The organism is Streptomyces sp. NPDC044719 (assembly GCF_056433405.1).
On sequence record NZ_JBWKHE010000008.1, the window covers coordinates 106,289 to 221,631 of the forward strand.

95 protein-coding genes and 2 pseudogenes (1 of these 97 cut by a window edge) are annotated in these 115,343 nt (G+C 72.1%); 51 read left to right on the forward strand and 46 right to left on the reverse strand.

Going from position 1 to position 115,343, the window contains the following annotated elements:
* Both AC07DF_RS30035 and AC07DF_RS30040 read right to left on the reverse strand, forming a co-directional pair.
* A partial coding sequence (locus tag AC07DF_RS30035) for a hypothetical protein (RefSeq protein ID WP_478978223.1) occupies positions 1–213 on the reverse strand: 213 nt, incomplete at its 3' end.
* A gap of 266 nt (positions 214–479) precedes the next feature.
* Positions 480–1,430, reverse strand: a complete 951-nt coding sequence (locus AC07DF_RS30040) for a LysR family transcriptional regulator (RefSeq protein ID WP_478978226.1) — start codon at positions 1,428–1,430, stop codon at positions 480–482.
* Between the two features lie 83 nt (positions 1,431–1,513).
* Here AC07DF_RS30040 and lpdA point away from each other — a divergent pair, with 83 nt between their 5' ends.
* Entirely contained in the window at positions 1,514–2,950 is a 1,437-nt protein-coding gene (gene lpdA, locus AC07DF_RS30045; protein ID WP_478978229.1) for a dihydrolipoyl dehydrogenase, read from the forward strand.
* Between the two features lie 174 nt (positions 2,951–3,124).
* Positions 3,125–4,375, forward strand: coding sequence for a M14 family zinc carboxypeptidase (locus AC07DF_RS30050; protein ID WP_478978232.1), 1,251 nt, complete (start codon positions 3,125–3,127; stop codon positions 4,373–4,375).
* Positions 4,376–4,389: 14 nt separating this feature from the next.
* Here AC07DF_RS30050 and AC07DF_RS30055 read toward each other — a convergent pair whose 3' ends face one another.
* Positions 4,390–5,718, reverse strand: coding sequence for a M14 family zinc carboxypeptidase (locus AC07DF_RS30055; protein ID WP_478979249.1), 1,329 nt, complete (start codon positions 5,716–5,718; stop codon positions 4,390–4,392).
* Between the two features lie 175 nt (positions 5,719–5,893).
* On the reverse strand, positions 5,894–6,460 hold the full coding sequence (locus tag AC07DF_RS30060; protein ID WP_478978235.1) for an FHA domain-containing protein: 567 nt from the start codon (positions 6,458–6,460) through the stop codon (positions 5,894–5,896).
* A gap of 173 nt (positions 6,461–6,633) precedes the next feature.
* On the opposite strand from AC07DF_RS30060, the gene treZ reads away from it, so the two are divergent.
* Complete coding sequence (gene treZ / locus AC07DF_RS30065) at positions 6,634–8,379, forward strand: malto-oligosyltrehalose trehalohydrolase (protein WP_478978238.1); 1,746 nt, start codon at positions 6,634–6,636, stop codon at positions 8,377–8,379.
* 21 nt (positions 8,380–8,400) lie between these two features.
* On the opposite strand, the gene AC07DF_RS30070 is transcribed toward treZ, so the two are convergent.
* The gene (locus AC07DF_RS30070) at positions 8,401–9,357 is read right to left on the reverse strand and encodes an aminoglycoside phosphotransferase family protein (protein ID WP_478979252.1); all 957 of its coding nucleotides are present in this window, start codon (positions 9,355–9,357) and stop codon (positions 8,401–8,403) included.
* 46 nt (positions 9,358–9,403) lie between these two features.
* Positions 9,404–10,531, reverse strand: coding sequence for an aminopeptidase P family protein (locus AC07DF_RS30075; protein WP_478978241.1), 1,128 nt, complete (start codon positions 10,529–10,531; stop codon positions 9,404–9,406).
* A 185-nt stretch (positions 10,532–10,716) separates the two neighbouring features.
* On the opposite strand from AC07DF_RS30075, the gene AC07DF_RS30080 reads away from it, so the two are divergent.
* Positions 10,717–11,472, forward strand: a complete 756-nt coding sequence (locus AC07DF_RS30080) for a phosphodiesterase (RefSeq protein WP_478978244.1) — start codon at positions 10,717–10,719, stop codon at positions 11,470–11,472.
* On the opposite strand, the gene AC07DF_RS30085 is transcribed toward AC07DF_RS30080, so the two are convergent.
* The 6 genes from AC07DF_RS30085 to AC07DF_RS30110 all read right to left on the reverse strand — a co-directional run bounded on the left by AC07DF_RS30085 (position 11,465) and on the right by AC07DF_RS30110 (position 20,471).
* Positions 11,465–12,025 (reverse strand): PDZ domain-containing protein, encoded by a 561-nt coding sequence (locus tag AC07DF_RS30085; RefSeq protein WP_478978247.1) that lies wholly within the window; start codon positions 12,023–12,025, stop codon positions 11,465–11,467. The genes AC07DF_RS30080 and AC07DF_RS30085 overlap by 8 nt on opposite strands.
* 211 nt (positions 12,026–12,236) lie before the next feature.
* Positions 12,237–14,081, reverse strand: coding sequence for an O-aminophenol oxidase PhsA (gene phsA / locus AC07DF_RS30090; protein WP_478979256.1), 1,845 nt, complete (start codon positions 14,079–14,081; stop codon positions 12,237–12,239).
* A 148-nt stretch (positions 14,082–14,229) separates the two neighbouring features.
* Positions 14,230–16,395 carry a germacradienol/geosmin synthase Cyc2 gene (gene cyc2, locus AC07DF_RS30095; RefSeq protein WP_478978250.1) on the reverse strand — a complete coding sequence of 722 codons (2,166 nt, stop codon included), beginning with the start codon at positions 16,393–16,395 and terminating at the stop codon, positions 14,230–14,232.
* A gap of 106 nt (positions 16,396–16,501) precedes the next feature.
* Positions 16,502–17,692, reverse strand: coding sequence for a damage-control phosphatase ARMT1 family protein (locus tag AC07DF_RS30100; RefSeq protein WP_478978253.1), 1,191 nt, complete (start codon positions 17,690–17,692; stop codon positions 16,502–16,504).
* A gap of 74 nt (positions 17,693–17,766) precedes the next feature.
* A complete protein-coding gene (locus AC07DF_RS30105; RefSeq protein WP_478978256.1) occupies positions 17,767–18,414 on the reverse strand; it encodes a ScbR family autoregulator-binding transcription factor in 648 nt (215 codons plus the stop codon).
* A gap of 257 nt (positions 18,415–18,671) precedes the next feature.
* Positions 18,672–20,471: a S8 family peptidase gene (locus tag AC07DF_RS30110; protein ID WP_478978259.1), complete on the reverse strand. Its 1,800-nt coding sequence runs from the start codon at positions 20,469–20,471 to the stop codon at positions 18,672–18,674.
* 359 nt (positions 20,472–20,830) lie between these two features.
* On the opposite strand from AC07DF_RS30110, the pseudogene AC07DF_RS30115 reads away from it, so the two are divergent.
* Positions 20,831–21,678 (forward strand): annotated as a pseudogene (locus AC07DF_RS30115) (lytic polysaccharide monooxygenase).
* Between the two features lie 18 nt (positions 21,679–21,696).
* On the opposite strand, the gene AC07DF_RS30120 reads toward AC07DF_RS30115, so the two are convergent.
* Positions 21,697–22,338 carry a Tat pathway signal sequence domain protein gene (locus AC07DF_RS30120; protein WP_478978261.1) on the reverse strand — a complete coding sequence of 214 codons (642 nt, stop codon included), beginning with the start codon at positions 22,336–22,338 and terminating at the stop codon, positions 21,697–21,699.
* Positions 22,339–22,863: 525 nt separating this feature from the next.
* On the opposite strand from AC07DF_RS30120, the gene AC07DF_RS30125 reads away from it, so the two are divergent.
* The 3 genes from AC07DF_RS30125 (at position 22,864) to AC07DF_RS30135 (ending at position 25,391) form a co-directional block, all read left to right on the forward strand.
* Positions 22,864–23,535, forward strand: a complete 672-nt coding sequence (locus AC07DF_RS30125) for a DUF6230 family protein (protein WP_478978263.1) — start codon at positions 22,864–22,866, stop codon at positions 23,533–23,535.
* The gene (locus tag AC07DF_RS30130; RefSeq protein WP_478978266.1) at positions 23,535–23,990 is read left to right on the forward strand and encodes a DUF6114 domain-containing protein; all 456 of its coding nucleotides are present in this window, start codon (positions 23,535–23,537) and stop codon (positions 23,988–23,990) included. The genes AC07DF_RS30125 and AC07DF_RS30130 overlap by 1 nt, the downstream gene beginning before the upstream one ends.
* Before the next feature lie 144 nt (positions 23,991–24,134).
* Positions 24,135–25,391, forward strand: coding sequence for a cytochrome P450 family protein (locus AC07DF_RS30135; protein WP_478978270.1), 1,257 nt, complete (start codon positions 24,135–24,137; stop codon positions 25,389–25,391).
* Here AC07DF_RS30135 and tatA read toward each other — a convergent pair.
* A complete protein-coding gene (gene tatA / locus AC07DF_RS30140; protein WP_478978273.1) occupies positions 25,348–25,608 on the reverse strand; it encodes a Sec-independent protein translocase subunit TatA in 261 nt (86 codons plus the stop codon). The genes AC07DF_RS30135 and tatA overlap by 44 nt on opposite strands.
* Before the next feature lie 92 nt (positions 25,609–25,700).
* Between tatA and AC07DF_RS30145 the strand changes: the two genes are divergently transcribed.
* Complete coding sequence (locus AC07DF_RS30145; protein WP_478978276.1) at positions 25,701–27,233, forward strand: LCP family protein; 1,533 nt, start codon at positions 25,701–25,703, stop codon at positions 27,231–27,233.
* On the opposite strand, the gene mgtA is transcribed toward AC07DF_RS30145, so the two are convergent.
* A complete protein-coding gene (gene mgtA / locus AC07DF_RS30150; RefSeq protein ID WP_478978279.1) occupies positions 27,224–29,719 on the reverse strand; it encodes a magnesium-translocating P-type ATPase in 2,496 nt (831 codons plus the stop codon). The genes AC07DF_RS30145 and mgtA overlap by 10 nt on opposite strands.
* Positions 29,709–30,110 carry an ArsR/SmtB family transcription factor gene (locus AC07DF_RS30155; RefSeq protein WP_478978282.1) on the reverse strand — a complete coding sequence of 134 codons (402 nt, stop codon included), beginning with the start codon at positions 30,108–30,110 and terminating at the stop codon, positions 29,709–29,711. The genes mgtA and AC07DF_RS30155 overlap by 11 nt, the downstream gene beginning before the upstream one ends.
* A 143-nt stretch (positions 30,111–30,253) precedes the next feature.
* Between AC07DF_RS30155 and AC07DF_RS30160 the strand changes: the two genes are divergently transcribed.
* The 6 genes from AC07DF_RS30160 to AC07DF_RS30185 all read left to right on the forward strand — a co-directional run bounded on the left by AC07DF_RS30160 (position 30,254) and on the right by AC07DF_RS30185 (position 36,714).
* Entirely contained in the window at positions 30,254–31,069 is an 816-nt protein-coding gene (locus tag AC07DF_RS30160; RefSeq protein ID WP_478978285.1) for an SAM-dependent methyltransferase, read from the forward strand.
* Between the two features lie 215 nt (positions 31,070–31,284).
* Positions 31,285–32,289 (forward strand): substrate-binding domain-containing protein, encoded by a 1,005-nt coding sequence (locus AC07DF_RS30165; RefSeq protein ID WP_478978288.1) that lies wholly within the window; start codon positions 31,285–31,287, stop codon positions 32,287–32,289.
* Between the two features lie 209 nt (positions 32,290–32,498).
* Complete coding sequence (locus AC07DF_RS30170; protein WP_478978291.1) at positions 32,499–35,327, forward strand: sensor histidine kinase; 2,829 nt, start codon at positions 32,499–32,501, stop codon at positions 35,325–35,327.
* Positions 35,328–35,341: 14 nt separating this feature from the next.
* Positions 35,342–35,773, forward strand: a complete 432-nt coding sequence (locus AC07DF_RS30175) for a roadblock/LC7 domain-containing protein (RefSeq protein ID WP_020271575.1) — start codon at positions 35,342–35,344, stop codon at positions 35,771–35,773.
* Between the two features lies 1 nt (position 35,774).
* Entirely contained in the window at positions 35,775–36,134 is a 360-nt protein-coding gene (locus AC07DF_RS30180) for a DUF742 domain-containing protein (protein ID WP_382496154.1), read from the forward strand.
* Entirely contained in the window at positions 36,121–36,714 is a 594-nt protein-coding gene (locus AC07DF_RS30185) for a GTP-binding protein (protein ID WP_478978296.1), read from the forward strand. Before AC07DF_RS30180 ends, AC07DF_RS30185 begins: the two co-directional genes overlap by 14 nt.
* A 39-nt stretch (positions 36,715–36,753) precedes the next feature.
* On the opposite strand, the gene AC07DF_RS30190 is transcribed toward AC07DF_RS30185, so the two are convergent.
* Together AC07DF_RS30190 and AC07DF_RS30195 are read right to left on the reverse strand one after the other, a co-directional pair.
* On the reverse strand, positions 36,754–38,247 hold the full coding sequence (locus AC07DF_RS30190) for a M81 family metallopeptidase (protein ID WP_478978299.1): 1,494 nt from the start codon (positions 38,245–38,247) through the stop codon (positions 36,754–36,756).
* A 39-nt stretch (positions 38,248–38,286) separates the two neighbouring features.
* Positions 38,287–39,453, reverse strand: coding sequence for an ROK family transcriptional regulator (locus AC07DF_RS30195; RefSeq protein ID WP_478978302.1), 1,167 nt, complete (start codon positions 39,451–39,453; stop codon positions 38,287–38,289).
* 181 nt (positions 39,454–39,634) lie between these two features.
* On the opposite strand from AC07DF_RS30195, the gene AC07DF_RS30200 reads away from it, so the two are divergent.
* Genes AC07DF_RS30200 through AC07DF_RS30220 form a run of 5 tightly spaced genes read left to right on the forward strand, consistent with a single transcriptional unit; the run spans position 39,635 to position 45,892 of the window.
* Positions 39,635–41,380, forward strand: a complete 1,746-nt coding sequence (locus tag AC07DF_RS30200) for a peptide ABC transporter substrate-binding protein (RefSeq protein WP_478978305.1) — start codon at positions 39,635–39,637, stop codon at positions 41,378–41,380.
* 3 nt (positions 41,381–41,383) lie between these two features.
* Positions 41,384–42,343: an ABC transporter permease gene (locus AC07DF_RS30205; protein WP_478978308.1), complete on the forward strand. Its 960-nt coding sequence runs from the start codon at positions 41,384–41,386 to the stop codon at positions 42,341–42,343.
* 11 nt (positions 42,344–42,354) lie between these two features.
* Positions 42,355–43,227 carry an ABC transporter permease gene (locus AC07DF_RS30210; protein WP_478979259.1) on the forward strand — a complete coding sequence of 291 codons (873 nt, stop codon included), beginning with the start codon at positions 42,355–42,357 and terminating at the stop codon, positions 43,225–43,227.
* Positions 43,224–44,873: a dipeptide ABC transporter ATP-binding protein gene (locus AC07DF_RS30215; protein ID WP_478978311.1), complete on the forward strand. Its 1,650-nt coding sequence runs from the start codon at positions 43,224–43,226 to the stop codon at positions 44,871–44,873. The genes AC07DF_RS30210 and AC07DF_RS30215 overlap by 4 nt, the downstream gene beginning before the upstream one ends.
* Entirely contained in the window at positions 44,870–45,892 is a 1,023-nt protein-coding gene (locus AC07DF_RS30220) for an ROK family protein (protein WP_478978314.1), read from the forward strand. The genes AC07DF_RS30215 and AC07DF_RS30220 overlap by 4 nt, the downstream gene beginning before the upstream one ends.
* Before the next feature lie 16 nt (positions 45,893–45,908).
* On the opposite strand, the gene AC07DF_RS30225 is transcribed toward AC07DF_RS30220, so the two are convergent.
* The 6 genes from AC07DF_RS30225 to AC07DF_RS30250 all read right to left on the reverse strand — a co-directional run bounded on the left by AC07DF_RS30225 (position 45,909) and on the right by AC07DF_RS30250 (position 51,661).
* A complete protein-coding gene (locus AC07DF_RS30225) occupies positions 45,909–46,865 on the reverse strand; it encodes an ABC transporter substrate-binding protein (RefSeq protein ID WP_478979262.1) in 957 nt (318 codons plus the stop codon).
* A 63-nt stretch (positions 46,866–46,928) separates the two neighbouring features.
* Entirely contained in the window at positions 46,929–47,594 is a 666-nt protein-coding gene (locus tag AC07DF_RS30230) for an ABC transporter permease (protein ID WP_382496137.1), read from the reverse strand.
* A complete protein-coding gene (locus AC07DF_RS30235) occupies positions 47,591–48,289 on the reverse strand; it encodes an ABC transporter permease (protein ID WP_478978318.1) in 699 nt (232 codons plus the stop codon). The genes AC07DF_RS30230 and AC07DF_RS30235 overlap by 4 nt, the downstream gene beginning before the upstream one ends.
* On the reverse strand, positions 48,286–49,419 hold the full coding sequence (locus AC07DF_RS30240) for an ABC transporter ATP-binding protein (protein WP_478978321.1): 1,134 nt from the start codon (positions 49,417–49,419) through the stop codon (positions 48,286–48,288). The genes AC07DF_RS30235 and AC07DF_RS30240 overlap by 4 nt, the downstream gene beginning before the upstream one ends.
* 65 nt (positions 49,420–49,484) lie before the next feature.
* Positions 49,485–50,966 (reverse strand): sensor histidine kinase, encoded by a 1,482-nt coding sequence (locus tag AC07DF_RS30245; RefSeq protein ID WP_478978324.1) that lies wholly within the window; start codon positions 50,964–50,966, stop codon positions 49,485–49,487.
* On the reverse strand, positions 50,963–51,661 hold the full coding sequence (locus tag AC07DF_RS30250; RefSeq protein ID WP_478979265.1) for a response regulator transcription factor: 699 nt from the start codon (positions 51,659–51,661) through the stop codon (positions 50,963–50,965). The genes AC07DF_RS30245 and AC07DF_RS30250 overlap by 4 nt, the downstream gene beginning before the upstream one ends.
* A gap of 152 nt (positions 51,662–51,813) precedes the next feature.
* On the opposite strand from AC07DF_RS30250, the gene AC07DF_RS30255 reads away from it, so the two are divergent.
* The 4 genes from AC07DF_RS30255 to AC07DF_RS30270 are packed head-to-tail and all read left to right on the forward strand — an operon-like array spanning position 51,814 to position 54,913.
* On the forward strand, positions 51,814–53,154 hold the full coding sequence (locus AC07DF_RS30255; protein ID WP_478979268.1) for a ferredoxin reductase family protein: 1,341 nt from the start codon (positions 51,814–51,816) through the stop codon (positions 53,152–53,154).
* Positions 53,155–53,167: 13 nt separating this feature from the next.
* Positions 53,168–53,581, forward strand: a complete 414-nt coding sequence (locus AC07DF_RS30260) for an FMN-binding protein (protein ID WP_478978327.1) — start codon at positions 53,168–53,170, stop codon at positions 53,579–53,581.
* Between the two features lie 4 nt (positions 53,582–53,585).
* Positions 53,586–54,329, forward strand: coding sequence for an FAD:protein FMN transferase (locus AC07DF_RS30265; RefSeq protein WP_478978330.1), 744 nt, complete (start codon positions 53,586–53,588; stop codon positions 54,327–54,329).
* A 41-nt stretch (positions 54,330–54,370) separates the two neighbouring features.
* Positions 54,371–54,913: an MOSC domain-containing protein gene (locus AC07DF_RS30270; RefSeq protein WP_478978333.1), complete on the forward strand. Its 543-nt coding sequence runs from the start codon at positions 54,371–54,373 to the stop codon at positions 54,911–54,913.
* A 20-nt stretch (positions 54,914–54,933) separates the two neighbouring features.
* On the opposite strand, the gene AC07DF_RS30275 is transcribed toward AC07DF_RS30270, so the two are convergent.
* The 6 genes from AC07DF_RS30275 to AC07DF_RS30300 all read right to left on the reverse strand — a co-directional run bounded on the left by AC07DF_RS30275 (position 54,934) and on the right by AC07DF_RS30300 (position 62,357).
* The gene (locus AC07DF_RS30275; RefSeq protein WP_478978336.1) at positions 54,934–55,872 is read right to left on the reverse strand and encodes a Dyp-type peroxidase; all 939 of its coding nucleotides are present in this window, start codon (positions 55,870–55,872) and stop codon (positions 54,934–54,936) included.
* A 126-nt stretch (positions 55,873–55,998) separates the two neighbouring features.
* Positions 55,999–58,059 (reverse strand): beta-galactosidase, encoded by a 2,061-nt coding sequence (locus tag AC07DF_RS30280; protein WP_478978339.1) that lies wholly within the window; start codon positions 58,057–58,059, stop codon positions 55,999–56,001.
* A gap of 30 nt (positions 58,060–58,089) precedes the next feature.
* Positions 58,090–58,908 (reverse strand): carbohydrate ABC transporter permease, encoded by an 819-nt coding sequence (locus AC07DF_RS30285; protein ID WP_478978342.1) that lies wholly within the window; start codon positions 58,906–58,908, stop codon positions 58,090–58,092.
* The gene (locus AC07DF_RS30290) at positions 58,905–59,846 is read right to left on the reverse strand and encodes a carbohydrate ABC transporter permease (protein WP_478978345.1); all 942 of its coding nucleotides are present in this window, start codon (positions 59,844–59,846) and stop codon (positions 58,905–58,907) included. Before AC07DF_RS30290 ends, AC07DF_RS30285 begins: the two co-directional genes overlap by 4 nt.
* A gap of 78 nt (positions 59,847–59,924) precedes the next feature.
* A complete protein-coding gene (locus tag AC07DF_RS30295) occupies positions 59,925–61,274 on the reverse strand; it encodes an ABC transporter substrate-binding protein (protein ID WP_478978348.1) in 1,350 nt (449 codons plus the stop codon).
* A gap of 24 nt (positions 61,275–61,298) precedes the next feature.
* Positions 61,299–62,357 carry a LacI family DNA-binding transcriptional regulator gene (locus AC07DF_RS30300; protein WP_478978351.1) on the reverse strand — a complete coding sequence of 353 codons (1,059 nt, stop codon included), beginning with the start codon at positions 62,355–62,357 and terminating at the stop codon, positions 61,299–61,301.
* A 239-nt stretch (positions 62,358–62,596) separates the two neighbouring features.
* Between AC07DF_RS30300 and AC07DF_RS30305 the strand changes: the two genes are divergently transcribed.
* Positions 62,597–65,698 (forward strand): beta-N-acetylglucosaminidase domain-containing protein, encoded by a 3,102-nt coding sequence (locus AC07DF_RS30305; RefSeq protein ID WP_478978354.1) that lies wholly within the window; start codon positions 62,597–62,599, stop codon positions 65,696–65,698.
* 55 nt (positions 65,699–65,753) lie between these two features.
* On the opposite strand, the gene AC07DF_RS30310 is transcribed toward AC07DF_RS30305, so the two are convergent.
* On the reverse strand, positions 65,754–66,518 hold the full coding sequence (locus AC07DF_RS30310) for a sugar isomerase domain-containing protein (protein ID WP_478978357.1): 765 nt from the start codon (positions 66,516–66,518) through the stop codon (positions 65,754–65,756).
* A gap of 121 nt (positions 66,519–66,639) precedes the next feature.
* Here AC07DF_RS30310 and AC07DF_RS30315 point away from each other — a divergent pair, with 121 nt between their 5' ends.
* The 6 genes from AC07DF_RS30315 to AC07DF_RS30340 all read left to right on the forward strand — a co-directional run bounded on the left by AC07DF_RS30315 (position 66,640) and on the right by AC07DF_RS30340 (position 75,939).
* On the forward strand, positions 66,640–67,524 hold the full coding sequence (locus AC07DF_RS30315; RefSeq protein ID WP_478978360.1) for a MurR/RpiR family transcriptional regulator: 885 nt from the start codon (positions 66,640–66,642) through the stop codon (positions 67,522–67,524).
* Positions 67,525–67,674: 150 nt separating this feature from the next.
* On the forward strand, positions 67,675–71,883 hold the full coding sequence (locus AC07DF_RS30320) for a glycoside hydrolase family 38 N-terminal domain-containing protein (RefSeq protein ID WP_478978363.1): 4,209 nt from the start codon (positions 67,675–67,677) through the stop codon (positions 71,881–71,883).
* Positions 71,884–72,131: 248 nt separating this feature from the next.
* A complete protein-coding gene (locus tag AC07DF_RS30325) occupies positions 72,132–72,533 on the forward strand; it encodes a hypothetical protein (protein WP_478978366.1) in 402 nt (133 codons plus the stop codon).
* A gap of 114 nt (positions 72,534–72,647) precedes the next feature.
* Positions 72,648–74,021, forward strand: a complete 1,374-nt coding sequence (locus tag AC07DF_RS30330; protein WP_478978369.1) for an ABC transporter substrate-binding protein — start codon at positions 72,648–72,650, stop codon at positions 74,019–74,021.
* Positions 74,022–74,023: 2 nt separating this feature from the next.
* Entirely contained in the window at positions 74,024–75,064 is a 1,041-nt protein-coding gene (locus AC07DF_RS30335; protein WP_478978372.1) for a carbohydrate ABC transporter permease, read from the forward strand.
* Entirely contained in the window at positions 75,061–75,939 is an 879-nt protein-coding gene (locus tag AC07DF_RS30340; protein WP_478978375.1) for a carbohydrate ABC transporter permease, read from the forward strand. Before AC07DF_RS30335 ends, AC07DF_RS30340 begins: the two co-directional genes overlap by 4 nt.
* On the opposite strand, the gene AC07DF_RS30345 is transcribed toward AC07DF_RS30340, so the two are convergent.
* A complete protein-coding gene (locus AC07DF_RS30345; protein WP_478978378.1) occupies positions 75,903–78,203 on the reverse strand; it encodes a glycoside hydrolase family 3 N-terminal domain-containing protein in 2,301 nt (766 codons plus the stop codon). The genes AC07DF_RS30340 and AC07DF_RS30345 overlap by 37 nt on opposite strands.
* Positions 78,200–79,381 (reverse strand): N-acetylglucosamine kinase, encoded by a 1,182-nt coding sequence (locus AC07DF_RS30350; protein WP_478978381.1) that lies wholly within the window; start codon positions 79,379–79,381, stop codon positions 78,200–78,202. The genes AC07DF_RS30345 and AC07DF_RS30350 overlap by 4 nt, the downstream gene beginning before the upstream one ends.
* An 18-nt stretch (positions 79,382–79,399) precedes the next feature.
* On the opposite strand from AC07DF_RS30350, the gene AC07DF_RS30355 reads away from it, so the two are divergent.
* The gene (locus AC07DF_RS30355; RefSeq protein ID WP_478978384.1) at positions 79,400–80,668 is read left to right on the forward strand and encodes a glycoside hydrolase 5 family protein; all 1,269 of its coding nucleotides are present in this window, start codon (positions 79,400–79,402) and stop codon (positions 80,666–80,668) included.
* Positions 80,669–80,672: 4 nt separating this feature from the next.
* Here AC07DF_RS30355 and nagZ read toward each other — a convergent pair whose 3' ends face one another.
* Complete coding sequence (gene nagZ, locus AC07DF_RS30360; RefSeq protein WP_478978387.1) at positions 80,673–82,157, reverse strand: beta-N-acetylhexosaminidase; 1,485 nt, start codon at positions 82,155–82,157, stop codon at positions 80,673–80,675.
* 223 nt (positions 82,158–82,380) lie between these two features.
* Here nagZ and AC07DF_RS30365 point away from each other — a divergent pair, with 223 nt between their 5' ends.
* The gene (locus AC07DF_RS30365; protein ID WP_478978390.1) at positions 82,381–85,242 is read left to right on the forward strand and encodes an ABC transporter substrate-binding protein; all 2,862 of its coding nucleotides are present in this window, start codon (positions 82,381–82,383) and stop codon (positions 85,240–85,242) included.
* An 8-nt stretch (positions 85,243–85,250) separates the two neighbouring features.
* Here AC07DF_RS30365 and msrB read toward each other — a convergent pair whose 3' ends face one another.
* The 4 genes from msrB to AC07DF_RS30385 form a co-directional block, all read right to left on the reverse strand.
* On the reverse strand, positions 85,251–85,658 hold the full coding sequence (gene msrB / locus AC07DF_RS30370) for a peptide-methionine (R)-S-oxide reductase MsrB (RefSeq protein WP_193476612.1): 408 nt from the start codon (positions 85,656–85,658) through the stop codon (positions 85,251–85,253).
* 14 nt (positions 85,659–85,672) lie between these two features.
* On the reverse strand, positions 85,673–87,064 hold the full coding sequence (gene murC / locus AC07DF_RS30375; RefSeq protein ID WP_478978394.1) for a UDP-N-acetylmuramate--L-alanine ligase: 1,392 nt from the start codon (positions 87,062–87,064) through the stop codon (positions 85,673–85,675).
* A 76-nt stretch (positions 87,065–87,140) separates the two neighbouring features.
* A complete protein-coding gene (locus tag AC07DF_RS30380) occupies positions 87,141–87,614 on the reverse strand; it encodes an indole-3-glycerol phosphate synthase (protein ID WP_432968061.1) in 474 nt (157 codons plus the stop codon).
* 185 nt (positions 87,615–87,799) lie between these two features.
* Positions 87,800–88,606 (reverse strand): pyrimidine reductase family protein, encoded by an 807-nt coding sequence (locus AC07DF_RS30385; protein WP_478978398.1) that lies wholly within the window; start codon positions 88,604–88,606, stop codon positions 87,800–87,802.
* 125 nt (positions 88,607–88,731) lie between these two features.
* Here AC07DF_RS30385 and zapE point away from each other — a divergent pair, with 125 nt between their 5' ends.
* The 7 genes from zapE (at position 88,732) to AC07DF_RS30420 (ending at position 96,163) form a co-directional block, all read left to right on the forward strand.
* Positions 88,732–89,832: a cell division protein ZapE gene (zapE, locus tag AC07DF_RS30390; protein ID WP_478978401.1), complete on the forward strand. Its 1,101-nt coding sequence runs from the start codon at positions 88,732–88,734 to the stop codon at positions 89,830–89,832.
* Positions 89,833–90,031: 199 nt separating this feature from the next.
* On the forward strand, positions 90,032–90,457 hold the full coding sequence (locus tag AC07DF_RS30395) for a hypothetical protein (protein ID WP_478978404.1): 426 nt from the start codon (positions 90,032–90,034) through the stop codon (positions 90,455–90,457).
* 83 nt (positions 90,458–90,540) lie between these two features.
* Positions 90,541–91,122, forward strand: a complete 582-nt coding sequence (locus AC07DF_RS30400; RefSeq protein WP_382496071.1) for a carbonic anhydrase — start codon at positions 90,541–90,543, stop codon at positions 91,120–91,122.
* 8 nt (positions 91,123–91,130) lie between these two features.
* Positions 91,131–92,630, forward strand: coding sequence for a SulP family inorganic anion transporter (locus tag AC07DF_RS30405; RefSeq protein ID WP_478978408.1), 1,500 nt, complete (start codon positions 91,131–91,133; stop codon positions 92,628–92,630).
* Positions 92,631–92,825: 195 nt separating this feature from the next.
* On the forward strand, positions 92,826–93,725 hold the full coding sequence (locus AC07DF_RS30410; protein WP_478978411.1) for a slipin family protein: 900 nt from the start codon (positions 92,826–92,828) through the stop codon (positions 93,723–93,725).
* 90 nt (positions 93,726–93,815) lie between these two features.
* A complete protein-coding gene (locus AC07DF_RS30415; protein WP_478978414.1) occupies positions 93,816–95,198 on the forward strand; it encodes a PhoX family protein in 1,383 nt (460 codons plus the stop codon).
* A 92-nt stretch (positions 95,199–95,290) separates the two neighbouring features.
* On the forward strand, positions 95,291–96,163 hold the full coding sequence (locus tag AC07DF_RS30420; protein WP_478978417.1) for a PPK2 family polyphosphate kinase: 873 nt from the start codon (positions 95,291–95,293) through the stop codon (positions 96,161–96,163).
* A gap of 9 nt (positions 96,164–96,172) precedes the next feature.
* Here the strand turns inward: AC07DF_RS30420 and AC07DF_RS30425 are convergent, their stop codons facing one another.
* A complete protein-coding gene (locus AC07DF_RS30425; RefSeq protein ID WP_478978420.1) occupies positions 96,173–96,658 on the reverse strand; it encodes an SRPBCC family protein in 486 nt (161 codons plus the stop codon).
* Entirely contained in the window at positions 96,655–97,029 is a 375-nt protein-coding gene (locus AC07DF_RS30430) for an ArsR/SmtB family transcription factor (protein ID WP_478978423.1), read from the reverse strand. The genes AC07DF_RS30425 and AC07DF_RS30430 overlap by 4 nt, the downstream gene beginning before the upstream one ends.
* Before the next feature lie 86 nt (positions 97,030–97,115).
* On the opposite strand from AC07DF_RS30430, the gene AC07DF_RS30435 reads away from it, so the two are divergent.
* The 5 genes from AC07DF_RS30435 to AC07DF_RS30455 all read left to right on the forward strand — a co-directional run bounded on the left by AC07DF_RS30435 (position 97,116) and on the right by AC07DF_RS30455 (position 101,174).
* On the forward strand, positions 97,116–98,633 hold the full coding sequence (locus tag AC07DF_RS30435) for an FAD-dependent oxidoreductase (protein WP_478978426.1): 1,518 nt from the start codon (positions 97,116–97,118) through the stop codon (positions 98,631–98,633).
* A gap of 62 nt (positions 98,634–98,695) precedes the next feature.
* The gene (locus AC07DF_RS30440; RefSeq protein ID WP_478978429.1) at positions 98,696–99,529 is read left to right on the forward strand and encodes a polysaccharide deacetylase family protein; all 834 of its coding nucleotides are present in this window, start codon (positions 98,696–98,698) and stop codon (positions 99,527–99,529) included.
* An 18-nt stretch (positions 99,530–99,547) separates the two neighbouring features.
* Positions 99,548–99,727: a hypothetical protein gene (locus AC07DF_RS30445; RefSeq protein ID WP_478978432.1), complete on the forward strand. Its 180-nt coding sequence runs from the start codon at positions 99,548–99,550 to the stop codon at positions 99,725–99,727.
* Positions 99,728–99,761: 34 nt separating this feature from the next.
* Positions 99,762–100,502 carry a peptidyl-tRNA hydrolase gene (locus tag AC07DF_RS30450; protein ID WP_478978435.1) on the forward strand — a complete coding sequence of 247 codons (741 nt, stop codon included), beginning with the start codon at positions 99,762–99,764 and terminating at the stop codon, positions 100,500–100,502.
* 219 nt (positions 100,503–100,721) lie between these two features.
* Positions 100,722–101,174: a DUF7144 family membrane protein gene (locus AC07DF_RS30455; RefSeq protein ID WP_478978438.1), complete on the forward strand. Its 453-nt coding sequence runs from the start codon at positions 100,722–100,724 to the stop codon at positions 101,172–101,174.
* A 15-nt stretch (positions 101,175–101,189) separates the two neighbouring features.
* On the opposite strand, the pseudogene AC07DF_RS30460 reads toward AC07DF_RS30455, so the two are convergent.
* Positions 101,190–101,685: pseudogene (locus AC07DF_RS30460) on the reverse strand (potassium channel family protein).
* A 240-nt stretch (positions 101,686–101,925) separates the two neighbouring features.
* On the opposite strand from AC07DF_RS30460, the gene AC07DF_RS30465 reads away from it, so the two are divergent.
* The gene (locus AC07DF_RS30465) at positions 101,926–103,323 is read left to right on the forward strand and encodes an MbnB/TglH/ChrH family RiPP precursor modification enzyme (RefSeq protein ID WP_478978441.1); all 1,398 of its coding nucleotides are present in this window, start codon (positions 101,926–101,928) and stop codon (positions 103,321–103,323) included.
* A 27-nt stretch (positions 103,324–103,350) separates the two neighbouring features.
* On the opposite strand, the gene AC07DF_RS30470 is transcribed toward AC07DF_RS30465, so the two are convergent.
* From AC07DF_RS30470 to AC07DF_RS30480, 3 genes are all read right to left on the reverse strand, one after another.
* Positions 103,351–104,820, reverse strand: a complete 1,470-nt coding sequence (locus tag AC07DF_RS30470; RefSeq protein ID WP_478978444.1) for an APC family permease — start codon at positions 104,818–104,820, stop codon at positions 103,351–103,353.
* Positions 104,817–106,388 carry a GMC family oxidoreductase gene (locus AC07DF_RS30475; protein ID WP_478978447.1) on the reverse strand — a complete coding sequence of 524 codons (1,572 nt, stop codon included), beginning with the start codon at positions 106,386–106,388 and terminating at the stop codon, positions 104,817–104,819. The genes AC07DF_RS30470 and AC07DF_RS30475 overlap by 4 nt, the downstream gene beginning before the upstream one ends.
* A gap of 61 nt (positions 106,389–106,449) precedes the next feature.
* Complete coding sequence (locus AC07DF_RS30480; protein ID WP_478978450.1) at positions 106,450–107,916, reverse strand: aldehyde dehydrogenase family protein; 1,467 nt, start codon at positions 107,914–107,916, stop codon at positions 106,450–106,452.
* Positions 107,917–108,300: 384 nt separating this feature from the next.
* On the opposite strand from AC07DF_RS30480, the gene AC07DF_RS30485 reads away from it, so the two are divergent.
* From AC07DF_RS30485 to AC07DF_RS30495, 3 genes are all read left to right on the forward strand, one after another.
* Positions 108,301–109,017 (forward strand): DUF4142 domain-containing protein, encoded by a 717-nt coding sequence (locus AC07DF_RS30485; RefSeq protein WP_478978453.1) that lies wholly within the window; start codon positions 108,301–108,303, stop codon positions 109,015–109,017.
* A gap of 86 nt (positions 109,018–109,103) precedes the next feature.
* Positions 109,104–109,901, forward strand: a complete 798-nt coding sequence (locus AC07DF_RS30490; protein WP_478978456.1) for a TIGR04222 domain-containing membrane protein — start codon at positions 109,104–109,106, stop codon at positions 109,899–109,901.
* Positions 109,902–109,988: 87 nt separating this feature from the next.
* Positions 109,989–111,599 carry an alpha/beta hydrolase gene (locus AC07DF_RS30495; RefSeq protein WP_478978459.1) on the forward strand — a complete coding sequence of 537 codons (1,611 nt, stop codon included), beginning with the start codon at positions 109,989–109,991 and terminating at the stop codon, positions 111,597–111,599.
* Here AC07DF_RS30495 and hemQ read toward each other — a convergent pair whose 3' ends face one another.
* The gene (gene hemQ / locus AC07DF_RS30500) at positions 111,600–112,331 is read right to left on the reverse strand and encodes a hydrogen peroxide-dependent heme synthase (RefSeq protein ID WP_184589318.1); all 732 of its coding nucleotides are present in this window, start codon (positions 112,329–112,331) and stop codon (positions 111,600–111,602) included. It abuts the gene before it with no gap.
* 4 nt (positions 112,332–112,335) lie between these two features.
* Complete coding sequence (gene hemG / locus AC07DF_RS30505) at positions 112,336–113,799, reverse strand: protoporphyrinogen oxidase (protein WP_478978463.1); 1,464 nt, start codon at positions 113,797–113,799, stop codon at positions 112,336–112,338.
* A gap of 159 nt (positions 113,800–113,958) precedes the next feature.
* Between hemG and AC07DF_RS30510 the strand changes: the two genes are divergently transcribed.
* Positions 113,959–114,963, forward strand: coding sequence for a DUF4349 domain-containing protein (locus AC07DF_RS30510; protein WP_478978466.1), 1,005 nt, complete (start codon positions 113,959–113,961; stop codon positions 114,961–114,963).
* A 27-nt stretch (positions 114,964–114,990) separates the two neighbouring features.
* Positions 114,991–115,343, forward strand: partial view of an FAD-dependent oxidoreductase gene (locus AC07DF_RS30515; RefSeq protein WP_478978469.1) — the 5' end (the start) only. 1,045 nt of this gene lie beyond the right edge of the window; only the first 353 of its 1,398 coding nucleotides appear in the window; it begins with the start codon at positions 114,991–114,993; its stop codon lies beyond the right edge, outside the window.

Here is a 115,343-nt window from a genome sequence, read left to right on the forward strand (position 1 = left end):
ATGGCGATGCTGGAGCGGGTCGGCGAGCGAGGCCGGGCTGATCACGACGGGGCACGGCAGGCGGGCACGCCAGTGCGGCACGCGCGCATGGCGGGGCCCGGGCGACTCCGGACGCGCGCTGATGCCGCGGCCGGCGCCCGCGCGAAGGAGCTTTTCGGGGTACTGCCGATGGCGATGCTGGAGCGGGTCGGCGAGCGAGGCCGGGCTGATCACGACGGGGCACGGCAGGCGGGCACGCCAGTGCGGCACGCGCGCATGGCGGGACCCGAGGCGACTCCGGCCGCGTGCGGCACCGCGGCCGGCGCCCGCGCCCGCTGCCGCGCCGGACGAGCCCGCGCCCGCCGTCGCGGCCGCACCCGCGGCACCGGCCGCGGCTCCGCACGCGTGCGTGCATGGACCACCCAAGGCCGTACCGCCGCGCTGCAAGGCCACCCCGGCCCGCGGACGTGCTCTCGCGTGCTCCGCGCCCAGCGCTCCGCTCAGGCGACCGCCGGGCCGTCCTCGGGACAGTCCTCGTAGGCGCGCAGCGGTGCGGCCGGAGCCACCCTCGGGTGGGGCCACGCCGAGCGCAACAGGTCGATGAAGGCCGCCGCCGCGCCAGTCGGTGGTACGCGGGAGAAGACCGTCAGCGTGCGCTTCCAGGGCGGTTCGTGGGCCAGGACGGCGCAGTCCTCACCGACGGCGTCGCGTACGAGGTGGGAGGGCACGGCGCAGACGCCGACCCCGGCGGCGGCCATCCGTACCGCCGTGGAGCTGTGCTCGGTGAACACGGCGGTGCGCGGGGTGAATCCGGCCCGGCCGCAGGCCCAGTCGAGGAAGCGTTCGCCCTGGACGACGGGTTCCATGGCGCAGCGCACCCAGGGCCGGTCGGCGAGTTCGGGCAGCGTCACCGTCGTCCGGCCGGCGAAGCGGTCGTCGAAGGGCACGACCAGGACGATGTCCTCCTCGCCGACCGCCACGACGGTGCCGGGCCAGCCGGCGGGAGCCGGGCCGACGGCGAGGTCGGCGGTGCCCCGCTCGACCTGTTCCTCCAGGGCCTCGGAGGAGGCGTACTCGTGCAGGTGCAGCAGGACCCGTGGGTGGGCGGCGCGCCAGCGGGCGAAGACGTCCGGGAGGACGCCGACCGCCACGGAGTGGACGGCGGCGATGTGCAGTTCGCCGCCCTCGGCGCCGGCGGCGGCGCGGGCCGCGCGGCGGGCCTGGGCGGCGCTGCGCACGGCGAGCTCGGCGTGCGGCAGGAAGGCCCGGCCCATCGGCGTCAGCCGCACGCCGCGCGGCAGGCGCTCCAGGAGCGCGCCGCCGACCGAGCGTTCCAGGGCCTTGATCTGGTGGGAGAGCGCGGGCTGCGACACGTGCAGCAGTTCGGCCGCGCGGGTGAAGGACGCCTCTTCGACGACGGTCAGGAAGTACTCCATCTGCCGCAGGCTCAAGACCCCTCCCATAAACGCCCTGCATCGGTTCCACAAGAACATTGCCTTGGACTCATGGCAAGGGGCGGGCGGAGGCTGAGGGCATGAACTCATCGGACGTCAACTCATCGGACGTCATCGTCATCGGCGGCGGCACCGGCGGTTACGGCACCGCCCTGCGTGCCGCCGTTCTCGGTCTCGACGTCGTGCTCGTCGAGCGGGACAAGGTCGGCGGGACGTGTCTGCACCGCGGCTGCATCCCCAGCAAGGCGATGCTGCACGCGGCCGAACTCGTCGACGGCATCGCGGAGGCGCGCGAGCGCTGGGGTGTGAAGGCGACCCTGGACGCCGTCGACTGGCCGGCGCTGGTGGCCACGCGCGACGACATCGTGGCCCGCAACCACCGGGGCGTGGAGGCCCATCTCGCGCATGCGGGCGTGCGGGTGGTGAGGGGCAGCGCCCGGCTGACGGGGCCGCGTTCCGTGCGGGTGGAGGGCGCTGCCGCCGGCCAGGGCGCGCGGGGCTTGACCGCCCGCCGCGGCATCGTGCTCGCGACCGGCTCACGCCCGCGCGCGCTCCCGGGGCTCGAGCCGGACGGCCGGCGCGTGGTGACCAGCGACGACGCCCTCTTCGCGCCCGGGCTCCCGGCGTCGGTGCTGGTGCTCGGGGGCGGCGCGATCGGTGTGGAGTACGCCTCGTTCCACCGTTCCCTGGGCGCGGAGGTCACCCTGGTCGAGGCCGCCGACCGGATCGTCCCGCTGGAGGACGCCGACGTGAGCCGTCATCTGACCCGCGGTCTGAAGAAGCGCGGCATCGACGTCCGGGCCGGTGCCAGGCTCCTGGACGCCGAGGTCCTCGGCGACGGCGTACGCGCACGGGTGCGCACCGCCCGGGGCGAGACCGTGACGGTCGAGGCGGAGCGGCTGCTGGTGGCGGTCGGGCGGGCCCCGGTCACCGACGGCCTGGACGTGGCCGCGGCGGGCCTCACCACGGACGAGCGGGGTTTCGTCGTGCCGGCCGACTCGGACCGGCTGGAGACGGCCGTGCCCGGGATCCACGTCGTGGGCGACCTGCTGCCGCCGCCGTCGCCCGGACTGGCCCACGCGTCCTTCGCGGAGGGGCTGCTGGTGGCCGAGACGCTGGCCGGTGTGCCGTCCCTCCCCGTGGACTACGCGGCCGTGCCCAGGGTCACGTACTCGTCGCCGCAGACCGCGGCCGTGGGGCTGAGCGAGGCCGAGGCACGCGCGCGTGGACACGAGGTGGTGGCGAACAGCATGCCGCTGACCGCCGTCGCGAAGGGCATGGTGCACGGGCAGGGCGGCATCGTGAAGGTCGTCACCGAGGCGGGCGGCGGGCGCGTGCTGGGCGTGCACCTGGTGGGCCCGCACGTGTCGGAGATGATCGCCGAGAGTCAGCTGATCGTCGGCTGGGACGCCGAACCGTCCGACGTGGCCCGGCACGTCCACCCTCACCCGACCCTGTCGGAGGCGGTCGGCGAGGTGTTCCTGACCCTGGCCGGACGCGGGCTCCACCAGCAGTGACACCGCGCCGGTGACGCCACGCCCTCAGCAGGGGCCACACACCGTCCATGGCTCCCGCCGCACTCCCGCCGTCGGTGCTTCCGGGCGCCCCCTGGAGGCTCCCCGGCCATGCTCTTGACACCGCACCATGGCCGTGGGGTACTGCGACTGCGAACTCGGGCGGATGTGACGGGGGTGAGTGTCCTGCCGGAGCTGCGCTACCCGACGGTGACCGAATTGGTCTCTGCTGCCCGGGCGTTGACCGCTCACCGCCCCGGAGTGTGCACCCTGCGGCAGGTGGGTGCCTCGCGGGCCGGCAGACCTCTGCACCTGCTGTCCGTGGGCCGCGCCCGCCGAGCCGTACTGGTGGTCGCCGGCGCCCACGCCAACGAGCCGACCGGCTCCTGCACCCTGCTCGCGCTCGCCCGGCGGGTGCTGGCGCAGCGGGAGTTGCGGGACGGCATGTCCTGGCACTTCCTGCTGTGCGCGGACCCCGACGGGGCGAGCCTGCATGTGACGCCGGCGCCGCGCAGCCTGTTCGACTACCACCTCGGCTTCTTCCGCCCCGCGGGCCCGGAGCAGCCGGAGTGGGCGCCCTCCGTGCTGCCGCCCGACCGGCTGCCGCCCGAGACCCTGGCCCTGACCGGCGTCATCGACGAGCTGCGGCCCTACCTCCAGGTGACCCTGCACGGCACGGATCTGGGCGGCAGCTGGGTGCAGCTGACGAAGGACGTGCCCGGTCTTGCCGAGCCGTTCGCCAAGTCCGCGGCGGAGCTGCACATCCCGGTGGAGACCGGTGCCTCGGACGCCGCGGGCTGGCCCGCCTCCGGACCGGGGGTGCATGTGATGCCCGCGCCGGGGATCGGTCCGGCGTACCCGAGCCTGCCGGACGACGCGCGGCACAGCACCTGGTTCCACGCCCATCGGTACGGGGGTCTGACCGCGGTGGTCGAGGTGCCGATGTGGGCGAGCGACCTGGTGGACGACCCGGCTCCGCATCCGGCCCCGGCGGCGGCGATCGGCCGGCTCGCGCGCCGGCTGCAGCGCGACGCGCTGGAGGTGACGCGCGTGCTCGACGGCGCGCTGCCCCGGCTGGCGGACCTGGACGGGCCGTTGCTGCGGGCCGCCCAGTGGGGTCTGGAGCTGGTGCCGGGGCTGGCCGCCGACCTGGTCCACACCCTGCCCGCCGACCGCACCATGGCGTACGTCGGCAGCGTCGACGCGTTCGTGCGGCGGGTGCCGCTGCGGGCGGCGGCCATGCTGCTGCGGGTGCTGCGCGGGACCGACGACCGGGCGGCCAAGCAGCTCGAGGAACTCGTCGCGACCTGGAGCGACGCTTTCGCGGAACGTTTCCGCGCCCGCTGGGTGCCCTTGGAGCACCAGGTCGAGCACCAGTCCCGCACGGTGGTCGCGGCGGCGCTGCACGCGCGCGAGGGGGCGTCGTAGGCCCCGTGCGGCGTTCAGTCCCGCTGCACCGGCACCGCCGCCCCGGCCTCTCGAACACCTGTGTGCCGCGCGGCCAGCTCGAAGACACAGAGCACCACGCGTGTCTGGTACTCCGCCTGGCGTGCCACCGGGATCCAGCGCGCCCCGCAGCCGTCTCGGTAGTCGGCGCACCACGCGTCGATCAGCCGGTCCAGCTCCGGCAGGGCCCCGGCCGGGTCGCGTCCCGCCGCCCGCACGAGCTGGTGCAGCAGCCCCGCGGTGCGCAGCACCAGCCGTCGCCCGGAGATGCGCAGGGCGGCCAGATGGGCGGTGGTCAGGGGCGGGAGGGGGTGTGCCGCGCCGCCGCCGGTCTCGGGATCCCAGGCGTCGGCCAGGCCGGGGCAGACCAGTAAGTAGTCGTCGACCGGGGCGAGCAGGCGCGCCGCTTCGGGCACGGCGGCCAGGTGCGGGCGGATCCGGGCCAGCAGGTGCCGCAGAAGCCCCGTGTCATGGCGCAGGGCGCGGCTGACGGCCCGTAGCACCGCGTCCTGGTCGGCGGGCGGGGAGCCGTCCGACACGGCCGCCACGCCCCACATGGGCGCCTCGACGACCGCGGTGACGGTGCCGTGGCCGTGCGGGTGGAACCACGTCGACTCGACGGCCGCCTCCGTGATGGCCGCGGCGAGGCCGGCCCGGCGCGGCGGCGGGATCCGGTAGACGGCGGGTCCGAGGCCCGGCCAGTACAGGGCGTCGTACGCGCCGAGTTCGCGGGGAACGCCGAGCCGGGCGGCGATGCGGGCGAGGCGCGGGGCGAGGCCGGGCAGGTCGCGGGTGAGCTCGACGAAGCCGCCTCCGATGTCCACGCCGTGCAGGGAGCACTGGAGGAACGGACGGAGTTCGTCCTGGACGTCGAGGAGCGCACGGGTCTCGGGCAGGGCGGCGCCGGCCGCGCCGTCGGGCAGCCATTCGGGCTGTTCGAGGAAGCCGGGCCGGAAGAAGTTCCGGAAGTACTGGCCGAGGGTGTACGGGCCGGTGAGCCAGCCTTCGTTGCGGCGCAGTCCGTCGGGGTCGAGGCAGAGCAGCAGGTTCCAGGTGGCGTCGGCGCCCTCGGTGAGCCGGGTGTCGGCCAGGGCCCGCTCGGCCAGGCGCAGCACGGTGGCGCCGCCCACGGGTTCGTTGGCGTGCGGGCCGGCGACGACGAGGGCCTGGCGGCTGCCGTGGCCGACGGAGAGCAGCCAGAGGGGGGTGCCCGCGCGGGACGTGCCGATCCGGCGCAGCCGGGCGTCACGGGGGTGGCGGGCGACGAGGGCGGCGGCCCGGGCGCCCAGTTCGTCGACGGTCGGGTAGCGCGGGAGGGGCGGCAGGGCACACCTCCCCCATGCGATGCCGTCGGTTCACCAGGTGTAGATGGCGTACGCACAGTGAGTCACGACTTCAGGGGTACGTCAACACCATGGACGGCAACGGGATTTGAGCCACCCTGGCGGGCGGGCGGCCGACAACTCCCAGGCCGGGGCCCGGGAGTGCCTCGGTTTCAGGTCAGCCGGACGCCGGCCGGGCTCCGGTCAGCCGGAACGTCATCTGCCCGAAGCCGACCTGGTCGCCCTCGCGGACGAGGGCCGCGCCGACGACCCGCCGGCCGTTCACGGTCGTGCCGTTGGTGGAGCCGAGGTCGCGCAGGACCCACATGCCGCCCTGGTGGCGGAGTTCGGCGTGCACGCGGGAGACGGTCTCGTGGCTGAGGCGCAGCCCGCTGGCGGGGTCGCGGCCTATGCGCAGCGGATGGCCGTGCGCCGGGTGGGGCAGCAGCAGTTTGGGCAGCCGCTCGGCCTGCCAGGCCCGGCGCAGCCGTTCGGTGAATCCGGAGACCGCCTCGACGGTGCCGAACACCATCCGGGAGAACCGGCTCTCCGTGGGCAGGTCGGCGGTGAGCACGGCGAGCTCGTCCGGGCGGCGGGCGGTCAGCGCCAGTTCCATGCGACGGACGAACGTGTCATGGGACAGACGGCCCATGGCGACGCCGTCACGGAGCACCTTCAGCGCCCTGTCGCGCTCCACGTCGGAGAGCCGCGCGGGGTACGTGTTGAACTCGAAGGACGACGTCACGCTGGTGATTGTCGGGCAGCGCGGCCGGGCTGTCCAGAAAACGGGAAAACGGCCGCCACGCGCGCGTACCCGGCGACACCTGCCGCAAAAGGGAGGATGCGGCAGCGGATTGATCTCTTTTGACGCACCATGGACGGGCTACATCACGGTGAGCAGACGAAGGGGAACCGTCCGTGCAGTTCGAGGTGTGGGCACCGCAGGCCGCCCGGGTGACGCTCCGGTGCGACGACGTCACATGCGCGTTGGAGCGCGATCCGGAACGGCCGGGGTGGTGGCGGGGCGAGGCCGAGGCGCGCGACGGGTCCCGGTACGGCTTCGCGCTGGACGACGGGCCCGTGCTGCCCGATCCGCGCTCGCGGCGGCAGCCGGACGGCCCGGACGGGCTGAGCGCGGTCGTCGACCACGAGCGGTACGCGTGGCGCGCGCGGTGGACCGGGCGGCCGCTGCCCGGCGCGGTGCTGTACGAGCTGCACGTGGGGACGTACACGCGCGAGGGCACCCTGGACGCGGCCGCGGAGCGGCTCGGCCATCTCGCCGAACTGGGCGTCACACACGTGCAGCTGATGCCGCTGTGCCCCTTCCCTGGCACCCACGGCTGGGGGTACGAGGGCGTCTCGCTGTGGGCGGTGCACGAGCCGTACGGCGGACCCGAGGCGCTGAAACGCTTCGTCGACCGGGCCCACGAACTCGGCCTGGGCGTGGTGCTCGACGTGGTGCACAACCACTTCGGCCCGTCCGGCAACTACCTGCCGGTCTTCGGGCCGTACCTCACGGACACGCACCACACGCCGTGGGGCGCGGCGGTCAACCTGGACGCGCCCGGGTCGGACGAGGTGCGCGCGTTCCTCGTCGGCAGCGCGCTGGCGTGGCTGCGCGACTACCGGATCGACGGGCTGCGCCTGGACGCGGTGCACGCGCTGGTGGACACCCGCGCCCGGCACTTCCTGGAGGAACTGTCGTCGGCCGTCGACGCTTTGGCCGCCGAGGTGGACCGGCCGCTGTTCCTGGTCGCCGAGTCGGATCTGAACGACCCGCGGCTCATCACCTCCCGCTCGGAGAACGGCTTCGGGCTGCACGCGCAGTGGAACGACGACTTCCACCACGCCCTGCACACCACGCTGACCGGCGAGTCGCAGGGCTACTACGCCGACTTCGCGCGCGCTGGGCTCGGCGGGCTCGCCAAGACCCTCAGCGGCGGCTGGTTCCACGACGGCACGTACTCGAGCTTCCGCGAGCGGCACCACGGACGCCCCCTGGACCGCACGCGCGTGGCAGGGCACCGGCTTCTCGGCTACAGCCAGACCCACGACCAGGTCGGCAACCGCGCCCAGGGGGACCGGCTTTCGGCCCTGCTCTCCCCCGGGCTGCTGGCCTGTGCGGCGACGCTGACCCTTACGGCGCCGTTCACGCCGATGCTCTTCATGGGCGAGGAGTGGGCCGCCGACACGCCCTGGCAGTTCTTCACCGACCACACCGACCCGGAACTCGCGGACGCCGTACGGCGGGGCAGGCGGCGGGAGTTCGCGGCGCACGGCTGGAAGGAGGAGGACGTGCCCGACCCGCAGGATCCGGCGACCCGGGACCGCTCCTGCCTCGACTGGTCCGAACCGGAACGCGAGCCGCACGCGCGTGTGCTGGCCTGGTACCGGCGGCTCCTCGCCCTGCGCCATGAGCAGCCCGATCTGACCGACCCCGACCTCGCCGACACCAAGGTGGCCTGCGACGAGCAGCGCCGCTGGATCGCCTTCCGGCGCGGGGACGTCCTCGTGGCGGTGAACCTGGCGCGGGAACCGGCGGCGCTGTCCCTCGGCGTACCGCACGCGCGTGTGCTGGCCGCGTGGGAGCCGGTCGAGACGCCCGGGGCCGACGGGGTGGTGCGGCTGCCCGGGGAGTCGGGCGTGGTGCTGCTGCAGGAGTGACGCGGCTGCGACGGCGCCCGGCTACAGGGCGTCGTCGTCCGTCTCGCGCAGGTCCGTCACGCGTTCCAGCAGGATCGGCTCCCAGGCGTGGCGCAGCCGCGTCCGCGACACGGCGAGCCGGCCCGCGTCGCCGCCCGTGAGGGCCTCGGCGAGATGGACGACGGTGTCGCAGCGGGCGAGCCACAGGCCGCGCAGACAGGGCCGGGCGCCGTAGCCGGCGAGGGTGGCGGCGCGTACGGCGGCGGGGGATCCGACGGCGAGCGCGAGTCCCGCGATGTCCTCGGCCGGGTCCCCGACGACCGCGCCGGCCCAGCCGAGGACGCCGCGCACCCGGCCGTCGGCGCTGACCACGAGGTGGCCGCCGGTGAGGGCGTGGTGGGTGAGGACCGCCGAGCCCGGCTGGGCGGCGAGCTGGGCCGCGGCGGCCTGGGTGAGCTGGTGCAGGCGTGCGGCGTCGAACTCGTCGGCCTCGGCGCAGTGTTCGGCGGCGCGCACGGCGGCCCGGCGCAGCGCCTCCAGGGAGCGCGGCGCGGCGCGCGGCACACCGAGGGTCTCGGCCTGCCGGACCGGCACCTCGCGCAGTCCGGTGAGCAGTGCCGCGAGGTCGGCCTCGCCGACGGCGGACACGTCGTGCTCCTCCCCCGAACCGCCCGGCACCTTGGTGTCCAGCGTGTAGGTCAGCCCGGCCGCCCACTCGCCGTGCGCCACGCTGGCCGGCACCGCCACCGGGATGTGCGGGCGGACGAGGTCGCGCAGGCGCAGTTCGCGGCGCTGGCGCACGGTGGCCTCGCGGTCGGGGGCGAGGCGCAGCACATGGCGGGTGCCGACCCACCAGGTGGCGGGTTCGGCGCCCCGGGTGGCGGGCCGGACGTCGGGGCCGGTGCCTTCCCTTCCCTGCTTGGTCTCCTTGCCGTCCTTGAGGAGCGAATGGACCAGCCGGCGGACGGTGTCCGCGGTGGGTGTCGGTGCCTGGGTCATGGTCGCGCCGTTGCCGTTCGGGAGGCGTGGTGGGGACATGGTGGCGTCACTCCACTATGACCAGCTCGCGGGACGTGGTGTTCAGGCGCCGCCCGCCGTCCTCGGTGACGGTCACGATGTCCTCGATGCGCACACCGAACCGGCCCGGCAGATAGATGCCGGGTTCCACGGAGAAGCACATGCCGGGTACGAGGGGCTGCAGCTCGCCCTCGATCATGTACGGCGGCTCGTGGGTGGTGACGCCGATGCCGTGTCCGGTGCGGTGGATGAAGTACTCGCCGTAGCCGGCGTCGGCGATGACCGCGCGGGCGGCCCGGTCGACGTCCTGGCAGGTGGCCCCCGGCCGCACGGCGCGGAAGCCGGCCTCCTGGGCGGCCCGCACGATGTCGTGCACACGGCGTTCCTCTTCGGTGGGTTCGCCGACGTGGACCGTGCGGGAGGTGTCGGAGCCGTAGCCGTCCCGCAGGCCGCCGAAGTCGAGGACGACCATGTCGCCGCGTTCGATGACGCGGTCGCCCGCCTCGTGGTGCGGGTTGGCGCCGTTCGGGCCGGAGGCGACGATGGTGAAGTCGACCTGCTCGTGTCCGTGCCGGCGCAGGTGCCGGTCGAGGTCCGCCGCCACCTCGGATTCCCGGCGGCCGGCGAACGGGACGTTCCGGATCTCCTCGAACGTCGCGTCGGCGGCGGCTCCCGCGGCCGCCATGAGCTCCAGTTCGACCGTGTCCTTGACGGCGCGCAGCATCGGCAACGCCTCGGTGAGCGACGCGTAGGAACCGGCGGGCATGGCCTGTTGCAGCGCCAGCAGGTGCAGGGCCCAGGCGTTGTCGCTGATGCCGAAGCGGCCCGAGGCGTCGAGCAGGGCGGCGGTGGCGGCGTAGGGGTCCTTGCCGTCGGTCCAGTCGCGGAAGGTCAGGGCGGGCGCGCCGGCGGCCTTGTGCGCGTCCGGGGCCTCCAGGGCGGGGACGACGAGGATCGGGTCCTGTCCGGCGGCGAGGACCAGCAGGGTGAGCCGTTCGGTGACCGCGGGGGGCGTGTAGCCGGTGAGCCAGACCAGGTCCGGTCCCGGGGCCACCAGCAGGCCCGCCAGACCCGCCTCGGCGGCCGTGAGCGCGGCGCGCTCCATGCGGGCCCTGTAGTCGTCGGCGGTGAAGGTCGCGGCCGTGCTTCCGGTCATCCGGGCCTCCCAGGACGGGCGAAGGGGCTACGGGCAGACATCCTGCCCGGCCGGAGGGGGCGGCGCGAGCCGTCTGTGGACTTCATCCGAACATCTCCACTAACGGCAGTTGATTGCTCAGGCATTAGTTCTAATGCTTATATTCACTGCATCCATTAGCCGTTCGACCGAGGGGGCCTACGGCCGTGCTCGTACTCGCACACATCAGCGATCTGCATCTGGACGGAAGCGCGCGGGCGACGGAGCGCGCCGAGCGCGTCCGCGACCGGTTGCGAGAACTGCCGGGCCGGGTCGACGCGCTGCTCGTGACCGGGGACATCGCCGACCACGGCACGGAACCCGAGTACGAGGAGGCGGCCCGCCTGCTCGGGCTGCGCGACGGCGACGCCCCCTTCCCCGTGCTGACCTGCCCGGGCAACCACGACAGCCGCGTGCCCTATCGCAAGGCGCTGCTGGGCCTGCCCGGGGCCGAAGGGCCGGTCAACAGCGTGCAGGTCTTCGACGACGGCGCCGTGCTGATGTGCGACTCCAGCATCCCGGGGAGCGACGACGGGGAGCTGGACGAGGAGACGTACGACTGGATCGAGTCGACCCTGGACGAACTCGACGGCAACCTTCCGGTCCTGCTCGCCTTCCACCACCCGCCGGTGGCGCTGCACCACCCGCTGCCCGACTCCTGCCGGCTGCGTCACGCCGACCGGCTGGCCGGGCTGCTGACCCGCCGGCCCGAGATCGCCGGTCTGATCACCGGCCATGCCCACACCCCCGCCGCCTCCTCGTTCGCGGGACGGCCGCTGGTCTGCGGCCCCGGTGTGACGTGGACGCTGCGGCTGCCCTGGGAGGGCGATCAGGTCGCGGACCGGGACGCGCCGCCCGGCCTCGCCTTCCACGTCCTGGACGACACGGGGCGGCTCACGAGCCACTTCCGGGTGGTCACGTGACGACGGCCGGTACGACCGTCAGCTGCTCGTAGCCACCGCTGCGGTGCCGCACCGTCAGCCGGACCTCGGAACCGGGCCGGGCACGGGCGACGGCTCGGGCCAGGTCGGCGGCCGTGTCGACACGGGTCGTGCCGAAGACGAGGAGCAGGTCGCCGCGCTTCAGGCCCGCCGCGTGTCCCGGGCCGGGGACATGGATCCCGACGACCAGGGCTCCCGGCTTCCCGGCGTCCATGACCTGCACGCCGAGGGTCACGGCGGCGGGCACGGACGCGGCGGCGGACGGTGCGGGGCCGGGGGCCGGCGGCTTGCGCCACCCTCGCGGGTCGAGGACTGTGCCCGTACCGGTCATCGTGACGCCCACTGCCCCGAGGCCGATCCCGGAGAGGACAAGGACCGCGCCCAGCAAGGCGGCGAACAGCGCGTTGACGAGCCGCCGGCCGCGCCGCCGGGCGGTGCGCGGGCGCGGCCGGGCCGGACCGGCCTCGGTGGCCGGCACCGGCGCGCCGGGCTCCTGACCGGGCATCGGCTTGGGTCGCAGCGCGGTCTGTTCCATGGCTCGCCTCCGGATGGTGCCGATCGCCTCCGGCGGATGCGGAACGATCACGGCTGGTGCTCTACCCGGCACCTCGGCACACGACGAGCCACGAACGAGTGAGACTGACCGGCACCGGATGGGGTCATAAAGCCCTGTCAGGGAGGCCGGAACCGGGACACGGCTCGCACCGCGCCCGACCTTTCGGGCGCGGTGCGAGCCGGGGATCGGATCAGCCCGTGTGGCCCTCCCCATGGCCGCCGTGGGCGCCGCCGTGGTCGAACTTCAGCACCGGAGCCGGCATCACGACGAAGGGCCGCATCATGCCCATGTCCTCGTGCTCCAGCAGATGGCAGTGGTACATGAACCGGCCGTGCGCGCCGTCGAACTTCCCCATGACCCGCAGCAACTGGTTGCCGGGCGCCCGGAAGACGTCCTTCCAGCCACGCTCGTTGGGCGCGAGCGGGATGCTCGTGCCCGCGTCGTACCGGATGGGCGTCCGTGTGCCGCCCACCTCCGGGTCGAAGCCCGAGACGTCGTAGGCGTCGCGGCCGAGGAGCTGGAAGTCGGCCAGGTGGATGTGCATGGGGTGCACGATGGGCGCGAGGTTGAGGAAGCTCCACTGCTCGTGGCTGCCCTCGGCGATGGTGTAGCCGAGGGCGTCGTTGAACGTCCGTGCCGTGCGCCGGTAGGTCCTGGTCTTGTCGTCCGGGCCGGTGACCTGGATGACGCCGTCCGTGGGGACCTGGATGTCGCCGGGGTTCTTGACCTCGGCCATCTCCCACATCTCGGGGTGGCCGCCGGCCCCCTTCGTGGCGGGCGGGGTGAGGACGACCAGGCGGTGACCGTGCCCGATGTCGTGGGTCAGACGGCGGAAGGATCCGGACAGCACCGTGGGCAGTTCGAAGGTGTCCGGCTCGCAGGTCTCCCCGACCCGGAACTCCATGACGGCCGGATACGGCACGTCACCCGCCGGGTCGGGCACGCCGGGCGGCTGGTTGCGCCCCTTGTTGACGAGACGCAGCGTCCTTCCCGCCAGGCCCCGGAAGTCGGCCAGCAGGTCGAACCGCTCGGCCGGGGCCGCCGTCAGCGTCGGCAGGGTCCCGTCGAAGTCGACCGGGACGGGGCGCGGCAGCAGCCCGCCGTCGCTGCCGATCTGGTGGAGCACGCCCGGGACCGGGTTGTTCTCCTCGTCGACGAGGACGAGGTCGTAGATGCGCGCGTTCGAGGCGTTGACCAGCCGGAACCGGTACCAGCCCGCGTCGACTCCGGCGTACGGCCAGATCCGGCCGTTGACCGTGGTGTACGGCCCGGTGAACGGGATGGAGACGGGCTTGCCCGTCTCCGGGTTCTTGTCCTGGACGATGATGGTCTTGTGCAGCAGCCGGCCGTTGAGGCGGCCGTCCTCGTCCGTGTCGAGGTTGCGGTCGGCGAGCAGCAGCGGGATCTCCCGCTCCCCGGACGGGAGATGAAGGGCGTCCTCCTCGTCGTCACGCACGAGGTAGGTGCCGTACAGGCCCGTCATCACGTTCCACCGGGTGATGTTCATGGCGTGGTCGTGGTACCACCACTGCACCGCCTGGTGATCGTTCGGGTACTCGGAGAGCTGGGCGTCGCCGTGGGCGACCGCGTTGTCGGCCCAGCCGTCGTTGCCGCCGCCCGTCTGGGCGCCGTGCAGATGGGTCACGGACCAGGCGGGCAGGGCCGCGACGTCCTTGTTCGGCTCGGCTCCGTCGCGGCCGGGTTCGGTGCTCGACTGCGGGCGGCCGTCCCGGCGCAGCTTCACCTCGACGGAGGTCACCGGGTATTCGCTGTCCCGGGGAATGCGGTTGGTCCAGGCGATGCGCACGCGCTGCCCGCGCCGGACCTCGATGGTCGGGCCCGGCACCTGGCCGTCGTAGCCCCACATCAGGGTCGGCGGGAGCTGCGGGTGCAGGCGCACCCAGGTCGGGCGCAGGGCGATCTCCGTCTCGCGCAGGACGTCGCCGGAGGCGGGACGCAGGACGGGCGGGACGGGCAGCCGCGCGACGTACGGCGTCAGTTCGGCCGGTGCGGGCGCCTGGTCCCGCGTGTCCATGGCGTCGGCCGGCTTGTCGATGATGTCGGTCAAGGTGAAACCCCCGTGTGGTGCGTTGTCTGTTCCCCTCACTCAGGAAGACTTCCGGCGCACCACCGGGGGTTCCGTCATGTCCCGTTCCGCGTTGATCTGGCCGGAAAGCGTCGCCTCAGCGGAAGGCGGGGACAGGCACGGCCGGCGGCCGGTCCGGGAGGAAGCCGTGGGCACGCCGGGACAACCACTCGTCCTTGTAGCGGTCCACCTCGCGATGCCAGTTGAGGATGCCCGCCATCCAGTTCCGCAGGTCCTCCACATACGTCCCCATGGCCGCGCGCGCTTCCTCCGTGAGCTGGAAGTCGTCGTACAGGATGGGCAGTTCGTGCTCGACGACGTGCTCGAACTGGCGCATGCGCTGGCTCATCAGGTCGTGCACGATGCCGAGCCCGGTCGGGTAGTCGCAGCCGAAGAAGTTCTGCACGACGAGGATCGCGTTGTGGATCTCGCCCTCGAACTCGATCTCCTTCTGGTACGAGAAGACGTCGTTGAGGAGGCACGCGAAGTCCATCGCGGCGTTCTCCAGGGAGCGGACCGGGCCGCTGCGGTAGACCTCGGGCGGGACGGCCGGGCCGTGTCCCATCCGGCACAGGCTCAGCGTGAGGTCGGAACCGAAGGTCGCCCGGCGCATCTCCAGGTAGTCGACCGGGTCGGGCACGCGGTTCTGGAGCTGGTTGGACAACTCCCACACCCAGCTCTCGGTCATGACGTTGATCGCGTCCTTCAGGGTGTGCCGCGCATCGGGAGTCATCTCCGCGGTGGTGCGCACCCACAGATCGAGCAGGCCGCGCTCCATGGCGTTGACCGGGAGCAGCGGCTCATCGCCGTCGACGGGCATGCAGTCGGACAGCCGGGCCGTGGTCAGCCGGGCGGCGGCGAGGTCACGGCGGTGGCCGTAGACCAGGGGGTAGTAGTCGTCGCCGTAGGTGCCCCAGGCGAGCCACTGCGCGCTGAGGTCGAGGGCCTCGGGGGTGGCGTCCGGGTCGAGGCCGGCCGAGCAGAGGGCGAGGTCGTAGGCCCGGAGCTTGTCCTCGTCCCAGACTCCCTCGGCGAGGATGCCCATGCGGTCCGCCCAGTCGCGCAGACTCCGGCGGGCGTTGTCCAGGTGCGGGCTGAGCTCCAGGGGGAACGGCATCCGGATGTCGGGGATCCGCGACGGCCCCACCTTCTGGTACGGCACGTGCGTGTAGGAGCGCAGCCGCTCGGCGCCGGCCGCCGTGAACAAGGCGCGGACGTCGACGGCCGAGGTGCCGATGCCGGTGCATCCCGGCCATGGGCTGCTGCCGCGCACCGCGTTCTCGTTCATGTAGCGGCTGGAGCGCAGATGCCACTCGTGGCCGCCGGACTGCCAGTCCTGGAGCCCCTTGGTGTACGCCGCCACGGCCGCGACCTCGCCGGGGGTGAGCCCGTTCTCCAGGGCCACCGCGGGCACTTCGGTGAACGCCGTGTGCTCGAACTGGTGGAGGCGGGAGGTGAGGACGTCGTTGACGGTGTCGGCGGCCTCCTGGGTGGTGCAGCCGAAGAAGGTCTCCAGGACGAGGACGCCGTTGCTGAGCTCGCCCTCGTCCTCGACCTCCCGCTGGTAGGAGAACAGGTCGTTGCGCAGGTGCACGGCGTCGGAGAACGTCTCCATCAGCACCCTCAGCGGCCGCGATCCGGCCACGGCGGCGGGCACTTCGGCCGTCGCGTACTCCACGAGCCCCGCCGACCAGGGAGCGCCGCCCACCTTGCGGCGCATCTCGATGTACTCGACGGGGTTGGAGATCCGCCCCTCGTTGATGTTGGACAGCTCCCACATGGACTCGTTCAGCAGGTGCTCGGTGGCCACGGCGAAGCGGCGCCGCCAGCCCTCCGACATCCTCGGCACGGTGCGCGCCCACAGATCGGCGAGGCCCGCCTCGACGGGGTTCTCCGGTTCCGGTACGGGAGTCGAGAGGTCCAGCGGCATGAACAGGGGCAGCCGGTCCAGGTGGGCCTTGCCGGCGAGGCGGTCCTGGCTGCGCTTGTACATCTCCAGGAAGTGGTCGTCGAAGAAGAAGACCCACACGTACCAGTCGGTGATGAGGGAGAGGGCCGGGCCGTCGCAGTCGGGGTGGGTGTAGGCGCAGAGCAGGCCGTAGTCGTGCGCGTCGAGGTCGGCCTGCTCCCAGACGCCGGATCCCTCCAGCATGCCCATCTCGCGCGCCCATTGCGTCGAGTGGGCGCGGGCCTCTTCGACATGGGGGTTCAGCCGCGCGGGGTGCGGCATGTAGAAGTGCGGGAGTTCGAACGGCTGCGTCATGGCCGGGGCCCTACCCGGCGCCCCGCGGCGGCATCCACGGGGCGGGACATGATCACACCATCGCGTGAATCGAACGTGAAAGCCGGCGGCCTGGAGGCGGTCCGACCTAGCCGGGGACCCGCACCTGGATCAGTGCGTGGGTGCCGCTGGTGCGCCAGCGCTGGTCCTCGGCCGCGACCAGTTCGGTCTCCGTACGGCTGTCGAGGCCGGTGATCACGTCGGACTTCAGGGTGCGCAGGGCGGCGACCGGGCCGGGGAAGTACGCGGTGACGTCCGTGAAGGGAGTCGTCGGGGACCAGAGCCGGTCGCCCACCAGGCGGCGGTAGTTGAGGTCGCCCTTGAAGATCGTGAGCGTGGCCGAGGCGAACTCTGCGCGCAGGTCGGCGGGCATCTCCTGGTACGGCAGCGGGGCGCTGGAGAAGGGGTGGGCGCGCAGGGTGAGGCGGCCGTCGGCCAGGGCCGACCACAGCTGCCGTCCGAAGTCGGCGGCCGCTCCCCCGGCTCCGGTCAGCCGGCGCAGCGCGTCGACGACGTCCGCGGTGGTGGCGTCGGAGACGTAGTAGGGGTACGGCTTGACGTGCAGGACCGCCCGTCCGATCCGGCCGTGGGCGAGGAGGTGGGCGATCAGCAGCAGGTCGGGCACGAGTTCGCGGCCCGCGTTGTCGGCGACCAGGCACAGGGTGCCGGTTCCGGTGCCGGTCCCGCCGAGCACGGACCACAGCCTGTCACTGTCGTCGGCCACAAGGCCGGGCGCGGCGTCCGCGTCCCGCGCTCCCTCGGCGGAGAGGCGGAAGCCGAGGTCGGCCCGGTTGCCCCAGAGGGAGCCGTGCAGCAGGGCCTGTGCCTGTTCGGCGGCGGGCCGGCCGGAGAGGTCGTCGAGTGCGGCCAGTTCCTCGTCGGTCTCGGCGGAGTCGAGTTCGGCCAGTTTGAAGGGGCGGAAGGGGTCGATGCCCTGCCAGGGACCGGGCCCGAACCAACCGACGGCCTGGAGCAGCCGGCGGTAGAACCAGCTCTCGGACCACAGCCACGGCACGTCGAACCAGGAGCGGCCGGTGTACTCGCTCAGCCCCCAGGTCTCCCAGAGGCCCCGGTCGTGCGCGTCGGCGGGGAGCGGTTCGATCCCGCCCTTGGTGCAGTTCTCCAGCAGGTCGTCGAGCGCGCGGTGCTGCCCCGGTTCGTAGGGGAAGGCCTCGCGGACCTGGCGGATGATCGCGGGGTGCCGCTCGGCCAGCACGCTGTGAGGGAACGAGCCCGGCTGGTCGCCGAGGAGCACGGGTGCGGAGGGGGTGTCGGGCATGCGGCTCACCGTAGCGCGCGGGTCTCTCGCACCGGCCGGCCCCCGTCGCAGCCCCAGGGGCCTTGCCCACCCGGTCAGACCGGGGCGATCTCCCGCTCCAGGCGGGCCGCCAGGCTCAGATAGCGGGCGCGGCGGGTCACCGGGACCAGGCTGCGGATGAGTATGTTCCACATCTCGGCCGTCCTGCGGGGCTGGCGCGCGACGGGCTCGCGGGAGCGGCCCACGACCCGGGTGCCGACGAAGAAACAGACCAGGGAGTGGGCCACCACATCGATATCGATGTCCGGGTGGACGTCGGATTCCTTGACCGCGCCGACGAGCCGGCTGGTGACGATGTCCAGCCACTCCGTGAAGGGGTGGCTCAGCGGCGGCCGCGGCTGGATCCCGCCGGTGGCCAGCCGCAGGCCGGCCCTCAGAACCGGGTCCTCGACGGACATACGGGTGATGCCGAACGTGAGGCGCATCACCGCCTCCAGCGAGGTGTGGCCGCGGTTGTCGGTCTCCGTCGCCAGGCGGTTGGCGGTGTGCGACTGGAGTTCGAGGATCGCGTGGGCGAGATCCTCCTTCGCCGCGAAGTGGAAATACAGGGCACCCTTGGTGACCTGAGCGTGCTCCACGATGTCGCTGAGACTGGTCGATTCGTAGCCGCGACGGTCGAACAGGTCAGCGGCGGCCGTGATGATCGTCGAGCGGGTCTGCTCGGCTCGCAACTGCCTCGCCATCGGCTGAACTCTCCCGGGACGGAAATGTACGGGTCATGCCGTTTGTTTTTACCCGCCGTACACGATAACTCACCCTCAGACGAAGCTCATCACACCAGTGTGCCGGAGTGCGGGTGCACATCCGGCAAAACAATCGCAACTGGTGAAAGAAAACAGCGCGTTCGGTATCTAACTGTGGGGGTTGTGCGGGCAGACGTAAAGGCGGGCCGGCCGGTGCCCCATCCGCACCGGCCGGCCCGCCCGCTCGTGACCGCGAATCAGAAGGTCAGCTTCCAGCTGTTCAGCGTGCCCGTGTCCTGCGCCGCGGTGTCCTGGACGCGCAGCTTCCAGGTGCCGTTGGCGGTCTCGCTCGACGCGTTCACCGTGTAGGTGGTGTTCACGTTGTCGGCGGAGTCCGACGCGGCGGACTTCAGGCGGTACGTCGAACCGTCCGGCGCGACGAGGTCGATGACGAGGTCGCCGCGGTAGGTGTGGGTGATGTCGACGCCGACCTGGAGGGCCGAGGGGGCGTTGCCGCTGCGGCCGGTGACGCTGATCGGCGACTCGATCGCCGTGCCGTTGTCCGGGACGGCGACGGCGGTGGTGCTGGAGAAGGTCGTGCCGGTGGACGTGCCGCCCTTGACGGCCTGGACCGTCTTGGCCGCGTCGGCGAGACCGGCGCCGCAGCCGCCGGAGCAGGTGCCGGGCAGGGCGCGGGCGTTGGCCTTGATGGCCGACTCGATCTGCGCCGGGGTGAGGGCGGAGTTCGCCGACTTCATCAGCGCGGCGAGGCCCGCGACGTGCGGGGTGGCCATGCTGGTGCCCTGGTAGTAGGCGTAGTTCTCGCTCGACGGCGTCTTGGTGCCGGAGTTCAGCGTGGACAGGATGCCGTTGGCGGTGGAGGTGCGGGTCTCGCCGCCGGGGGCGGAGATGTCGACGAGCGAGCCGTAGTTGGAGTACGAGGCACGGCTGCCCGCGCGGTTGGTCGCGGCGACCGAGATGACGTTGTTGCAGTTCGCCGGGGAGGAGTTGGAGACGTTCTGGTTCTCGTTGCCGGCCGCGACGACGACCGAGGTGCCACGGTTCACTGCTCCGGTGATGGCGCTCTGGGTGGCGGTGGAGCAGGCGCCGCCTCCGCCGAGGCTCATGTTGATGACCTTGGCGACGTTGGTGTTGGCGGGAACGCCGGAGACCGTGCCGCCGGAGGCCCAGGTGATCGCGTCGATGATGTCGGAGTCGTAGCCGCCGCACTTGCCGAGGACGCGGATCGGGGAGATCTTCGCGCCGTAGGCGATGCCGGCGACGCCCTTGCCGTTGTTGGTGGCGGCGGCGATGGTGCCGGCCACGTGGGTGCCGTGCCAGGAGGAGTTGGAGGCCGGGATGCCCGCGCCGCACTCGCCCGCGTTGTACCAGTCGCCCGGGTCGGCCGGGTTGCTGTCGCGGCCGTTGCCGTCGACGGAGACGGCGGTGTCGGAGATGAAGTCGTAGCCGCCGACGATGTTCGCGGCCAGGTCGGAGTGGGTGACGTAGCCGGTGTCGATGACGGCGACGGTGACGCCGCTGCCGGTGGTGGTGTCCCAGGCGGCCGGGACGTTCATGCCCGCGGTGGACTCGAACAGGTCCCACTGCTTGCCGTAGTCGGTGTCGTTCGGGGTGACGGCCGTCGGCTTGTTCAGGCGGTCCGGGACGACGTAGGCGACCTGCGGGTCGGCCTCGTACTGGGCGACGACATCGGCGACGGACGTCCGGGTGGTGTCCGCGCCCAGCTCGACGAGGGCCGCGCCGGTGCCGAGGCGGCGCTGGAAGTCGACTTCCTCGCCCGTCTTCTCGGCCTTGGTGGCGGCGTCGGCGGCCGCGGCCTTGTTGGACTTGGCCTCGGCGGCGCCGGACTTGTAGCCGACGATGAGGCGCTCGGCCGGGGCACCGGGGGCGGCCTCGGTCTGCGCGGCCGGGACGGCGGCGGGGCGGGGCGCGGACTCCTGGGCGACGGCGACCGAGGCGGGGGCGGCGGTCAGCAGGGCGGCGGAGACGGCGGCGACGGATATCAGCTTCCGTCTGAGCTCTGGGGAGATACGCACGGTCGATGCCTTTCGTGGCCGGACTCCGGGCTGGGCGGAGCGGCGGTGGAGTCGCTTCGTCCTCGAAGCGGAGGGGGGTGGTTCGAAAAGCGAGGAGCGACGCGATGGCCGGCCAGGCGCGAGTGGGGTGCGGACCCGTTCGGGGTTACCTGTGGGTCAGCAGTGCTCGAACGATAGGCAAAGGGAAGGTCATCGGGATACGGGGGAAACCCTCGATCCGGCCGGGAACCGACCCTCTATGGCGGGCAGTTGGGCGCGAATGGCCCGTTTTCGAACGCACCGTGCGTGGTGAACGCGCCGGGACGGTTTCCCGTACTGCACTACCGACGTTGCCGCCCCGGCCGAGGAGACACAGAGGGATGCCTCGTACGACCGCACACCGCACCGCACTCGCGGCCGCCCTCGTGACCCTGCTGCCGCTGTGGGCCGCGGGACCGGCCGGGGCGCACGGTGCGCCGACGGATCCGGTGAGCCGGGTGGTGGCCTGCTCCCCCGAGGGCGGCGATCGCGCCGGCTCGGCGGCGTGCCGCGCGGCCGTCGCCGCGAACGGCACGCCCTTCACGGCCTGGGACAACCTGCGGCTGGCGAACGTGAACGGCCGGGACCGGCAGGTCGTCCCCGACGGGAAGCTGTGCAGCGGAGGGCTGCCCGAGTACCGGGGCCTCGATCTCGCCCGCGCAGACTGGCCGTCGACCCGGGTGGAGCCCGGCGCGGCGCTGCCCCTGCGGTACGTCTCGACGATCCCGCACACCGGCACGTTCCGGATGTACCTGACGAAGCCGGGCTACCACCCGGCCGGGCCGCTGTCCTGGTCGACCTGCCCGAGAAGCCGTTCGCCGAGGTGACGGACCCGGCCCTGACGGACGGCGCCTACCGCCTGGAGGCGACCCTGCCGTCCGACCGGACCGGGCGTCACGTGCTGTACACGGTGTGGCAGAACAGCAGTACCCCGGACACCTATTACTCGTGCTCGGACGTGGTGTTCCCGGAGAAGAGCCGGCAGAGCAAGAGCGAGCGGGCCGACGAGGAGACGGAGGTGCCGGAAGAGGACACTGCCGCCCCGCGGCCGCAGGGCGAGCACACCCCGGTGGCCGCCACCTCCGGCCCCGACTCGGGCCCGTCCACGCCCATGCTGGCGGGCGGCGCCGCGGCGGTGCTGGTGCTCACCGGCGGCGCCGCCCTGGCCGTACGACTACGGCGACGCTGAACTACCGCTGATCGTCGGTCAGTTGACGTTGACCGCGACACCGCCCTTGGTCACCGGGGCGTACTTGGCGGTGAAGAAGGCGTTGGCGAAGCACAGCGACGAACCGGACGTCTTCGTGAACTGCTGGTTGGTGAAGGAGATGCTGTGGTCGGCGTTGCTCGCCGTGCCGGTCAGGCTGGGGGCCTGGTAGACGCAGGTGATGGTGCCGAGCAGGGTGCGCAGCTTGACCGTGGACTGGATGGCGGAGCTCGCGCCCGGGGTCACGGAGACGGTGCCGTCGGAGGACACGCTGGTGGTGTAGGGCAGGTTGTCGACGGTGATGCCGCTGACGCCGAGCACACCGGTGATGTTGGCGGTACAGCCGCTGGTGTCGAAGGTGTGCGAGGCCAGGGTCTCCGTGGCGGTGCCCGGAGCGGCCGGGTTGGCGGTGACCTTGGCGGAGAACGCCGACGAGGTGCAGGAGATGCCGCTGGTGCCGGTCGCGCTGGAGCGGAAGGTGGCGGCGGTGCCGCTCGCCAGGGACGCGTCGAGGACGTCGCCGACCGCGACGGCCGCGCCGTCGGTCGTGGTCAGGACCGGGGTGTCGGCCGCCGAGGCGGGGGTGGCGAGGCCCAGGGCGGCGACGGCGGCGGTGAGGGCGAGCAGGGTGCGTGTACGCATGCGGGTGTACCTCTTTCGGAAGCGGGGGTGAGGGGGACGCGCATCGGCGTCGCCGTCGCCGGTCCGTCACGCCTTCTCCGTACGTGACGGACCGGCAACGGCGGTCCGGTCACCGGCCGGAGGCACGCACGGGGACGCGGCTCTGGCCGGGCCGGGCGGGGGGTGGCTGGTGGCGTGGCGAGATACCCGTTCAGGACGGGCGGCCTTGGGGCACGCGGGCGGTGCCGCGTGGCGGATCCGGCGCCACGGATCCGGTGAGACGAGGAGAGTTGTAGACCTGCCGGTCAGTCAACGTCAAGGCTTATCAAGGGAGTTGTGCGTCGGCTGACAGTTTCCGAACGAAGGGGACTCACATGCGGCGCACATTCAACACTCTTTGTTCACACTTCCCTTGACCCTTCATGTAACCCCCGGTAACTTCCGAGTCGGCTACCGCGTCGTAGCGCAGACGTACGCGGTCGGTGTCCGCGCCAGGGCAACGTGCCACCGAAGTCCGATCCGCACCGACACGCACCTGGAGCAGACATGACCTCCTCCGCCGAGCACACCCCCGAAAGACCGGACGGCCCCGCCGCCGACGACGTCACTGACGTGCCGGCGCGCCGCGGGCGGGTCCGGGCACGCCGGGCCGCGGTGATGGCGGTGCCGGCCACCCTGGTCGCCGCGGGCCTCGCGGTCCTCACCGCGGAGGGGGCGCTGGGCGTGCAGTTCGCCATCTCCGGTATGCCCTTCACGGTCACAGCGACCGAGCTGAAGGGCAACGGCTTCGCACAGTTCGGCGGTCTGGACGAGATGGCCGAGGGCAGCCCCAACGCGGGTGAGACCGGCGGCCAGGTCCTGGTCGTGACCTCCGTGATCAAGGACGCGACGCTCACCAAGCTGTGCCAGAGCGTGGACCTGGGCGGCACGAACCTGATCATCAGGGCGGGTGAGGGCACGAAGAAGGTCCGGGCCACCGACCTGACGACCGACTCCACCCAGCTCTCGGGCGACGCGGCCTTCACCAACATCGAGATCGGCAACGACGCCAGCAAGCTCAACAAGGCCGGAGACCTGGGCCGCGGGCCGATCGGCGTGTTCAGCCAGCAGTCCGACACCGTGCGCATCGCCAACCTGCGGCAGACCAACTACGCCACGACGGCCGGTGTGTTCAAGCTGCCGGGGCTGAAGCTGGGCTTCAGCGAATCGGGCTGCTGATGCCCGGCGACCCACGCGGGAAGTCCCGGTCCGCGTTCCACCGGTGGCGGGCCGGCCGTCCCTTCTGGGGCGGGCTGCTGCTCACCCTGGGCGGGGCGGAGGTCCTGCTCACCCTGAAGGCGTCGCTGGACGTCATCCTGCACGTCGGCATGCAGGGTCTGGCCGGCTATCTGTTTCCGGTCGTGATGCTGCTGTGCGGCGTACTGATCCTCTTCAATCCCTCCCAGCGCCTGTTCTACTCGGTCATCGGCGTGCTGGTCTCCCTGGCGACCTGGATGACCTCGAACCTGGGCGGCTTCTTCGTGGGCATGCTCCTGGGCGTCGTCGGCAGCTGCCTCACCTTCGGGTGGCTCCCGGACCAGGAGCCGCGCGTCAGCCGGCGGCAGCGCAGGAAGGCCGCCAAGGCGGCGCGGGCGGCGGGGCCCCTGGAGCGGGAGGCCGGCCAGACCGTCTGAATCAGGCCCGGTGAGCCTGTTCAGGCCAGTGATCCCGCATCCCCTGGCGTCGCCCGGGTGCGGCGACTTGGCTGGACGGGCCGCGCCCTCGCCCACGAGGCGTGCGCGCGGCGTACGAACTGCCGTCAGCCCAGGGAGAGTCCGATGGATCAGACCCACCCGATTGTGATCGACCCGACCGGCCGCGACATCCACGGCGAGGCGACCCGGATCCGCGAGCGCGGCCCCGTCACCCCCGTCGAACTCCCCCACGGTGTCCCGGCCTGGGCGGTCAGCAGCACCCCGCTTCTGAAACGGCTGCTCACCGACCCACGGGTGTCGAAGAACCCGCGCCGGCACTGGCAACGCTGGATCGACGGCGAGGTCTCACCCAACTGGCCGCTGTTCACCTGGGTCGCGGTGCAGAACATGTTCACGGCCTACGGCACCGACCACAAACGCCTGCGCACCCTCGTCTCCAAGGCGTTCACCGGCCGCCGCACCAACGCGCTGCGGCCTCGGATCGAGGAGATCACCGGGGCACTGCTCGACCGGGTCGCCAAGGCCGGGGCCGGCGGCGGCGCGGACGGCCACGCGGTCGACCTGCGGGAGGAGTTCTGCTACCCGCTGCCCATCCAGGTCATCGGCGAACTGCTCGGACTGCCCGAAGAGCTGGGGGACGAGCTGAGGATCGTGGTGGACGGCGTCTTCCACACCTCGGCCGACGCGGCCGAGGTCGCCGACATCTACGCCCGGTTCTACGCCGTCCTCGGTGAGCTCGTCGCCGTGAAACGGGCGGCACCCGGCGACGACCTCACCTCCGCGCTGATCGCGGCCCACGAGGAGGAGAGCGGCACACGGCTCAGCGAGCAGGAGCTGCTCGACACGCTGATGCTGATGATCAGCGCAGGTCACGAGACCACGGTCAACCTGCTCGACAACGCCGTCCACGCGCTGCTCACCCATCCCGAGCAGCTCGCGCACGTCCGCGCCGGGCGCGCCTCCTGGGACGATGTGATCGAGGAGACCCTGCGGGCCGAGGCACCGGTGGCCAGCCTGCCGCTGCGGTACGCCGTCGAGGACCTGCCCCTCGGTGAACTGGGCGGCCCGGACGGCGCGGTGATCCGCAAGGGCGAGGCGATCCTCGCCGCGTACGCCGCCGCCGGACGCGACCCGGAGCACCACGGCCCGGACGCCGCCGTCTTCGATGTCACCCGCGCCGCGAAGGACCATCTGGCCTTCGGGTACGGCGTCCACCACTGCCTGGGCGCCCCGCTCGGCCGGCTGGAGGCGCGCGTGGCCCTGCCGGCCCTGTTCGAACGGTTCCCCGGCCTCACCCTGGCCGTACCGGCCGAGGAGCTGCTGCCGGTGGACTCGTTCATCTCGCACGGCCATCGGACGCTGCCGGTTCTGACGGGCTGACGGGTGCGGCGGAGGGCGCCGGATCCCGGAGGTCCGGTTCTCCGGAGGCCGGTTCCCCGGCGCCCTCCTCCTTCAGTGCCTTCGCCTCGCTCTTGAGGATCCGCATCGAGCGGCCGAGTGAACGCGCCGTGTCCGGCAGTTTCTTCGAGCCGAACAGGACGATCACGACGATCCCCACGATCAGCAGGTGCCAGGGCTCCAGTCCGTTGCGCAGCACGTCATGCCCTCCCTCTCTTCAACAGTTGCTACATTGCGCAACTGTACAACCCCCGGGCGAGAGGCAAGCGGACGCCGATGACGGTCAGCAGCATGCGGAGGACAGACCCACCACGGCACCGGGCCGCGCCCCGGGACCAGAGGCGGCGGCGCGGCCGCCGCCGCGGCCCACGGGTCGCCCTCCTGATCTGTCTGGCCCTGCTCGTGCTCGCCGCGGGCGGTGCCGGCTGGCTGTATCTGAAGCTGGACGGCAACATCAGCACCTTCGACTCCGGCGGCCTCTCCGACAACCGCCCCGCGGCCGGTTCGTCGAAGGGCGAGAACATCCTGGTCATCGGCTCCGACACCCGCACCGGCGGCAACAGCGCGCTGGGCGGCGGCGACAAGGACGACGTGGGCCGCTCCGACACCGCGTTCCTGCTGCACGTCTACGCCGACCACCGGCACGCCCTCGCCGTCTCCATACCGCGCGACGCCCTGGTCACCGTCCCGTCCTGCGAACTGCCCGACGGCAGCTGGACGAAGGCCCAGCCGGACACGATGTTCAACGCCGCGTACTCGGTCGGCCAGACCGCCAAAGGCAACCCCGCCTGCACCCAGAACACGGTGGAACAGCTCACCGGGCTGCGGGTCGACCACACCGTCGTCGTCGACTTCAAGGGCTTCGCACGGCTGACGGAGGTGGTGGGCGGAGTGCGGGTGTGCCTGCCGCAGGACGTGCACGAGAACGACCTCGACCCGCACCTCACCGCCCCCGGCAAACTGCTGTTCCACAAGGGCGAACAGACCGTGTCGGGACAACGGGCGCTGGACTACGTCCGGATCCGGCACGGCATCGGCGACGGCAGCGACATAGGCCGGATCAAGCGGCAGCAGGCGTTCGTGGCGGGCCTGCTGAAGGAGGTGAAGAGCAAGGGGCTCACCCCCACGCGGCTGTTGCCGCTGGCCGACGCCGCCACCGAGTCGCTGACCGTCGACCCCGGCCTCGGCTCCGCCGACAAGCTGATCTCCTTCGCCATGTCCCTGAAGGACATCGACCTGCACAACACGAAGTTCGTCACCCTGCCCTGGCGCTACGAGGGTTCCCGGGTGGCGATCGTGCAGCCGGACGCCGACGCCCTGTGGGCCGCACTCAGGGCCGACCGCACGATCGACGGTCAGGACGCCGGCGGAAAGAAGACCGGAGAGTCTGATTCCGGCCCCACGGCGAGCGCTCCCTCCGACTCCGCATCCCCCGCGCCGGTCTCCGGTGAAGGCATCGACGTCGCCGTCTACAACGGCACCGCGGTCCCCGGACTGGCCGCACGCGCCGCCGAGGCGCTCACGGCGGACGGCTTCACCGTCACGGGTACGGCGACGGCGTCCGCCCAGGACCACACGACCACACTGGTCGAGTACGGCCCCGGCCTCGAGGACCGGGCCCGGACCGTCGCGGCGGCCTTTCCCGGCGCCGGGCTCCGGCCGGTGACCGGCAGCGGGATCAAGGTCGTGCTGGGGCAGTCGTACGCCGACAGCCCGGCGGCGACCGCGTCCGCGTCCCCGGCTCCGACCGCCGTACCCTCCGAGGTCGCCGACGGGGCCCGTTCGGCGGACGACAACCCCTGCTCGGACCTCACCTACGGCTGACGCCGCCGGTGCCTGGCCCTGGCCGCCGTCAGGGCCAGGGCGTACAGGCCCAGCACCACGGCGGGCAGCAGGTAGTACGCGGCGGGCAGGGCCGTCATCCCGAGGACCGTGCCGAGGGGGCTCGGCGGCAGCAGCAGGCCGACGGCCGCGAGGCCGGCCGCCGCCAGGCCGACCGGGCCCGGCACCCGGCTCCCCTCGACGCGCCGGCCGCTGCGCAGGAGCAGCATCACCAGGGCCTGGGTGAGCAGGTTCTCGGTGAACCAGGCCGAGTGGAACACGGCCTCGTCGTCCACGGCGTCGGGCCCGTTCAGCGCGAGGGCGAGGACGGCGAAGGTGGCGAGGTCGGCGAGAGCGTTGAGCAGACCGAAGCCGGTGACGAACCGGAGGAAGGAGCGCGGCCGCAGCACGGCCGGACCGCGCAACGCCGCCGCGCCGGGACGGTCGTGGGCGAAGGCGAGCTGGGCCGCGTCGAAGCACAGGTTCTGCGCGAGCACCTGGGCCGGGAGCATCGGCAGGAAGGGCAGGAGCAGGCCCGCGGCGAGCATGGCGACGACGTTGCCCAGGTTGGAGGAGAGCGTCACGCGCAGGTACGAGGCGATGTTGCCGCTCGCGTGCCGGCCTGCCGTGATCGCGTGGCCGATCGCCGTGAGGTCCTTCGCGGCGAGGACGACGTCGGCGCTCTCCCGGGCCACCCCGACGGCGGAGCGGGGCGCGAGTCCGACATCGGCGGCGCGCAGGGCGGCCACGTCGTTGACCCCGTCACCGAGGAAGCCGACGGTGTGCCCGGCCCCGCGCAGGGCGGCGACGAGGCGGGCCTTGTCCTGCGGGGTGCAGCGGGCGACCACGGTGGCCACGCCGGCGGCCTCGGCGTCCTCGACGTGTGCGGCGGTCCGCACCCGTCCCGGATCGAGGCCGAGTTCCCGGCAGGCCCGGGCCGCCGTGGCCGGGTGGTCGCCGGTGAGGACCTTGACGGTGACGCCGCGGTCTGCCAGGCCGCGCAAGGCCTCGGCGGCGGTCGGGGCGAGGGCGTCCCGGAAGGTCACCAGGCCCCGGAAGGTCAGGCCCCGGGGAGCGGCCGGCAGTTTCACTCCGGCGGACCGGTCGGCGGTGGCGAGGGCCAGCACCCGCAGCCCGGTGGCCGCCTCCCGGGCGGCGAGGGCGAGCAGCCGGTCGCGCTCGCCGGGCTCGGTCGCGCAGCGTTCCAGTACGGCCTCGACGGCACCGGTGACGACGACGGTCTGCCGTCCGGGGGAGCCGCGTACCACCGCCGTCGAGATCCGTCGTGCCGGGTCGAACGGCACGGCGTCCACCCCGTCGTACTCCTCGCCCACCGGCCCGGCCGCCTCCAGCAGGGCCTCGTCGAGGGCGCCGGGGGTGGGCAGTTCGGCGAGCTGGAGGGTCCACCAGGCGCCGACGGCGGCCCAGCGCAGCACCTCCGGGTCGTCCCGGCCGGACGGGTCGAGGGACCGAGTGACGACCGGCCGGTCCTGGGTGAGCGTGCCGGTCTTGTCGACGCACAGCACGTCGACGGCGCCCAGGTCGTGCAGCGCGGGCAGCCGTTTCACGATGACACCGTGGGTGCGGGCCAGGAGGGCGGCGCCCCGGGCCAGACACGTGGTGACGATCACCGGCAGCATCTCGGGCGTCAGGCCGACGGCGACCGCGACGGCGAAGGGCAGGGTCTCCAGGCCGCGTCCGCGCAGCGCCGCGTTGGCCATCAGCACCAGGGGCGGGGTCAGCAGCATGAACCGGATCAGCACCCAGGAGATCCCGTGCACGGACCGGTCGAAGGCCCCGCCCTCCCGGCGCGCGGCGGGCTGCCGGTGCGCGGCGGCGAACCGGGTCCCGGTGCCGGTGGCGACCACGACGGCGGTGGCGGTGCCCGAGGCGACGGTGCTGCCCTGGAAACACAGGAGGGCCTCGCCCGTCCCGTCCGCCGTCCTCTTGTCCACCGGCGCCGACTCCCCGGTCACGGCGCCCTGGTGCACCGTGAGCCCCCGCGCCCGCAGCAGGCGTACGTCCGCCGGGACCAGGTCTCCCGGGCCGAGGCGGATCACGTCGCCGGGGACCAGTTCGGCGACCGGGACCTCCCGGGACTCCGGCGGCTCCAGGCCGTCGGTGCGGCGGAGCACCGCGGCCGTGCCCGCGACCAGGTCGCGCAGGGCGGACATGGACCGGTCGGCCCGGTGCTCCCCGGTCGCGCGCAGCACGCAGCTCACCACGACCAGGGCGAGGATGACCACCCCGGTACCCCAGGACGCGATGGCGACGGACACCAGGCCGAGGCAGAGCAGTACGGCGGTGAAGGGGTCGCGCAGGGCGTGCGCGCATCGGAGGGGCCACGACGGTGTACGCGCCTCCGGCAGGGTGTTCTCGCCGGAGGCGATCAGCCGCGCCGCGGCCTCGGACTCGGTCAGTCCTCGGGGCCCCGACTCCAGCCGCCGCAGCACCTCCAGGGTGGTGCCCTCGGCGGTCTCAGAGGCCATGGAGCCGGCGGCGCGCCGGTGCGGCGCGGTCGGTGAGCCGGCCCACCAGGAGGCGTACGACGTCGACGGTGTCCGGGTCGTCGACGTAGTACACCTGCCGGCGGCCCTCGCGGCGGGAGCGGACGAGGCCGGCCAGCTTCAGCTTGGTGAGGTGCTGGCTGACCGCGGGCAGCGCGCCGCCGACCCGCTCCGCGAGCCCGGTCACGTCGCTCTCGCCCTGGGCCAGCGCCCAGACGATGTGCAGCCGGGCGGGCGAGGCCAGCAGCCCGAAGGCCGCGGCCGCCTCGGCCAGGACGTCGGCGGAGGGGTCCTCGAAGCCACTGCCGGCTGCCGCCACCGCCGCCCCTTCCGTCGCGTTCGTCGTGTCCGTCGCGTTCTTCGCGTCCGTCATCCCGTGAGCCGCACCAGTTTAGGCGGCCCGCGGGGCCCCTCTCGGAAGGCTGTTCCTTCCCTCCCGGAGCCAGGAGTGATGGAATCGCGACCGCCGGTCCAACTGTGGCCGGTGACAGGTGAGTTGTGTACTGGGAGGCCCGGATGCCGGAGCACCGTATCGACACCGAGAGCGCGCACTCCGCGCGGATCTACGACTACATCCTCGGCGGCGACGACAACTATCCCGCCGACCGGGAGGCGGGCGACGCCATGTGCCGCGAGTGGCCCGCCCTGCCGGTCCACATGCGGGCCAACCGCGACTTCATGCACCGCGCCGTGCGGTACCTCGCGGCCGAGGCGGGGATACGCCAGTTCCTCGACATCGGCACCGGCATCCCGACCTCCCCCAACCTGCACGAGATCGCCCAGGAGGCGGCCCCGGACGCGCGGGTCGTCTACGTCGACAACGACCCGCTCGTCCTCTCCCTCTCCAAGGACCTGCTGTCGTGCACGCCCGAGGGCAGGACGGCGTACGTCGAGGCGGACATGCGCGACCCGGCGGACATCCTCGGCGCCCCCGGCTTCCGGGCGACCCTCGACCTGTCGGAGCCGGTCGCGCTGACCGTCATCGCGATCGTGCACTTCATGCTGGACGAGCACGACGCCGTCGGCATCGTCCGCCGGCTCCTCGACCCGCTGCCGTCGGGCAGCTGCCTCGCGATGTCCGTCGGCACCGCCGACTTCGCCCCCGACGAGGTCGGCCGCGTGGCCCGGGAGTACGCCGCGCGCGGCATGCCGATGCGGCTGCGCACCCTGCCCGAGGCGGCGGAGTTCTTCGAGGGTCTCGACCTGGTGGAGCCGGGCATCGCGCAGGTCCACAAGTGGCGCCCGAACCGCACGGACGGTACGGAAAAAGACGGTGTCGCGATCCGGGACGAGGACATCGCGATGTACGGGGCGGTGGCGCGCAAGCCGTAGCCGGGGAAAGGGGACCCTGACCTCGCCGTTCGGCCCGCCGGACGGATCATCACGATGCGGCAGCGGCAACTCACGGCTTGTGGCCGCTCACTTGACGACCGGTGGTCACACACGGTTGGCTCCGGGCCAGAGAGAGTCATCGGGTCGTGCACGTTCACGGCCCCGCTGTGCTCTCACCCTGCTCTTGCTCGGCCGCACAGCGAGGTCCACCCCCCATGAACACTCCTCCCCCGCAGCCCATCACCCCGAGACTCTTCCGAACCGTGGCCCTGGCCTCCGCCGCGTGTCTGCTGGTGTCCGGCTGCTCCGTCCTCGGCGCCGCCGACGACAGGTCGGACACGGCAGAGCGGTCCGGCGGCGGGATGAAGGTCGCCCTCGTCACCCACGGCGGCAAGGGCGACGCCTTCTGGGACCTGGTGCGCAGAGGCGCCGAGACGGCGGCCGCCAAGGACGGCATCGACCTGACGTACGCCGGGGACTCCGACCCGGCCGCGCAGGCCGCGCTGGTGCGGGACGCGGTCCGCGACAAGGTCGACGGCATCGCCGTGACGCTGGCCAAACCGGCGGCGCTGCGAGGCCCGGTCGCCCAGGCCAAGGCGGCCGGCATCCCCGTCGTCGGGCTCAACTCCGGCATCGACGCCTGGCGGCCCGCGGGACTCCTGGAGTACTTCGGCCAGGACGAGTCCGTCGCCGGCCGGGCCGTCGGCGACAAGCTGGACGAGGTCAAGGCCAAGCACGCCCTGTGCGTGGTGCACGAGCGGGGCAACGTCGCCCTGGAGGCCCGCTGCGCCGGCGTGCGGAAGACGTTCCGCGGCGACACCGACAACCTGTACGTGGACGGCACCGACCTGGACGCGGTGACCGCCACGATCGCGTCCCGGCTGCGGCAGGACACGAGCATCGACGAGGTCGTCACCAACGGCGCCCAGTTCGCGCTCAGCGCGGTCAAGGCCGTGAAGCAGGCCGGCAGCGGAGCCGAGGTGGCCACCTTCGACCTCAACAAGGACCTGGTCAAGGCGGTCCAGGGCGGCGATGTGCAGTTCGCCGTGGACCAGCAGCCTTATCTGCAGGGCTACCTCGCGGTGGACGCCCTGTGGCTGTACCGCACCAACGGCAACATCAGCGGCGGCGGGGCGGCTCCGGTGCTCACCGGTCCCGCGTTCGTGACCAGGTCGAACGTGTCCGCTGTGGCACGGTTCGCCGCCGCCGGGACCCGGTGACCGGACGCTTCCTGTGACGGTGTCGCCAAAGATTCGGTCAGGCCCGGTTCGCACGCCCACTTGTACGGATAACATCCTGCGCATCCCATGTGCCGCGCCCGGGACGGCCTCACCCCCGCGCCTGTCCCCCACCCTCCCCGACCGTTCCCCTTCCCCTTCCCCTTCCCCTTTCCCGTTCCTCGCTCCCCGCTGATCGCCCTAGGACGACGATGTCTCGACGGACAGGTGCCCGGCGCCGTCTCGGTTCCATACGCCTCTCCCTGTGGCTGCTGGCCCTGGTGCCCAGCGTCACCCTCGCGGCCATGTGGGGCGTGACGACGATCCAGATGTTCTCGGAAGGCCTGCGGCTGCGGGACCAGACGGAGCTGAGCCGGTCGACCGGCGCCATGGGCACCGACGCGACGCTCGCGCTGCAGCGGGAGCGCAGCCTGTCGGCCGCCTGGCTGGCCTCGCCGCACGGCTCCCGGGCCGCCCTCGACGCGCAGCGCGAGGAGACCGACAAGGCGGTCGGGAAGCTCGTCGGGCAGGCGGACGCGATCGAGAGGGCGCCCTCCCGCGTCTCCGACCGGCTGTACTCGGTGCTGGGCTCGGTCGGAAGCCTCGAGTACTACCGGGACCAGGTGGACGACCCCACCGACATCACTCCCCAGCAGGCGCTGGACCAGTACTCCTCGATCATCGACGACCAGATCCACGCCTTCCAGGAGCTCTCCCAGGTCGACGACGGCGACCTCACCTCGCAGGCAGGCCCGCTGGTCGCGCTGGAGCACGCGGCGGAGCTGGTCTCCCGGGAGGACGCGCAGCTGACCCTGGCCTGGCCGTCGGGGCATCTGGACGACAAGGCGTGGGTGCAGTACGCGGAACTCGTGAACACCCGGCGCTGGCTGGTGCAGGACCAGGTCGTGCCCCAGCTGACCGGCGAGGCCAAGGCACAGACCGAGCGGATCCTGGCGAGCCCGGAGTGGCAGACGCTGGAGTCGATCGAGGACCAGGTGCTGGCGGCCCGGAACTCCAGCGCCGACGCGGACCGGATCGCCCTGCCGGACACGCAGAAGCGGTGGAACGCCGCCATGGACAAGCTGTCCGCGCACTACTCGAGCCTCATCGAACGGCAGACGACGGGGCTGCTGGAACGCAGCGCCGACAAGGCGGACGAGACACTGATCAAGGCGGCGTCGCTGAGCGCCGGCGGGCTGCTCGCGCTGCTGCTGTGCGTCGGCATGTCCTGGCGGATCACCCGCTCGCTGTCCCGGCGGCTGCGCGGTCTGCGCCTGGCCACGCTCAGCCTGGCGAAGGAGCGACTGCCGGACGTGGTGGCGCGGCTGGAGCGGGGCGAGACGGTCGACCCGGAGTCGGCGACGACCCGGCTGGACTACGGGCACGACGAACTCGGCCAGGTGGCCCAGGCGTTCAACACCGCCCAGCGCACGGCCGTGCACACCGCGGTCGAACTCGCCGACACCCGGCGCGGCTTCCAGAAGGTCATCCTGGGCATCGCCCGGCAGAGCCAGAACCTGGTCAACCTCCAGCTGAGCAAGCTGGACGCGCTGGAGCGCGAGCACAGCGACCCCGACATCCTCAAGGGCCTGTACGAACTGGACTCGACGGCCAGCCAGTTGCGCCGCTACGAGGAGAACCTCGTCATCGTCAGCGGCGAACGGCCGGGCCGCAGCTGGGCCGAGCCGGTCGCGCTGATGGACATCCTGCGCAGCGCGGTCGGTGAGGTCGCCGAGTACCAGCGGGTGGAGGTGCACACCGAGGAGGAGGTGTACGTCGCCCCGCCCGCGGTCGCCGACGTCATCCATCTGCTGGCGGAGCTCATCGACAACGCGACGGCGTACTCCCCCGCCCCGAGCCCCGTCACGGTGCGGGCCGGGATGGTGGCCAAGGGGCTCGCCGTCGAGGTCGAGGACCGCGGGCTCGGCATGTCGGAGGAGGACTACGCGTCCTTCAACGAACAGCTCGCGGTGCCCCCGCAGTTCGACGTGGTCGCGCTCGCCGACGACCTGCGTCTCGGCATGTTCGTGATAGCGCAGCTGGCCCACCGGCACGGCATCGCCGTCACCCTGCGCTCGTCGCCGTACGGCGGGACCACGGCGATCGTGCTGATACCGCACGACATCGTGGTCCGGGAGGCCCCCTCCACCGGCACACCCGGCACCCGCAACGCGAAGCCCCTGAACGGCACGCTCAGCCTGACGGCCCTCGGCGGCCCTCGGGGCACGGGCCTCCCGGCCGCGAACAGACCGAAGGACAGCGCAAGCCCGGAGGACGGGCGGAGCCCGGTCGACGAAGAGGCCTTGGCCGACGAACGCGGCTCGGACGACGGGCAGCGCCCGGCGGACGGGCGAGCCCCGGGCGACGACCGAAGCTCGGCGGACGGGCATGACGCGACGGACGGCGAAGGCCCGGACCACGAGCAGAACTCGGCGGACGGACAGCGCTCGGGCGGCGGGCAGAGCTCGGCAGACGACCGAAACCCGGCAGACGGACGGCACTCGGGCAGCGGGCGTAAGCCGGCAGACGACCGAAGCCCGAAAGACGGACAACGCTCAGACAGCCGGCAGAAACCGGCAGACGACCGCAGCTCGGCAGACGGACAACGCTCGGGCGGCGGGCGGGGCTCGGTGGGCCGTGAGACTGGCGCGGTGGCCGAGAGTGTCTCCGGCACCGGCGGCAGTGGCGGCGGCGCCGGGGCCGAGAGTGCCACCGGCAGTGTCGGCGACGGCCGTTCCGGGCGTGAGCCGCGGGCGCTCGCCGGGGCCCGGACGGCATCCGCCACTCGTATCCCCCGCGGGGACGGTCTCGCCCCGCTCCCCCGTCGTGTGCCGCAGACCAGCCTCGTGGAGGAACTGCGCGAGGAGTCCGCGCCCGACGGCGACGACGGCTCCCTCGACGACTTCACCGCGGAAGCCGCCGCCTCCTCCCTGGCCGGCTTCCAGCGCGGCACGCTCCGGGCCCGTGACGAGGACCCGGCCGCACCACTCCGGCAGGCCGCCGCCGACCCCGTCCCCTCGACTCCGCCCGCCGACCTTTGACGAAGGACACCGCAATGACACGCCCCATCCCCGCCACGCACACCCAGCTCGACCAGCTGCTGACCGGACTCGTGGAGCGGGTCGCCGACGTGAACCAGGCCGTGGTGCTCTCCGAGGACGGCCTGGTGGTCAGCAAGTCCACCGGGTTCCTGCGCGACGACGCCGAGCGACTCGCGGCGACCGCCTCCGGTCTGATGAGCCTGAGCAAGGGCGTCAGCATGGATTTCCGGGGCGGTCCGGTGCGCCAGGCGCTCATCGAGATGGCCAACAGCTACCTGATCCTGACCTCCGCCGGTCCCGGCGCCCATCTGGTCGTGCTGACCGGCCCGGGCGCGGACGTCGGTGTGGTGGCGTACCAGATGAACATGCTGGTGAAGAAGATCGGCGAGCACCTCAGCGCGGCACCGCGGGGCATGGCCGGACCCGTCGTCGACCCAGGCGTGTGAGGTGGGCGAAGGCGACTCGGCGGGCCGGCTCGTAAGACCGTTCGCCCTGACCGGTGGCCGGACCCGGCCCAGCCGTGCCGACTTCACGCTCATCGCGACGGTGACCGCGGTCGATCCGGCACCGGCCACCGCGCCCCGGTGCCAGCCCGAGCACACCCGGATCCTCCGGCTCTGTGCCGAGCCGGTCGCCGTGGCGGAGCTGGCCGCCCGGCTGGACCTGCCGGTGAGCGTGGTCGTCATCCTCCTCTGCGACCTGCTGGAGGCGGGCCGGATCACCGTCCGCCCGCCGCGCCTCGTTTCCCGTACCACCCCGGACCTGGACCTGCTGCAGAAAGTGAGGGACGGCCTTGGCCGGCTCTGACCCCGTCACAGACGCGTCCTCGGCACCCGACACGGTCAAGATCCTCATCGCCGGGGGCTTCGGCGTGGGCAAGACCACCATGGTCGGGTCGGTCAGCGAGATCGCCCCGCTGCGCACCGAGGAACCCCTGACCATCGCCGGTCTGGGCATCGACGATCTCGACGGCATCGAGGAGAAGCGGGCCACCACCGTGGCCCTGGACTTCGGCAGGATCACCATCAGCCGGGAACTGGTGCTGTACCTGTTCGGCACGCCGGGGCAGCAGCGGTTCTGGTTCATGTGGAACGACCTGGCGCTCGGCGCGCTCGGCGCCGTGGTCCTGGTCGACGTCCGCAGACCGGAGTCGAGCTTCGCCGCGATCGACTTCTTCGAACGCCGGAAGATCCCGTTCGTCGTCGGGGTCAACGGCTTCCACGGCAAGCACCCTTATCCGCCGGAGGACATCCGGGACGCGCTCGCGGTGCCGGAGCATGTGCAGGTACTGCTGTGCGACGCGCGGGACCGGGAGTCGTGCCGGGACGTGCTGATCGCCCTGATCGACCAGCTGATCGCGTCGGCGGTCCAGGCCCAGGGCCGGTGACCAGGGCCGGTGTCCAGGGCCGGTGTCCAGGGCCGGTGTCTAGGGCTCGTCGGAGGGCGGGACGATCCTGGCCGTGAGGTCCGGGTCCGGCATCTCCGGGTCGAAGGGGAACATCGGCCGGTGGATGCGGTGGTGGCCGAGGCGTGTGAGCTCCTGGTCGACGCCGCCCGGCGTGAGGGCCATCTTCCAGTCGGCGGCCATGGCGAAGAGCTCGGGCTCCAGGTACCCGATCTTGACGATGACGACGTCGGCGCCGCGCGGGTCCAGGTCCAGGTTCGTGAAGTCGTGTTCGTGGTGGTACGGCTTGCGCAGCCGGGTGAGGATCACGCGCACGCTCCCCACCCGCAGCACGACCTCCGTCTCGGCGTCCCGGTCGCCGTGCCGGACGGCGTGCACCACGCCGGTCAGGGTGAGCGGACCGGCGTGCCGGCCGTCGACGTCGGCCCCGGCGGTGACGGTGACCGTCGCGCCGACACCCGCCCGCACGGCCGTGTCCACGGCGTCCGGGCCGGGCAGGGAGGCGTAGAGGACGGACGGCCCTGCCGGGTCCTTGAACTCGGGGCGGGCCAAGACCTGTTCGAGGCCCCAGGTGACATCGCCGGCCCCGCCCGCCGTGGGGTTGTCGCCGGTGTCGCTGATGAAGTAGGGGCGGGACGCGGAGGCCAGGGCCGCGTCGAGGCACGCGTCGAGCGTGCCGGTGGGGGCGACGAAGGCGAAGTCGTGCCGGGCCGCCCAGAAGCCTTGGGCCAGGCGCTCGGCGCCGGCGACGACGGCGTCCGGCTCGGGGCCGGTGACCACGACCGCGGCCCGGTTGCGCGGTTCGTCGGCCCACGCGTAGCCGACCCAGACCGCGGCGTCGGTCACCCCGTCGGCGGCCGCGACCTCCGCCACGGCCTCGTACAGGCCCTTGGCGGGTTCGATCCGGGTCGAGGTCTGTTCCCCGGCCAGCAGCACGGGCACCGGGATCCACGCCTTGACCGGGCGAGGCGCACCGCTCACCAGGTGCTCGACGAGGTTGCGGGCGGCACGTTCCTTGGTCTCCATGGCGTCCTCGTGCGGGGCCATGCGGTAGCAGGTGATCAGGTCGGTGCGACGCACGAGGTCGTGGGAGACGTTGCCGTGCAGGTCCATGGAGGTGGACACGATGACGTCCGGTCCGGTCACCTCGCGGATCCGGGCCAGGAGCACCGCCTCGGCGTCGTCGAGGCCCTCGACCGTCATGGCGCCGTGGATGTCGAACCACAGGCCGTCCAGCGGTCCCAACGCCCGTAGCCGGTCCAGGAGTTCTCCGGACAGCTCGGCGAAGGCCGCCGCCGTCACCGTGCCTCCGGGCAGGGCCTTGCCGACGAGGGCGCCGCGCCAGTCGGCGGCTTCCCGGAGCGGCTGCCCCGGGGCGAGGAACGGGTACCGGGTGAGCACATCGGCGCCGCGCTGCGGATGGAAGGCCGGGGCCTCGGTGCGGGCCGGGGAGAAGGTCGAGGACTCGATGCCGAGTCCGGCGATCGCGATCACGGGGCGGGACGGTGCGGACATGGCTCCTCCGGGATGTCAGGGGTGACGGATGCCGGTGGCTCAGGGGTGCGGGGTGCCGGTGGCTGTGTGCAGGGCGTGGGCCAGGGCCCGCTGGAGGGCGAACTGGCCCGCGCCGACGAGTCCGGCGTCGGCGCCGAGGCTGGCCCGTTCGATCACCAGGTGCTCGGTCACGAGGGGGTGGCAGCCCTCGTAGAGCTGACTGCGCACGGCGGCCACGAAGGGCTCCAGGGTGGAGAGGATGCCGCCGAGGTACACGGCGTCGGGGTTGAAGAAGTTGACATTGGCGGCCAGCACCATGCCGAGGTAGCGCCCGGCCTGCCGGACCGCCCGGGTCGCCTCGGGATCGGCGTCGGAGGCGAGGCGTACGACGTCCTCGGTGGAGGCCACGTCGAGGCCGCGGGCGCGCAGGATCCGTACCAGGGCCGCGCCGGAGGCGACGGTCTCCAGGCAGCCGGTGTTGCCGCAGGAGCAGGGGATGTCGTGGCCGGCCTCGACGCGGACGTGGGTGATCTCGCCGGCGGCGCCGGAACCGCCCCGGTAGAGCCGCCCGTCGGCGATGACGCCCGCGCCGATGGCGCTACCGCTCTTCACCATGATCGACTGGCGGCGCTCGGGCGGCTGCACGGTGTGTTCGCCGACGGCCATGCAGTTGGCGTCGTTCTCGATGGCCGCCGGGACGCCGAAGTGCTCCTCCAGCCAGGCGCGCACGGGGAAGCGGTTCCAGCCGGGCATCCGGGACGGCAGCGTGACGACGCCGGTGGTGACGTCGACCGGGCCGGGCAGGGACAGGCCGACGCCCCGGAGCAGGTGCCGGCCATGCTGCTCGGCGAGCGCGAGGAGGGTCTCGGCCAGCCCGGGCAGTGCGGCCTCGGGGCCGTGGTCCGTGGGGAACGGCACGGTGGAGACGTCGGTGAGTCCGCCGCCGGGCAGGACGACGCCCACATGGGCGTGCCGGCCGCCGAGTTCGGCCGCCACCGCGAATCCGTCGCTGCCGCCCAGCCGCAGCACCTTGCGCGGACGCCCGCCGGTGGAGGACACCGTGCCCTCCTCGGCGACCAGTCCGTGTGACATCAGCTGGCTCACCGTGAACGACACCGTCGAGGGCGCGGCGCCGAGCAGTTGTGCCAGCTCGGTGCGGGTCGACGCCTGCCCGGAGGCGAGGAGTTCGAGGACGCGCCCGCTCAACGGCGCACTTTTTTCAGGCATGGATGCAGTTTCTTCCGTCAGCGGCCGGCCGGAGCAGTGAGCGTAGGCCAGGAAAGCCGACTCGCGGCTTTTTCCAGAACAGCAGAAACAGACTTTTTACCCATGCACGTCTGTTTCTTCGAACACAGCGGGCGTTCACTGGCTCCACCCCCCGACCCGGCTTCTGTCCCCGAGGAGAGCCATGTCCCCTGCTCGCACGAGACTGCTCACCGGTGCCGCCCTCGGCGTGGGCACGCTGCTGCTCGCGGGCTGCTCCGGGACGAGCGGCACGTCGTCCGCGTCGTCCCGCGACTCGATCGACTACGCGCTGCCCGCGAACTTCACGCCGAACTGGATCCTGCCGATCGGTACGGCGGCCCATCTGAACACCAACAACATCTCCATCGCGAACACCCTGTGGGAGCCGCTCATCGCCTACGACGGCTCGACCGGCAAGATCGCCTGGAACAAGAAGGGATCCGTCGCCACCGCGGCCGACTTCGCCCCGGACAACAAGAGCGTGCGGATCACGCTGGGCGACCGGCACTGGAGCGACGGCAAGCCCATCACCTCCCGCGACGTGAAGTTCTGGTTCGACCTCATCAAGGCCAACAAGAAGGAGTGGGCGGGCTACAACCCGGGCCAGGCGCCGGACAACTGGACGTCCTTCAAGGCGGCCGACGACCGCCACTTCACGATCACCTTCGACAAGGCCTACAACCCGCAGTGGATGCTCGCCAACGAGCTGAGCTCCATCACGCCGCTCCCCCAGCACGTCTGGGACAAGGGCGGCGACCCGAAGCAGGTGTGGACCGCCCTCAACAACGCCGCGAAGAACATCGGCGGCTACGCGACGAACCCCCTGTGGAAGACCATCAGCGGCCCCTACGCGGTGAAGTCCTTCTCCACGGCCGGCAAGGTCGTCCTCACCGCCAGCAAGAAGTACGACGGCGGTGAGAAGGCGAACATCCCCACCGTGAACCTGCTGCCGTTCACCACCGCGGACGCCGAGAAGAACGCGCTGCGCTCCGGCACCGTCGACTACGGCTACATCGAGGCGGGCGACCTCGACCAGAAGGAGAGCTTCACCGCGCGGGGCTACGAGGTGAAGCCGTGGTCCGGCTGGGCGATCACCTACATGCCGTACAACTTCAACAACCCGCGGATGGGGGCGGTGTTCAAGCAGCCGTACGTCCGGCAGGCGGTCCAGCGCTCCATCGACCAGGCGGGCCTGGCGAAGGTCATCTTCAACGGCACCGCGGTGCCCGGCTACGGCCCCGTACCGCAGGGACAGGCCTCCGACTTCGTCTCGCCGGCGCAGAAGAGCAACCCGTACCCGTACTCGACGGACGCCGCCCGCACCCTGCTCACCGAGCACGGCTGGAGCGAGCAGGGCGGCGTGATGACCTGCACCGAACCCGCGAAGTGCGGTGCGGGTGTCGCCAAGGGGACGAAGTTCGAGATGCGGGTGCTGTCGCAGTCCGGCTCGGCGGTGACGGACAACATGATGAGCGCGATCCAGTCCTCCCTCGCGAAGACCGGCATCAAGTTCTCCATCAAGACGGCCCCGGTGAACTCGGTGCTGTCGCAGACCCCGCAGTGCAAGGCGGACCAGCCCGTCTGCTCGTGGCAGCTGTCCTTCTTCGGCACGGCGGGCAGCTGGTACTTCCCGGCGTTCCCCACCGGCGACTCGCTGTTCCAGACCGGCGGCGGCTCGAACTTCGGCAGCTACTCCAACCCTGAGGTGGACAAGCTCATCTCCGCTTCCACGACGTCGAGTTCGAACGAGGCGATCCAGAAGTACAGCGAGACCCTCGCCAAGGACCTCCCGGTGGTCTGGCTGCCGGAGCCCGTCTACCAGATCTCGGTCGTCAGGAAGGGCCTCGGCGGCTTCTCCCAGGACTCCCTCGCCAACTTCCACCCCGCCCAGTGGAAGTGGACGGACTGAGCCATGGACACCGTCTGGTACCTGACCCGGCGGGTCCTCCAGGCCCTCGTCGTCATCCTCCTCGTCACGGTCGTGGTGTTCTGCCTGCTGCACGCGCTGCCCGGGGGCCCCGCACGCGGGATCCTCGGCCCGCAGGCCACCGCCCAGCAGATCGCCGCGTTCAATCAGGAGCAGGGGCTGGACCGGCCCCTGCCGATCCAGTACGTCCACTACCTGAGCACCCTGCTGCACGGGGACCTCGGGACCTCGTACACGCTCAACGAGGCGGTCTCCCGGCTCATCACCCAGCGCCTGCCGAAGACTCTGGTGCTGACGGTGCTGTCCGCGCTGGTGGGACTGTTGCTGGCGGTGCCGCTGGGCATGTGGCAGGCGGTGCGGCGCAACAGGCCCGTGGACTACGTCGTCACCACGCTGAGTTTCGTCGCGTACTCCACGCCGGTGTACTTCCTGGGGCTGCTGCTGATCCTGCTGTTCACACAGACGCTGAACTGGTTCCCCTCGCAGGCGCCGCAGGGCGACACGCTGGGGCAGGTGTTCGCGGATCCGGTGGGGCTGGTGCTGCCGGTGGTGACGGGGGCGGCGTCGATGGTGGCGGTGTTCAGCCGCTACATGCGGGCTTCGACGCTGGAGAACCTCTCCGAGGACTATGTCCGCACGGCCCGGGCGGGTGGGGCCGGGCAGTACGCGATTCTCTTCCGGCATGTGTTCCGGAATTCGCTGACGCCGGTGATCGCGATGCTCGGGTATTACGTGCCGGTGCTGTTCGGGGGTGCGCTGGTGGTGGAGCAGCTCTTCAACTACCCGGGGATGGGGCTGTTGTTCTGGAGTGCCGCGCAGTCTTCCGACTATCCGGTGTTGCTCGGGTGTGTGCTTGTTATTTCCGTCGCGACGGTGGTGGGGACGTTGCTTGCGGATGTGGTGCAGCGGGTTGTGGATCCTCGGGTCAAGGAGGGGCGGGTGTGAGTGGTCGTGTTATGGGTGCGGGCCGGTGCGGGCTTGTCGCGCAGTTCCCCGCGCCCCTGAAAAGCGCGCGCTTCGCGCGCAACAGGCTTGCTGTGGCCGGGCTTGCTGTTCTTGTCCTCTTCCTTCTGTTCTGTTTCGTCGGGCCACTGGTGTATTCCACCGATCAGACCCATACGGATCTCTCCCAGGTCAATCTCGCGCCCAGTGGGGCCCATTGGCTCGGTACCGATGCCGTTGGGCACGATCAGCTCGGGCGGCTCATGTACGGCGGGAAGGTCTCGTTGCTCGTGGGGCTTGCCGCCGGGCTGCTGGCGACGGTGATCGGGACTGCCTGGGGAGCCGTCGCGGGGTACGCGGGGGGCTGGGTGGACGCCGTGATGATGCGGGTCGTGGACGCGGGGATCGCGATCCCGGCGCTGTTCATCCTGCTCGTGGTGTCCGCCATCACCGATCCGGGGCCGCTCGGGCTCGTCGTGATCCTCGGGGTGGTGTCGTGGCTGGTGCCCTCGCGGCTGGTGCGGGCGGAGACGCTGACGCTGAAGAGCCGGGACTACGTGCTGACCCTGCGCGCCATCGGCGGGACGCACGGGCGGGCGATCGGCCGGCACATCCTGCCCAACTCGGTGTCCACGATCGTGGTCGCGGCGACCTTCCAGATCGCCGACGCGATCCTGCTCGTGGCGTATGTGTCGTATCTCGGCCTGGGTGTCCAGCCGCCGGCGACGGACTGGGGCGGCATGCTGTCGGCCGGTCTGACGGCGGCGTACTCCGGGCGCTGGTGGCTGATCGTTCCGCCGGGCCTCGCGATCATTCTCGTCGTGTGCGCGTTCAACGCGATCGGCGACGGGCTGCGCGACGCCTTCGACGTGAAGGGGCGTGCGTGAGCATCCTGGAGATCGAGAAGCTGGGCGTGACCTTCACGACGGACAGCGGTGACGTGCCCGCCGTGCGGGATGTGTCGCTGCGGATCCGGCCCGGGGAGACGCTGGCGCTGGTCGGCGAGTCGGGGTCGGGGAAGTCGACGGTGGCGCTGGCCGCGCTGGGACTGCTGCCGGGCAGCGCCCGGGTCTCCGGGAGCGTCAGGGTCGACGGTGGTGAGGTCGTCGGCACGTCCGAGGCCGAACTGGCCCGGATGCGCGGCCGTACGGCCTCGATGGTGTTCCAGGAGCCCGCGACGGCACTGGACCCGTTGACCCGGGTCGGCGCGCAGATCGCCGAGGTGCTCCGCAACCACCGGACTCTGTCGCGTGCCGAGGCCGCCCGGGAGGCGGTGGCGTTGCTGCGCCGGGTGGGCATTCCGGAGCCGGAGCGGCGGGCCTCGGCGTTTCCGTTCCAGTTGTCGGGCGGGCAGCGGCAGCGGGTCGTCATCGCCATGGCGATCGCCAACTCGCCGGGGCTGCTGGTCGCGGACGAGCCGACCACGGCCCTCGATGTCACCGTGCAGGCCGGGATCCTGGATCTGCTGCGGGGTCTCGCGGCCGACTCGGGCACGGGCGTGCTGCTCGTGACCCACAACATGGGCGTGGTCGCGGACTTCGCCGACCGGGTGGCCGTGATGCTGCGGGGCGAGATCGTGGAGACCGGGACGGTGGAGGAGGTGCTGCTGCGGCCCCGGCACGAGTACACCCGGGGGCTGCTGGCGGCGGTGCCACGTCTGGCGGTGGGCGAGCCGGAGGCAGGGCCGCCTCCTCCGAAACGGTCCGAGGGCGATCCTGTCGTCGAACTCCGGGACGTCTCCGTGCGGTTCGGGCGCGGGCCGCGTGCCGTGCGGGCCCTTGAGGACGTGTCGCTCACAGTCCGTCCCGGTGAGACGGTGGGCCTGGTCGGCGAGTCGGGGTCCGGCAAGTCGACGGCGGCGCGGGTCGCGCTGGGGCTGGTCCGGCCGTCCTCCGGGACGGTGTCGCTGTTCGGCGGCGATCTGCGCCGGGTGCGGGGGCGCCGTCGGCGTGCACTGCTGGCCGGGGTGGGTGTGGTGCTCCAGGATCCCGTGGCGTCGCTGGACGCGCGGATGAGTGTCGCGGAGTGCGTGGCCGAGCCGCTGCGGGTGCACCGGCACGGGATGCCGGCGGCCGAGCGGCGGGCGCGGGTCGCCGAGGTGCTCGAACTGGTGCGGCTGCCGAAGGAGTTGGCGCGCCGGGGGCCGCGTGAGCTGTCCGGCGGTCAGCGGCAGCGGGTGAGCCTGGCCCGGGCGCTGGTGCTGCGGCCGCGGCTGCTGGTCGCGGACGAGCCGACCAGTGCGCTGGATGTGAGCGTGCAGCGGGCGGTGCTGGAGGTGATCGCCGAGTCGCAGCGCGAGCTGGGGTTCGCCTGTCTGTTCGTGTCGCACGATCTGGCCGTGGTGCAGGAGTTCGCCCGGCGCGTGGTGGTGATGCGGGCCGGGCAGGTGGTGGAGCAGGGGCCCACCCTGTCCACCCTCTCCCGCCCGGAGACGGAGTACACACGGCGGCTCATCGCCGCCGTACCGGTGCCGGATCCGGTGGTGCAACGACGACGCCGGGCGGCGGCCCTCGGGACAGGGGCCACGGCGTGACCGGCGCTGTCGAGGTCGTCGCCGGTGTCGACATCGGTGGCACGACCACCCAGGTGGTGCTGTGTACGGCGGATCTCCGGGTCGTGGACCGCGCGGCCGTGCCCACACCGGCGGCCGAGGGCGGCAGGGCGATGACGGACGCGGCGCTGGACGCCGTACGGCTGCTCCTCGGCCGTACGGCGGCGAGGCTGCTCGGCGTCGGGGTCGGCGCGGCGGGCGTGGTGGACGCCCGGGCCGGGCGGATCCTCGTGGCCAGCGACTCCTTCCGCGACTGGGCCGGTTTCCCGGTGACGGCGGCGGTCCGGGAGGGGCTGGGCGTACCCGCGTACCTGGAGAACGACGTCAACGCGTTCCTGCGCGGCGAGGTCGTCGGGGGCGCCGCCGCGGGTGAGCCACATGTCCTCGGCATGACGCTCGGCACCGGGGTCGGCGGAGCGCTGTGGCTGGACGGCCGGCTGCACGACGGCCCGAACGGAGCGGCGGGCGAGATCGGCCACGTCCCCGGCTTCGGCGACCTGCCCTGCACCTGCGGGGGCCGCGGCCATCTGGAGACCTTGGCGTCGGGGCGTGCGATCGCCGCCAGGTACGCCGAGAGAGACGGGCGGGCAGAGGCAACCCGGCGTCCCGGGCCAGTGCCCGTGCCCTCAGCCCGGGCTGTCGCCGAGCTGGCGGCTCAAGGAGATCAGAACGCCCTGGCCGTGTTCGAGGCAGCCGGGGTTGCCGTCGCCCGTGCCGTTCTGGTCGCGGCCGGGCTGCTGGACGTGTCCGTGTGCGTCGTCGGCGGGGGCGTCAGCCGGGCCTGGTCCTTGCTGGAGCCGCCGCTGCTCGCCGCCCTCGCCGCCGAACCGCCGGTCAGCGGGCAGCCGGTGCGTGTGCGGCCCGCGCTGCTGGGCGACGACGCCGTGGCGATCGGCGCGGCGGCCCGGGCGCGGGCCGAACTGGGCATGGTCAGCCGGGTGCGACCGGCAGAGGCGGCGGTCAACCGGGTCAGGCGTGATCGGGGTGCCGGTCACGCCTGACCGTCGGCTGGGCGGGTCAGGTCAGGCCCGCCGACTTCAGCCACGCCTTGGCCACGTCCAGCGGGTCCTGCTTCTCGAGCTGGACCTGCGCGTCCAGTTCGAGCAGCGCGGCCGTGTCGAGCTTGGCCGAGACCGCGTCGAGTGCCGCGGCACCCTCCTTGGACAGCTCGCCCTTGCGGACCAGCGGCTGCACGTTCTGGAAGCCGAAGAGGTTCTCCGGGTCCTTCAGGACGACGAACTTGTCCCGGGCGATGGTCGGGTCGGTGGTGAAGAGGTCCGCGGCCTGCACGGTGTTCTTCTTCAGCGCCGTCTGGGTCAGCGGACCACCCGCGTCGAGGGACTTGAACGACTTGAACTCGAGGCCGTACACCGACTTCAGGCCCACCAGCCCCTGGTGCCGGGTCTGGAACTCGGGCGAGCCGCCGAAGTCCAGGTCCTTGGCGACGTCCTTGAGGTCCGCGATGGACGAGTCCGAGGTCAGCTTGTACTTCTTCGCGGTCTCCGCGTTGAGCGTCACGGAGTCCTTGTTCTGCGCGGCCGACGGCTTCAGCAGCTCCAGCTTGGAGTCGAGCTTGCCGTTGATGGCGGTCGTGGTCTCCTCGACCGTCTTCGGCTTGGCCTTGGCGTCGAGGTAGGCCAGCAGGGAGCCGTTGTACTCCGGCAGCACGGTGACGCTGCCGTTCTTCATCAGACCGTACGTGGTCTCCCGGCTGCCGATGTTGGGCTTGTAGGTGACCTTGATGCCCTTGGCCTTGAGGGCCTCGCCGTAGATGTCGGCGAGCAGGATGGACTCGGCGAAGTTGTTGGAGCCGACGACGACGGCTCCGCCCTCCGCCCCGCCGCCCTTGAGCGGGTCGTCGGAGGTGCCGCCGGAGGAACAGCCCCCGAGAAGAGCTGCCGCCGCGGCCAGCGCGACCGCTGCCGCGCCGGGGTGCCTCGATATGGACCGGGTGCTGCTCTTCCGTGTAGTAATCACCCACTGATCCAAGCCAGCGGATATTCGGTCAGTCAAGAGCAGCTTGGTCACCAATTGGCGTCATCTCCTGCGCACACCCGGAGATACCGCGACCCGGGCCGCCGCCCAGAACAGCGCGAGCGTGACCAGCGCGAGGACAGCCACCAGCGTCGCGCCGCCCACCACCTTCTCGTAGTTGCGCTGGTAAAGGCCGTCGACGATGTACCGTCCGAGGCCGCCCAGGCTGACGTACGCGGCGATGGTGGCCGTCGACACGATCTGGATGGCCGCCGAGCGCAGGCCGCTCAGGATCAGCGGGAGCGCGACCGGCAGTTCCACCTGGAAGAGGATCCGGGACTCGTGCATGCCCATGCCGCGGGCGGCGTCCACCGGCGAGGGGTCGACGGAGCGCATCGCCTCGTAGGTGGTGACCAGGATCGGCGGCACGGCGAGGATGACCAGCGGGATCATCACGGGCAGCATCCCGAAGCCCAGCAGGGTGGTCATCAGCACCAGCAGACCGAAGCTGGGCAGGGCCCGCCCGGCGGTGGCGACCAGGGACAGGGCGTTGCCGCCGCGCCCGTAGTGCCCGGTGACCAGTCCGATCGGCAGTCCGATCGCGGCGGCGAGGAGCAGGGCCTCCAGGGTGTACTGGACATGCTCCCCGAGGCGGGCCGGGATGCCGTCGTAGCCCTGCCAGTGGGCGCTGTCGCTGAAGAACGCGTTGACGAAGTTGAGTACGTTCACCGGGCGGCTTCCTCAAGGGCGGGCGCCGGCTTGCGACGGGCCCTCCCGCTCGGCATCCAGGGCGTCAGCAGCACCCGGACGAGGACCAGCAGGGCGTCGACGAGGACCGCCAGGAGCGCCGTGGTGATCACGGAGTTCCAGGTGAGTTCGGGCCGGTTGTAGATCTGCGCGTCGTGGAGCAGATTGCCGAGCGCGCCCTGGTTGCCGATCAGCATGCCGACGCTGACGAGGGAGATGCTCGACACGGTCGCCACCCTGAGGCCGGCGATGATCGCCGGTACCGCGATCGGCAACTGCACCTGGAAGTACCGCCGTACGGGCCCGAAGCCCATGGCGGTGGCGGCGGCCAGGGTCTCCGGGGGCACCGAGCGCACTCCGTCGACGATCGCCGGGACGAGCACCACCAGGCTGTACACGGCCAGCGGGATCATCACGGTGAGTTCGGTCTGGCCGGTGTAGTCGATGAGGACGACGAAGAACGCCAGGGACGGGATGGCGTACAGCACCGTCGTCAGGCCGAGGACGGGCGGGTACAGCCAGCGGAAGCGCACGCACAGCTGGGCGATCGGCAGGGCGAGGAGCAGTCCGGCCGCCACCGGGAGCAGGGCCTCCCTCAGGTGCAGCCCGATCAGCCCGAACCAGCTGTGCTGGAGGTCGCTCGGGATGTCGAAGAAGTCGTGGAGGAAGTCGCTCATCCGGCGACCTTCTCGTCGTCGTGCTCGTCGTCGCGCCGTGCCGCGTGGGCGCTGCGGATCGCCTCGCCGATGGTCTGCTGCGCGACCACTCCGGTCACGCGTCCGCCGGCGTCCACGGCGACGGCCCAGCCGGTCGGGGAGAGCACGGCGCAGTCGAGGGCGGCCCGCAGCGAGTCGGTGCCGGGTACGAACGGCCGCCCGTGGGAGAGGAGCTGGTCGGGCCTGATGTCACCGGCCGTCAGATCCTGGGGCGCGCTCCAGCCGAGCGGCCTGCCGTCCGTGCCGGTCACCAGGAGCCAGGGGGCTTCGGGGGCGGCGATCTGCTCGGCGGTGGCGTCGACCCGGATCACCGGGTCGGTGGTCAGCGTGAGCCCCGCGGACGGGAAGAACGACAGGCCCCGGATGCCGCGGTCGGCACCGAGGAAGTCCTCGACGAAGGCGTCGGCGGGGTTGGAGAGCAGCTCGGCGGGCGGTGCGTACTGGGCGAGACGGCCGCCTTCCCGCAGCACGGCGACCATGGTGCCGAGCTTGATCGCCTCGTCGATGTCGTGGGTGACGAAGACGATGGTCTTGCCCAACTCGTCCTGGATGCGCAGCAGTTCGTCCTGGAGGACCTTGCGCACCACGGGGTCGACCGCGGAGAACGGCTCGTCCATGAGCAGTACCGGCGGGTCTGCGGCGAGCGCCCGGGCCACGCCGACGCGCTGCTGCTGGCCGCCGGACAGCTGGTAGGGGTACCGCTTGGCGAGCGCGGCGTCGAGGCCCACGCGCTCCATCAGTTCGGCCGCCCTGGCCCGGGCCTTCTGCTTGCCCCAGCCGAGCATGCGCGGCACGGTCGCGATGTTGTCGACGATCGTGCGGTGCTGGAAGAGCCCGGCGTTCTGGATGACGTAGCCCATGGAGCGGCGCAGGGTGGTGACGGGCTGCCGCTGGATGTCCTCGCCGTCGAGGAGGATCGTTCCCTCGCTCGGTTCGACCATCCTGTTGATCATCCGCAGGGTGGTCGTCTTGCCACAGCCCGACGGTCCGACGAGGACGGTGATCGAGCGGTCGGGTATCTCCATGGAGAGCCGGTCGACCGCCACCGTGCCGTCCGGGTACCGCTTGGTGACTGATTCGATCCGTATCAAGGCGCCGGGGCCCTTCGGGTTGGCGGACTTTTGGCCATGGTCGTACGGGCTGTTGCCGGACGAGTCTAGACGGCAGCGGTTTCCGGCCCCGGGGCGGCCGCCGTGCCGTCCCCGTTCAGCGGCAGACGGACGGTGAACACCGTCGCCCCCGGCCCGCTGTCCAGCTCGATGCGGCCGCCGTGGGCCCGGACCAGGGACTGGGCGACCGCGAGGCCGAGGCCGCTGCCGCCCCGGTCACGGCTGCGGGCCTTGTCGACACGGTAGAAACGGTCGAAGACCCGGGCCCGGTCGTCGGGCGGGATGCCCGGACCGGTGTCGGCGACCCGCACCTCGGCCGAGCCGGGCGCGACACACACCTCCACGGACACCTTCGTCCCGGCGGGGGTGTGCACGGCGGCGTTGGTGAGGAGGTTGTCGACGACCTGCCGGATGCGCAGCGGGTCCATCCGCAGCCGCACCGGCCGCGGGCCCGCGAGCACGGTCAGCGGGTGGTCGGGGCGGCCCGCGCGGAAGGCGTCCGCGGCCTGGCACACCAACTCGGCCAGGTCGGCGTCCTCGAGTCGCAGCGGCTCCTCCACCTCCGCCGCGTCCAGCCGGGCGAGCAGCAGCAGGTCGTCCAGGAGAACACCCATCCGCGCGGCCTCGGCGCGCAGCCGGGCGAGGTGCCGGTCGCGTTCCTCGGGGGCGTTGGCGGCGGCGTACTGGAAGAGGTCGGCGTAGCCGCGTACCGACATCAGCGGGGTGCGCAGCTCGTGCGAGGCGTCGGCGACGAACCGGCGCAGCCGCTGCTCGGCCTCCGCGCGCACGGCGAGGGAGTGGTCGATGTGCTCCAGCATCGTGTTGAAGGCGGTGCGCAGTTCGTCCACCTCGGGTCCGCCGTCCCGGCCGTCGGCGCGCAGCGGCAGCCGGGCCGCCGACTCGGTCAGGTCGTGCGAGGCGATGCCGTGCGCGGTGGACGCCATGTCGCTGAGGGGTTTCAGTCCCCGGCGCAGCGTCCTGCGTCCGAAGACGACCAGCGCGAGCAGCGCGGCCCCGAAGGTGACGACCTGGATGGTGATCAGCTGCCCGACGGTGTCCTCGATGTCCTCCATGGGCGCGGCGCTGACCAGGACGACCCCGGGCTCGACCTGGCAGGCGCGCAACCGGTAGGAGCCCGCGCCCTTGAGGTGCTCGGTGCGCAGGAGTTCCGTGTGCGCGGTGGTCTGCGCCCGGGCCAGGGAGGTGAAGTCGTCGACGTCCTTCGGCAGGTCGGCCGGGTCCTCGGGCCTGCGGAGCTCGGGCGTGCCGTCCGAGACGTCGTACACGGCGTAGAACCAGCTGTAGTACTTCTTGCCCGAGAGCGTGCCGTAGTCCGCGATGCTCTTGGACTGGGCGATCTGGGCCTGTGCCAGCTGGGTGTCGAGCTGGGCCGAGAGGTAGTCCCGCATGTACGTGGTCAGGGCCGTGCCGACGACGGCGAACACGACCAGCGCCAGGGCGCCGAGGCCGAGGGCCAGCCGGGTGCCCAGGCGCATCCTGCGGTAGGTCCGCCGCAGTCCGGCGATCACTCGGAGGCCTGCCGCAGCACGTAGCCGAATCCCCGCACGGTGTGGATCAGGGGCGCGCCGCCGTCGTCCGTCTCCTCGAGCTTGCGGCGCAGGCGGCTGACGACCAGCTCCACGACGTTGGAGCGGCCACCGAAGCCGTACTCCCACACGTGGTCGAGGATCTGCGCCTTGGTGAGCACGGTGGGCGACTTGCGCATGAGGTAGCGCAGCACCTCGTACTCGGTCGGGGTGAGCGACAGCTGCCTCTCACCGCGCCGCACCTCGCGGGTGTCCTCGTCCATGGTCAGGTCGCCGACCTGGAGCACGGACCGCTGGAAGGCGGGGCCGGCGCTGCGCCGCAGCACGGTCCGCAGCCGGGCCATCAGCTCCTCCACGGCGAACGGCTTGACCAGGTAGTCGTCACCGCCCCGCGTCAGGCCCGCGACCCGGTCGGCGACGCCGTCGCGCGCGGTGAGGAACACCACCGGCACCATCGTCCCGGAGGCACGCAGCCGGTCCAGGACACCGAAGCCGTCCACGCCGGGCAGCATCAGGTCGAGCACCACGATGTCCGGGTGGAACTCGGCGGCCCGCTTCAGCGCGTCCTCGCCGGTGTACGCCGTGACCGCGTCCCAGCCCTCGTAGCGGGCGACGGTCGCGACGAGGTCGGCGATGGGCGGGTCGTCGTCGACGACGAGGAGGCGTACTTTTTCCACCCGCTCATAGTGCTTCACGTGTCCTGCGCCTCCCTAGCCGCTCGTGGCTTCGCTGCGGGATCGATAATCACTTGAAAGTTGAGCGACAGTATTTCGACAGCTCCCCGAGGACAAGCTCGGTGTCCCAGGATCCGATCAAGGAGCTGCCGACCGTGACCACCCTCCAAGAACCTCCCGCGGCGACCCGCGCGGGCGTGCGCCCCAGAGTGGTGGGGCGCACCGGCCTGTACGCGGTGCTGCTCGCCAACGCGGTCGTGGTGGCCGTGTTCTTCGTCCAGGCCGGCTTCGCCTCGAACACGCTCATCGTGCTGGGCCGGCTGACCGGGCTGTACGGCTCGCTGCTCATGGCGTTCCAGCTGCTGCTGGTGGCCCGGCTGCCGTGGTTCGACCGGCGGATCGGCATGGACCGGCTGACGTCCTGGCACCGCTGGACCGGCTTCTCGGTGCTGTGGCTGCTGCTGGCGCACGCGGTGTTCATCGTCTTCGGCTACGCGGAATCCTCGAGCCTGGACCCGGTGAACCAGCTGGTGGACCTCGCGGAGACCGTCGAGGGCGTGCTGCGCGCGATCACCGCCCTGGCGATCATCATCGTGGTCGGCGTGGTCTCGGCCCGCTCGGCCCGGCGCCGGCTGGCCTATGAGACCTGGCACTTCATCCACCTGTACACCTACGTCGCGGTGGTGCTGGCGTTCACGCACCAGGTCGCGGCGGGCACGACGTTCGCCTCGTCGCCGGCGGCGAAGACGTACTGGTACGCCGTGTGGGGCGTGGCCCTCGCCGCGGTGTTCACGGGCCGTCTGGTGCTGCCGCTGTGGCGCAACCTCCGTCACCAGCTGCGTGTGACGGCCGTCGTCCCCGAGAACGACAACGTGGTCTCGGTCTACATCACGGGCCGCGACCTGGACCGGCTGCCCGCCCGGGCCGGACAGTTCTTCCTGTGGCGGTTCCTGACGAAGGACCGCTGGTGGCAGGCCAACCCGTTCTCGCTGTCCGCCGCCCCCGACGGCCGTACGCTCCGGCTGACCGCCAAGCGCGCGGGCGACGGCAGCGCGGCCCTGCGGCACCTGAAGGTGGGCACGCGCGTGTTCGCCGAGGGCCCCTACGGCGCCTTCACCACCCTGCACCGCACCCGGCCGGACGCCCTGCTCATCGCCGGAGGCGTCGGTGTCACGCCGATCCGGGCCCTGCTGGAGGAACTGCACGGCCACGCGGTCGTGATCTACCGGGTGGCGACGGACCAGGACGCCGTCCTCTACGACGAACTGCGCGACCTCGCGCTCGCCAGGGGCGCGGAGCTGCACCTGGTGACGGGACCGGCCGTGCCGGACCGGCTGGCGCCTGGGGAGCTGGCCCGTCTCGTGCCGGACATCGCCGAGCGGGACGTCTACCTCTGTGGCCCGCCCCCGATGATGAACGCCGTGCTCGGCAGCCTGCGCGCACTCGACGTGCCCAAGCCGCAGGTCCACTTCGAACGCTTCAGCCTGGCCGGATGACGAGGAGAGATTCGTGAAGCGAGCCATACCCGTCCTCGTCCTGAGCGTCGCGGGCCTGATCCCGGTCTGGCGGTACGCGCCCTCGCAGGACACCGGATCGTCGTCGTCCGTCACGGAGGCCGCGGCGCCGGCGTCCACCCCCTCGGCCTCGTCGTCGGGTGGGTCCACGACCACGGTCGTGAAGGGCTCGACCCTCGACACGGAGAAGGGCCCGTTGCAGGTCGAGGTCACCTTCGACGGCGACAAGATCGCCTCGGTGCGGATGCTGCAGCAGCCGAACCATCCGCAGACCACGGCCGCCGTGCCCAAGCTGATCGAGGAGACGCTCCAGGCGCAGAGCGCCGACATCGACACGGTGTCCGGCGCCACGGTCACCAGCGACGGCTACAAGGAGTCGCTCCAGGCCGCCATCGACGCGAAGGGCTGAGGGGATGCGGCGCGTCGAGCACGTGATGGGGTTCCCGGTGTCGGTCCGGATCGACGACAAGGGCTTCCCCGAGGCGGCGGTGGACGGCCTCTTCGCCTGGCTGCACGAGGTCGACGCGCGGTTCAGCCCGTTCCGTCCGGACAGCGAGGTGTCGCGACTGGACCGAGGAGAGGTGTCCGAGCCGAGCCCGGCGCTGCGCGAGGTCCTGGACCTGTGCGAGGAGTACCGGGTCGCGACCGGGGGCGCGTTCGACGTACGCCTGCCGGGGCGCCGCCTCGATCCCTGCGCCGTGGTGAAGGGCTGGTCGGTGCAGAAGGGTGCGGAGCTGCTGGCGGCGGCCGGGGCACGGCGCTTCTGCCTCAACGCGGGCGGTGACGTGGTCGCCGCCGGCGGCCCCTGGCGCGTGGGCGTACGGCACCCCGAGCACGCCGACCGGCTGTGCACGGTCCTGGACCTCACGGACCGGGCCGTGGCGACGTCCGCCCGCTACGAGCGCGGCGACCACATCGTCGACGGGCGTACCGGCCGCCCGGCGACCGGGCTGCTCAGCCTCACGGTCGTCGCCCCCACCCTCACCGAGGCCGACACCGTCGCGACGGCGGCCTTCGCCATGGGCGCCGAGGGCGTCGAGTGGGCGGCGGCCCGGGAGAACTGCGGGGTGTTCGCGGTGGACGCCGGGCGCCGGGTCCTGCGGTCGCCGGGGTTCCCGGTCTCGAACGAACGCACGGCCGGGGCGTCGGCGGGTTAGGCTCCTTGAGGATCACTGCCGAACGGAAGGGGGCCGGAGGCATGAGCGCGACGGTGACGGCGGTCAGCAGCAACGGCGAGTACTCGTTCACGAAGCCGAACCGGGACAGCATCACCCTGCTCGCGGGGCTGGGGGTGGAGGGCGACATCCACGCGGGGGTGACGGTCAAGCACCGGTCACGGATCGCGCAGGACCCCACCCAGCCGAACCTGCGCCAGGTGCACCTCATCCACGAGGAGCTCTTCGCCGAGGTCGCGGACGCGGGGTTCGAGGTGGCACCCGGCGGACTCGGGGAGAACATCACCACGCGCGGCATCGACCTGCTCGGCCTGCCGGCGGGCACCCTGCTGCACATCGGCGAGGCCGCGGTGGTGGAGGTGACGGGCCTGCGCAATCCCTGCATCCAGATCGACGCGTTCCAGGACGGGCTGCTGAAGCAGGTCGTGGGCCGTGACGAAGCAGGCCGGATCGTGCGCAAGGCGGGCATCATGAGCGTCGTTCGCGAGGGCGGCGTGGTGCGGCCCGGGGACTCCATCGAGGTGCGGCTCCCCGCCGAACCGCACCGGCCGCTGGAACGTGTCTGAGCGAGCCCTTGACGGGCCCGTCACCCCTCCGGCAGGTCCTCCAGGAATCCCGCCGGCGGCACGAAGAAGAGGCTTCCGGTGACGGCCCGTGAGTAGTCCAGCAGCGGGTCGGGCCCCGAGCCCGGCTCGCCGAGGAACATCTTGCGCAGCATCGTCTCGGGTATCCCGGGCGTGCGCGCGTAGGCGACGAAGTACGTGCCGAACTCCCCGTGCCCCGGCCTGCCGAACGGCATCGCGGAGCGCAGGATCTTCTGCTCGGAGCCGTCCCCGCCGAGGACGGTGTTGACGTCCTTGTGGGAGCCGGGCGCGTCGAGTTCGAGGTTGGTGAGCTTGGTGCGGCCTATCACCTTCTCCTGGGCCTCCACGGCGAGGGCGTCCCACGCGTCCACGTCGTGCAGGTACTTCTGCACGATCGCGTAGCTGCCGCCGCGGAAGCCGGGATCCTCCTCGCCGACCAGTGCCGCGTCGGCCGCGGGCTGGCCGACGGGGTTCTCGGTGCCGTCGACGAAGCCGAGGAGGTTGCGCGAGTCGAAGTAGGCGAAGGCCTGTGTCTCGTCCCGCACGGTGACCGCGCCGCGCAACCGCCGTACCAGCTCGGCGGCGAGGGCGAAGCACAGGTCGGTGCGGGCGGCCCTGATGTGGAGGAACAGGTCGCCCGGGGTGGCCGGGGCGTGGTGCCGGGGCCCGGCCAGCTCGCGGAACGGGTGCAGCTCGGCGGGCCTGGGATCGCCGAACAGCCGTCCCCAGGCCCGGGATCCGACCCCGGCGACACAGCCGAGACCGCCGTCGGGGCTGGGGAAGCCGACGGACCGCACCAGGCCCGCGAGGGAGCCGAGCGCCTCCCGTACGGCGGCCTCCCCGCCGGGTTCGATCGTGGCGACCAGGAACACCGCGACCGATGCCGGCGGGTTCAGCAGCGGCTGCGACAGCGTCTCTCCCGGGGGCAGCGGTGACGTCATGGCTTCCCATCCCTTCGCCGGCCGACAGGGCCCGCCCGCTCCCCCTCCGGGGCGGCGCGGCCCACGCCCCTGACACGATGCCCAGCGAACAGGCGGCCGGAACTCCCCGGCCGGAAAGGACGGTTGCTAAGGCGCCTCGTCCTGAAGCACCTTCACGTCCCACGGTCCGAGCGGCACCGCGTCCGTGTACACGGTCTCCGACAGCACATCTCGCACGGCCCCGGGCGCCGGCACGGACACCTCGTCCCACGACCAGTTGTGCAGGAAGCGCACGCGGCGGCCGTCCCGGGCGGTCGCCGAGGTGGCCGTGACGCTCGGGTGGGCGGGGCGCCAGGCACGGTCCGGGGCGTACCGGTCGAACAGGGCCCGGGCGAAGACGGGATCGGGCACGGTGCCGACGTAGGTGACGCGGCCGGCGCCGTGGCGGTGCGTGGTGATCGCGGGCCAGCGGCCGAAGTGCGGATGCGTGTACGCCGCCAGCGTCTCGGCGCCCTGCGGCCGCAGTCCGTCCGCCCAGTGCAGGGCGTGCGCGTCGGCCGGGAGGGGGAGGGAGTCCGTGCCGGTGACGGGCAGCGGGTCGCGCAGGTTGCTGAACTCGTCGTACGTCACCCCGGCCGCCTCGGCCAGGCGTCCCGGCTGGAGGTCGGTGCGGGCCCTGGCCTCGGTGTCGCCGTAGCCGGTGCGCGGGCCGAGGACGAGGTGGCCGCCGGCCTCGGCGTAGGCGCGGAGCCGGTCGAGGACCGAGTCGTCGGCGGCGTAGTAGGCGGGCACGACGACAAGGGGCGGCAGGTCGGCGTCCGCGAGCTGCCCGGGATGCAGGACGCGTGCCTGGAGCCGCGCGTCGAAGGCGCCGCGGTAGAAGGCGTCGAAGACGGTCTCGTACGACCGCTCGTCCGGGTTTCCGTCGGCGTCGGCGAGCGGCGGCTGGCCCTTGAGCGCCCACTTGCTGGGCCCGTCGTACAGGAAGGCGACGTCGGCGTCCGGGGTGAGGGCCGACACCAGGTCACCGGCCTTCTCCAACTCCGCGCCGAGCGCCGCCAGTTCACGATAGACGCGGCCGGGCCTGCCGTTGTGCGGGAGGATGCCGCCCCAGTAGGTCTCGGTGCCGAAGTGCAGGGTGTGCCAGTGCCAGTACTCGATCATCGAGGCGCCGCGGGAGATCAGCGCCCAGGCGGCCTGGCGCCACTGGCCGTCGTAGGCGGGGCGGTTGTCCCACGGCCCGCTGATGGCCTGCGCGTTGGTCTCGGTGACCAGGTAGGGCTCCTGGCGGGAGGAGTACATGCGGTCGGCGCTGCGGTACAGCGCCCAGGTGCCGTTGGTCGTCCAGTGCTGCCCGTCGCCGGCCACGTCGGGCAGGGCGAGGGCGTCCTGCATCGTGTAGTAGGGATTGCCCGCGGTGACGTCGAGGCGCTCGGTGAGCCGGTCGTCCTCGACGCCCTGGCGGTCGTAGGAGATACAGGTCGTGACGAACTGGCCGGGGCGGGCGTACTCGCGCACGATCTCAGCCTGCCAGGCGATGAACTCGGTGGTGAGCCGGGCCTGGAAGCGCCGCCAGGCCAGGTCGTACTGCGGCTGGGCGTTGCCGTCCGGGGTCCACAGGTCGGCCCAGGTGGACAGCCGGTGGGACCAGTAGACCAGGCCCCATTCGCGGTTGAGGGTCTCCACGTCGCCGTACCGCTCGCGCAGTTCGTCGGTGAAGCGCTGGAAGACGCCGTGGTTGTGGAAGAGATGCAGACCCGGTTCGTTGTCCACCTGGAAGCCGATGACCGCCTGGTGGTCGGCGTAGCGGCCGACGACCTTGCGGATGACGCGCTCGGCGTGGAAGCGGAACGCGGGGTGGGTGAAGTCGACCTCCTGCCGGGCGCCCCAGCCGAGGCGCTCACCCGTGCGGGACTCGCCGGCGATCTCCGGGTACTGCCGGGCCAGCCACGGCGGCACCGCGTACGTCGGTGTCCCGAGGATCACGGAGATGCCCCGCTCGTGCGCGCCGTCCAGGACCGGCTGGAGCCAGTCGAGGTCGAAGCGGCCGTTCTCGGGCTCCCAGGTGGACCAGACCGACTCGCCGACGCGGATCACCGTGAAGCGGGCCTCGGCCATCAGGTCGAGGTCGTCCTTGAGGCGCTCGTACGGCTGGTACTCGTGGTAGTAGGCGGCACCGAACAGGACGCGTCGGGGCAGCTCGAACATGCTTCTCCTTCGGATGAGTTGAGGGGCCGGTCAGCCCTTCACGGCGCCCGTGGACAGGCCTTCGAGGAGCTGCTTGCGCAGCAGCACGAAGAGGGCGACGGCAGGCAGGACGGCGAGGACGGCTCCGGCGAGCACGAGGTCGTACTGCCGTTGCTCCGACACGAACAGGGTCTGCAGACCCAGCGGCAGGGTGTACTGGGAGCTGTCGGAGACCAGCACCAGCGGCCACAGGAAGCTGTTGTAGCTCTGCAGGAACTGCCAGACGGCCAGGGCGCCCAGTGAGGGCCGCAGCAGGGGCAGCACGATGGTCCGGAAGATGCCGAACTCGCTCGCCCCGTCGATCCGGGCGGCCTCCAGCACCGAGTCCGGAATGGACTGCACGATGTACTGCTGCATCATGAAGATCCCGAACGCGGGCGCCACCCAGGGCACGATCAGCGCGAACCACGGGCTGCCGAGCCCGGTCTTCACCAGGATCACGAACAGCGGCACCAGGATCACCGCGAAGGGGATCGACAGCGAGCTGAACATGACGTCGAACAGCAGCCGTTTCCCGGCGAACCGGAACTTGGCGAAGCCGTACCCGGCGAGCGCGCAGACGAAGACGGACACCATGGTGGCGACGACGGCGACGACCGTGCTCATCAGGAACCAGCGGCCGAAGGGCTGCTCGGTGAGCAGGGTGCGGTAGTTGTCCAGGGTGAAGGGGTCCGGGAGGAGTTTCGGCGGGTAGCCGAAGATCTCGCCGCGTGGCTTGAACGAGCCGCTCAGCGCCCACACCAGCGGGGCGAGGAACCCCACGAACAGCAGGACCAGGACGCCGTAGAGCGGCAGACGGGCGCGTTTCACGAGGCGGCCCTCCCGATGCCGAGGAGACGGTTGACGAGCCGGCTGAGGCCGAAGACGAGGACGAAGAGGACGACGGCCGCGGCGGCGGCGTAGCCGAACTGCTGGCGCTGGAAGGCGGCCCGGTAGATGAACATGGTCACCGAGAGGGTGGATTCGGCCGGTCCGCCGCCGGTGAGCAGATACGGCTCCTCGAAGATCTGGGCCGCGCAGATGAAGGACGTGACGACGACGAACGCCGTCACCGGCTTCAGCGCCGGCAGGGTGACGGTGGTGAAGGTGCGCAGCCGCCCGGCCCCGTCGATCGCGGCGGCCTCGTACAGCTCCCGGGGCACGTTCTGGAGCCCGGCGAGGAAGAAGACGGTGAGGTAACCGGTCCAGCGCCACAGCATGACCAGGGCGATGCTCACCTTGGCCATGGACGGGTCTCCGAGCCAGTCGACGCCGCCGGTGCCGAACAGCGCCCGCAGCACCGCGTTGGCGAGCCCGAACTGCCGGTCGAAGATCAGGCCGAAGACCAGGGCGACGAGGATCGGGGACACGACGATCGGCACGAAGTAGGCCGTCCGCCACAGGTCACGTGCCCTGAGCCCCCTGGCGTTGAGCGCCTGGGCGATCAGCAGCGCGAGCGGCACGACGACACAGACCGCGACCAGTACGAAGACGGCGGTGTTCCCGAGGGCCCGGTGAAAACTTATGTCCGTGGCGAGCAGCCGGTAGTTCCGCGGCCCCACCCAGTGCGGGGTCCCGAGCCCCACCCACTCGGTGAGACTCAGCCACACCGATACACCGATCGGGACCAGCATGAACAGGACGTAGAGAAGATAGAAGGGCGAGATGAAGAGGTAGGGCGCCCAGGACCGCTTCGGGCGGCGCCCTGTGTCCGTCTCCCCGACGCCCTCACGGGTGGGTCGACTCGGACCGGCTAGGGCGGTAGTCATGATGGAGGACCTCCTGAACAGCGCCCCGGAAGGGGCGCGGGGAACTGCGCGACAAGCCACAACGGCGCCGCGGCCGAACTACCGCCCGGCCTGGTCACGAAAGTCCTCCGCGGTCTGTCGCAACGCCTGCCGCGGAGTCACATCCCCGCGATACGCCCGCAGCAGATTCCCCGCGAGAACGTCGTAGAGAATCGACTGGTCGGGACTTTGATGAAACGGCGGCACATCCGGCAGCAGCGAGCGATACAGCCCGAAAAGCCGCTGCCCCCCGCAGAAGTCGTCCTTGTACGCCCCCAGCCGCGGATCCTCGTACACGGACCGCCGCGTCGGCAGATACCCCGTCTCGGTGAACCGCCGCACCTGGCCGTCGTGGGTGAGCCAGGTCTTGAACAGGAACTCCGTCGCCGCCCGGGTGGCGGCCTTGTCCTTGACGACGCCGAAGCCCGTGCCGCCGAGCGCGGCGGTCACCCCACCCCCGGCCGCGAAGCGCGGCAGCGCCCGCACCCGCCACTTGCCCTTCTGCTCCGGCACATTGGGCAACAGGCCGTAGTTCTTGTACCAGATCGCCATGGGCAGCCCGATCACCCGGCCCTGTTTCAGCGCGGTCTGCATGGCGGCCCCGTAGTAGTCGGCCACGTCGATGACGAACCCGCTGCGCAGCCCCTCGCAGAGGAACCGCAGCACCTCCTCGGCCTCCGGCGAGTCGAGCCGCAGCTTCCCGTCGGCGTCGAAGAACTCACCGCCGCGCTGGTAGAGCAGCATCTGGAAGGACTGCACGACCTGGCCCGGGTCGCTGCCCACCGTGGAGACGACGCACATCGAGGCCTTGTGATCCCGGTACACCCGGGCGCCGTCCTCGGCGAACTCCTCCCAGGTCTGGTCGCCTCGGAGCAGCCCGTACTCGTCGAAGAGGTCCTCGCGGTAGAAGTACACGACCATCGGGGTGTCCGAGTCGAAGGCGTAGACACGGCCGTCCCTGCTGAAGGGGGCGGTACGGGCGGGCAGCAGATCGTTTTTCAGGCCGGGCACGGCCTCGATGTCGGGCGTGAAGTCGTGCAGCAGCCGCTCGGCGATGTCGCCGCGCAGCATGCGCGGGAAGCTGCCGATCTCGAAGCCCACCATGTCGGGTGTGCCGCGTCCGGCGACGGCCTGGGCGAGCAGCTTGGTGACGATGTCCGGGGGCCCGGAGCGGGTGACCTTCAGGTGGTAGCGGAAGTCGGTGGCCCGGTCGGCCTCCGGGACGCCTTTCACGAAGAACGCCTCGTAGCCCGGGTCGTGGGTCCACAGGGAGAGGGTGACGTCGCCGGAGGTGCGGGGCGTCGTGTCGCCCTGTCCGCAGGCGGAGAGTGCGGCGGCCGTACCGAGGCCGAGGGCTCCGCGCAACAGAGCGCGGCGGGTCGCAGGGGCAGGGGACGGTGGGGTGTACACACGTGACTCCTCACGTGGTGCGGGCTACGGGGGGGGAAGCGCGGGCCCCGGGTCGCGTACCGGGCCGGTGGAGGCCCGTACGGTCAACTCGACCGCCTGGTCGGCGGGTTCGGCCGGTGCCGGGCGGCCCTCGATCAGGGCGATCAGTACGTCGACGGCGCGGTCGGCGACGGCGGCGAAGTTCTGCCGGACGGTGGTCAGCGGCGGGGAGAGATAGGCGGCGGCGGGGATGTCGTCGTAGCCGACGACGCTCACGTCGCCGGGGACGGCGCGGCCCGCGTCGGCGAACGCGCGCAGGGCGCCGATGGCCATGTCGTCGTTGGCGGCGAACACGGCCGTCACATCACAGAGTCCGGCGAGCTGCCGTCCGGCGGCGTACCCGGAGGCCGGGCTCCAGTCGCCGGGTGACGGCAGGGGCGGTTCGGGCGCGCCGGCGGCGGCGAGGGCCTCACGCCAGCCGCGCAGACGGTCGCGGGCGGCCCACCAGTCCTGTGGGCCGGGCAGGTGCCAGACGGTGCGGTGGCCCAGGGACAGCAGATGCTCGGTGGCGATCCGGGCGGCCGCGATGCCGTCGCCGCCGACCACGGCACAGGTGCCCCGGGCGAGTTCCACGCCCTCGCCGACGCTGACCACCGGCACATCGGCGCTGAGCCTGAGCGGCGTGCCGTCGTCGATGGGCTCGGACAGCACGATCCCGTCCACGCCCTGCTCCAGCAGCGCGTCCACGGCGACCGAGACCTTCTGCCCCTCCAGGGTGCTGGCCAGAGCGACGGAGTACCCGGCGCGCTGCATCGCCCGCTCCAGGGCGATGAGCAGGGTCGACGGGCCGTAGAGCGAACTGCCCAGCGAGACCACGCCGATCCGCCGGTAGCGGCCGAGGAGCAGGGCCCGGGCCGCGGTGTTGGGACGGTAGTCCAGTTCGCGGATGACCCTCAGGACGCGGTCGCGCACCTCGGGGCTCACATGCGGCTCGCCGTTGACGACCCGCGAGACGGTCTTCTGCGACACCCCGGCGGCCCGTGCGACCTCGGTCATGCCGGGACCACGACGGCGACGGCCGCCTTCGGCTCCGGTCGTGGTCATGAGGACTCCCAGGGGGTGGCACGGGCGTGGACTACGTAGTCAGTCGCGGCATCAGGATGGCGAGAGCGAGCTTGACTACGTAGTCAGGCCAGTGTGGGAGCACGGACGGCCGGCGTCAATGCCCCGGGCGTAGACGATCTCCGACGCCCCATTGATTGATTGCTTGATTCAGCATCTCTAGCATCACTCGGTGGCTCCATTCACCTCTCCCTTCACCCCTCCCTCGGGAAGGAGAATCCGTGTTCCCAGCCACTCGCCTCAGACTTCCCACCGCCGCAGTGCTGTTGGCACTGGGTCTCACGTTCACCCCCGTGCCGCCCGCGGCCGCCGCACCGGACGAGCCCTCGAAGAGCGCCCTGCCCCAGGTGTGGCCGCGGCCGCAGAGCCTGCACGCGGGGCCCGGCCGGCTCACGGTCCCCGACCGGGTCGTGGCGGTCGTCGGGCGCGGGACCGACCCCTCGGCCCGGCGGGTCGTCGAGAGCGTCCTGCGCGACGCCGGAGCCAAGCGGATCGTGACGGTCGACAAGCCGCCCGCGAAGGCCGGGTTCACCGTCTTCCTCGGCGGCCCGAAGGAGAACACCGCCACGGCCTCGGCGCTGAAGCGCCTCAAGGTCCCCTCCCCCGCCGGACTGCCCTCCGGCGGCTACGTCCTCGCCTCCGGCCGCGCGGACGGCCGCACCCTCCTCGCCCTGTCCGGCACCGACCGCACCGGCACCTTCTACGCCACACAGACCCTGCGCCAACTGGTCACGAGGACCGTGCCCGTGGTGACCGTCCGGGACTGGCCCACGGCCGCCCTGCGCGGTGTGATCGAGGGCTTCTACGGCACCCCCTGGTCGCACTCCGAGCGGCTGAACCAGCTCGACTTCTACGGCCGCACCAAACAGAACGTCTACGTCTACTCCCCGAAGGACGACCCCTACCTGCGCGCCCAGTGGCGCGAGGAGTACCCGCCCGCCGAACTGGCACGGCTCGGGGAGTTGGTCGACCGGGCCGACGCCAACCACGTCCGCTTCACCTACGCCCTCTCCCCCGGGCTGTCCGTCTGCTACTCCTCGGACGCCGACATCGAGGCGCTCACCCGCAAGTTCGACTCCCTGTACGCCATCGGAGTGCGCTCCTTCGCGATCCCGCTGGACGACATCAGTTACACCAAGTGGAACTGCCCGGCCGACGAGAAGGAGTTCGGCACGGGCGGCGGTGCGGCGGGGGCGGCGCAGACGCATCTGCTCAACGAGGTCTGGAAGGACTTCTCGGCCGGCCACCCCGGCCTGCACCCCCTGGAGATGGTGCCCACCGAGTACTCCGACCTCGCCGACTCCCCCTACAAGAAGGCGCTCCGGGAGAAGCTTGACCCGTCGGTGGTCGTGGAGTGGACCGGTGTCGGCGTGATCGCCCCCACCATCACCGCCGACCAGGTCGCCAAGGCCCGTGAGGTGTACGGCCATCCGATCCTGGTCTGGGACAACTACCCGGTGAACGACTACGTCACCAGCCGCCTGCTGCTCGGCCCCTACACCGGCCGCGAGCCCGGCGTGGCGAAGGCGGCGACCGGGGTGACCGCCAACCCGATGGTCCAGGGCGAGGCGAGCCGGCTCGCGCTGTTCACCTCCGCCGCCTATCTGTGGAACCCGGACTCCTACGATCCCCGTGCCGCGTTCCTCGCCTCCGTCCGCGACCTCGCGGGGCCGGACGCCGCCAAGTGGCTGCGGATCTTCGCCGAGAACAACTACTCGTCCCAGCTCGACCCGACCGAGTCCCCGACGCTGAGCGCCCTGATCGCCAACTTCCGCAAGGAGTATGACGAGGACTCCGGCCTCGACCGTGCCGCCGCGGCGCTCCGGTCGTACTTCGCCGACATGACGGCCACGCCCCGTGAACTCCGGGCCCGCCTCGACAACCCCGGGTTCCTGGAGGAGACCTCGGCCTGGCTGGACAAGCTCGGCCGGTACGGCGGCGCGGGGCGCACAACCGTGGACCTGCTGCTGGCGGGCAAGCACGGTGACTCCGACGCGGTCAGCACGTACTGGAACCGGCTCAGGTCACAGCGCAAGGAGCTCGACGCGATCCCCCAGCAGGTGTCCCCGGGCGTGATGGACCAGTTCCTGTACACGGCGATGATCGAGAACGCGCCCGACCCGGGTGTGGACGCGGCCTTCGCGCCCGGTTCCGTCAGCCTGAAGCCGGGCGGTTCCGCGAAGATCACGCTCTCCTTCTCCGACGCGGACGCCACCGCCGCCCGGACGGTGGCGTGGAAGCTGACCACCCCCGACGGTGTCACCGTCTCGCCCGCCGAGGGCACCGCGACCGTCCCGGCCGGGGGCAGCGCGTCCGCGACGGTCACCGTCACGGCCGGGGAGAACGCGAGTGCCGGGGTGCGGTCCGTCGGGGTGGCGGGCGAGGGCGTACTCGACCGTGCGCTCCCGGTCCAGGTCACCGACGGCACCGGCTCGTCGAGGGCGCTGACGGCCGACTTCAGCGGGGCATCGGTCAGTTCCGTCGATCTGTCCTCGAAGAAGACCACGAACATCGCCGTGGGCAACAACCCCGGCGAGGTGGTGACGAGCGCGGACGGACGCACCGCCTACGCCGCCAACCAGGGCTCGAACACGGTCAGCGTGATCGACGTGGCACAGGCCAAGGTCACCGCCACGGTCCCGGTCGGCAAGGTCCCCGCCGGGCTCGCGCTCACCCCGGACGGCCGCACCCTCTGGGTCGCCAACTACTCGGACGGCACGGTCCAGCCCGTCGACACGGCCTCCCTCACTCCGGGAGCGCCCGTCGAGGTCGGCAACGGGCCGGAGAACATGGCGATCACACCCGACGGCCGGACGCTCTACGTGCCCAACATCGCGGACAACACCGTCACCCCGGTCGACCTGGCCACCCGGAAGGCCGCTGCCGCCGTCCCCGTCGGTCCGAGCCCCTTCAACATCGTGGCCGCCCCGGACGGGAAGACGGTGTACGTGTCCAACTCCGGTGGCTCGACGGTCACTCCGATCGACACGGCCACGAACGACGCCAAGCCGACCCTCCTGGTCTCGGGCCAGGCCTACGGTCTCGCCCTGTCACCCGACGGCCGGACCCTGTGGGTCAGCCCCAGCACCGGCGACACCGTCACGCCCCTCGACACGGTCACCGGCGCCCCCGGCAGGACGGTGACGGTCGGCAGGTCCGCCTTCGACGTCGCCCTGGACTGGAACGGCGGCACGGCGTACGTCACCACCGCCGACACGGGCGCCCTGGTCCCCGTCGACACGGCGTCCGGTGCCGTCGGGGCACCGCTGAGGACCGGCGCGTATCCGCTGGCCGTCGCACTGACGCCGGTACCCGTGAAGTGAGACGGGAACGGCCGGGGTCCCGTCGAGGGGCCCCGGCCGTCGCCTTCGGTCCGGTTCAGCTCGCGGTGCGGCGGATCCGGCCCGCGTACTTCTTCTCCAGCTCCAGGTTGCCCTCGAAGCCGCCGGGCACATTGGCCGAGACATAGACCGGGGGGCGTTCGCCGGCGGCGAGGAGGCGGCCGGCGGCCTCGGCGACGGTCATCTGCACCAGCATCACGCCGGTGAGCGTGGACAGGGCGCAGACCGAGCCGCCGCCGGGCAGTTCGAGCAGGGAGTCGCCGCGCGGGGCCGCGTTGTCGAGGACGACGTCGGCGATGTCGGCCAGCTTCCGCCCGCTGGGATGGGCGGCGGGGACGGCCCGGGTGTGGGCGAGGGAGGTGAGGGCCAGGACGCGGTGGCCGTGCTCCTTGGCGTGCAGGGCCATCTCCACGATGACGTTGTTGACGCCGGAGTTGGAGATGACGACGAACAGGTCCTGGGGGTTCGGGGCGGCGAGGTCGTAGATCCGCCGCGCCACCCCGGGCTGCCGTTCGAGGAGCGGGTCGTCGAGGACGGACGGGTTCTCGCCGCCGTAGAGGACGAGGTCGGCGATGCTCAGCCGGTTGGTGGGGACCAGTCCGCCGGCGCGGCCGGCGAGTTCGAGGACGAGGGCCTGCGAGTGGCCTGTGCCGAAGGCGTGGACGACCCCGTCCGCGCGCACACACTCGGCGACCAGGTCGGCGGCGGCGGCCACATCGTCGCGGGCGGACTCGATGACCTGCCGGAGGGCGGCGAGGCTCTCCCGCGCGAACCCCTGGGCGCTCACAGACTCGACAGACACGCGACCACACTCCCCACTGATGGATTGAACCACCCTATACTTCTCCATCGATGAATCCATAAACCATATCGGGTCCTGGTATTCAAGTCATGCAGCGAAGGGTGGCTGATACCTTCTCCCCATGCCTCCCACGGACGTCACCACACTGATCCGCACCGAGCTGCCCCGGCTGGCGGGCTCCCTGCGGAAGGTCGGCGAGCTGATCCTGGAGGATCCGGCCGCCGTCACCCACTGCTCGGCCGCCGAGCTGGGCCGCCGCACCGGCACCTCCCAGGCGACGGTGACCCGCTTCTGCCGGGCCATCGGACTGGATTCCTACCAGCACCTGCTGATCGAACTGGCCCAGGAGCGCGGCCGGGGCGAGGTCTCCGACTGGGGGACCGCCGAGATCGGCCCGGACATCTCGCCGGACGACAGCCTGGAGCGGGTCGTGCAGGTCGTCGGCAGCGCGGACCTGCGGGCGGTGCAGCAGACCATCGAGCGGATCGACCTCGACGCGGTCGAGCGCGCGGCACAGGCCACCGCCCGGGCCCGGCGCATCGACGTCTACGGCGTCGGCGGCAGCGGGGCCGTGGCCCAGGAGACCGAGACCCGGCTGTTCCGGATCGGCTGCGCGGTGCGCGGCTGGACCGAGGTGCACGCCGCGACCACCTCCGCCGCCCTGCTCACCCCCGCCGACGTGGCGATCGGCATCTCCCACTCCGGGGCGACGCGCGAGACCATCGAGCCGTTCGAACTGGCCAAGGAGCGCGGGGCCACCACCATCGCGATCACCGCCGACACACGCTCGCCGCTCGCCCGGGCCGCCGACGTCCGGCTCGTCTCCTCGTCCTCGGAGACCAGTTTCCGCACCGGCAGCATCGGTGCCCGGCACAGCGCGCTGGTGCTCATCGACTGCCTGTACGTCCGGGTCGCCCAGCTCTCCTACCAGCGCGCGAGCGCCTCGCTGGCGCTGACCGACCACATCGCCGGGCAGCACGCGGTGAAGTCCCGCCGGGGCAGGTGAGCGCGGGTGAGCATGGCCGAGGGGGGCGCGAGGCTCGGCGAGCATGGCCGAGGGTGCATGGATGAACCACCAAGTTGACGTGATGATGGTTGTTTGAATCATTCCTGCCGTGCAGGATGGGGCTCCCCCCAGAGCACTCGTAGGAGTCCCATGCGCGTCACCTCTGTCGAGTCCACCGAGCTCTTCACCGGGACCACCGAACAGCCGCGCCAAGTGGTGGCCGTCGAGCTGAGCCACGCCCCGGGCCGTACCGTCCGGCTCAGCGTCGAGGGCCTGGGCCTCAGCGGCACCACGGAGACCACCGTCGGCGAGGACGGCACCGTGCGCGCCGAGATACCCGTCACCGGCGAGGACCTGGTCCCCGGCGACCGCCGCGAGATCACCGTCACCGCCAGGGACGGGGCCGAAGTCACCACCCGCACCGGTGCGTTCACGGCGGCCGAGCCCGGCTGGACCATGTTCATGGTCAGCCACTTCCACTACGACCCCGTCTGGTGGAACACCCAGGGCGCCTACACCGAGACCTGGGACGTCGCCGACGACCCGGCGACGAGCGGCCTGCCCGCCCGCACCTTCGACTCGCGTGGCCAGTCCGGCATGAGCCTGGTCCGGGCCCACTGCGACCTGGCCCGCCGCGACCCGGCGTACACCTTCGTGCTCGCCGAGGTCGACTACCTCAAGCCCTACTGGGACGCCTTCCCGGAGGAGCGCGCCTTCCTGCGGCAGCTCATCCGCACCGGCCGCGTCGAGATCATGGGCGGCACCTACAACGAGCCCAACACCAACCTCACCGGCGCCGAGGCGACCGTGCGCAACGCCCTGTACGGCGACGGCTTCCAGCGCGGGATCATCGGGGCCTCGCCCGAGACGGCCTGGCAGCTGGACGCCTTCGGGCACGACCCGCAGTTCCCCGGGCTGATGGCGGACGCGGGGGTCAGCTCCAGTTCGTGGGCGCGCGGGCCGTTCCACCAGTGGGGGCCGACGCTGTCGGTGTTCGGCGAGGAGCCGAGGGACCCGGGCCGGATGCAGTTCCCGGCCGAGTTCGACTGGATCGCCCCGTCGGGGCGCGGCCTGCTGACCGCCTACATGGTCAACCACTACGGCGCCGGCTGGGCGATCGACAACCCGCCCACCCTGCCGGAGGCGAACGCCGCCGCGTACAAGCTCTTCCAGCGGCTCAAGCAGGTCGCGCTCACGCGCAACGTGCTGCTGCCGGTGGGCGGGGACTACGCGCCGCCGTGCCGCTGGGTCATGGACATCCACCGCGACTGGAACGCCCGGTACGTGTGGCCGCGGTTCATCAGCGCGATCCCCCAGGACTTCTTCACCGCCGTCCGCGCGGAGCTGGAGGCGGAGGGCCGCAAGGCATCGCCCCAGACTCGCGACATGAACCCGGTCTACACCGGCAAGGACGTCTCCTACATCGACACCAAGCAGGCCCAGCGATACGGCGAGACGCTCCTCGCCGACGCCGAGGCCTGGGCGACGCTCGCCTCGCTCGTCACCGGGCGTCCCTATCCGGACGCGGCCCTGGACAAGGCCTGGCGGCAGCTCGTCTACGGCGCCCACCACGACGCCATCACCGGCTCGGAGTCGGACCAGGTGTACATCGACCTGATGACCGGCTGGCGGGAGCTGCACGACCTGTCCGTGAGCGTGCACGCCGACGCGACCCAGGCCCTGGCCGACCAGGTGGCCCCCGGCGACGGCCCCGACCTGGTCGTGTTCAACTCCGCGACCTGGGCACGGCGGGACGTGCTGACGGTCGACGACCCGGGCCTCGTCCCGCGGGGGCTCCCCGCGGTCCGCGAGGACGGCCGCCTGCACGTCGTCGTCCCGGAGGTGCCCGGCATGGGCCTCAAGGCGCTCCCGCTCGCCGAGGGGACGGTCCCCGGCTGGGAACCCGCCGAAGGCCTGACCATCCGCAACGAGTTCTACGAGGTGACGGTCGACCCGGCACGCGGCGGTGGCGTCAGCGGTCTGCGCGCGATGACCGAGGGCGGCCGGGAGCTGCTGCGGCCCGGGGACATCGGCAACGAGATCGTCGTCCAGGAGGAGTACCCGAGGCACCCGCGCTTCGGTGAGGGTCCCTGGCACCTCACCCCGACCGGCACGACCGCCGCCCGCAGCGGGGACGTGACCGCCGAGGTGCGCGCCGAGCACTCCGCCGCCGGTTCCCGGATCACCGTCACCGCCGACCTCGGCCTCATCCGCTACACCCAGCGCCTGACGCTGTGGCAGGGCGTCGACCGGCTGGACGTCAGCACGACCCTCGACGGGTACGACGGCGCCGACCGGCTGATCCGGGTGCGCTGGCCGTCGGACGTACGGGGCGGGCTGCCGGTGCACGAGGTGGCGGACGCGGTGATCGGGCGCGGGTTCGGGTTCGTGGAGGTGGACAGCGAGCGGTTCCCGTGGACGCTGGACAACCCGGCGAACACCTGGTTCGGCCTCGGCTCCACCGCACGGGTCGCGGTGCACGACGAGTCCGGCACTCTCCTCGGGCACCGCTCGATCGGTGTCGCCGAACTCGTGTACACCGACTGGGACATGGCGGGCGACCTCGGGGCCCCGCTCGCGGCGGCCCTGGTCCGGGCCGGGGTCACGGCGACCTCGACCATCGCGGGCGGGCCCCGCTACGGCGACCTGGAGGTCGACTCCAACCTCCCCGACATCCGGATCGCCGTCGGCGGACCCGACCGCAACGCCGTGGTCGCCGAGGCGCTCGGCTGGGACCCGGCGGCCGGGCGGGAACTCAGGCGTCAGCTCGCCGAGCGGGGCGTGGCCGCCGTCTGGGTCGCGCCGCGCGCCTCGCTGCGCGAGGAGTGGATCCCCGGGGCCGACCTGCGCGACCTGGAACGTCTGCCGCTGCTCGTGGTGGCGGGCGCCCGCCCGGAGGACGACGCCAAGGCGGTCGACGCGCTCGTCGCCGACCTGGACGACTTCACGCTGACGGCCACGGCCGCCGGTGGCGGCGAGGCCCTGCCGCCCGGTGACTCCTGGGACGGACGCGGCTTCGCCGTCCTCAACCGGGGCACGCCCGGCTGTGTGGTGACCTCCGCCGGCGACCTGTACATGTCCCTGATGCGCTCCTGCACCGGCTGGCCGTCCGGGATCTGGGTGGACCCACCGCGCCGGACCGCCCCCGACGGCTCGGGCTTCCAGCTCCAGCGCTGGTCGCACACCTTCGAGTACGCCGTCGTCGCGGGCCCGGGCGACTGGCGTGAACTGCGCCTGCCCCAGGCCGGGCACGCGTACAACCGCCCGCTGACGGCACGGCTCCGTCGCTCCTCGGGCGCCCTCCCGAGGGACGTCGCTCTGCTGGGCCTGGAATCGGACGGCGAGGTACTGCTCGACGCGCTCAAACCGGCCGGCTCCCCGCTGGCCCGTGGCAGCTCGGTGCCCGTGGACCCGGGGCAGGGCGTCGTCGCCCGCGTGCACGAGGCCGACGGGCGCCCGGTGCGGGTCCGGCTGACCGGACCGGTCCCCTGGTCGGCGGGCACCCGCGCCGACGTCCTGGAGACGCCCGGGGAGCCCCTCACCCCGGACACGGACGGCGTTCTCGAGGCCGGCCTGACCGGCTTCGAGGTCGCCACGATCCTGGCCACCCCGGCCCACGCGCCGGACCTCGCCTCCGGGCCGGGCATCGACGCCCACGAGCCCGCCCAGCCGATCGCCACCCGCTACTGGCTGCACAACTGCGGCCCCGCCCCACGCGGCAACATGCCCGTAGCGGTCTACCTCTCCCCCGCCACCCTCACCGCCGACGGCCCGGTCACCGCGACCGTCCGGGTCTCGTCGGAATTCACCGACGCCCCGGTGTCGGGCACGGTGACCTTCGAGACCCCGCCCGGCTGGACCACCGACCCCGCCGAACTCCCCTGCACCCTCGCCCCCGGCGGCTTCACCCTCACGGACATCACGGTGACCCCACCCCCGGAACCCGCCCCCGGCCGCCACTGGCTCGCCGCCCGGCTGTCGTACGGCGGCCAGACGTACGAGGACGTGGTGGCCCTGGACGTCCCGGACGGCCACACGGGCCCGACTCTGGTGACGGATCTGGGAGCCGAGCGGGTGACCGTCCGCCGAGGGGAACGGGCCCGAGTCCCCGTGACCCTGCGCAACCCCACCCAGGGCCCCGTCAACGGCACCCTCTGGGCCGTCTCCTCCTGGGGCACCTGGCCCGGCGTCACCCCCGGCAGCCAGGGCTTCACCGTCCCCGGCGGGCAGCAGACCGAGTCCGTGATCGAGGTCGACGGCACCGCGATACCGCCGGGTTCGTACTGGCTGCTGGCGAAGACGGCCTGGCACGGCTGCGTGGCGTACACGAGGGCCGTGGAGCTGGTGGTGACGCCATGACGGGAGATCACGCGGCACGCGTCCGGGGCGAAGCGATCCCGAGGGAACGCGTGGCTGCATTCCTGAGTGGGGGCGGTACATCGCCCTTTGGGGGCGCGGGGAACTGCGCGACCAGCCACGACGCAGCGGCACAAGCAAGACGACACCGCCAACAACGGCGCTGGGCAACCCAGGTGGTCATCGCAGACGAACTCGCCCGCCGCGCCTGCGCAGAACGAGGTCTCCCCCCACCGCCCGACGCACTCCCGATGCACCTGCTGAACGTCCCCGAACCCGACGTCGCGACCCTCGGCAGCATCATCGCGGCGGCCCTCACCCACTCCCCCGCCGCCCGAACCCTGCTCACCGAACTGAAGGACGAGCAGGACATCCCCGAGGCGGCCGTACGCGACTACTACGACCGCAACCGGGACCGCTTCCTCACCCCCGATGCCCTACGCCGCGGTGTCGACCCCTACGACGTACCAGCAGCCTCGGACATCCATCCGTACGGGCAGGTACGCCACGGCATCGAAAGCGAACTGCGCCAAGCCGCAGCCCACCGCGCCTTCTTCACCTGGCTCGACGAGGCCCGGGCGGGCGTCGAGTACGCCGAGGGTTACGAACACCCCGGCGATCCCACGCACCAGGATCACGAACACCACCACTGAGCAAAACCATTGACCTCCGATGAATTCTGGTCCACATTTTCATCAATCGAAGTCCGACTTGGTGATTTGATCCAGCGACTCGATCCAGCGACGACTGGTCCCAGGAGGGCAGCAATGCGCGCAAGAAGACTCACCGGATCCCTGACCTGTCTGGTCGTCCTGACCCTGACGGCAGCCGGCTGCGGCCTGTCCGGCGGTGGTTCCGACGGTGGTGACGCCACCGCCGGCGGCTGCAAGGTCGACAAGGGCAACGTCGGTTCCGGCAAGCTCTCCGGCGAGGCCAAGGGAAAGATCACGTTCCAGACCACCAACCTGAAGAAGGACTTCGGGAAGTACTTCAACGGCGTCATCGACGCCTTCGAGAAGGCGCACCCCGGCACCGAGGTCAACTGGATCGACGACCCGGGCGACGCCACCTTCACCCAGCGCCTGGTCGCCGACGCGCAGGGCTGCACGCTGCCGGACGTGGTGAACATCAACGTCAACACGGCGGTGGCGCTGACGAAGAACGGCTACCTGCTGAACCTGGACACCAAGGCACCGGACGCGGGCAAGCCGTTCGCCCCCGCGCTGTGGAAGTCCAGCATGTACGCCGACGCGGACGGCAAGAAGGTGCACAGCGTGCTGCCCTGGTACTCGGGCGGCATCGTGCAGACCTTCAACACCGACCTGATGAAGAAGGCGGGCCTGGACCCGGCCAAACCTCCGACGACCGTGCTCGGCCTGTTCGACGACGCGGAGAAGGTGGCCAAGGCCTCCGGCGGCAAGTACTACGCGTTCCTCGCCAACCCGCAGCTGCGCATCCCCGCCGACTGGCAGCAGATGGGCATCGAGGTCCTCTCGGCCGACGGCAAGAAGTTCACCTTCGCCGACGACCCGAAGACCGCGCAGTGGGTCGAGGCCATGACCAAGCTCTACAAGGCCGGCGGCATGCCCAGGGACTCCCTGTCCTCCACGCAGGACCCGGCCAACGTCTACGGCCAGGGCAAGCTCGTCTACGGGCCCACCAACCCCAACTTCCTGCGGTTCATCCAGCAGAACAACCCGAGCGTCTACAAGAAGACCGGCGTCGCCCCCTTCATGCTCGACGCCCTCGGCCACACCGTCGGCGCCCCGCAGTACGTGGGCGTCGCGTCCACCAGCAAGAACGCCTCCACCGCGCTGGCCTTCGCGCGGTTCCTGACGAACGCCGAGAACCAGCTCGCCTGGGCCAAGGACCCGAACGTCGTCATCTTCCCCTCCACCACGGCCTCCCTGAACGACCCGTTCTTCCAGTCGGTCAAGGGCGACGACCCCTTCGCCGAGGCCCGCAAGATCGTCGCCAGTGACCGCAAGACCGCCACGGCCGACGAGATCGCCCTGACGCCCGGCGAGCTGAACGCCATCTCGGCCCAGATCCAGCTGGCCATGCAGGGCAAGAAGAGCGCCGAGGACGCTCTGAAGGAGGCGCAGTCCAAGGCGAACCAGCTGATCGAGCAGGGCAGCTGAGGATGACGCAACCGACCGTCCACCAGGCGCCCGTCCCCGCTCCCCCGGGTGCGGGCGCCCGGCGCCCCGGCGGCGCTTCCCTCTCCTCCCGGCCGCCGGGGCCCCTGCGCCGCGCCCTCCGCTTCGTGACGCCCGGCCCGAGCGCCGACGCGGGGGGCGCGGCGCTCCACCGCCGCTGGTGGCTGCCCTGGCTGTGGATGGCCCCGGCGATCATCGGCGCGACCGTGTTCGGGGTCTTCCCGTTCCTCAACACGGTCCTCGTCTCCTTCACCGACGCCAAGCCGCTCGGCGGGGCGTACAACCTCGTCGGCCTGGACAACTACCGCCGGATGCTGGGCGATCCGGACTTCTGGCTGGCCACCCGCAACAGTGTGCTGTACGCGCTGATCGTCGTCCCGCTGATGGTGCTGCTGCCGCTGCTGCTCGCGATCCTCGTGGAGAAGAACCTGCCGGGCATCGGCTTCTTCCGCTCCGCCTTCTACACGCCGGTGCTCGCCTCCAGCGTGGTCGTGGGCCTGAGTTGGCAGTGGCTGCTGAGCGACCAGGGACTGGTCAACACCTGGCTGCAGAAGGGCCACATCGTCCGGGACGCCATCCCGTTCCTGTCGGACTCGTGGCTGATCCTGCTGTCGGCGATGGGGCTGACGCTGTGGAAGGGCCTCGGCTGGTACATGATCTTCTACCTGGCCGCCCTCGGGAACGTGCCCAGGGAACTGCACGAGGCGGCGGCCGTGGACGGTGCGGGCGTGGTGCGCCGCTTCTGGCACGTCACCGTGCCCGGCGTCCGCACCTCGATGATGCTGGTCGGCACCCTGACCGGCATCGGCTCCCTCAGGGTCTTCACCGAGATCTACATGCTGGGCGGTTCCACCGGCGGCCCCGGCGGCGCGGACCGCACGCTGCCCTTCTACATCCGCGACGTCGGCCTCGACCCGCTCACCGGCAACGCCGGCTACGGCGCCGCCGTCAGCGTCGCCCTGTTCGCCCTGACCCTGGGCCTCACACTGCTCGCCCAGCGCCTGACGAAGGAGGACGAGGCATGACGACCGCCGTCGACAAGCGCCGCCGTGTGATGCCCCGCTGGCGGGACTACGGCCGGCCGCGCGAACTGGTCGTCCGCTATCTGCTGCTGGTGTTCGTCCTCTTCATCACCGTCGGCCCGCTGCTGTGGCAGTTGCTGTCGTCCCTCAAGGGCGCGGGCGAGGACGTCTTCGGCGCCGGTGCCTCGCTGATCCCCCACCACCCGACCCTGCGGGCCTACCGGGAGATCTTCGACCAGGTCCCGGTGTGGACGTACATCGGGAACAGCCTGGTGATCGTCGCGCTGTCCGTCACCAGCCAGCTCGTCTTCTCCACCCTGGCCGGCTACATGCTCTCCAAGCCCGGCTGGAAGGGCCGCAAGCTGGTCTGGGTGGTGCTGATGGCGTCCATGATGTTCCCCTTCGAGTCGATCATGGTGTCGCTGTTCCTCAGCATCCGGGACATGGGCCTGGTCGACCATCTGGCGGGTGTCTGGCTGCCCGGCTTCGTCGCCGCGATCAACGTCCTCATCATGCGGGCCGCGTTCCTCGCCGTGCCGCGCGAGATCGAGGACGCGGCGATGCTGGACGGGGCGGGCGAGTGGAAACGCTTCCGCCATCTGTATCTGCCCTCCGCCTACGGCGCGATCCTCGTCGTCACCATCAACACCTTCATCAGCGCCTGGGACGACTTCCTGTGGCCGCTGATCGTGCTGCGCTCGGAGGAGCACTTCACACTGACGCTCGGTCTCGCCCGGCTGCAGAGCTCCTCGTTCGGCTACGACCAGCGGATGGTGATGGCCGGCTCGGTGATCTCCGTGATCCCGGTGCTGGTGCTGTTCGTCATCACCCAGCGGTGGTTCTACAAGGGCGTCTCGTCCGGTGCCGTGAAGCTCTGACCGACCCGGAGCCCGACCGGTACGGCGGTCAGGGCCCGGCGCGCCGACTCCGCGACGCGGATCTCGACCGTGCCGGGCAGGACCGCCGTCTCCAGGTCGGCGCCCACCTGGGCGAGTCGGCCGGGCCCGAGATCGAACGCGACCGTACGGCACTCTCCCGGCTCCAGATCGACGGCCTGAAAGCCCCGGAGTTCCAGTGCGCGCGGCCAGACCGGCGTGACGAGCCGGCGCAGGTACAACTGCGCGACGGTAAGGCCGTGCCGTTCCCCGGTGTTGGTGACGTCGACCTCGACGGTCCGCCCCGACAGCCGTGGCGGCCCGTAGGCGAAGCTCGTGTACGACAGCCCGTGCCCGAAGGAGTACAGCGGCTCGGCGCTCTCGTCGGCGTAGCCGCCGTACTCGGTGTCCTTGTGGTTGTAGTGGACGGGCAGTTGACCCGCCGAGCGCGGTACGGAGACGGGCAGCCGGCCGACGGGCTCGGCCCGTCCGAGCAGCACGTCCGCGATCGCCTGGCCTCCCCAGGGGCCCGGATACCAGGCGGTGACCAGGGCGGCGGCCCGTTCGGCGGCCTCGGGGACGGCGTGCGGGCGGCCCTGGACGAGGACGACGACGGTGGGTGTGCCGGTCGCCGTGACCGCGTCGAGCAGGGCGTGCTGGGCCGCGCCGAGCCGGAGCCCGGCCAGGTCGACGCCCTCTCCGCAGGTCATCTCGGACACGACGGTGCGCGCGGCGCCGTTGGCGTCGAACTCCGTGCCGGGCGTACGGGCGCTGCTCCCGCCCAGCACGAGCACGGCGATGTCGGATGCGGCGGCCTCGGCGATCGCCCCGGGGATGCCGGAGAGGTCGTCGCCGGTGAGGGCACAGCCCTTGGCGTGGCGTACGTCGACGCCGGTTCGCCGGAGCGCGTCGAGGACGCTGATCCCCGTATCGGGGCGTTGCGGGGCGGTGTAGTCGCCCAGTTGGTGGGCGACGGTGCCGGCGTGCGGCCCCAGGAGGGCGATACGGGAGCCGGTCGACAGGGGCAGCACGCCTTGCTCGTTGTGGAGGAGGGTGACGGCGGCACGGGCGAGTGCGGTGCTCAGGTCGCGTCCGACGGCGGGGTCCGGGAACGGGCCGGCGCTGTAGGGCTGTTCGAAGAGACCCAGGCGGAACTTGAGCCGTAGCACCCGGGCGACCGCCCGATCCAGGGCCTCCTCGCTCACCAGCCCCCGTTCGACCGCCTCCTCCAGATGAGTGAAGCCCTCGTCCCACAGGCTGAGGTCGACCCCGGCGTCGAGGGCGAGGGCACCGGCGGAGACCTTGTCCCCGGTGACGCGGGCCAGCCGGTCCACGGCCAGTCCGTCCGCCATGACGAGTCCGTCGAAGCCCCAGCGGTGGCGCAGCAGTCCGGTGAGCATGGCGCGGTTGCCGCAGCAGGGCATCCCGTCGACCTCGTTGTAGGCGGCCATGACGGCGGCGGCCCCGGCGCGGACACCGGCGTGCGCGGCGGGGAGGTGGATCTCGTGCAGCTCGCGGAGACCGATTTCGGACTCGGCGGAGTTGCGGCCGCCGACGGTGGCGCCCTGCCCGGCGAAGTGCTTGAGGACGACGGGGGCCTTGTCCGGGGCGAACGCCCCGTCCGGTCCCCGCTCCCCCTGCATGCCGCGTACGAGCGCCTCGGTGAGCCGGGCGGCCAGGTACGGGTCCTCGCCGAAGCACTCCTCGGTCCGGCCCCAGCGCGGATCCCGGGCGATGTCCAGGGCCGGGACCAGGGCGACGTGGCCGCCCCGGGCACGCAGTTCGGCGGCGGCGTGGGCGGCGGCCCGTTCGTAGAGCCCGGGGTCCCAGCCGGCGCCGACGGCCAGGTTGACGGGCAGGACCGTGCCGTCGAGGGCCATGTGCCCGTGCGGCACCTCCTCGACGAGCAGGGCCGGGATGCCGAGCCTGCTGTGCTCGACGACATGCCGCTGGACGAGGTGGGCCAGTTCCGCTCCGTCCCCGGCGCCTGATCCGGTGGTGTGGCCGACACCCGACCAGGCGTCGGCGCGCAGCAGCCCGTACAGGGCCCCGAGTCCGGCGAAGCGCTCGGTCTCGGCGCGGAGGGTGTCGGTGAGTTCGAAGCCGCCGTCGGGGGTGCGGCGGTAGGCGTCCCAGCCGTACATCCGCTGGTTGAGCTGTCCAACCTTCTCTCGCGGGGTCATGCGTGCGATCAGGTCACGGACGCGGTCGTCGACCGGGGCGGTGGCGTCGCGGTACGGGGGCGTGCCCTGCTGTGTGGCGGTCATGTACGGCCCTGGTGGGCGAGCCGGGCCAGGGCCACGGCGCCCAGGCGGCCGTCGGGGACCCAGTCGAGGGTCAGGCCGAGGGTGTGGAGGCGGGCTTCCAGGCGCGAGGTGAGCGGTCCGTCGGGCCCGAGCAGGCCTCCGGTGGCCACGACCCGCTCTCCTGGGCGTGGGTCCAACGCCCTCACCGCGTCGGCGAGTTGGTCGGCTGCCTCGTCCAGGATGGCCAGGGCGACGGCGTCCTCGGCCGCCTCGGCGACCAGGGGCGCGAGTCGCGCGAGGCGGATGGGGGGCTCGGCCATGACGGCGGGGAGCACGTGTCTGCGGTAGGCCTCGCGGTGGGGGCGGGACCAGGGGGTGTCGTCGTGGGGCGGGAGGGGGCGCCGGTCGGCCGGGGAACCGGCCCCGGCCGGCCGGGTCGGCCCGCTCGCGGGCGACGGGACCGCCTCGTCACGCGACGCCCCCTCCGCGACGCCCCGGACCACGTCGGGGGACAGCCTTCGCACCACGCCGCCGGCGACGCCCCCGGCCGCTCCGCCGGGCAGCACCTCGCCCGGCACCCCGAGTTCTCGCCCCACCGTCTTCGCCAGCACGGTCGGCGCGCCCCTCCCGTCGGCCATCCGCAGTGCGGCCCGGACCGCCGCGCGGCCGATCCAGAAGCCACTGCCGTCGTCGCCGAGGAGCCAGCCGTCGCCGTCCACGGTGGCGGTGCCGCGGCGGCCGGTGATGCGCATGGCGACCGCGCCCGTGCCGGCGACCAGGGCGAGACCGTCGGCCGGGGCGCCCGGGGCGGAGGCGAAGGCCGCCTCGATGTCGCTGCCGATGACGGGCGGGCCGGCGTCGATGCCCAGGTGACGCAAGGCGGCGGTGAGGGCGGCCAGGGCGTTGCGCCGCCCCGGTTCGTCTGCGGCGGCGTCCGTCGCGCCCGCGAAACCGCCGGCCACGGCCACGACCCGGGCACGGAGGGCCTCGGGCACGGCCTGTCCGACGGCCTCGGCGAGATGCTCGGTGAGCTGCGGCACCGGGACGGTCAGGGCGTTGCCCGGCCCGGCGGAACCCTCACCCAGCGGACGTCCGTCCGCGGCGGCCGCCACGACCGCCCGGGTCCGTGTGCCGCCCGCGTCGAGGCCGACCACCAAGGACGGGCCGCCTTGACGCTCCTGGTTCAATTCATTACCCATCGCCGACTATGGTGATTGATGCATTCACCCAGAGCAAGGGATCTGGGTGCTCGACCCGAGGAGGATCCCATCCCCACGCTCCGCTTCGGCGTCAACTACACGCCCCGCCGCGGCTGGTTCCACGCCTGGCACGACTTCGATCCGGGGCACGCCCGCGAGGACCTGGACCAGATCGCCGCGCTCGGCCTCGACCACGTCCGGGTCTTCCACCTGTGGCCGCTCCTCCAGCCCAACCGCACACTCATCCGCCCCGCCGCCGTGGACCAGCTCGCGCACCTGGTCGACCTGGCGGCCGAGGCCGGTCTCGACGTCCTCGTCGACGGCGTGCAGGGCCATCTGTCCAGCTTCGACTTCTACCCGGAGTGGACGCGCAGCTGGCACCACCGCAATGTCTTCACCGACCCGGAGGCCGTCGCCGCCCAGGCCGAGCTGATGCGGACCCTCGGCCGCGCCCTCGCGGGCCGTCCCAACCTCCTCGGCCTCCAGCTCGGCAACGAGCTGAACAACCTGGTCGAACACAATCCGGTGACCGCGGACGAGGTGGACCACTACCTCGACACCCTGCTGGCCGCCACCCGTGAGCATCTGCCCCCGGACCGGCTCGCGACCCACTCCGCCTACGACGCGGCCTGGTACGGCGACGACCACCCCTTCACCCCCGAGGCCTCGGCTCGCAAGGGCGATGTCACCACCGTCCACCCCTGGGTGTTCTCCGGCGACTGCGCCCGCCGCTACGGCCCCCGCTCCCCCCAGGTGCTGCACCTCGCCGAGTACGGCACGGAGCTCGCCAAGGCCTACGCCGAGGATCCGGCCCGCCCGGTCTGGGTCCAGGAGACGGGCGCCCCGGAACCCCATATCCCGGCGGCGGACGCCCCGGACTTCGCGCGGGCGACCGTGCGGAACGCGGCCGGGTGCGAGGGGCTGTGGGGCGTGACCTGGTGGTGCTCCCACGACGTGGACCGGTCTCTCGCCGACTACCCGGAACTGGAGTACACGCTGGGCCTGTTCGACGCGCGGGGCGACGCCAAGCCGATCGCCACGGCCCTGGCCGAGACCGTCGCCGAGGTGCGCGCGGGGCACCACCCCGCCCGGCCCCGCGACACGGCCCTGGTCCTGGACTGCACGCCGTCCACCCGCTCCGTCTCCGGCCCGGGAGGCGCGTACTTCGACGCGTGGATGGCCCTGCGCGCGCAGGGCGTCCACCCGGCGGTGGTCCTGGCGGGGCGGGCGGACGACGCCGCGTACCTCGCGGCGCGCGGCATCAAGGAGGTCGTACCCGTGCCGTGAGCCCTCAGACGGCCGGGATGCCCGGGCTGCCCGCCAGCGCCTCGGCTACGGCCCGCAGATTCACCCGCCCCCGCCCGTAGGAGCAGAGCGCCCCGCCCTCCGGGAGCCCGGTGTCGATCCGTACGGCGTCGGGCCGCTGCGACAGCAGGGCGGCGCGCAGCCGTTCCTGCCAGGGGTGGAGCCCGGCGTCACAGGTGGCGATGACCAGCGGCGTGTCACCGGAGGCGCGCAGGATCTCCTCCACGAAGGGGGCCGGATCCGTCGGCTCTCCGCTCACCGCGGTCCCGGTGGCCGTGGGGTCGACGGACCGCACCTCCGTCAGCAGGTCCTCGCCGCCCCAGTTGAGCGCGGGATGCGGCGGCGGGAACAGGTCGACGACATGGGCGCCCCGCACGCCCGACGGCACCGGCCGGCCGCGGACAGCCCGCCGGGCGGCCTCGAGACCGGCTCCCGCGTCCCAGCCGTCGACGGCGCCGGCGGCCGGAGCGGCGTACCGCACGGCGAGGCGCCGCACCCGCCCGGCGGCCTCCCGCACCCGCTCCTCGGGCAGCACACCGTCGCGCAGCGCGTCGAGCACCGCGTCCCGGCAGGCCAGGGTGACCTCGAGGTCCGGCACGGCCACGATGACCTGGTCGGCTCCCGCGGCGAGGGCGATCCGCGCCCCGGCGGCCTCGCCGTAGCGGTCGGCGATGGCCTTCATCTCCAGGGCGTCGCTGACCAGGACCCCGTCGAAGTCCAGCTCGTGGCGGAGCAGATCACCCAGGATGCGGCGGCTCAGGGTGGCGGGCCGCTCGGGGTCCAGCGCCGGGTAGACGACATGGGCGCTCATGATCATCGGCACGCCCGCGTCGACGGCGGCGCGGAACGGCTCCAGGTCGGCCCGCAGTTCGTCGTACGGCCGCGGGTCGACGGCCGTCCCGTGATGGCTGTCGGTCTCGGTGCCGCCGTGCCCGGGGAAGTGCTTGGCGCAGGAGGCCACACCCCGCCGCTCGGTGGCGGCGATCCAGGCCCGCAGATGCCGGGCGGCCAGGGCGGGTTCGGCGCCGAAGGACCGGGTGCGCACGATCGGGTTGCGCGGATGGTGCTGGAGGTCGGCGACGGGGGCGTAGGAGACCGTGATGCCGAGCGAGGCCAGATGCCCGGCCAGGGCGTCGGCGCAGCGGCCGGTCAGCCCGGGGTCGTCGGCCACTCCGAGCGCGTACGATCCGGGCACCTCGGGAGCGCCCGCGCCCACCAGGTGCCCGATCCCGCCGCCCTCGTTGTCGATCCCCACGAGCAGGTCCGGCCGCAGGGCCCGCAGCTCCGCGGTGAGCCGCCGCACCTGCTCCGCGTCCCGCACGTTGCGGGTGAACAGGATGACCCCGCCGAGCCCCCGGTCGACGAGCCGCTTGAGGTTGTCGGGCACGGTCGTGGTGCCGGCGAAGCCGGCGACCAGGCAGCGGTGGGCGGCCTCGTCGAGGCCGGGGGGCAGGTGCGCGGAGTGGGTCACCCCGGGAATCCTCTGGCTCGTTCAACCAAATGTCAACAGGGTGATGGATCACCCATTCAGCAAGCCGTGAACAGACCAGCCGAAACGTTCCTGAAGTTCGTCCGTCACCCACTCCCACCTCACCGGCACCGGTTAACCTCGTAAGTCACCGACGGCGAACGGGGGATTGCCCATGGTGAACGCTGATCGCACGCCGCCGGACTGCCCTGGGGGGCATGACGGCATGCCGGAGCGTGGCGCCGGGCTCCACCTCCAGGATCAGCTCGAGATCCTCATCCAGGACTTCCGCACGAGCACCGAGCCGCCGATGCCGGTGTTCGTCGTGCACGCCCAGGAGAGCGCGGACGACGACGCGGTGACCGGGCTGGTCCGGCAGCTCTACACGGGACAGGAGGCACACGGCACGCGCTGCGCGGTGGCGCAGGACGCCTACGAGGGCGCCACGGAGGTGCGCCGGGCCGCGGCCATGGTGCGGGCACTGAGCGATCCGAAGAAGTGGGGCGGCCCTAAGGCGGTCTACCGGCGCTACGCCTTCCCGCGGCTGCGGCTGGTGCATGCCATCGACGACGCGGTCGCGGCCCTCGGCGACACCTGGCCCACGCCCGAGCCGGGCAGCCCCGAGGCCAACCAGGACCAGCGGCAACGGCTGCTGAACCAGCTGGCCCAGCAGCGCTGGCGGCCGAAGAACACCGCGCGCTGGCGCTCGGGGCTGCCGCAGTTCGACATGGCGCACATCCTCCCGGCGAGCCTCGTGACCGTGCTCGCCGCGCTCATGGCCCGCAGCGAGTGGTACGTGGCGGTGGGCGCCGGTCTCGTCTTCCTGCTGCTGCTGACCGTCCTCAACTACGCCCTGCCGGGGCGGGCGCCGATCTTCCTGTGGCTGCGCAGGGAGAGCCGCTGGTTCATGACGACTACCTTCCTCAGGGCGGCGGACCACGAGGATCCCACCGAGGTCTCACTGCTGCGGCCGGTGCGGTCCTGGAAGGCGATCGCGGCCCGGGCGTACGACGTGGCCGAGGCACTGACGGCGGGCGGCGACTTCCACCTCCAGCTGTGCGTGCTCGCGCTGCGTGAGGACCTGCGCGACAACCACCGCCGCTGGAGCTGGGACCTGCGCGGCTTCAAACGGCCGCGCCCGCCGATGCTGTTCCTGCCCCACGCGGACGCCCGCAACGGCGGCGTAGAACTGATCCGGGCCATCAGTGACGTCCGCAGCCGCCGCAGTGAGCTCGACCCCTTGGTGGTGGTCGCCGCGGTGCACACGCAGGACGTGCCACGCCTGGAGCGCGGCGCGGTTCCGCCTGCGCCCGACCCGGCCCCCGTGCCGCCCAGGTTCGGCGAGCGGCTGCGCATCTGGCACCGGGAGTGGGCGCACAACCTGCGCGCCGAACAGTCGCCCAGCCGGGAGCGGTCCGTCCTGCCCTGGGTGATGAAGATCCCGCTGCCGCACGACCAGCTCGATCCCGTCGAGGAACGCACCCGGCATCTACGGGCCTCCACCCGTCCCACGCCCGCCCGGCTGGTGTGGTCCCTGCACACCCTGGTCCTGATGATCGCCCTGCTGACCGCCGGGACCGTCATGCGGGCCGACGCCCTGCACGACCGGTACTGCTCGGCGTCCGTGCTGACCGCCAACCGGGACACCCGGCGCGAGGAGACACCCGGCGGCGGCACGGAATGCATCGGCATCGCGACGGACGGCGTCCGCTTCGCCGACTGGCTGCCCGCGCCCGGCCCCGGCGACGAGCCCAAGGCCCTGACGGCCGGCGACGCGACGCCCTGGACGGTGGACGAGCTGGAGGACCGCATCGCCGGGCAGAACGCGAACGTCCTCGCCCACCACGCCGGCAAGTACGTCACCGTCGTCTACGCCGGGCCGCTGAGCGCCGACGCCTCGGACGGCTCCTCGCTCGTGAAGGGCGCCGAGGAACTGGCGGGCGTGTATCTGGCCCAGGCCGTCGTCAACAAGAACTCCAGTGTGAAGCTGCGGGTCCTGCTCGCCAACGGCGGCGTGGACCTGGGCCACCAGGAGGAGATGGCCGAGCAGATCGCCGCGTACGCGGCCGAGGACCCGACCGTGGTGGGGGTCGTGGGCACCGGCCGCGACCTGAAGTCGAGCAGGGCGACGACCCGCACGCTGATGGAGGCAGGCCTGCCGGTCGTCTCCGGCACGAACTCCGCCACTTATCTGCCCCGCGAGTTCGCCAACTGGTTCAGCCTGGCCGCCACGGACCAGTGGCAGATCGAGCAGCTCGGACTGATCGCGGCCCAGTTGCGCACACCGAACCGGCGGCAGTACTCCCTCGTCCTCGCCCGCGACACGGCGAAGACCGACGACCTCTACACCGACGAACAGGCCCGCTACGGCCAGGACATGCTGCGCCGGAAGGGCTTCACGCCGCTCGATCAGCGCCGCTACACCCTCAGCGGCGGCAAGCCGGAACTCCGCTCGCACGCCCAGGAGATCTGCCGGGGCGGCCGGGTTCCCTCGGTGATCTACTTCGCCGGCCGGGTGGAGGACATCGATCCCCTGATGACCCAGCTGGGCACCGAGCCGGGCTGCGCCGGAACACCCCTGGCCATCCTCACCGGCGACGACCTGTCCAAGGCCGACTTCACCGCCGGCGGACAGTCCGTAGCGCCGAAGGTCACGCTCTACCACTCGGCCCTGGCCGAACTGCGGACGGCCGCCGACACGACCACCTTCTACCTGGACGCGGCCGCACACCTGCCGGGACTGCGGGGCGGGAACCTGCGCTACCACAGCCCCGCCCTGGCCAGCGGCCAGACCGCCCTGGCGCACGACGCGACCCGCGCCCTGTACTGGGCGGCCACCCGGGACGACCGGCCCCAGAGCCGCGCCTCGACCTGGGTGAACCTGCGCAACGTCAAGATCGAGGGCATGGCGACCGGCACCATCGACTTCACCCGTGCCCCGCTGTACGGCGATCGCACGGGTCACAGCATCGTCCTCAAGGAGGTCAGCCGCGCGCGCGACGGCATCTCCGAGACGAGGGTAGTTTGCGGCCGCGCCGCCGGGGAAACGAAGCGGCTCACACAGGAGGAATGCCGGATCCGACGCTGAGGGCTGTCTCAGTCCTCAGCGGCCGTCAGGCGCAGCGCGATGCTGTTGATGCAGTACCGCTGGTCCGTGGGCGTGGGATACCCCTCGCCCGCGAACACGTGCCCGAGGTGCGAGCCGCAGCGCGCGCAGCGCACCTCGGTGCGCACCATGCCGTGGGTCCGGTCCTCGATCAGTTCCACCGCGTCGGTGTCCCTCGGGTCGAAGAAGGACGGCCAGCCGCAGTGGGACTCGAACTTCGTGTCCGAGGTGAACAGGTCCGCGCCGCAGGCGCGGCAGGAGTAGACCCCCTGGGTCTTGGTGTCGGTGTACTCACCGGTGAAGGCGGGCTCCGTGGCCGCCTGGCGCAGCACCGCGTACTCGCCAGGGCTCAGCTCCGCGCGCCACTGCTCGTCCGGCTTCTCGACGTCGTACGGCATGAGCCTCCAGCCCCTCAGTTCGACAGACGGTCCAGGATGCGCGGGCCGAGGTCGGTGACGTCGCCCGCTCCCATGGTGAGAACGAGATCACCGGGCTTCGCCATTCCCGCGACGACCGAGGGGACGTCCGCCTTGTCGTGCACCGGCGTCACGTCCGCGCCCGCCGCCCGGGCCGCCTCGATGATCAGCTCGCTGGTCACGCCCGGGATCGGGTCCTCGCGGGCCGGGTAGATGTCCAGCACGACCGAGGCGTCCGCGAGGGCCAGGGACTGGCCCATCTCCTTGCCCAGCTCCTGCGTGCGCGAGAAGAGATGCGGCTGGAAGACGACCAGGATCCGGGAGTCGCCCGCCGCCGCGCGCATGGCCTCCAGGTCGGCGGTCATCTCGGTGGGGTGGTGCGCGTAGGAGTCGATGACCTGCACGCCCGCGGCCTCGCCCTTGAGCTGGAGCCGCCGCTTCACGCCCGTGTACGCGCCCAGCGCCCGGGCCAGCTCCTCGGCGGGGACGCCGAGCGCCACGCCCGCCGCCAGCGCGGCCACCGCGTTGTGCGCGTAGTGCCGGCCGGGGACGGAGACCGTGAAAGTCAGCTCCTTGCCCTCCAGCACCACGGTGACCTCGCTCTTCAGGCCCTGCGGCACGACCGACAGGATGCGCACGCCGGAGTCCTCGGACTCGCCGTACGTCACCACCCGCACGCCGCGTCCCGTGACCCGGCGGGTCAGCTCCCGCGCGCCCTCGTGGTCGGCCGCGATCACCAGCGTGCCGCCCTCGGTGATCCGGTCCACGAACGTCTCGAACGACGCGTAGATCTCGTCCATCGAGGCGTAGTTGGCGTGGTGGTCCAGCTCGACGTTGAGGATGATCGCGACCTCGGGCGCGTACTTGTGGAAGCTGCGGTCCGACTCGTCCGCCTCGGCGACGAAGATCTCGCCGTCGCCGTGCAGCGCGTTGGAGCCGGGCGCGTCCAGGTCCCCGCCGATCGCGTACGACGGCGTCAGGCCCAGCTCGCTCAGCGACACCGCCAGCATCGAGGTCGTGGTCGTCTTGCCGTGCGTACCGGCGACCGCGATCGGCCGCAGGCCCTCCATCAGGGCGGCGAGCGCGTCGGAGCGGTGCACGACGGGGATGCCGAGCGCTGCCGCGCGGGCCAGCTCGGGGTTGTCCTGCCGGATCGCGGACGACACGACCACACAGCTCGCGTCGTCGGCCAGATGCTCCGTGGCGTGCCCGATGTGCACCGTCACACCCAGCGCCCGCAGCGCCTCGGCCGTCGCCGACTCCTTCGCGTCACTGCCCGCCACGACGGCCCCGCGCTGGGCGAGGATCTTCGCGATACCCGACATCCCGGCCCCACCGATCCCGATGAAGTGCGGTCGGTCCATGGCGGTGGGAAGGCCGGGTGCCATGCATATCTCCAAGAGCGTTCTGGGACGGTGGGCGTCCCACAGCCTATTTCAGATGCGCCACCACATCGGACCGGCACTACGCCTTGCTGTGCGAGAACAGCTTCAGCACCGGCACCCCCACCTTGTGCCGGGCCCGGGACGCCCAGTCCCGGTGGAAGAACTCCTCCACGTAGTGGGGGTCGGTCAGCACGATGACCTCGTCCGCGCCGACCTCCTCCACCAAGGACTTCAGCGCGTCCAGCGGATGGTCCTCGATCAACCGTCCCTCCGCCCCGCTCCCGGACGTCCGCAGCGCCGCGAGGGACACCTCCAGCGCCCGCTGCCCGACGCTCAGCGCCTCCTCGCCCTCCGGCGTCTCGCCCTCGCGGACGGCGTCGTCGAGTTCGCCGAGCGCTACGTCGTCGATGGCCCGCAGCAGACGGTCGGCCTGCTCGCCGCGCGGCTGGAGCAGCACCTGGAAGGAGACCTGCTCCTCCCCGTGCAAGGTGGTGACGAACTCCACGTCAGCGGACGTCAGGGCCTTCTCGATCATCAATACGCTTGTGAACACCAGGCGCCCCTTCTGATCCTTGCGGAAACCATCCTGCCCCGTGGTCGCACGGGAGCTGCCGGATCCAGTGTGCCCTCCGGAATCCAAACAGAACGGCATATTTCGAACCTACCGACCGGTCCGGCTTCCTGATCGCCGACACCTGTACCTCCGTGCCGCTACCCCGAGCCGCGCGGTTCAGTACGTCAGGACCGTCCGTACCTCGTGAACAGGAAGCCGTCCTCCTCCAGCATCGACAGCAGCGAGAACCGCCGCGGGACGGTGACGGCGGGCCCCCCGGCGATGCGCTGCGCGTCGCCCGCGGTGAGCATCGGGGAGACGGTCAGACAGAGCTCGTCGAGCACGCCGGCCGCCACCAGCTGCCCCAGCAGCCGCGGGCCGCCCTCGGTCAGCAGCCGGGTGTGGCCCAGGTCGGCGAGGGCCTGAACGGCACGGGCGGGGTCCACTCCGATGCCGTCCCCCGCGGTCACCACCCGCGCGCCCGCCTTCTCGGCGGTGGCGACGCGGTCCGGGGCGGCGGCGGCTCCCGTGAGGACCAGAGTGGGCACCAGGGGCGAGGTGAACAGCGGGAGCGAGAAGTCCAGGTCGAGGCTGGCGGTGACGACCGCGATCGCGGGGGCGGGGGATTGCCCGGCCGCCTCCCGCGCCGCCGCGAACTCGGCACGCGCGCGTGCCGGCCGGTAGCCCTCCTGGCGCACCGTCTCCGCGCCGACGACGACCACGTCCGCCAGCGCCCGCAGCGTGCCGAAGATCCGCATGTCGGTCGCGCTGGAGATGGGCTGCGAACGGCCGTCGTGCTGGGCGGCCCCGTCCAGCGTGGACACCATGTTGGCGCGCAGCCACGGCAGCGGCCCCCCGGGCCCCGGCTCGGGATAGGCGTAGGCGGCCGCCAGCTCGGCCAGGCCCCACTCCCGCCCGGCCCCTTCCTCGCCGGACCCGCCACCCGGGGCCGGAGCTGCTGTTTCATCGGTCACAGGGAACAGACGTCGCATGCCGTGCAGTGTTCCACGCGCCCGCGGGCCTGCCCGGCAGACCAAGCCGTGGTCGCGGGCGTTACCAGGTCAGCGTGGGATCCGGCACAGCTTGGTCCGCCGGGCAGGCCCTAGCATGGTGAACCGTGTCCTCCTCCCCCGCTCCCTCCGGTACCGGCCCGATAGCCGAAGCGGCCCCGCTGTCCCTGTGCGCCCGTGAGCCGCACGTCCCCGCGGATCGGCTGGTCGCCGAGATGGTGCCGCCGCCGCGGTTCGACTCGGTGCGCTTCAGCACGTACATCCCGGACCCGAACCAGCCCAGCCAGACCGAGGCCGTCCAGGTCCTGGAGAGCTTCGCGGCAGGCCTCGGCCAGGGAGCGGCCGGTTCCGGCAAGCGGCGGCTGTTCGGTTTCGGCAAGGCGCCGAAGAAGGCCCCGGCCGGCCCGCGCGGCGTCTACCTCGACGGCGGCTACGGCGTGGGCAAGACCCACCTGCTGGCCTCCCTGTGGCACGCCACGCCGGCCGAGCCCGAGCTCAAGGCTTTCGGCACCTTCGTGGAGCTGACCAACCTGGTCGGCGCGCTCGGGTTCCAGAAGACCGTCCAGACCCTGTCCGGCCACCGCCTGCTGTGCATCGACGAGTTCGAGCTCGACGACCCGGGCGACACCGTCCTGGTCTCCACCCTGCTCGGCAAGCTCGTCGACGCGGGCGTGGCGCTCGCCGCCACCTCCAACACACTGCCCGGCAAGCTCGGTGAGGGCCGGTTCGCCGCGGCCGACTTCCTGCGGGAGATCCAGGGTCTGTCGGCGCACTTCCGGGCCCTGCGCATCGACGGCGAGGACTACCGCCACCGCGGTCTGCCCGAGGCGCCGCCGCCGTACTCCGACGAAGAGGTGACCCGGACGGCGCACGCCACCGAGGGCGCCTCCCTCGACGCGTTCTCGCCCCTCCTGGAGCACCTCGCCCGGGTCCACCCCAGCCGGTACGGCGCGTTGACCGACGGAATCGGGGCCGTGTGCCTCACCGGTGTGCGGCCGGTTCCCGACCAGTCGACGGCCCTCAGGCTGGTCGTCCTGGCGGACCGGCTCTACGACCGCGAGGTGCCCGTGATGGCCTCGGGTCTGCCCTTCGACCAGCTCTTCAGCGAGGAGATGCTGAACGGCGGCTACCGCAAGAAGTACTTCCGGGCCATCTCCCGGCTCACCGCCCTGGCCCGCGACGCGGGCAAGCTGGCGAACTCCCGGTAACCACAACCCCAATACCGCGCCAACTGCCGTGAGGCCTAGGGGTGGTTCAAGCCAACCCACCCACGGTTTTCAGGCTCTCTTCAGCTTGAAACGTTAAGTTAACCCTGCAAATGACTTTGCAGGGTTAACGTGTTTCTTGACCAGTCATTGACCAAGTGTTGGTCAGCGCTAGACGTGTGAATCACCTGAAGGGGGGCGCATGTACCGAGGTACGACGGCACGGACCGTGGTTTCGATCCTCGCCGCCGTCCTGCTCGCCCTTCAGTTCTTCGCACCGACGGCGTCCTTCGCATCCGCGCACACACCCCGTAAAGCCGAGGCCAAGGCTCAGCCCGGAACTGAACCCTCCGGCGCGTCCTCGCGCCCCGGAACCAAGTTCGCCGGGAAGGCACTGCGCGACGAGATCGCCACCTGCCGCGCCGGACACCACGGGGACCCGACCGGTCCCCTGCGGACCCGCGACCGGCTCCACGCCGACTCCGCGCCCTGCGCGCCGGAGCGGACCCTGCTGCGGCACATCCAGCCGGCAGCACCGGACCAGGTCAGAGCCGGCGCCGCACATCATCGCGCGTCGAGATCCTCGACGTCGCACACACCGGCAGCGCTTCAGGTCTTCCGCTGCTGAGGAACAGAGTCGTTCCTTCCCCCACCTCTGTCATGCCCGTCCGACGCGCTCCCCACCGCGCGCCAGGAGGAGTCACCACACTCATGCAACCCCTCATCGACAACGCCCGCACGCACGGACAGCGCCCTGAGGAGTTCGCCCGCCTCGCCGAGGGCCAGTCCCCCGACGTCCTGTTCATCACCTGCTCCGACTCCAGGGTCGTACCGGCCCTGATCACGGGCGCCCGGCCCGGCGAGCTCTTCGAGCTGCGCACCGCGGGCAACGTAGTTCCCCCCTACGCCTTCGGACACCCCACCTCGGAGGCGGCCACGATCGAGTACGCCGTGGAAGTCCTGGGCGTCAAGGAGATCGTGGTCTGCGGCCACTCGCACTGCGGCGCCGTCGGCGCGGTGGTGCGGGGCGACGACCTCACCGGCGTCCCCGCCGTGCGGGACTGGCTCGCCCACGCCTGCGACGAGCCCAAGTGCGCGGACCCGACCGACAAGACGGTCACCGAAGCCGTGCAGAACCACGTCCTGACCCAGGTGGAGCGGCTGCGCTCGTACCCGTGCGTGGAGAGCCGTCTGACGGACGGCCGGCTCCGGCTGCACGCCTGGTTCTACGAAGTGCACACCGGCACCGTGCGGGACCACCGCGCGGACACCGACTCCTTCGAGAAGCTGTGAGGGACACCATGACCAAGTTCCCTTACCTGAGGCAGGACTTCACCGCCTCGCTCGTCGTGTTCCTGGTCGCGCTCCCGCTGTGCGTGGGCGTGGCCGTCGCCTCCGGTGTCCCGGCCGAACTCGGCCTGATCACCGGCATCGTGGGCGGACTCGTCACCGGATTCCTGCCGGGCAGCAGCCTCCAGGTGTCCGGACCGGCCGCCGGTCTGACCGTGCTGGTCTTCGAGGCCGTCGACACCTACGGGCTGCCCGCACTCGGTGTGATCGTGCTGGCCGCCGGTCTGCTGCAGCTCATCATGGGCGCCCTGAAGCTCGGCCGCTGGTTCCGCGCGATATCCGTCTCGGTCGTCGAGGGCATGCTGGCCGGAATCGGTCTGGTGCTCATCGCCGGTCAGCTGTATGCGACGGCCGGACTGAAGGCGCCCGCCTCCGGCATCGACAAGATCCTGGGCCTGCCCGGAGCCGCCGCCGACGCGCTCGGCAGCACCAAGGCGCTCACCTCGCTCGCACTCGGCGCGGCCACCATCGCGGTGATGGTGCTGTGGAAGAAGCTGCCGAAGCAGGCGCAGGCCGTTCCCGGCGCGCTCGCCGCGGTGATCCTGGCGATCGCGGCGACCGCCGCGTTCAACCTGCCGGTCGACACCGTCAAGGTGCAGGGGCTGCTGGACTCCATCCAGCCCCCCGGTCTCGACACCTTCGGCAGCGTGGGGGTCGGCATCATCGGCACGATCATCGCCTTCACCCTGATCGCCTCCGCCGAGAGCCTCTTCAGCGCCGCCGCGGTGGACCGGCTGCACGACGGACCGCGCACCCAGTACGACAAGGAGCTCATGGCGCAGGGCGCGGGCAACACGCTCTGCGGTGTGCTCGGCGCGCTGCCGATGACCGCGGTCATCGTCCGCAGCTCGGCCAACGTCAGCGCGGGCGCCAAGACCAAGGCCTCCCGGGTGATGCACGGCGTGTGGCTGCTCCTCTTCGCGGCGCTCCTGCCGGCCACGCTGGCCCTCATCCCGCTGCCCGCGCTCGCCGGCATCCTGGTCCACGCGGGCTTCAAGCTCATCCCGTTCCGCAAGATCGTGCCGCTGTGGCGTGAGCACCGGGGCGAGGCGGTCATCCTGGTCGTCACCGCCGTGTCGATCGTCGCCGTGAACATGTTCGAGGGTGTCCTGATCGGTCTGGCCCTGTCGGTCGTCAAGACCGCCTGGGAGGCCTCGCACATCAAGCTCGAGGTCATCGACAAGGGCGCCGGTCCCATCCAGGCGTACCTGTCGGGCAACGCCACGTTCCTGCGGCTGCCGAAGATCCTGGACAGCCTGGAGAGCCTGCCGCAGGACCGCCCCGTCGAGCTGGACCTGAAGGGCCTGCACCACCTCGACCACGCCTGCCGCACGGCCCTGGAGAGCTGGGCCGAACGCCACAGCGCGACGGGCACGGAGCCGGTGAAGGTCACGGAGCCCGAGCTGGAGTCCGAGCAGTCGAAAGAGGGCGAGAAGGTGACGGTGGCCTAGCGGCTCGCCGCAGCACCGACACCCCCGGCCCGGGACGCGCCCCCCAGCGCGCCCCGGGCCGTTCGCATGTCCGCCCCGGACCGGTGGGGGACGGGTCGCGCGGTTCCCCGTGCCGCCGGGGCATGGCCCCGGACCCCTGTCCCGGCATATCGTTGCAGGAATAGACAAAACGGACCTCTGAACGGGGAGGTCGTCATGCTCCAAGAGCTGGTCGCGGCGGTAGTGGCCGCCGGAGCCGCCGGTCTGGTCTATGTGGCCTCGGCGGCGCGGATCGTCAAGCAGTACGAGCGCGGGCTCGTCTTCCGGCTCGGGCGCGTGCACGGGGACGTGCGGCGGCCCGGGTTCACCATGATCCTTCCCGCGGTGGACCGGATGCGCAAAGTCAATCTGCAGATCGTGACGATGCCCGTCCCCGCCCAGGAGGGCATCACCCGCGACAACGTCACCGTGCGGGTCGACGCGGTGGTGTACTTCAAGGTCGTGGACCCGGCGGCCGCGATCGTCAACGTCGAGGACTACCGCTTCGCCGTCTCCCAGATGGCACAGACCTCCCTGCGGTCGATCATCGGCAAGAGCGAGCTGGACGACCTGCTGTCCAACCGGGAGAAGCTCAACCAGGGCCTGGAGCTGATGATCGACAGTCCGGCCGTGGAGTGGGGCGTGACCATCGACCGGGTGGAGATCAAGGACGTGTCCCTGCCGGACACGATGAAGCGCTCCATGGCCCGCCAGGCCGAGGCCGACCGGGAGCGGCGGGCGCGTCTGATCAACGCGGACGCCGAGTACCAGGCCTCCAAGAAGCTGGCCCAGGCCGCGCACCAGATGGCCGACACGCCGTCCGCGCTCCAGCTGCGGCTGCTCCAGACCGTGATGGCCGTGGCGGCGGAGAAGAACTCCACGCTGGTGCTCCCCATCCCGGTGGAACTGCTGCGGTTCCTGGAACGGGGCCACGAAGAGGGCCGGCAGACCCAGACGCAGGCACAGGAACAGGCGCAGACGCCCGAACAGACACAGGCCTCCCTCGACACGGCGGAACACCCCCTGGACAAGACGGAACAGGCCATGGAAGAGCTGCGACGGGCGGTGGAGCAGTGACCCGCGCTACGCGCGTGGTTCACGCCGCCCTCACCAGGTGATAGACACAGCGGGATCACAGTTCCTGTCCGCCAGCAGGAAGGTTCCGCCATGACCAAGACCGGTCCTATCGCCACCCGACGTCAGGTGCTCGCCGGAACGGGCGCCCTGGGCATCGGGATCGGATTCTCCGGTGCCCTGTCCGAACTCTTCACCGGCACCGCCGCCGCGCAGGGCCTCGGCCACCACGGCTACGGCCCGCTCGTCCCCGATCCGAAGGGCCTGCTCGACCTCCCGGAGGGCTTCCGCTACCGGGTCCTCTCCCGCGAGGGGGACCGGCTCCGTTCGGGTGAGGGCATGGTCCCCTCCAACCACGACGGCATGTCGGCCTTCGCGGGCAAAGGCGGCCGGGTCCATCTGGTCCGCAATCACGAGAACCGCGCCGACGGCAAGGTCCCGGTCCCCACGATCGAGGGCCTCACCTACGACCCGGCCGGAAAGGGCGGCTGTACGGCCCTGACGCTGGACGCGCGCAACAACGTCGTGTCGGAACGCGTCGCGATCGCCGGCACCGCCGTGAACTGCGCGGGCGGCCCCACCCCGTGGGGCACCTGGCTGACCTGCGAGGAGACCGAGGACAAGGCCGGCACCAACGGCTACACCAAGGACCACGGCTTCATCTTCGAGGTCGACCCGGCCGACCCGCGCCGCACCGGAGCCGTACCGCTGACCGCGATGGGCCGCTTCCAGCACGAGGCGATCGCCGTCGACCCCCGGCGGGGTGTGGTGTACGAGACGGAGGACGCCTTCGAGAAGCCCTTCGGCCTCTTCTACCGGTTCCTGCCCAAGAAGCCGCTGGGCGGCCGGGGTTCGCTGCGCGCGGGCGGCCGGCTCCAGGCCATGCGGGTGCCCGGCGTGCCCGACCTGTCCACGATCCAGGACATCGGCGCCGAGTTCGACGGCATCGAGTGGGTGGACGTACCGGACCCGGGGGCCGCGCAGACGCCCATCCGGTTCCAGGACTTCGGCCGCGGGGGCGTCACCCACGCGCAGAAGCTGGAGGGCTGCTACTGGGGCGGCCGTTCGGTGTACTTCGTGTCGTCCTTCGCCCGCCGCTCGGACGGTTCGACGGCCGACCACTACGGGCAGATCTGGCGCTACGACCCCGAGCGCCGCCGGCTGACCCTGGTGATCGTCTTCGGCCCGGACACCGACATCCAGCTGCCGGGAGAGTCGCCGGACAACATCTGCCTGGCGCCCAGCGGCGGCCTCATGGTCTGCGAGGACGGCAACGGCGCCCAGCACGTCTACGGCGTGACCCGGCGCGGCGAGGTGTACGCGATGGCCCGCGGACGCCAGAACATCGGCACCCCCGAGAAGCCCGAGTGGGGTGAGTTCGCCGGTGTCACCTTCTCCCCCGACGGCGACACGATGTACGTCAACTGCTACACACCCGGCACCACGTTCGCGGTGACGGGCCCCTGGCGCCGGTAGCCGCGGCCACGCTCCCGACCGGGGCGCCGGGTGCGGAACCCGGCGCCCGGGCGGACGATCGGGACACAGGACCGAACGGCTGAGGGGGTCCGGTGGCGAAGAAGGACAAGAGGCCGGGCAGCGGCGCCTCGCTCCGGGAGCGGCTGCGCGTCCCCATAGGCGAGCGGCTCGACCTGTCCCGTCACGACGCCGCCGCCACCCCCGGCGGCCCGGACGGCAAGACGGCCGGCAAGGCCGCCACGGCCCGGATCGGCGAGCGTCTCGCCACCCTCCAGGAGCGGCTGTGGGCGGCGAGCACCGCGGGCGACCACCGCCGTGTCCTGCTGGTCCTCCAGGGCATGGACACCAGCGGCAAGGGCGGCACGGTCAAGCACGTCATCGGCCTGCTCAACCCGTCCGGCTGCCGGATCACGGCGTTCAAGGCGCCCACGGCCGAGGAGCGCGCGCACCCCTTCCTGTGGCGCGTGGAGAAGGCGCTTCCCGTCCCTGGCGAACTGGGCATCTTCGATCGCTCCCACTACGAGGACGTCCTGATCGCCCGCGTCCGGGACCTCGCCCACGCCACCGAGATCAGCCGGCGCTACGAGCAGATCAACCGCTTCGAGAAGTCACTCGCCGACGCCGGGGTGACCCTGGTCAAGTGCTTCCTGCACATCTCCTTCGAAGAACAGCGCCGCCGGCTGCTCAGACGCCTCGACAATCCGGAGAAGCGCTGGAAGTTCGCCGCTTCCGACATCGACGACCGCACCCTGTGGCCCGCGTACCAGGAGGCCTACGAGATCGCTCTGGAGCGCTGCGGCACCTCGTACGCGCCCTGGTACCTGGTTCCGGCCGATCACAAGTGGTACCGCAACTGGGCGGTCAGCACGCTGCTCCTGGAGCATCTGGAGGAGCTGGACCCGCGGTATCCCGAGGCGGACTTCGATGTGGCGGAGTGCCGTCAGCGGCTGCTGCGGCAGCCCTGACCGGGCCGGTCAGGCGGCCAGCAGGGCGTCGATCTGGCCGACGGCCTCCTTCAGGCCCTCCTCCATGCCCATGGTGACCAGCTGCTCCATCTGCTCACGGGAGTCGAAGAGGGAGCGCATCTCCATCCGGGTGCCGCCGCCGTGTTCGGTGAGGGTCACCCGCACCGACGTCGTCGGCATGTCGTCCTTGGGCTTTCCGTCGTCGTCGGCGAAGCCGTCGGTGAACTCCAGGGCCGTCGGCGGGGTGACCGAGGAGATCCGCCACCAGCCGTGGTGCCGGTCGCCCTCCGGTCCGGTCATGAAGTACGTGACGTCGCCGCCGGGGGTCAGGTCGTGCCGCTCCACGGTCGCCGGGTAGGCCGGCGGTCCCCACCAGCGCTCCAGCTGCCGGGGGTCGGCCCACAGCCGCCACACCCGCTCGACGGGGGCGGCGAAGTCGGCGACCAGGGTCAGGGTGAGGTGGTCGAGGTCCTTGTCGACACTGGTGACACTCATCTCTCGGGTCCTTCCGTCGCGTCGTTCTCTTCGGTTCCGGGGTCCTCGGCGAGCAGCCGGGCCATCCGGTCCACGCGCCCGCGCCATGCCGACTCGAGTTCGTCGAGGGCCTGGCGTGCGCGGCCCACCGCTTCGGGGTCCGTGCACACGAGCTGCTCCCGTCCGCTGCGCTGCTTGGTGACGAGACCCGCCCGCTCCAGCACGGCGACGTGCTTCTGCACGGCCGCGAAGCTCATCGGGTAGGACTCGGCCAGCCGCGACACCGACAGCTCCCCGCGCACGCAGCGGCGCAGTATGTCCCGGCGCGTGGTGTCGGCCAGGGCGTGGAACAGCCGGTCCACCGTCTCGTCGCTCAACTCATCTACAACCATTTGGTTGTACGTTAGCTCGGCCGGCCCGCCCTGTAAAGCGACACGCCTGGCCGCTGAAGCGGGCGCTCTGGGGTACTCGGCGACTCATGAGCGAGAAGGAGCAGGTCAGCAGCTCGTACTGGCTACAGACGGCACCGGACGGCCGCCACCCGGCTCTGGCCGAGGACGTGGACGTCGACGTGGCGGTGATCGGCGCCGGGATCGCCGGACTGTGCACGGCGTGGGAGCTGACGCGGGCCGGACGGAGCGTGGCGGTGCTGGAGGCCGGGCGGGTCGCGGCCGGCGTCACCGGGCACACCACCGCCAAGGTCACCGCCCTGCACACCCTGGTCTACGACAAGCTGCGGCGCACCCGCGGCCCCGAGGGCGCGCGGCTGTACGCGCGCTCCCAGTCCGAGGCGATCGAGCGCGCGGCCGGGATCGCCGAGGAACTCGGCATCGACTGCGAGTGGGAGAGCCGGAGCGCCTACACCTACGCGTGCGACGCGGGCCGGGTGGACGAACTGCGCGCCGAGGCGCGGGCGGCCGCCGAGGCCGGGCTGCCCGCCTCGTTCGTGACGGAGACCGGGCTGCCCTTCCCGGTGGCGGGCGCGGTCCGGGTCACCGGGCAGGCCCAGTTCCACCCGCGCAAGTACCTGCTGGCCCTCGCCTCCGACCTGGCCGAACGCGGCGGGCGCATCTACGAGGACACCGCCGTCCTCGGCCTGGACGAGGGCGAGCCGTGCCGGCTGTCGACCACGACCGGGGCGACGGTCAGGGCCCGGGACGTCGTCGTCGCGACGCACTACCCGATCTTCGACCGGGCCCTGCTGTTCGCCCGGCTGTCGCCGCGCCGCGAGCTGGTCGTGGCCGGGACGATCCCCGCGGAGCGAGACCCGGACGGCATGTTCATCACGCCCGACGAGGGCATCCGCTCGGTGCGCACGGCACCGCACGAGGGCGACCGGCGGCTGCTCGTGGTCACCGGCGAGCACTTCACACCGGGCACCGGCGACCCGCGGGCCCGCTTCGAACGCCTCACGGCCTGGGCCATGGACCACTTCCCGGACCTGGACGTCACCCACCGCTGGGCCACTCAGGACATCGACCCCACCGACACCGTGCCGATGGTCGGCCCGCTGCACCCGGGGGCGCGGCACGCGTACGTGGCCACCGGCTTCGGCGGCTGGGGCATGAGCGGCGGCATGATGGCGGGACGCCTCCTCACCGCGCAGATCATGGGCGAGGAGTGCGAGTGGAGCGGTCTGTACGACCCGCGGCGGCTGAAGCCCGCCGTGCGTGAGGCGCCGTCGTTCCTCAAGACCCAGGCCAAGGTCGCCGGGCACTTCGTGGGCGATCGGCTGCGGCCCGCCCCTCCGGTGGAGGCCCTGCCGCCCGGCGAGGGGGCCGTGGTCCGCGCCGGCGGCCATCGCCTCGCGGTCTACCGTGACGACGACGGCACCCTGCACGCCGTCTCCGCCCGCTGCACCCACCTGGGCTGCCTGGTCGCCTTCAACGGCGCCGAACGCGCCTGGGAGTGCCCCTGCCACGGCTCCCGTTTCGACACCGACGGCAAGGTGATCCAGGGCCCGGCGACCAAGCCGCTGGAGCAACGGGACATCTGACGGCCGAGTGACACCCGCGGTCGGCACGCATAAGGGAACGATCCCGCTCATATCTTCATACGGTGATCGCCCTTCTCCGCCGTGCCGCCGCCGTGTGCGCCCTGAGCACGGCCCTCGCCGCCTGCGGTACCGCCCACCCCCCGCGGGCGGTCACCGCGCCGGTGCCCGCGCCGTCGCCGAGGCACCCCACCCTCGCCCCCGGTCCGGCCGGCCTCACGCCCGTCTTCGAGCACGGTCCCCGCACCCGCGGCCGGACCGTCGCGCTGACCTTCGACGCCGACATGACCGCCGGGCAGGGGGCGCGGGCGGCGGCGGGCGAGCGGTTCGACCATCCGCGGCTGATCTCGACGCTGCGCGCGCTCAAGGTGCGGGCCACCGTGTTCATGACCGGGCGGTGGGCCGATGAGTACCCGGATCAGGCCTGCTCCATCGGCCGGGACCCGCTTTTCGAGGTCGCCAACCACTCCTACAGCCACTACGCCTACACAGCGGACTGCTACGGCCTGCCGACCGTGCCCGAGGAGCGGAAGCGGTCGGACGTGGAGCGGGCGTACGCCGCGTTCCGCAGGGCCGGCGTACGGGATCCGCTGCCGTACTTCCGCTTCCCCGGCGGCTGTTACGACCGCCGGGCCCTGAAGGCCCTGACCCCGACCGGGGTGACCGCCGTGCAGTGGGACGTGGTCGGCGGTGACGCGTTCGAAACGGACCCGGACGTGGTGGCCCGGCAGGTGCTGGACGGGGTGCGGCCCGGCTCGGTGGTCGTGCTGCACTGCACCCGCAGCGCCGCGCCGGCGACCGAACGGGCCGTGCGGAGAATCGTGCCGGAGCTGCGCCGCAGGGGCTTCCGGTTCGTGAAGGTGTCCGAGCTGGTCGGGGCCGTGGGCGGGCGGCCCTGACCGGCCTACGCTGGAGGCATGAGCGAGGACGACTACTGTCTGATCGACTCGGCCAGGCCGCCCCGGGCCGAGGGGCCGCCGTACGCCGAGTGCGTGCTGTGCCGGGAGCCCACGGAGTACCCGGAGTCGTACAAGGGCATCACGCTCTGCCCGGTCTGCGAGTGGCAGGAGGCACAGCGCACGGCCTGCTCGGGGTGACCCGCACGATCTTGCGGCTGGCACACTGGGCCGTGTGAGCGAACACCCGGCGCCCGTGAGCGACAGCCCCTTCCGGTCCGAGCCCTCGGCGCGCGACACGGCACCCCAGTTCGTGCTGCCGCTGGTCGTGCGGATCGAGCGGGCGGACCCGCCGGCGCGTACGGACGCGCTCGAGACGGCCGCGCTGGCCGTGCTGACGATCCTGGGCGACGAGCGCTCGGCCGGCGACGGCGAGTGGGCGCAGGCCATGCGGGACTGGCAGGACGCCCGGATCCGCAAAGTGGTGCGGCGGGCGCGCGGCGCCGAGTGGCGGCGGGCCGAGGCGCTGCCCGGCATCACGGTCACCGGCGAGTCGGCCCAGGTGCGGGTCTTCCCGCCGGTCCCGCTGGACGGCTGGCCCAAGGACCTGGCCCGGCTCCAGGTCTCCGGCACCGACCTGGACGACCGGCAACCGCCGGTGGACGCCGACCCGGCCGCCCCCGTGCTGTGGGTGAACCCGAACCTCGGCATGACGGCAGGCAAGGCGATGGCCCAGGCGGGCCACGCCGCCCAGCTGGCGTGGTGGGAGCTGACCGACGAGGAGCGGTCCGCCTGGCACGACGCGGGCTTCCCGCTCGCCGTACGGACCGCCGCCCCGGCCCGCTGGCCGGAACTGACGGACAGCGGGCTGCCGGTGGTCCGGGACGCGGGGTTCACGGAGATCGCCCCCGGCGCCACGTTCGCGGTGGAGGGGGTCGACCGTGTCCGCGCCCTCGCACGCGAGGGACGGCCGTAGGGCAGGCGCGTCAGGCCGTGATGGGGGTCACGGCGTCAACACGCCGCCGAGGGAGCGCACCGCTGGCTCCCGGACGCGGTCAGCCGGACCCTCCGGCCGAGTCCCTGACGTCCCTGACGGAGCCGCGGGACGTCCACCCGTTCGGCGCAGCCGCGGACGCGCCGGCCGCGGGCGGGTGCTCCAGTGGGGTTACCAGTCGACCCGACCCAGGAGGCAGCCATGACCAGCGCAGCGCACCCTCCCCCCACTCCCCCCGCCCCCGACCGGACGCCCGGCGGCTCCGGCAGCGGCGCCGATTCCTGGGCGGCCGGGGGGCTCACCCTCGGCGGCACCCTGATGGTCGTCTACGGCCTCTTCGCGGTGTTCCAGGGCATCGCGGCGATCGCGAACGACGAGGTGTACACGAGCTTCGGCGAGTACGTCTTCGCGTTCGACCTGACCGCGTGGGGCTGGATCCACCTGGTCGTCGGGGTGCTCGTGGTGCTGGCCGGACTCGGCCTGTTCACCGGGGCGACCTGGGCGCGGGTGGCCGGCGCGGGCGTGGTCGGGCTGGCGCTGATCGCGAACTTCATCTGGCTGCCGTACCAGCCGTTCTGGTCGATCATCATGATCGTGACAGGTCTGTTCGTCCTGTGGTCGGTGTTCAACTACCGCTCCTCCAGCACGGCGTAGTAGGCGCCGGCCGGGTCAGTTCGGCGGCGGACGCCGGTCCCGGTCGGCGACCACCGTGTGCAGCCGACGGGTCAGCGCGGTGGCCGCCGCGGTGAGGAAGACGAACGTGTACAGGATCTGCAGGACGGCCACCATGCGGGCCTCCTGGCCGCTCGGCGTGATGTCGCCGTAGCCGACGGTCGCGAGCGTGACGACGGTGAAGTACAGCGCGTCGACCCGGGTGCGCAGACCGACGAACTGGCCCGGCTGCTGGGCGAGGGCGTAGTAGCCGGACGAGAAGACCAGCACGGCCAGGCACATCAGCAGCGAGATCATGAGGCCCGACCGGGCCTGCGGCTTCTCCAGCACCACGTCGCGCACATGACGCAGCCAGCAGCGCGGCCACGAGCGTCAGGCTCAGCACGAACAGCGGCCAGCCCAGCCAGGGGCGGTCGGCACCGAGCCCTTCGAGCGGCAACAGGAAGTAGGCCGTGCCGCCCGCCACGAGCAGGGCTCCGGCCCCGATCCGCAGCCGGCGGACACCGGCCGCCCCGGAATCCGGCTCCCGCTCACGCGCGGGGCGCTGCGGCTGCTCGCTGCCTTCGGGCACAGTTCCGGTCTACGACGTATCAGGGGGCGGCGCGAGCCCGGTGCCTCCGTCGGTGAACCTCAAATGTTCCTCTGAAGGCGTCCGCGGCAGGGTTCGGGGCCGGGCGGCTGGGCCATACCCCCCTCACGTTCGAGGATCGGGCCGTGCGGAGGAGGGGGACGAATGCAGCGACTGGGGACGGGCATCGGATGGCGACCGGAGATCGCGGACGCCGTGGAGCGCATGCCGGGGATCGAGTGGGTCGAAGCGGTGGCCGAGAACCTCTGCCCCGGGCACCTGCCCGAATCGCTGCTGCGGCTGCGCGAACGCGGCGTCACGGTGGTGCCGCACGGCGTCTCGCTGGGCCTCGGGGGTGCGGACCGGCCCGACGAGGACCGGCTGGCCGCGCTGGCCGAGCGGGTGGAGGCGCTCGGCTCGCCGCTGGTCACCGAGCACATCGCGTTCGTACGGGCGGGCGGTGCGCTGACGGCGTCCCCGCGCCTGGAGGCGGGTCATCTGCTGCCCGTCCCCCGGACCCGGGACGCCCTCGACGTCCTCTGCGAGAACGTCCGCATCGCGCAGGAGTCACTGCCGGTGCCGCTGGCCGTCGAGAACATCGCCGCGCTGATCTCCTGGCCGGGCGAGGAGATGACGGAGGGCCAGTTCCTGTACGAGCTGGCCGACCGGACGGGGGTCCGTCTCCTCATCGACGTGGCCAACCTGCACACCAACCACGTCAACCGCGGCGAGGATCCGGCCAAGGCCCTCGCCGAGCTGCCCCTCGAGGCCATCGCCTACGTCCATGTCGCGGGCGGCTTCGAACGCGACGGCGTCTGGCACGACAGCCACGCCCACCCCGTCCCCCGGCCGGTCCTCGACATCCTGACCGACCTCGCCTCCCGCGTCTGTCCACCGGGCGTCCTCCTGGAGCGCGACGAGAACTTCCCGGAGCCGGCGGAACTGGAGCGGGAGCTGGGCGCGATCCGGCACGCGCTGGAGACGGGCGCGGTCGACCGCGTGAAGACGCAGCTGCTGGAGGCGGGCACCGCGGCCACGCGACGGGCGGAGGCGGGCCCCGACGGTGAGCCGCCCGCCGGTGCCGGGCCGCGAGGCACAGAGACCGGGGCGGTCGGGGCGACACGGGGCGCCTTCGACCTGCCCCACCCCGGTGCGCGTGAGCGGGTGGGGCTCGCGCAGGCCGCGTTGCTGTCCGCGCTGGTCGCCGGGACGCCCGTGCCCGAGGGGTTCGACCGGGTACGGGTCGGCGTGCAGGCGCGGGCGCTCGCCGCGAAGCGGGCGGACGTCGTGGGGAAGGTCGCGCCCGAGCTGCCGGAGATCCTCGGGGAGGACTACCGCCCCGCCTTCCTCGGGTACGCCCAGACCCACCCGATGACCGACGGTTACCGGCGCGACGCCCTCACCTTCGCCGAGCACCTGCTGTCCACCGGGCGGCCCGGGGACGCGCAGGCGCGGCGGGAACTACGGGAGTGGTGGCTGGAGCGGTCGGGCCCGGCTCCGCGCTCCCGGCGCCCGGCCCACCGGCTCGCTCGCGCCACCCGCAGGGTCCTGCTGCGGCGTTGAGGGGAGCCCCACTCCGAAAAGGAGCCTCTAAAGCTGCTTCTGCGGTACCGCGTCGCCCGCCGGAGCCTCGCCCCGGCCGTAGTGGTGCGTCGTGAACATGTAGAGCAGGCCCGTCCCCAGCACCACGCCGCCGCACAGCAGGACGATCCAGTTCTCCCACCAGGACTTCTCCGGGGTGCGGGCCCAGCAGATGTTGATGATGGCGAGGATGCCGTAGACCAGCGCGGCGATGTTCACCGTGAGGCCCCAGCGGCCCAGGGTGAACTCCCCCGCCGGTTGCCAGCCCTTGAGCCGGGCGCGCAGCGCGGCCAGGACCACCATCTGGAACGAGCCGTAGATGCCGAGGATCGCGAACGAGACGATGTTGGTGAGGGCGTCCTCGGAGAGCAGCGACGCGAAGGCGATGGCCAGCGGCACCGCCGCGGACACGAACAGCGCCCAGCTCGGCACCGCACGGGCGTGGACGAACTGCCGCAGCAGCCGGTGCCCGACGATCATCTCGTCACGGGCGTAGGAGTAGATGAGCCGCCCGGCCGCGGCCTGGAGGCTGATGGTGCAGGACAGGAAGGAGATCAGCACCACGGCCATCACCATCCGCGCCCCGGTCTCGCCCATCGCGTCGAACAGCACGTCCACCACCGGGTCGGCCTGCTCGCCCGAGATGATCGCGTTGAAGTCCGTGACCGACAGCAGCAGCGACATGCAGGTGAACGTGGCCGCCGAGCCGCCGATGTAGATGGTGCGGCGCATCGCGCGGGGGATGACCCGGCCCGGGTGGGCGACCTCCTCGGCGGTGTCGCCGCACGCCTCGAAGCCGTAGTACTGGTAGAGGCCGATGATGCCGGCTGCCAGGAACGCCGGCAGGTAGGAGCCGTCTCCCTCGACGCCGTAGGTGTCGAAGATGACGCCGAGGCCGTAGTGCCGGTGGGTGGCCAGCAGGTAGACGCCGACGACGAGGGCGCCGATGAGCTCGCCGGCGAAACCGATGAGCGCCGCCGTCGACAGTGCCTTGGTGCCCATGTAGTTGATGAGGATGGCGACGACGATGAGCACGGCGGTGCACAGCACGGTGGTGTGCACGGTGGCTCTGAAGCCGAAGAGGATGGCGATGTAGGGGCCGGCGCCGTAGGCGACGGAGGTGATGGTCACCAGCAGCGCCCACATGTACACCCAGCCGGTCATCCATGCCCAGCGCTTGCCCCACAGCCGCCGGGCCCAGGGGTAGACACCGCCCGCGATCGGGTACTGGGCGACGATCTCGCCGAAGATCAGCGCGACGAGGAACTGGCCGCAGCCGGCGACCAGGAACGCCCAGATCATCGGCGGTCCGCCGTCGGCGATCGCGATGCCGAAGAGGGTGTAGGTGCCCACCACCGGGGAGAGGTAGGTGAAGCCGAGGGCGAAGTTGGCCCAGGGGCTCATGTCCTTGCGGAACTCCGAGCCGGGCTCCCCTCCCGGGGTGCCGGCGGCCGGTGCGGGAGGCTGTGCGGCGGTCACTGTCCGGCCCTCCGTTCCGCGGCCGGCGTACGGCCGCCGATCAGGTCTGCGGCGCGTTCTGCGGTGAGCAGTACGGTCACCATGGGGTTGATCGTGGGCATGGTCGGGAAGATCGACGCATCGACGATCCGCACGCCCTCGAAGCCGCGCAGTCTCAACTCGGGGTCGCAGACGGCCAGCGGATCGTCCGGGGCGCCCATGCGGCAGGTGCCCGCGGGGTGGTAGACGGTGTGGGCCACCCGGCGGCCGTACTCCGACAGGTCGGCGTCGGAGACGACGTCCGGTCCTGGCGCGACCTCGCGGACGAGCCAGTCGCGCAGCGGGGCGGTGGCGGCCACCTCGCGGGCGATCTTCAGACCGTCCACGATGGTGCGTTCGTCGTGCCCCTCCGGGTCGGTGAAGTACCGGAAGTCCAGGGCGGGATGCTCGGCGGGGTCGGCGCTGCGCAGCCACATGCGGCCGGTGGACCGGGCACGCGGCACGTTCGGCGTCATGCACACCCCGTGCTGCGGCACGGGGTAGCCCAGGCGTTCGGTGTTGACGGTGAACGGCACCTGGTAGAAGTGGAACATCAGGTCGGGGCGCGGCTGGCCCTTGTCGCGGCGCAGGAACAGTCCGGCGTCGGAGTCCATCGCGGAGTTGGGCGGCAGCGGGCCGTCGGTCTCCCAGACGATCACGGACTCGGGGTGGTCCAGCAGGTTCTCGCCGACGCCGGGCAGGTCGGCCCGTACGTCGATGCCCAGCTTGCGCAGGTCGTCGGCCGGGCCGATGCCGGAGAGCATCAGCAGGCGCGGGGTGTCGACGGCTCCGGCGCACAGCAGGAGTTCGCGCTCGGCGCGCACGGTGGCGGGCTCCCCGTCGGCGCCGCGGACGGCGACCCTGGTCAGCCGTCCCGACTCGTCGGTGAGCAGCCGGTGCGCCCAGGTCTCCAGGAGGAGCGTGAGGCCCGGCCGGTCCATGACCGGGTGCACGTAGGCCACGGAGGCGGAGGAGCGCAGATTGCCCTCCGGCTCGTAGGCCAGCGAGAAGAAGCCGGTGCCGTCGGCGAAGGGTTCGGCGTTGAAGTCGTCGACGACGGGAACGCCGAGGGCGCGGGTGGCCGCGGTGACGAAGTCCTTGGCGATGGGATTGCGGTCGGCCTCGGCCACCGGGACGATCCGGGTGCGCAGCCGGTCCCGGTAGGGGAGGATCGTCGCCGGGTCCCAGCCGGGGCAGCCGCGGGCCACCCAGTCGTCGAGGTCCTGCGGCAGCGGCAGGAAGCTGATCAGCGTGTTGTGGGAGGAGCAGCCGCCGAGCACGCGGGCCCGTGAGTGCAGGATGTGGGAGTTGCCGCGCGGCTGTTCGACCGTTTTGTAGCCGTAGTCGTACTCCGAGTCGAGCAGGTTGATCCAGTTGCGCAGGCGCAGGACGCGCTCGTCGCCGACATCGCTGGGGCCGCCCTCGATGACGCAGACGCGGCAGTCGGGGTCCTCGCTCAGCCGGGCGGCGAGCACGCAGCCGGCGGTGCCGCCGCCGACGATGACGTAGTCGTAGGCGGACTCGGCGCCGTGCGCGGGAATGGGGGCCATGCGGTGCCCTGCTTTCTTTTGTCGTTCGGTGCGCCACGGGCGGGCGGTTGCTGCCGGAGGGTCAGCCCTTGAACCAGCCGGAGGGGGCGGGGGCGAGGTTCTGGTAGATGTGCTTGGCCTCCTGGTACTCGCGCAGCCCGGTCGGGCCGAGTTCGCGTCCGACGCCGGAGCGGCCGAAGCCGCCCCACTCGGCCTGCGGCACATAGGGGTGGAAGTCGTTGATCCAGACGGTGCCGTGCCGCAGCCGCTGGGCGACGCGCTGGGCGCGGCTCGCGTCGGAGGTCCACACGCCGCCCGCCAGGCCGTAGCGGGTGTCGTTGGCGAGTTCCACCGCCTCGTCCTCGGTGCGGAAGCGTTCGACGGTGACCACCGGGCCGAAGACCTCCTCCTGGACGATGCGCATGGACCGGTCGCAGTCGGCGAAGATCGTCGGCAGCAGGAAGAAGCCGCGGCTCAGGGCGGGGTCGTCGGGGCGGGTGCCGCCGGTGACGAGCCGGGCGCCCTCCTCCTTGCCGATGGCGATGTAGCCCTCGACCTTCTCGCGGTGCTCGGCGGAGCTGAGCGGGCCGCTCTCGGTGCCCTCCTCCAGGCCGTTGCCGAGCCGGATCGCCCGGGCGCGGTCGGCGTAGGCCTCGACGAATCTGTCGTGCAGGGAGTCCTGGACGAGCAGGCGCGAACCGGCCGAGCAGACCTGCCCGGAGTGCAGGAAGGCGGCGTCCAGCGCGTAGTCGACGGCAGCGTCGAAGTCGGCGTCAGCGAAGACGATGTTGGGGTTCTTGCCGCCCAGTTCCAGGGCGATGTTCCTCGGCCCCTCGGCGGCGCTGGCCATGATGGACCGTCCGGTGTCGAGGCCGCCGGTGAAGGAGACCAGGTCCACGTCGGGGTGGCTGGTCAGGGCCGCGCCGACGGTCGCCCCGGAGCCCAGCACCAGGTTGGCGACGCCGGGGGGCGCGCCGGCCTCCTCGATGAGCCGGACCATGGCGATCGTGGTGAGGGGTGTGGTCTCGCTGGGTTTGAGGACGAAGGTGTTGCCGGCGGCCAGCGCCGGGGCCACCTTCCAGGAGGCCTGGAGCAGCGGGTAGTTCCAGGGGGCGATGAGCGCGCAGACCCCGATCGGCTGGTAGACGACACGGCTGAGGACGTTCGGGCCGACGTCGACGACCCGGCCGCCGTCCTTGCCGGCGAGTTCGGCGAAGTAGCGGAAGGCGCCCGCCACGTCCTCCACGTCGATGCGGGCCTCGGCCAGTGTCTTGCCCGTGTCGAGGGTCTCGGTGCGGGCGATCTCCTCCTGGTCGCGCAGCAGCAGGTCGTGGACGCGCAGCAGCAGGTCGGCGCGGCGGCGGGAGGGGGCGTTCGCCCAGTCCTCCTCGTCGAAGGCACGCCGGGCGGCCCGTACGGCGCGGTCCACGTCGGCGGCGTCGGCCTCGTCGACGGTGGTGACGACGGAGGCGTCGTAGGGGTTGACCACCTCCCGCCGCCCACCGGCCGCGGCCTGTGTCCACTCGCCGTCGATGTACAGCTCACCCACCGCGGGGCCTCCTTCGCATCCGGCCGGTGCCGATCGGCTCGACGGTCAGCAACATGGCCCATCGGGAGGTCGGCGGCCACCGGGCACACCGCCGCGACGGCGTCCGGGCGGCCCAGAGGACCCGGCTGGGCTAGTCGCCCGGCCCCGCGCCTGCGCGCCCGAGTGTGCCGGGACTAACACCGGGGTCGTGTCCGCCGGAACCCGTGAACCGGTATGGCCCTGTTTGTACAGATAGGCACCTCGACGCGGCTCGTCCGATCGACCCGTCCTGCCCCCGATGCAACCATTCGCCCGCATACGGCAGTTGACGTAGACCCCGCCGTATCATGGCGATTCCGCACCCGAAGCGCACTAGCGTGCGGTGCCGTACCAGGAGGCACCACCATGCGACCCCGACCCCCCGTCAAGGGCCGAGGCATCGTCAGCGGCACAGGACTCATCGTCATGTGCCTCGCGGCGACGCTGGCCGCGCTGGTCTTCTCACTCTGGCCGTACCCCGACCGGGCCGGGACGGCGCCGGACGTGCTGAGCGCGCAGACGTTGCGGACGAGCTACGGCCCGCTGTCCGCCCTCGACCAGGAGTTCCTGATCAAAGCCCGGCTGGCCGGGCTGTGGGAGCCGTCCGCGGGGCGGCAGGCGCGGACAAAGGGGACCACCCCGGCCGTGCGGGCGGCCGGCCGGCATCTCGTCGAGGGGCACCGGTTCCTGGACGAGCGGGTCCGCGGCGCCGCCGCCCAGCTGAACGTCCCCCTGCCGGACACGCCCGACGGCCGGCAGAGGCGGTGGCTGGCCACCCTGGACGAGGCGCGGGGCACGGAGTACGACCGGCAGTTCGCCACCGTGCTGCGGCTGGCGCAGGGCCGGCTGCTCCCGCTCGCCGCCGAGGTCCGCGCGAGCACCCGCAACTCCCTGGTGCGCGACCTCGCCGACAACGCCACCACGACCGTCCTCGACCACATCAAGACCCTGGAGGCGACGGGAGAGGTCGACTACGACGCCGTGGCCCGCGACATGGCCACCGGCACCGGCAGTGCTCCCCCGGCCTCCGCCCCCTCCCACTCGCTCCCGCCGCCCGCCTTCCGCCCACCACCGGGACAGTGAAACGGAACGTCACATACCGACAACACTCCGTTCGAATTGTGTATGAGGCATGGTGTTCTCGGGACCGTGTCACATACAAACAACATATGCTCTGGGTTCTTTTCCTGCTGGCGGCCTGGGCCGTGGCGGGCACGGCGTGCACACGGCTGTGCCTGGCCGCCGTGCGCGCCGCGGCCGGCGGCACGGACACCGGCCAGGTCCATGAACTCACCCTGTACGAGGCCGCGTTCCTCTCCGGCGGGCCCCGGCGGGTCGCCGACGTGACCCTCGTCGCCATGGCGCGTCAGCGGCGCCTGCTGCTGGCCCACACCGGCTGGGCGACCGTCGTCGATCCGCGCGGCCGGGACGCGATGGAGCGGTCGGTGATAGGGGCCATCGGCCCCGAGGGCCAGTCCCGGATCGCCCCGGTGCGGGCCACCGCCGCCACGGCGGACGCGGTGCGCGGGATCGCCGACGGGCTGGTGCGCGCGGGACTCGCGGTGCCCGACAGCGCCCGGACGACGGTCGCGGCGGGGGTCCGGCAGGTGCGCGCGGCGGCGGTCGCCGTGCTCGCTCTCGGTGTCGCCGCGCTGCTGGCGCCCGCCCCGCCGGACATGCCGCGCCATCTGATCGCCCTGTGGTTCGCGCTGCCGCTCACCCTGACCCTGAGCTGCCTCGCCGTCGCGCGCGTCGAGATCCACCCGTACTCGCGCTGGGCCTCCCCGGCGGGTCAGCGGCTGCTCGGCTCGCTGACCCGGAACGCCGACGGCACCGCCGACGACCGTACGTACCTCACGTCCGTGGCCGTGCGCGGGGTCAGCGCGATCGGCGAACCGGATCTGCGCGCCGCCTTCGCGCACCGCGAGGCACCCGGCGGACGGCCCGGGGGCGCACGGGAGCATTGACGGCGACACCGGCGGGCGGTGCTTGCCTTCCTCAATCGCCGCACCAAACATCCCTTTTGTCGCCACTGTGCACCGAAGGGATACGCGATGAGAGCCGCCCTCCTCTACTCGGCAGCGGGGTCCTTGCTGTTGAGCGCCCTGACCGCGGCCCCGGACATCGAGGGCCGGTCCGCCGCGCCCGAGTCGCACGGCACCGCGGTGGCGGCCGCGCGCGCGAAGGCGGCCGGTGTCCGGTTCGGCCCGTGCGCCGACGGGCAGGACCTGCCGGACGGCATGCGGTGCGGCACCGTGACCGTCCCGCTGGACTACGCCCGGCCCGACGGCCGGCAGATCCGACTCGCCGTCAGCCGGACCCGGGCCACGCAGCGGGACCCGAACAACAGCAAGCGCAAGGTCCCCCGGCAGGGTGCCCTGGTCTACAACCCGGGCGGGCCCGGTGCCACCGGCCTGTACTTCCCGGTCGTCGGGCTGCTCCCCGAGTGGAAGCGGATCGCGGCCGCCTACGACCTCGTCGGCTACGCCCCGCGCGGCGTGGGCCGTTCCGCGCCGCTGTCCTGCCAGGCCCCCGAGCAGTTCTTCAAGGCGCCCACCCAGGCGCAGACGTACCCCTCGGCGGCGTTCAAGCGGGAACGCGTCGCGCAGGCGAAGGCGTACGCGCGCGGCTGCGCCGAGCGGGCCGGCAGCGCACTGCGGCACTACCACTCGCTGAACAACGCCCGCGACCTCGACGTGCTGCGCGCCGCGCTCGGCGAGACGCGGCTGACGTTCCTGGGCTCGTCGTACGGCACCTACTTCGGGGCCGTGTACGCGACGCTGTTCCCCTCGCACGTACGGCGGATGGTGTTCGACTCGGTGGTCGATCCCGACCCGGCGGAGATCTGGTACCGCAACAACCTCGCCCAGTCCGCGGCGTTCGAGGGCCGCTGGCGCGACTTCCGGCGGTGGGTCGCCCGGCACCACGGCGTGTACGGGCTGGGCAGGACCGCGCGGGAGGTGCAGCGCGGCTACGCGCGGGCGCACACGCGACTGGCCGCCGAGCCGGCCGGCGGAAAGGTCGGGCCGGGGCAGTTGCAGGAGGCGTTCCTGCAGGCCGGGTACTACGACGACCAGTGGCCGCTCCTCGCGCACGCGCTCTCGGCGTACCTCAGGGGCGATCCCAAGCCGCTGGTCGAGCAGGCGAGCCGGTATCCGGAAGCGGCCGCCGAGGCCGAGAACACCCGCGCGGTGTATCTGGCCGTCGAGTGCAACGACGCCCCCTGGCCGACGGACTGGAGGGTGTGGAACCGGGACAACACCCGGCTCGCGCGGGTGGCGCCCTTCGAGACCTGGGACAACGTGTGGACGAACCTGCCGTGCGCCTACTGGCCAGGGCCGCGGCAGCGGCCGCTCGACGTCGGCACCGCGCCGGGCGAGCTGCCACCGACGCTGATCCTGGCCGCCGAGCGGGACGCGGCCACGCCGTACGACGGGGCCCTGGAACTCCGCCGCAGACTCGCCGGCTCGGTCCTGGTGACGGAGCGGGACGCGGGCGCGCACGGCCTGGCGGGCGGTCCGAACGCCTGCGTGAACGGCTACCTGGAGGCGTACCTGCTGGAGGGCCGGCTGCCGGGGCGGCAGGCGCAGTGCGCACCGCACGCCGAGCCCGAGCCGCGGTCGACGGCCCCGGAGAAGCCCGGGGCCGAGCGACGGCTGCGCTGATCAGGCCAGACCGGCGACCAGTTCGGCGACGTCCTTGCGGCGGCCCGTGAAGAACGGGACTTCCTCGCGGACGTGCATACGGGCCTCGGAGGCGCGCAGGTGACGCATGAGGTCCACGATGCGGTACAGCTCGTCGGCCTCGAAGGCGAGGAGCCACTCGTAGTCGCCGAGGGAGAACGAGGCGACGGTGTTGGCCCGCACGTCCGGGTAGCCGCGGGCCATCTTGCCGTGGTCGGCGAGCATGCGGCGGCGGTCCTCGTCGGGCAGCAAGTACCAGTCGTAGGAGCGCACGAAGGGGTAGACGCTCACATAGTTGCGGGGTGTCTCGTCGGCGAGGAACGCCGGGATGTGCGCGCGGTTGAACTCGGCGGGACGGTGCAGCGCCATGTTCGACCACACCGGTGTGAGCGCCCGGCCCAGCTTCGTGCGGCGGAAGAGGTTGTACGCCTCCTGCAGCGCGTCGCTGGTCTCCGCGTGCCACCAGATCATGAGGTCGGCGTCGGCGCGCAGGCCCGAGACGTCGTAGGTGCCGCGGATCGTCACGTCCTTCGCGGCGAGCTGGTCGAACAGCTCCTGGACCTCGTCGGCGTACCCGGCGCGGTCCTCGGGGAGCACGTCCTTCAGCTTGAAGACGGACCAGAGCGTGTAGCGGATGACCTCGTTGAGGTCCTTGGCCAGCTTGCCCTTGTTCGGGATCCTGCCGGTCTCGGGGGTGGAGGCGTCGTTGCTCATGTCCTCATTCTCCTGCTCCGCCGTGCAGGCTCTGCACCGGGTGGTCGGTGAGCTCCTGCACACCCCGCAGGTCACCGTGGATCTGGTCGACGGCGGCGTACGCGCTCGCGATGCAGGCCGGGATGCCGACGCCGTCGTACGGGGCGCCGCACACGGCGAGCCCGGGCAGTCCGGCGAGGTGCTCGCGGACGCGGGCCACGCGCGCGTGGTGGCCGACCGGGTACTGGGGCAGGCCGTCGTCCCAGCGGGTGACGCGGGTGGCGACGGGTGTGGCGTCCAGGCCGGTCGCCGCCTTCAGATCGCGCCGGGAGACCTCCACGAGCTCGGTGTCGTCGCGGTCGAGGATCTCCGTCTCGCCGTACCGTCCGACGGAGGTGCGCAGGACGAGCAGGTCGGGGTTCTCCCCGGCGATCCAGCCCCATTTCCGCGAGGCGAAGGTGGAGGCCTTGATGGTGCGCCCGTCGACCGGCGGCACCAGGAAGCCGCTGCCCTCGGGCAGGTCCGCCCCGGCGCGGCGGTAGGCGAGGGTGATCAGGGCCATGGAGGCGTACTCGACGGCGCCGAGCTCGGCGGCGGCCCCGGGGCTGTCGGCGCGCACCAGGGTGGCGGCGGCCGGGGCGGGGACGGCGACGACGACCGCGTTCGCGTGCCACACGTGCACACCGGAGACGACGCGCCACCCGCCGTCGGCCGGGGTGCGGCGCAGCTCCGTCACCGGCGTCCCCGTCAGGATCTCGCCCCCGCGGGCCCGGACCGACTCCGCCACCGCGAGGGGCAGGGTGCCCACGCCGCCCTCGAGTCCCATGAACACCGGGCCGGTCTGCTGGGCGGCGGCAGCCTTCGCCTGGATCTCGCGGACCCCCTCCGTCAGGGAGGTGTGGGCGCGCGCGGCCTGGAAGAGCTGAGGGACGGCCGAGCGCATCGAGATGCGGTACGCGTCGCCCGCGTACACGCCGCCCAGCAAGGGCTCCACCAGGCGGTCGACGACCTCGCGGCCCAGGCGCTCCGCCACGTACTCCCCGACCGCCACGTCGTCGCCGACCTCGGTGCGGGGCAGCTCGGCGTCGAGCTCGATGCGGGCCAGGCCCTCGTCGGACAGCAGGCCGGACAGGGCGGCGGCGGTGCCGGGGACGCCCATCACATGTCCCTTGGGCATGGGGCGCAGTGCGCCCCGGGTCCAGATCGAGGCCGTGGCGGTGGCCGGGGGCTGGAGGCGGTCGGTGAGGCCCACCTCGCGCGCGAGCGCCACCGCCTCGGGGCGGCGGGCCAGCATCGACTCGGCGCCGAGGTCCACGCGCACGCCCGCGATCTCGCCGGGCAGCAGCTTGCCGCCGACCCGGTCGGAGGCCTCCAGCACGGTCACCCGCGCCCCGCGCTCCAGCAGCCGGTGCGCGGCGGCCAGGCCCGCGATACCCGCCCCGATGACGATGACGTGCCTCGTGCCCGCACGGGCTTGAACTTCGCGCATGCCTCCAGCCTCTCAGACGCCGCTGACAGTGCCGCCGTGCCTCGGTGTCCCGCACGAGTCCCGACCGTGACCGCATCGGAACCGTCCAGGACCAAACGTCCGGAGCCGCCCGGGCGTCGAAGAAGCGTCAGCCGAATCGAACCCCGGGGGGAAGCCCACATGCGCACACGACGACCCGCACGCCACACCGCCCCGCCCCTGGCCGCCGTCCTGCTGGCCGCGGCCCTCGCGCTCACCGGATGCAGCGGCGCGGGCGAGGACTCCGCCGGCAGCAGCGCCGACCGCGGAGTCGCCGCCCCGCAGGCCGACGACAAGGCGGGCGGCACGTCCGGCGCGAAGGAGGCCGCGCCCGGCGCCGCCGGAAGCGGAGCCCGGGCGACCGCGCCGCCGAAGCTCACCGCGAACCACATAATCCGCACGGCCTCGCTGACCGTCCAGGTCAAGGACGTCCCCAAGGCGCTGGAGGAGGCCCGCACCGGCGCCGAGAACGCGGGCGGCTACGTCGGCAACGAGACCACCACCCGGGACGGGGCGGGCCACGAGCGGACCCGGGTCGTGCTGCGCGTGCCCGTCGAGAAGTACGACGAGGTCCTCGCCGAGCTGGAGGGCACCGGCAAACTCCTCGACCGCAGTGCCAAGGCCGAGGACGTCACCGACCAGGTCGTGGACGTGGAGAGCCGGATCAAGTCGCAGCGCGCGAGCGTGGCCCGGATCCGCGAGCTGATGGATCAGGCGACCAAGCTCAGTGACGTGGTGACCCTGGAGGGCGAGCTGAGCACACGGCAGGCCGACCTGGAGGCGCTGCTCGCCCGCCAGACGTCCCTGAAGGACCGCACGAGCCTGGCCCCCATCACCCTCTCGCTGACCGAGACCCCGGTGAAGAAGAAGGAGGCGAAGGACGACGACCCGGGCTTCGTGGACGCGCTCGCGGGCGGCTGGAACGCGTTCGTGACGATGCTGCGCTGGCTCGCGGTAGCTCTCGGCGCGGTCCTGCCGTTCGCCGCGGTGGCGGCCCTGATCACGCTGCTGTGGCTGCGCGTGGTGCGCCCCCGCCTGCCGCGCCGCCCACGGCCCGCGTCGCCCGCGATGAGCGCGCTGGGCCCGCTGCCGACGGCCCGCCCGGCACCTGAAGCACCCTCGGGCAAGCCCGGCGAGCAGGACTGAAATCCCCTGCTCCCGTAGCGTGTTCGCATGAGCATGAACCGTACGCGGGGTACACGGGAGCGACTGGTCGTGATCGGCGGCGACGCCGCGGGGATGTCCGCGGCGTCGCAGGCGCGCCGTCTGAACAAGCCCGACGAGCTGGAGATCGTGGCGTTCGAACGCGGCCATTTCACGTCGTACTCGGCGTGCGGCATCCCCTACTGGGTGGGCGGCGACGTCCCGGACCGGGACCGGCTCATCGCCCGTACCCCCGAGGAACACCGCGCGCGGGACATCGATCTGCGGCTGCGCACCGAGGTCACCGACCTCGACCCCGACGGGCAGCGGGTACGCGCGCGTGACGTCGACTCCGGCGCCGAGTCGTGGACGTCGTACGACAA

Coding starts and splice junctions, on each gene's coding strand:
- AC07DF_RS30075 (WP_478978241.1), bottom strand. CDS start 10,531: ATGACCGGAAGCACGGCCGCGACCTTCACCGCCGACGACTACAGGGCC.
- AC07DF_RS30350 (WP_478978381.1), bottom strand. CDS start 79,381: ATGGGTAATGAATTGAACCAGGAGCGTCAAGGCGGCCCGTCCTTGGTG.
- AC07DF_RS30355 (WP_478978384.1), top strand. CDS start 79,400: ATGCATTCACCCAGAGCAAGGGATCTGGGTGCTCGACCCGAGGAGGAT.
- msrB (WP_193476612.1), bottom strand. CDS start 85,658: ATGCCGTACGACGTCGAGAAGCCGGACGAGCAGTGGCGCGCGGAGCTG.
- AC07DF_RS30395 (WP_478978404.1), top strand. CDS start 90,032: ATGTACCGAGGTACGACGGCACGGACCGTGGTTTCGATCCTCGCCGCC.
- AC07DF_RS30125 (WP_478978263.1), top strand. CDS start 22,864: ATGACCTCCTCCGCCGAGCACACCCCCGAAAGACCGGACGGCCCCGCC.
- AC07DF_RS30280 (WP_478978339.1), bottom strand. CDS start 58,059: ATGTTCGAGCTGCCCCGACGCGTCCTGTTCGGTGCCGCCTACTACCAC.
- lpdA (WP_478978229.1), top strand. CDS start 1,514: ATGAACTCATCGGACGTCAACTCATCGGACGTCATCGTCATCGGCGGC.
- AC07DF_RS30195 (WP_478978302.1), bottom strand. CDS start 39,453: ATGCCTGAAAAAAGTGCGCCGTTGAGCGGGCGCGTCCTCGAACTCCTC.
- AC07DF_RS30445 (WP_478978432.1), top strand. CDS start 99,548: ATGAGCGAGGACGACTACTGTCTGATCGACTCGGCCAGGCCGCCCCGG.
- AC07DF_RS30205 (WP_478978308.1), top strand. CDS start 41,384: ATGGACACCGTCTGGTACCTGACCCGGCGGGTCCTCCAGGCCCTCGTC.
- AC07DF_RS30265 (WP_478978330.1), top strand. CDS start 53,586: ATGCGGCGCGTCGAGCACGTGATGGGGTTCCCGGTGTCGGTCCGGATC.
- AC07DF_RS30130 (WP_478978266.1), top strand. CDS start 23,535: ATGCCCGGCGACCCACGCGGGAAGTCCCGGTCCGCGTTCCACCGGTGG.
- AC07DF_RS30155 (WP_478978282.1), bottom strand. CDS start 30,110: ATGACGGACGCGAAGAACGCGACGGACACGACGAACGCGACGGAAGGG.
- AC07DF_RS30320 (WP_478978363.1), top strand. CDS start 67,675: ATGCGCGTCACCTCTGTCGAGTCCACCGAGCTCTTCACCGGGACCACC.
- AC07DF_RS30275 (WP_478978336.1), bottom strand. CDS start 55,872: ATGACGTCACCGCTGCCCCCGGGAGAGACGCTGTCGCAGCCGCTGCTG.
- AC07DF_RS30325 (WP_478978366.1), top strand. CDS start 72,132: ATGCACCTGCTGAACGTCCCCGAACCCGACGTCGCGACCCTCGGCAGC.
- AC07DF_RS30100 (WP_478978253.1), bottom strand. CDS start 17,692: ATGCCCGACACCCCCTCCGCACCCGTGCTCCTCGGCGACCAGCCGGGC.
- AC07DF_RS30290 (WP_478978345.1), bottom strand. CDS start 59,846: ATGACTACCGCCCTAGCCGGTCCGAGTCGACCCACCCGTGAGGGCGTC.
- AC07DF_RS30300 (WP_478978351.1), bottom strand. CDS start 62,357: ATGACCACGACCGGAGCCGAAGGCGGCCGTCGCCGTCGTGGTCCCGGC.
- AC07DF_RS30160 (WP_478978285.1), top strand. CDS start 30,254: ATGCCGGAGCACCGTATCGACACCGAGAGCGCGCACTCCGCGCGGATC.
- AC07DF_RS30400 (WP_382496071.1), top strand. CDS start 90,541: ATGCAACCCCTCATCGACAACGCCCGCACGCACGGACAGCGCCCTGAG.
- AC07DF_RS30475 (WP_478978447.1), bottom strand. CDS start 106,388: ATGGCCCCCATTCCCGCGCACGGCGCCGAGTCCGCCTACGACTACGTC.
- hemG (WP_478978463.1), bottom strand. CDS start 113,799: ATGCGCGAAGTTCAAGCCCGTGCGGGCACGAGGCACGTCATCGTCATC.
- AC07DF_RS30330 (WP_478978369.1), top strand. CDS start 72,648: ATGCGCGCAAGAAGACTCACCGGATCCCTGACCTGTCTGGTCGTCCTG.
- murC (WP_478978394.1), bottom strand. CDS start 87,064: ATGGCACCCGGCCTTCCCACCGCCATGGACCGACCGCACTTCATCGGG.
- AC07DF_RS30430 (WP_478978423.1), bottom strand. CDS start 97,029: ATGGTTGTAGATGAGTTGAGCGACGAGACGGTGGACCGGCTGTTCCAC.
- AC07DF_RS30405 (WP_478978408.1), top strand. CDS start 91,131: ATGACCAAGTTCCCTTACCTGAGGCAGGACTTCACCGCCTCGCTCGTC.
- mgtA (WP_478978279.1), bottom strand. CDS start 29,719: ATGGCCTCTGAGACCGCCGAGGGCACCACCCTGGAGGTGCTGCGGCGG.
- AC07DF_RS30425 (WP_478978420.1), bottom strand. CDS start 96,658: ATGAGTGTCACCAGTGTCGACAAGGACCTCGACCACCTCACCCTGACC.
- AC07DF_RS30365 (WP_478978390.1), top strand. CDS start 82,381: ATGCCGGAGCGTGGCGCCGGGCTCCACCTCCAGGATCAGCTCGAGATC.
- AC07DF_RS30190 (WP_478978299.1), bottom strand. CDS start 38,247: ATGTCCGCACCGTCCCGCCCCGTGATCGCGATCGCCGGACTCGGCATC.
- hemQ (WP_184589318.1), bottom strand. CDS start 112,331: ATGAGCAACGACGCCTCCACCCCCGAGACCGGCAGGATCCCGAACAAG.
- AC07DF_RS30415 (WP_478978414.1), top strand. CDS start 93,816: ATGACCAAGACCGGTCCTATCGCCACCCGACGTCAGGTGCTCGCCGGA.
- AC07DF_RS30135 (WP_478978270.1), top strand. CDS start 24,135: ATGGATCAGACCCACCCGATTGTGATCGACCCGACCGGCCGCGACATC.
- AC07DF_RS30170 (WP_478978291.1), top strand. CDS start 32,499: ATGTCTCGACGGACAGGTGCCCGGCGCCGTCTCGGTTCCATACGCCTC.
- AC07DF_RS30385 (WP_478978398.1), bottom strand. CDS start 88,606: ATGCGACGTCTGTTCCCTGTGACCGATGAAACAGCAGCTCCGGCCCCG.
- AC07DF_RS30105 (WP_478978256.1), bottom strand. CDS start 18,414: ATGGCGAGGCAGTTGCGAGCCGAGCAGACCCGCTCGACGATCATCACG.
- AC07DF_RS30490 (WP_478978456.1), top strand. CDS start 109,104: ATGCTCTGGGTTCTTTTCCTGCTGGCGGCCTGGGCCGTGGCGGGCACG.
- AC07DF_RS30145 (WP_478978276.1), top strand. CDS start 25,701: ATGCGGAGGACAGACCCACCACGGCACCGGGCCGCGCCCCGGGACCAG.
- AC07DF_RS30070 (WP_478979252.1), bottom strand. CDS start 9,357: ATGACCCAGGCACCGACACCCACCGCGGACACCGTCCGCCGGCTGGTC.
- AC07DF_RS30175 (WP_020271575.1), top strand. CDS start 35,342: ATGACACGCCCCATCCCCGCCACGCACACCCAGCTCGACCAGCTGCTG.
- AC07DF_RS30465 (WP_478978441.1), top strand. CDS start 101,926: ATGCAGCGACTGGGGACGGGCATCGGATGGCGACCGGAGATCGCGGAC.
- AC07DF_RS30435 (WP_478978426.1), top strand. CDS start 97,116: ATGAGCGAGAAGGAGCAGGTCAGCAGCTCGTACTGGCTACAGACGGCA.
- AC07DF_RS30495 (WP_478978459.1), top strand. CDS start 109,989: ATGAGAGCCGCCCTCCTCTACTCGGCAGCGGGGTCCTTGCTGTTGAGC.
- AC07DF_RS30210 (WP_478979259.1), top strand. CDS start 42,355: ATGGGTGCGGGCCGGTGCGGGCTTGTCGCGCAGTTCCCCGCGCCCCTG.
- AC07DF_RS30270 (WP_478978333.1), top strand. CDS start 54,371: ATGAGCGCGACGGTGACGGCGGTCAGCAGCAACGGCGAGTACTCGTTC.
- AC07DF_RS30335 (WP_478978372.1), top strand. CDS start 74,024: ATGACGCAACCGACCGTCCACCAGGCGCCCGTCCCCGCTCCCCCGGGT.
- AC07DF_RS30165 (WP_478978288.1), top strand. CDS start 31,285: ATGAACACTCCTCCCCCGCAGCCCATCACCCCGAGACTCTTCCGAACC.
- cyc2 (WP_478978250.1), bottom strand. CDS start 16,395: ATGACGCAGCCGTTCGAACTCCCGCACTTCTACATGCCGCACCCCGCG.
- AC07DF_RS30455 (WP_478978438.1), top strand. CDS start 100,722: ATGACCAGCGCAGCGCACCCTCCCCCCACTCCCCCCGCCCCCGACCGG.
- AC07DF_RS30120 (WP_478978261.1), bottom strand. CDS start 22,338: ATGCGTACACGCACCCTGCTCGCCCTCACCGCCGCCGTCGCCGCCCTG.
- AC07DF_RS30345 (WP_478978378.1), bottom strand. CDS start 78,203: ATGACCGCCACACAGCAGGGCACGCCCCCGTACCGCGACGCCACCGCC.
- phsA (WP_478979256.1), bottom strand. CDS start 14,081: ATGGACACGCGGGACCAGGCGCCCGCACCGGCCGAACTGACGCCGTAC.
- AC07DF_RS30340 (WP_478978375.1), top strand. CDS start 75,061: ATGACGACCGCCGTCGACAAGCGCCGCCGTGTGATGCCCCGCTGGCGG.
- AC07DF_RS30315 (WP_478978360.1), top strand. CDS start 66,640: ATGCCTCCCACGGACGTCACCACACTGATCCGCACCGAGCTGCCCCGG.
- AC07DF_RS30510 (WP_478978466.1), top strand. CDS start 113,959: ATGCGCACACGACGACCCGCACGCCACACCGCCCCGCCCCTGGCCGCC.
- AC07DF_RS30200 (WP_478978305.1), top strand. CDS start 39,635: ATGTCCCCTGCTCGCACGAGACTGCTCACCGGTGCCGCCCTCGGCGTG.
- AC07DF_RS30235 (WP_478978318.1), bottom strand. CDS start 48,289: ATGAGCGACTTCCTCCACGACTTCTTCGACATCCCGAGCGACCTCCAG.
- AC07DF_RS30410 (WP_478978411.1), top strand. CDS start 92,826: ATGCTCCAAGAGCTGGTCGCGGCGGTAGTGGCCGCCGGAGCCGCCGGT.
- AC07DF_RS30085 (WP_478978247.1), bottom strand. CDS start 12,025: ATGGAACAGACCGCGCTGCGACCCAAGCCGATGCCCGGTCAGGAGCCC.
- AC07DF_RS30485 (WP_478978453.1), top strand. CDS start 108,301: ATGCGACCCCGACCCCCCGTCAAGGGCCGAGGCATCGTCAGCGGCACA.